The organism is Pedobacter sp. P26, from assembly GCF_050632135.1.
GTDB lineage: Bacteria > Bacteroidota > Bacteroidia > Sphingobacteriales > Sphingobacteriaceae > Pedobacter.
The window spans coordinates 4,210,022-4,325,364 of sequence record NZ_CP192574.1 but is presented as its reverse complement, the minus strand read 5'-3'; the positions used below and the strand labels follow the sequence as shown (position 1 = coordinate 4,325,364).

Here is a 115,343-nt window from a genome sequence, read left to right as displayed (position 1 = left end):
AGTTATGAGGAGCGTACAGACCGGTTCACTCACCATTATCATCATTCTTCTATCGGAACCCTATTTAATGAGGATGTTTTCAGGGATATTCTGGAAGTTGATAAAGGAGTCTATGTTTTAGCAACAGATGCAGGTATCAAGATCTATGACCGTAAGAAAAACCAATATCAGCATTTTTATAACCAGCCCAAAAATCATTTGTCGATAAACAATAATCATACCTATAACTTGTCTATGGCCCCTGATGGAAAGATTTGGATCGGTACTTATGGAGGGGGCATAAATATTTTTGACAGAAAGGTTGGGAAATTCCAGGCTATCACAACCCAAAACGGATTGAGCAGCAATGTAATCAACGAAATCTTTACAGACTCGAAAAAAATATCTGGATATGTACACCAGACGGATTAAATAAATATGATTCCAGCAGTCGACGGTTGTATATTTATTCTCAAAAAGACGGTTTCTCCAGCAATATTTTCAAGGATATCACCGAAGATAATGAGGGTACGATGTGGTTGATTACCGAAAACGGAATATCAAGTTTAGCTCCATTCACTAATCAGGTAAGAAATTTTGACGAGGCGGATGGGTTTTTAGTTAATTCGATCCTGGAGCGTGATGGATCCTCTATCATGATCGCCGGAAGCAAAGGTTATATGTCTTTTGACCCAAGACAAGTTAAGTTAAATCAGAATGGCCTTAAAGTATACATTACAGATTTTATGTTGTTTAATAAATCTGTTTTACCTAGTACCACAGGCCCTTTAAAAGAAAATATCAATGCCGCAAAAGAAATCGTACTTGAGCATGATCAGAGTGTTTTCTCTGTTGACTTTGTTGCCCTTAACTATGCCGATCCCTCAAAAATTGAATATGCTTACCGATTGGTTGGCTTTGATAAAAAATGGAATGAGGTTGGCACGCAGCGTAAGGCGACTTATACCAATTTAAATCCGGGGACCTATCGCTTTGAGGTAAAGGCCTCAAATAGTGACCGGATATGGAACAGGGAGGCAACTACTTTGATCATCAGGATCAGATCACCATGGTACTTCACCTGGTGGGCTTATCTGCTGTATGCTTCATTAACCCTGTTGGTCACCTTTCTTTATATTTCTTATCGGCGAAAACAGGAAAAACTAAAATATGAGATAAAAATTGCCCAAATGGAAAGTGAAAAGGAGAAGGAACTCAATGAAAAGAGATCTGCCTTTTTTACCAACATTTCACATGAATTCAGAACACCGCTCACCTTGATCATTAATCCGGTGAAGGACCTTCTCCATCAAGATAGCCGATACTTAGATACACGTAGTATGAATATCGTTTACCGGAATGCTAAGCGGTTATTAAGCCTCGTAGATCAATTGTTGCGCTATAGCAAGGCAGATGCTCAAGGGGATATATTGAAAATATCAAAGCTTAATATTGTTGATCTGGTTAAAGAGGTTTTCCTTTGTTTTGACCATCAGGCAAAATCAAATAATATCAATTATGGTTTCCATACCTCATCGGAGGTCATTCAGATCTATGCTGATAGGGAAAAACTTGAAATTGTTATTTTTAATCTGCTTTCAAACGCATTTAAGTTCACACCTGAGGGGGAAGAATAGCCCTTGGTATAAAGGAAAATGATGCAGATGTCAGTATTGAAGTTAAAGATTCAGGATGTGGCATCAGCGCAGAGTCACAGGATAAGATTTTCAATAGATTCTATCAGGAACATGCTAAAAACCGATCTTTTGGAGGTGGTTTTGGAATCGGACTTTATTTGGTTAAAAACTTTGTAGAGTTGCATGGCGGAAAGATAAACTGCCTGAGTGATGGGCATTCGGGGACAACATTCCATATTCAGATCTTAAAAGGTGATGCAAATATCAATTCTTCAATTGATACTGATCCTGAGCAAAGTCCCGGGTTTTTAAATGAAATTGATCAGCATGATTTGGGAATTACCGCTACTGACAGCAAAGAATTGCAACTCATCGACTCGGTTTCAGAAGAGAGAAAAACCATTCTTATCATTGATGATAATGAAGAAATTGCCCATTATCTTCGCGAAATTTTTGCTAAACAATATCACATTCTGCAAGCTTGGAATGGCGAGAGCGGTTTATCTATTATTCGTGAGCTCCTGCCTGATGTAGTAATCAGTGATGTGATGATGGGTGGGATAGGAGGAATTGAACTTTGCCAGGTAGTAAAAGAAGACGAATCTATTCGCCACATCCCCATAGTGCTGCTCACAGCAAGTACTTCAGAAGAGGTTAAATTAAAGGGAATCGAAAGTGGCGCCGATGACTTCATCAGTAAACCGTTTGATAAGGATCTGTTGATGGCCAGGATTGCCGGTATCCTCAAAAGCAAGAACAGCCTGCAAAAATATTTTTATAGTGAAATTACGCTGAACCCGAACAGCCTAAAGATATCTGTGGAGTACAAATACTTTTTAAAGAACTGTATAAATATTGTCGAAAAACATATTGACGATCCTGATTTTAATATCAAAATATTAGCAGAAGAATTAGGAATGTCCAGGGAGAATCTTTTCAAGAGGATCAAATCCATCTCCGGGCATTCATCCAGTAGCTTCATCCGTTTCATCCGTTTGCGAAAGGCTGCTGAAATTTTTATTACCACCGATAATACTATTAGGCAAACCATGTACATAGTTGGAATGAACGATATTAAATATTTTAGGGAACAATTTAAAAAAGTATTTATGATGAATCCTTCGGAATACATTAAAAAATACAGAAAAATCTTTTCAAAAAACCTTTAGGTTAATCAGGATCTCAAGCACAGGAAACCATAGTGTAGGTTTACTTATTGTAGCTTTCTCTGGATTTTATCCTTTTGTATAAAATGATAAGGCTGATCAAATAGTGTGCATATTGCCTTTCTTTCAGCACGCCAAAGGATCAATAACCCCTTTTGCCCCTCCAATTTTACCTGTTACCCCCCATTCATGGTTTGAAATTGGCTGACTTTAGTAATTAATTATAAATGCTGGTCATTTGGATTTTGCGGTCTGTTTGATTCTGATATTCCCGCTTGGTAAACAATGGTCTGATTATCCTTTCTGATAAAGGTACTCCGGAGACAAACACAAGGAAAGGCATGTCATTACAAGACCGCTTATCAAATTATCAATAACAGATTAAAGGCAATATGACAATGAATAAACGGCTCATCAGGCATTCTTTCCAGTTGCTGAACGTCGATTATGTGAAGCTTGGAAGCAAATGGAACTTTAAAAATGTAATCAGCCCTTATTATAGGTTGTACTATATTGATGAAGGTGAAGGTATGATATCAGGTCCAAACGGGTCAATTAATTTAAGCCCTGGTTATCTCTACCTCATTCCCAGCTTTACACTTTGCAACCTCTATTGTGAATGTTTTTTAAGCCAGTATTTCGTTCAGTTTTTTGAAGATTCTGCAGATGGGATATCGTTGTTTTCCAATTGCATGGAAAGTTTGCAGGTTGAGGCAAATGCTAATGATATCGCCAATTTTAAGAGACTGATCTCTATTAATCCAGGGAGGGGCATCAACCGGTCCAATGATCCAATGGTGTATGAAAAAGATATTTATTACAAAGAATACACCGAATTGAATAATCTTCAGAATATTGCTGTACAATACGAAACACAGGGAATTCTTTTACAGCTGATCTCCAGATTCTTAAAACCGGAAATATTTCATAAAGACAAAATTGTTGTCAAACCTTCAGTAGTAATGGATACTATCGGTTATATACAGATTAATCTGCGGGAACCACTTAAAGTAAGTCATCTGGCTGATAGGGCAAATTTAAATACAGATTATTTTTCAAGGCTCTTTCACCGTTACACAGGTCAAAGCCCGGTAAACTATATCCTGCAAAAAAGAATAGAACGGGCCCAGTATCTTATTATTACTACTAAAAAGCAGCAGGAGGAAATTGCCGAACTGACTGGATTTGAAAATGTCCATTATTTCTCCAGGGTTTTTAAGAAACTTACCGGCTTAACGCCGGGGGCTTACAGAGCCCAAAAATAAGATAATGAATTTTATTGATTAATATCTTGGGATAAAGGCACATAATGTTCTGTAAAGCATGATGTCAAAATAAAGATGATTTATATTGAAAAGTCGGAAAAGTATAAAAAGAAGTCTGTTTATAATAAATCATGTCATCGGTTTTGATTTTATATTTGGTTACATTCTTTAGTCGACTTTTAAAGTATGTATAACCAGATATTTAAGGGAAACAGTATTTCCGGTAAAATAAAATTTTTTGAATACCCATGGCAATATTGCTTAATATGATATACATCAAGTTATAGCTTGATGGGTATAAAAATACTAACGAAAACAAAATTATGAGAAAACTATACTAGCTCTATCTGCTACCTGAAGTAGCCCATTACAACTGTTTGCTTTTCCTTATTTCAGCCCTGTACAATCTCTGGGTAATGGAATTGCCTTGACTTTATTTTCATAATTAAAGGCTAAAAATGAAAACAGATCATAATTCACTGAATGTTTGGTACAGGAAATTGCTGCTTACAGATGGAAGAGATATGTTTCAGTCCGTTCAGATTCGAAAAAAACTGTACGGTACCTGATGTATCAAAAAAAGAGTTGATAATGACTAAAAGATCAATATGGAGATTAGGCTTATTCCGTGTTGTCCATTACTCATTAGACCTTAAGAAAGGAGTATTATAGCTTAACTGAATATTCCTAATAGTGGGCCATCATGATGATGCTATTGGAGTATTCCAACTATTGTAACTAACCAATTAACCAAATAATAAACTAAATGAATGTGAATACTTTACTTAAGTATGTTGCTATGAAGCGACGGACAGACTCTTTTTTAGATTCAAAGAACAGAGCAGGAATCAATCTGTGTTACATCCCTTTTCTAATTTTAGGATTTTGCATACCACAGAGTTCCTTCTCTAAGGCGACAGTTTACAGCCCCTTATCCCGTATTCATCCTTTTCGGGATGAAATTGTGGTTAAAGGAACCGTTAGAGATGCCCAGGGGGCACTGCCAGGTGCGACGGTTACGCTAAAGTTCGCCAAAATCGGTGTACAGGTAGATAACGACGGAAAATATAGCCTTAAGGTCCCTGCCAATGGTACCCTGGTCTTTAGTATGGTCGGTTATAAGACCAAAGAAATAGAAATAAAAGGGGAAAGCAGTATCAATGTAGTACTGGAGTCGCTGAATGATCTGGATGAGGTAGCCGTAGTTGCATTTGGTACGCAAAAGAAATCAAGCATGATCAGTGCAATTACCACCATTAACCCAAAAGACCTAAAGGTTCCATCCAGCAACCTGACCACTGCCTTAGCAGGTAAACTGGCAGGTGTGATCGCATATCAGCGAAGTGGAGAGCCTGGACAGGACAATGCATCTTTCTTTATCAGGGGCGTGACCACTTTTGGGTATAAAAAAGATCCGCTGATATTAATAGATGGAATTGAGGTTACCTCTACAGATCTGGCCAGAATGCAACCAGATGATATAGCCAGTTTTTCCATCATGAAAGATGCTACAGCCACTTCGCTTTATGGAGCGAGAGGAGCAAATGGTGTAATCCTGATTGTTACCAAGACAGGTGAGGAAGGAAAAGCAAAAATACAGGTCCGGTTTGAAAATTCAACATCGGAAAATACCAGAAACCTGGATTTTGCAGATCCTGTTACCTATATGAAACTGGCGAACGAAGCGGTTATTACCCGTAATCCATTGGGCATACTACCATACGCTCAAAACAAAATCGATCAGACCGCATTGGGTGCTAATCCCAATATATACCCTGCAAATGACTGGCGGAAAATGTTGTTGAAGGACAGAACCAATAATCAGCGTATGAATTTTAGCACCAATGGTGGTGGCAAAATCGCTCGTTATTATATAGCAGGAACCTACAATAATGACAATGGTCTCCTTAAAGTTGATGAGCGTAATAACTTTAACAGTAATATCAGTCTCAAATCTTATCAGTTACGATCGAACATCAATATCAACATGACCAAAACTACCGAGGTCATTGTCCGTTTGGCAGGAAGTTTTGACGATTATACAGGGCCGATAGATGGCGGAAGCGGGTTGTATACGAAAATTATGAGAAGTAATCCTGTTTTATTTCCGGCTTATTATCCGGCAAATCAAATGCCTAAAACAAATCATATCCTGTTTGGTAATTCCGGTAACGGGCTGCTGATCAATCCCTATGCAGACCTGGTTAAAGGTTACCGAGACTACTCAAGATCGCTGATGAATGCACAGTTTGAGGTGAAACAGGATCTTGCATTTATCACTCAGGGCCTTTCGGCAAGGGGGATGTTCAATACATCACGTTATTCTTATTTTGATGTCAGCCGAAACTACAACCCGTTTTATTATACAGCTAGCGGATACAATAGTTTGCGGGATACATACGGTTTGACGCTGTTGAACGAGGGGACGGCAACTGAGTACCTGAATTATAGTGAGGGTGCGAAAGATATCAATACTACGACCTATATGGAGGCTGCAGTGAATTACGTAAAGCAGATTTCAAAAGTTAATGATATAACTGCTTTGCTGGTTTACCAAAGAAGACAACAGCTTTTTGCAAACAGTGGCACCTTACAAAAATCTTTGCCTTACCGCAATCAGGGAGTATCCGGACGTTTTACCTACGGTTATGACAACCGTTACCTGGCTGAACTAAGCTTTGGATATAATGGATCTGAGCGTTTTTTCAAAACCGAAAGATATGGGTTTTTCCAGCGCTAGGGCTTGGATGGCAGGTATCCAATGAAAATTTCTGGAAACCGATAAGTACTGTTATCAGTAAATTAAGATTGAAAGCAACCTATGGAATAGTTGGAAATGATGCTATCGGATCGCCGGAAGACCGTTTCTTTTATCTCTCGGAAGTTAATTTATCTGATGGAGGTAAAGGGGCTAGTTTTGGCGAGCAGTTTGGCTATTTCAGACCAGGCATAACCGTCAACCGTTATGATAATGCTTTTATCACATGGGAAAGAGCAAAGAAATTCAATTTTGGCACTGAGTTAACCTTATTTAACGATTTCAATTTACAGGTTGATCTTTTCTCCGAAACCAGAGATAACATTCTGATGGAGCGTGCTGCTATTCCCAGTACTATGGGGCTTGCTGCTTCCATCAAAGCAAATACTGGTAAGGCAAAAGCAAATGGGGTGGATGTTTCTGCCGATTATAGCAAAAACTTTAATTCTTCTTTATGGCTCCGTCTGCACGGAAACTTTACCTATGCACACAGTGAGTTTTTACAATTTGAGGAGCCTCAATACAAAGAGAGCTATCTTTCCCGGATCGGGCAATCGCTTAACCAGACTTATGGCTTAATTGCAGAGCGGTTATTTATTGATCAGTATGATGTGGCCAATTCTCCAAAACAAACCTTTGGAGAATACGCTGCGGGCGATATCAAGTACAGGGATGTAAACGGTGATGGCCAGATTACAGACCTTGACAGAGTGCCTGTTGGCCTACCTACTGTTCCGGAGATCATTTATGGATTTGGTTTCTCTACAGGATATAAAAACTTTGATCTATCGGTTTTTTTCCAGGGGTCTGCCCGTTCATCATTCTGGATCGATACCAGAGCCACAGCTCCATTTGTGCCTTATAATTACCCAGGGGAATCATTGGGCGGTACACAAAATGCATTGATCAAGGCTTATGCCGACGATCATTGGTCTGAAGACAACCAGAACCTCTATGCACTTTGGCCTCGTTTGAGCGACAGTCAGAACAATAATAATGTGCAGACCAACACCTGGTTTATGCGCAATGGTTCATTTTTACGGTTGAAATCTGCTGAAGTGGGTTATTCCATTCCTAAGAAAATAATCAATAGGGTTAAATTAAGCAATGCACGGTTTTACCTGAGCGGGACTAATTTGCTGAGCTTTAGCGGATTTAAGTTATGGGATATTGAAATGGGGGGCAACGGTTTAGGTTACCCGGTACAGAGAGTTTACAATGTGGGTATACAAATAGGATTTTAATTATGAAAAAGACAAGCATATTTTTAGCAGCAGTTATCTTAGCGCTTATAACCTCCTGCAAAAAAGATTACCTGGATATTGTTCCGGATAATATCGCAACAATAGAAAATGCATTTACCAATCGGAATGAAGCAGAAAAGTATCTGTTTACCTGTTACTCTTACCTGCCCCAGGAAAGCAATATCTCGCAAAATCCGGCAATGCTGGCCAGTGATGAATTTTGGACATATTGGCCAATTACGTCTTTAAGTCGGCTTCCATCTTACCCTCAGCAGATTGTGAGGGGAAATCAGTCGCTTACATCCCCTTTGCTCAATTATTGGGATGGGGAGCAGGATGGTAAAGCCATATACAAAGCTTTGCGAGACTGCAATATTTTTCTCGACAATGTAGATAAAGTGCCTGATCTGGATCCGTCACAAAAAACAATATGGACAGGCGAGGTTCAGTTTTTGAAAGCTTACTATCATTTTTACCTGTTAAGGATGTATGGGCCGATTCCGATCATTGATAAAAATCTACCCATTACGGCAACGACCGAAGAGGTAAGGGTAAAGCGTGAGCCGGTAGATAAAGTAGTCGACTATATCGCAAATTTAATGGATACTGCTGCAACCAAATTGCCCATTACCATTCAAAACCGCTCTTCTGAACTGGGACACATTACCCGTCCGATTGCGATATCCATCAAAGCAAGGGTGCTGGCATTGGCTGCAAGTCCACAGTTTAACGGAAATTCAGATTATAACGGATTAAAGAATGCAGACGGAACAGCTTTGGTAAATAGCATTTATAGCGTTGAGAAATGGAAAAAAGCTGCAGATGCCTGTAAACAAGCTATTGACCTTTGCGATAGGGCAGGAATCCGTTTATATAAATTTAATTCCGCTGTAACCAATATATCTGATAGGCTCAAATTGGAGATGGACGTTAGAAATAGTGTCTGCGAGCCATGGAACCAGGAATTGATCTGGGGTTTTACAAATGGTATAGGCTCAGGAATACAACTTCAGTCTATACCCAGGCTTGATGTCGCAAGATCTGGCAATGAGAGTTTATTGGGGCAACTGGCACCAACAATACGCATAGCTGAATTATTTTATACCAGAAATGGAGTGCCAATCAACGAAGATAAAAGTTGGGACTTTTCTAACAGGTACAATCTAAAGACCGCTTCTTCCTCAGACCAGGATTACTTACAGAATGGCTATACCACTGCCGCATTACACTTCGATAGAGAGCCCCGCTTTTATGCAGATTTGGGCTTCGACGGCTCTGTGTGGTATATGCAGAATAAAACCTGGCCGGTGCAGGCAAAATCAGGTCAGGGGCAATCAAGGCGTGCCGCATTTGGCTACTCCATTACAGGTTACTTTACCAAAAAGCTGGTTAACTGGAAGTTTGTGATACAGGATGGTCAGAGTTATACTCAGGAAGAATATCCATGGCCTTTGATGCGTTTAGCCGATCTGTATCTGCTGTATGCTGAAGCGTTGAATGAAGCAAACGGCCCTTCAGAATCGGTTTATCAATACCTTAACCTGGTTAGAGAAAGAGCTGGTCTGCAAACCGTTCAGGTTTCCTGGGATACTTATTCTATTAATCCAGGTAAATATAAAGATCAGGCGGGCCTGAGACAGATTATTCATCAGGAACGTGGAATTGAAATGGCATTCGAAGGCAGCAGGTTCTGGGATTTAAGACGTTGGAAAGAAGCTTCAGCAACATTAAATGCCCCGGTTTATGGCTGGGACATTGAACAAACTGATGCTACTGGTTATTACAGACCAAAATTGCTTTTCAATCAAAAATTTGTTGCACCCCGTGATTATCTGTGGCCGATTAAAGAGTACAATACAATTGTTAATCCAAATCTTGTTCAAAACCCAGGATGGTAATTAATTAAATAAAAGTTTAATATTATGAAAAAAATAAATGGTTTGTACTGCTTGCGCTGTTCTGCGTAACAATACTTGGCTGCAAAGAAGATATCCTGGCACCTTTGGAAAAAGATTCAGTAGCACCACAGCCGATTTCAAATCCGGTTTCAGAACGCATGGCCGGAGCGGTCAAGGTTTCATATAACCTTCCCTCTGATGCGGATCTGATGTACGTGATGGCTGAATACACAAATAAATACGGTAAAGTGATCAGTGTAAAAGCATCTTCATATACCAACTCGTTAACTGTTGATGGTTTTGCTGATACCGCATCCTACAATCTTAATTTGTATGCCATTGATAAATCTGAAAATAAGTCCGCACCTGTAACTATAAAAGTAAAAGCACTGGAACCACCCATTTTTGCGATTAGGAGAAGCCTGGCTTTGGTTACCGATTTCGGAGGGATCAATATAAGCTTTGCCAATCCTACGGAGGCCAATATTGCAGTTGTGGTAACCTATAAAGATTCTTTGGGCAATTTTGCAACCAAAGAAACGATCTATACCAAATCTAAAAGCGGCATTTTTTCGTCCAGGGGATTTCCTTCTAAAGAAACAATTTTCGGTGTTTACATCAGAGACAGGTGGGACAACCGCACCGATACGGCGAAGGCTACCCTAACGCCGATTTTTGAAAAAGAATTGGATAAAAGTAAATTTAAAGTACTTACTCTGCCAACTGATGCACCTGTAGGTTGGGGTTTACCCATTAACAATTTATGGGATAAAGTAATATCCGCCGAGGGCAATATGTGGCATACAACTGATGTTGGCATGCCCCTTCATGTAACATTTGATCTTGGCGTGACTGCAAAAATCAGTCGTTTTACGCTTTGGCAAAGACAAGGGGTATGGATTTATAACCATGGAAATCCCAAGCGATATGAAATATGGGGATCTAATAATCCGGCAAGTGATGGCAGTTATACCAATTGGACCAGACTGGCATCATGTGTCTCCGTTAAACCTTCTGCCCAACCACTTGGCTCCAATTCCAATGAGGACGTTGAGGCTGCTGCACGTGGTGAGGAAAACAATGTTCCTTTGAATGCCGCTCCCGTAAGATATATCCGCATCAGGGTATTGGAAACATGGGCAGGACCGGGGGGACAGGCCGCACACGTTTCAGAAATGACTTTTTATGGAAACGACAAATGATCTTTATTAAATATTATAACGATATGAAACATATTATTATTATTGCTTACTCCTTCATTGCGATTGCCATACTAATGGCTTCTTGCAGCAAAATGGATGAATATAAAAAGTTTACCGATGGAAAATTGATTGTTTATCCGGGTAAAGCCGATTCCTTAAGGGTTCAGTCAGGGCGCAACCGGGCATTGGTGAGGTTCCTGCTCATTTCCGATCCAAATATTGTAAAAGCCTCCATATTCTGGAATAATAAGGCAAATCATCAGGATGTATCCATTACCAGAGGGAAAGGGATAGATACAATAAAAGCAATGGTTTCCCCACTTCCAGAAGGCAACTACTCGTTTGAAGTTTTTACTTATGATAAAAGCGGAAATAAATCGGTTGCAGCTTTGAAACAAGGGGCCACTTATGGAGAGGTCTTTGAGAAATCACTGTTGAACCGTATTTTAGAAAGTGTTGTTTATCAGCCGTCAAGCGGAACAACATTCCTGAACTGGCGGGCTTCAGATGCTGGTTCGGTAGGAGTGGATGTTACTTATACTAATGTAAACGGCAAGGTAACGACTAAACGGGTAGCTAAAGATGCCACGCAAACCGTCCTTACTGATCAAAATCCAGGTACAGATCTTCAATACCGGACACTTTTTTTGCCTGACTCCTTGGCTATCGATACATTTTACAGTGTTTCTACATCCCGGAAAATAACAGAATTCTTTTTGAAAAATCCGGGGGCGCCATTCCTCCAGAGTCAAAGAGATGGAAGGTGGGGTTTACTTGCAGACTGGACCACGAATGCTGCCGCAAGAAATATGTCTAACGGCACCTTGGGCGGATGGGATTCGTATAATGGGGGTGGCTTTATTGCATTTGAGTATTGGTATACTCCACAGATTACAAATGGCAAAATCTATCAAACCACTACACTTCCATCAGGAAAATACCGTTATGTTGTGACTGTGTCTGAAATTGCCAATCCATTGGAGGCTACTTATGCCGTTGTAAACCTGGGGCAAACACTACCCGATGTCGCCAATATTTCACAAGCACTGGGAAGTTTCAAATTTTTGGATAATTCGCAAAATGGAAAAGATTTTGTCATTTCTTTCACACTGACGCAAACCCAGGAAATAACGGTGGGATTTGTTTCGACTATGGTGGTAAAACATGAGAGCAGTGTAAGATTCAGTAAAGTGAGATTGTACAGAGACTAATTAGATTAGGATTTAAGTGCGGGTAATATCATGCCGCATCCAATAATATAAGTTAATATAAATCCAAGCCATTCTACATGGCTTGGATTTCTTATGATTGGTGTAGCCTTGGTGCAATCATCATTATCAAACAACTCACCAATTCAGCGTTACCAGCTTGAATAATGTATGTTTGTATGTAAGTGTTTGTAAATCAGGAGGGTATATTGGTAATTTCATGTTAAAAGAATGGTATGTGCACATTTGTATCTGTTTTGATGTTCGAGACGTTTTTTTCTTCTCAAAAGGCATAATTGCTGCAGTTGGCAAAGTGGTTTTATTTTGCGATAACGGTTGTGAGGAATGAGAATTTAGATAGGTTTATTAAAAATGCTAAAAATTTTAAAAACATTTATAAAGGTAGCCTTATAAATATTCAATATGAGAAACTATTTCCCGGCCCGATAATGGTGATATGTTATGTTTCAGCTTTTAGCCAGTATAGATTTACGCTTAACATTAAAAGCAAAACCTTATCCATTTCAAAATACACCAATCCCTGTGGCAAAATCATTAACATTAATCTGGTAATCGATAAAAGGAAAAATGATTTATAACTTTGAAGAATCAGGCAATGATGTTGGATTTCATAATGAAGGTAGTAGAAACTGATATAAAAATCTAACAGAAAATATCGCTTTATATACACCGTGTGATGAACTAAAGATCTCGGGTGTAGTCAATCCCGGATTAACCGATATATACACATGTTATTTTATTAGCACTCAATTAATTTGCATGAAATCGTGCAGAACGAAATATTCCCCAAGTACGTAACTGCTGGTATTTAACGATAAGTCATGACCTGATATTGAATACGAAAAGTCGGAAAAATATAAAAAGATGTCTGATTATAATAAACCCTGCCTCTTTGTTACGTTTTATATTTGGATTATATTCTTTTTTCTGTTAAAGAATGTATAACCAAGTATTTAAAGTACCGTAATGGACGTCTGTAATTATTTATCAACTGGTTTCTTTTGTCCCTGAATCTGAATATATAAAAACTTCTGTTTATGTATCCAACACAAAATAATCACATGCCTATGAGAAAAAAATGAACCTAACTAAACGCTTGACTAGCTTTTTATAATGGCCGACAGTTTTATTAAACCTGAATAAACAGGTTATTAAGTATGTTTTGCCTAAAATTTAATAAATAAACAAACTAACCAAATATGGAAATAATTCCAAAAGCGCTAAAATCTTGGCGCATATTGTTAACAATATTGACCATCAGTTCAATACTTTCTACGGCCCCTTTTGCTAAAGTGGTTGCCAATACAGGTTTAAGTCTTTCAAAAGATGTAAATGCTTACATCAATACAAATGAAGGGGTTATTTCCCTTCCGGGATCTAAAAAAGTGAAATTAATATAAATGGTAAAGTTACCGATGTAAATGGAAAAGCAATCCCAGGAGTTGTGGTAAAACATAAAGAATCCGGAAAAGCTACCCAGACAGATACCGAGGGTAATTATTCTCTGAGCATTCCTGATCGTAAAGGTACGCTGGTCTTTAGTTTCATCGGTTTCGCTTCGAAAGAAGTTGTTATTGGAGAGCAGACACAAATTAATGTTCAGCTTGTTGATGATAACAAAAAGCTTGATGAGGTTGTTATAGTAGGCTACGGTACCCAAAAGAAAGTCAACCTGACCGGATCGGTAAGTACTGTTTCTTCAAAGGACCTTGATAACCGACCAATTACACAGGCCTCCCAGGCGCTTTCAGGTTTATCACCTGGTGTACAGGTACAACAAAATGGCGGCCGCCCGGGCAGTGATGGTGCGAGGGTAATTATCAGGGGAGTAGGAACATTCAATGCAGGCAGCAACCCCTTAATATTGATTGATGGGATTGCAGGTTCGTTGGATGATGTAGCGCCAGATAATATTGCCAGCATGACGGTACTAAAAGATGCAGCCTCAGCTGCGATTTATGGTAACAGGGCGGCAAATGGCGTAGTATTGATAACGACTAAACGTGGTCAAAAAGGGAAAACAGTAATTGGTTATAACAACTATTTTGGTTGGGAAAAAATAACGAGTTTGCCTCAATTTGTTGATTCCTGGACTTATGCAGAACTAACCGGTGCAAGTGCCGATGTGGTAGCCAAATATAAAAGCGGCACAGATCCGGATAATTTTCCAAATGTATTCCATTTGAAAAATTTATTAAATACGGGTTCAGGTTTTCAGCAATACCACAATGTTAATGTATCTGGAGGTGAAGGTAACAACGTTTATTACCTTTCAGGTAGCTATCGTGACCATAATGGATTAACGGCAGAGACCAATAACGAAAGATACGATATCCAGGCCAATATTGATACCCGTATAAAAGAAAACCTGAATCTTAAAACCAGTATACTCGGTTTTTCTCAGTTTCAGACACAACCTCAGTCCAATTCGGCAGGAATAGGTGGTATTATTGGATTTTCGGTGCGTGAGCCCAATACCATTGCAGGACTGAAATCAGATGGCACTTATGGCCGTCAGGATTTCTATGCCCCGGAAGCATGGCTGGCCAGTGAAGGTTTTAACAATTTGCGTGCTAAAAACTTTTATGGAAATTCTACACTATCCTGGGACATTATACCAGGTTTAAACCTAAGCGGAACTGCCGGATATCATTATTATACCAGCGTTAATACAACCTATGTCGCTGACATCAATATAGACCGTAATACCTATGTGGGGCCAAATAGCTTGAACATCGAAAATAGAGATGGAAATGAAGTAACCCTAAATTTACTATTAAAGTATGCTAAAAGCTTTGGTAAACATAATTTATCTATTTTAGGTGGTTATCAGCAAGAAGCACACCGCGATAATTATTCAAGGGCGTTTCGGGATAAATTTCCTAACAATCTGCTGTATCAGATTGATGCAGGCGCAACAACCAATCAGCAAACATCAGGTAACGCAAATGAGTATGCATTCAGGTCTTATTTTGCCCGTTTAAATTACGATTTTGGAGGCAAATATCTTTTTGAAGCCAATGTGCGCTACGACGGTTCTTCCAGGTTCGCACCTGACAATAGATTTGGTGTTTTTCCAGCCGTTTCCGCTGGTTGGAGACTTTCAGAAGAATCTTTTATAAAGGATAATATCGGCTGGATTAATGAGTTGAAAATCCGCGCATCTTATGGCTCTCTGGGTAATGCGAATATTTCGGATAGAAATGGTAATATATTAAATTATCCGTACCAATATACCTTTAGCACCGAGCCAAAATATACTTTTGGAGGAGTGATTGCACCAGGTGCTGCTGTTACTTCGGCTGTAAATACCGATATCAAATGGGAGACAACAACTACAACCAATCTCGGTCTTGATTTTACATTGTTTAAAAATCACCTAAGCGGTACTGTAGATATTTACGACAGGACAGCGAAAGATATTCTTTATCTGGTGCCGGTATCCTCAACATTAGGCCTGACGCCGCCAATACAAAATGCTGGTTCCATTCAGAATAGGGGTATTGAGTTAAGTTTAACTTATAATACAAAAATCGGTCAGGTAAACATAGGGGTATCACCAAATTTTTCTTATAACAATCAGAAAGTAATCAAAATAGCCGGTGACATTCAGAGTGTTATCCCCAATTTCTTTGTAGGTCAGCCGTTAAACCCAATTTATGGATTTGTAGCCGATGGTCTTTTTGTTGATGCTGCAGATGTGGCCAGTTATCCATCACAGCCAAGCGGTGGTGCCCCGGGTAACATCAGATTTAAGGACATTAGCGGACCAAATGGTGTTCCCGATGGAAAGGTTGATGCTACCTATGACAGGGCCATTCTGGGTAATACCAATCCAAAAACTTCCTACGGTTTAAATTTAACTGCAGCATATAAAGGCTTCGATCTAGCTGTATTATTTTCTGGACTTGGAGGATACACGGTACAGATGGGTTCATATCAGGCTTATGCCTTATATAACGGTGGCAATGTCCAGCAATGGCAATATGAAAATGCCTGGACAACGCAAAATCCCGACCGTAATGCCACTTATCCACGTATTACCAATTTGAGCCAGGGAAGTGCCAATGTACAAACAAACTCCTATTGGAACAGATCAGGGACTTTCCTGAGATTGAAAAATGCGCAGATTGGCTATACCATACCTGCTAATCTGACCAAAAAAATCAGTTTAGACAAAGTTAGGGTCTTTGTGGGGGGCAAAATCTTTTCACATTAAACGATTTTTATAAAGGATGGGATCCGGAAAATGGTCAGGGGTCTGGAGACAATCCAAGCTTCTATCCGCTTTCTGCCATCTATACCTTTGGTATAAATGTGAAATTGTAATCTGATGTAGTTAGGATCATTAAATAAAACAAAATGAAAAATTATATATATAAATTAACAGTTGTGGTTGGATGTACCTTTCTGACTATGATTGCAGGATGTAAAAAAGACCTTTTAGATACCCAGCCGCTATCATCAATCTCGGATGCCACTTTCTGGAAAACAGCTGGTGATGCAACACTTGCTTTGAATGGGGTTTATGACAGTGGGGCAGGTTTTACCGGCTACAATTTCTGGGCCGCAACATCAATGGTTAACCTTGATCTGATGGCCGGTAATGGATCGGAGAAGGAGTCAATTCCTGATAATTTTACCAATGGCACGCTAAATTCTACTTATAGCTTTGTAGGATCCTATTATTCTCAGGCTTATTCACAAATTACCCGGTGCAACAATTTTTTAGCTAATATTGGTGCTGTTACAATGGATGCTGCGCAAAAAGCAGTAATGATAGGTGAGGTAAAAACGATTAGGGCATACAATTACTTTAATCTGGCCTTGTATTTCGGGGATGTGCCACTTGTACAAAAACTGTTGACGGTAGATGAAGCAAATTCTGTATCCCGCACACCTAAAGCAGAGGTATGGGCATTTTGTGAAAGTGAGCTTAAGGCAGCAGCGGCAGCACTTCCTGTTTCGGTAAGTGCAGACCGTCTTGGCCACATGACCTCTGCTTCGGCACTGGCAATTCTGGGTCGTTTACAGCTTGCTCAGAAAAAGTGGGCAGATGCGGCCACTACCTACAAAACCATTATCGATTTTAATTACTATTCAATTGATCCAAGATATCGTGAACTTTTCTTAAATGCGGGGAAACCAGTCGTGAGATCATCATGTCGATGCAGTACATCAGAGATACTTATAACCACGCCCTATTACAATATCTTACTCCTGAAACCTGGGGAGGATGGCATCAGTATTCCCCATTTAATGAATTGGTCGAAGCCTATGAGTGTAAGGATGGAAAAACGATAGCAGAATCGCCTTTGTTTGATAAAAATAATCCTTACAACAACCGTGACCCAAGAATGGATTTCAATATCATGATCTCTGACCGCACAAGTTTCCGTGGTAAAGTTTATTCGGCAAAGCCCGGTACAACACTTCCTGATCGATTGAATCAGTATCCTGGAGTTTGGAGCGGATATGTAATCTATAAATTCTTAGAAGATGATCCGGCAGTAGCCACGACTAACAATACCGGAAACAATTTTCCCTTAATCAGATACGCAGAAGTATTATTGGGTTATTTAGAGGCAAAATTAGAGTCGGGAGGGGAGTAGATCAGTCTCTATTAGATGCAACGATCAATAAAGTGAGAGGTAGGGCAGCGGTATTGATGCCACCCGTTACCACAACAGATCCAACTGCACTTAGAACCATTATCCGAAGAGAACGAAGGGTAGAATTTGCCTTTGAAGGCATCAGATATTTTGATTGTTTAAGATGGGGAATTATAGGTTCAGAAAACAATCAACAGTTTACCGGTATGAAACTTACCAATGATCCAGCTAACTATAAAGATTATCCTGTAAACTCAAATGGGTACTATATCTTTAAAAAGCGCAGTTTTGTAATCGGTAAGAATGAACTCTGGCCAATTCCTCAATCAGAAAGGGATCTTAATAAAAACCTGACCCAGAATCCGGGCTATTAATCGATTCCGTGGTTCAAAGCGTTCTGTTGAGATACTCGGCAAGTGGAGTAATATCGATATTTATTCAATTTATTGTGCAGGACAGAAATGAGGTTAGTTTAATGAGCGTCATTCCTAAGGGGATGGCGTTTTTTAAAGAATATGGGATAGTTATCCATTCAATAGACCTCGAATAAGATAATGTACTTTACAGGCTTAAGTTTAACTTTATCTGACCTGCTCATTAACCACCATTTATTACAGTTATAATTTTAAACGTTTGTAGTTAATGAAGCCAAAGGTTTTAAATTTGTCAAATGGTTTATTCCATTCATTTAGTGCCAGATTAGATACCCAGCCCAATGTTAATAGCCATTGGCATTGTCATAATGAGCTGGAATTGGTTTATTTCAAACGAGGCAATGGCACACAGTTTGTTGGTGACAGCGTAAAACAATTTAGAGACGGCGATGTCGTTTTGCTGGGGAGTAATTTGCCACATTATTGGCAGTTTTCAAAAAAATACTTAGATAGCGATAGTGGTGCTGCTGTTGAAATATATGTTGTCCACTTCAATGAGAATTTTTGGGGCGATGTTTTACTGGGGCTACCAGAATTCCAGGAAATTAGAAGAATGCTCGAATTTTGCAAGCATGGACTTCAGGTTCTGGGAAAGCAAAAAGCAAATTTAGGATTATTAATTTCTCAGTTGGTAAGTTCATCAGGTTCTAAGCGGATTTCTCTTCTAATAGATTGTCTTTCTGAAATTTCGGCCTGTAAAGAAGCTAGAAAGCTTACCACAATGGGCTTTCAGCCACATTTACCGCAGGCCAGTATAAATAGATTAGAATCTATATATGATTATACGATGAGAAATCATAAAAGAAAAATCGACATAGGGAAAATCGCCGGTTTTGCAAATTTGAGACCTAAATCTTTTTGCAGGCTTTTTAAAAAAGCCAGCGGAAAAACTTACATACAATTCTTAAACGAAGTCCGGATTGGGCAGGCATGCCAGCTTCTTACTGAAGGCAGGCTGAGCGTGAAGGAAATCTGTTATGAGAGCGGTTTCATATCTTTCACTAGTTTTCATAGAACCTTTAAGAGCCTCACAGGTACAACACCTTTGGGTTATCAAAAAAAGATTAATTAAACTCGGGTGATGGTGAGATTTCCTGTTCAAAGCTGATTTCATCAACGGCAATCAACGGCTTTTTGTTCCGCGAACCGTTAAGCAAATTTCGCTCGAAAAGATTTTTTTAACACCTTTCGCATGAACATGTAGCACCGTAAAGTTCCAGTTGACTGGATCAATTGTTTCGTAAAGCTGTTTCATTGAATAGTTATCATATTATTTAGTAATTTGTATTCATTTGCACATTTGCCTGCAGCAAATATTCATTATATTTAAATAATGTTGGCGCTGAAAGTTTAAATAGGTAGCTGGTTATACAACCGCCTATTTTGGAAATAAAAACCCATCCTACTGAATGACCAATTATCCCATGTGCTCAAATTTAACGACTATCTTTTCGGGATTCTGCGCCAACAGATAGTCGGACATGCACGCAAGGTTGTTATTGCCAAACCGGTCAACGGAGCAAAATGGCAGTGCAGCAGTTAGCGGGGATTCATCAGGGAGAGGTGTTTAGTTTAAAGAATAGGATTGTTTAATATGGTTAACTGGAATTGTTTAATCGAATTAGGACTCTGGATTGTTTAATCTGTTAATTGTATCAAATCGGCTAAAGACGGCTAACCCACTCCAAACTCAAAAACGGCTCAATCTTTGCTCCAAGCAAAGCTTAAATTAATAAGGAAACCCCATTTAGATCATGAACAATTTACAAGCACTATCCCAAAAATCAAGACTCACTATTTTAGTCCTCATTACTCTTTTTTTCTCTGCCTGCTCAGAAACCCCTCAACGTTTCTTCGACATCGCCATCCTTAACACCAATATGATCAACGATTTTGCGAGCGCAGATCTGGCCCGCCATATTAACGATGAAACGAAAGAGTATCCCGATATTCCATCCAGTAAAAAGAAAGGTGACGAAGCTGCAGTTAGCCTCAATAACAAAATACTATACCTCGAACAATCGCTCGAAAAAGTGAAAAAACTTTCAGCTTCAGGAGAAGAAGAAAAAGAAATTAAAGCGCTCTCCCAGCAATTATATGAGCTCGTTATCCCTGTTTATAAAAACGAATATCTTGCTTACGCTAAATTGTGCGATAGTAAAGGCAGCCAAAGTGCCAAAGACGAAATTATTAAAAACATCGACCAGAAATATGGCGCCCGTTTTGAGCAAAACTTTAATGCCTTAATGGAAAAAGGTAAAGCCTACGCCCAACAAAACAATATCCAGGTAAACTGGGGCCAATAAAATAAGTAATGGTTTAATCCAGGTGCGATGCATTTGGATTAAATATGGCTGATCTTACCAGAAACCCTCAACGGACATTTTTAAGTAACACGATGCGCTTTACCTTGGGCTAGGCCATATAAAAACTAATGTTCCGAATTTATATATTTCAGTAAAGTTGTCGAAAATTAGGTAAGCTGATTTAAGTCCGGCTGTTCTATTGGTACCGCTGCTGGTATCTGTTTTAGGTTAGGTTAATGTAATAGGGGTTATTGGATTTATTTGTCTGCCGCTGCAGGTCGGGCCATCAACCGTATCTTTTTCTTCTGGTAAAGTACCGAATCTGTTTCCTTACACTTGGGTTAAGATTTTATTTGGTTGTATTTATTTTGGTGCTCTGGTTATTTCACCACGTTAATGCCGTGGTTTAATGGCCTGCCTAATTTACCCTCTTACAATGAAGCGCGAACATTTCGGTCTCACTCCCTTTGCAGGTTACAGGGTTTATCCCTTATCCGGCAATGCTGTTTATAAATAAAGATTTTTATGATCCCTTCCTGTCTTAAAACTTTCAGCCAGTTTCAGTGGTTGTAACACCATGCAGATTTTATCTCCCACGGCTGCGCATGGACCAGCAAAAAAATTATATCCCTATCAGCAGTATGCAATCGAAACCCTGTTTGAAAAAATGCAGACCGGGGCTGATCAGCTGCGCTTGCTCTACCAGTTACCTACAGGTGGTGGTAAAACAGTTATCTTTTCTGAAATTGCCGATCGTTTTATAAAGCAATACGGAAAGAAAGTAATCGTGCTGACCCACCGGCAGGAGTTATGCAAACAGACTTCGCTGGCACTGAAAAATACAGGCGTTTTTAATAAAGTAGTAGACAGCAAAGTTAAAAGGATAGCCAAAAAAGATTATTATTATTGTTATGTAGCCATGGTCGAAACCCTTAAACACAGGATCGATGATGGTCTGATTGATACCGGAGAGGTAGGCCTTGTGATTGTAGATGAGGCCCATCACAATTCATTCCATAAACTGCTTAAAAAATTTCCGGGTGCCAGGATAATCGGGGTAACGGCCACCCCTTTTTCGGCAGATGCAGCATTGCCTATGAAAAGCTTTTACAGTGAACTGGTGCTTGGAGAGCAGATAAATTCACTGATCGAACAGGGCTTTTTGGCAAAGCCAAAAAGTTTTGGCTATGAGGTAGAACTCAACACGCTCAACAGGGGCATTCACGGCGATTTTACGGTGAGCAGCTCCGATGAGTTATATTCCTCCAAAGTAATGCTCGATCTTCTGATTCATGCTTACAGGGAACATGCGCTCGGGAAAAAGACATTGATTTTCAATAACGGTATATTTACCTCAAGGAAGGTACTGGAAGTTTTTCAGCAGGCCGGTTACCCCATACGCCACCTGGATAACCAGACAGAAAATGCAGAACGGGTTGAAATATTAAAATGGTTTAAAAAAACAAAGGGAGCGATATTAACATCAGTATCCATATTAACTACTGGTTTTGATGAACCGTCTGTGCAGTCGGTTATCCTGAACCGTGCCACCACCTCACTTACGCTTTATCACCAGATGATCGGCAGGGGAGCCAGGCGTTTGCCCGGTAAAAAAACTTTTAATATTATAGACCTTGGCAATAATGTAGAAAGGTTTGGAGAATGGGATGCACCGGTAAACTGGCAGCATGTATTTGAAAACCCCGAAATCTATCACCAGATCCTGGCAAAGGCCAGTGATGATCTCCACCAGATGCCTGCCGAAATGAGGAACAGGTTCCCCAACAGCACGGGGATATCATTCGATGTACTCGCGGCCTATCAAACAGCAATGGAGAAAGGGGAAAAAGCAAGGACCGTACTCCTCGATTCCATCAGGCAACATGCAATGATGTGCACTGACAATGCTGATACGGTGAGCAATGCATTTGAATTGGTACAGGAACTCGATAAAGAAATCGACTGGAGGATAAAACAATACGGCAAATGCCTGGGCTCGGTAACCAAAAACTATATCAAGTGGTTGGGCAGCGACTACCGGAGCCGTTTGCACAGCCTGATCGAGAAAATAATGTCTAGGCGGGCAGCAATGCGCGCAGCAGTTTAATCTAAAGCAGGGATTGATGGAAACAGCTATCGAAAAGCCTGATCTGAAAAGGACAGGCCTTAAGTTTACAGGGAGGAAAGATCTTGATTGTTAATTATTGCAACAGCGGATGGGAAATCATCACCCAAAGGGCTCATGGCCTTTTGGCCGGGCAGATCTGTGCCAGATGGAAAATCTCCGATCAGCCACAGCGCTGGGTAGAAACCCTCACCGCTACCACCGGGCACGACGATGTTTTTAACGAATTTGTCCGTGGGCCGCTGTTATCAGATAGGGGCGGACCCCTCGATTTCAAAATGACAGGTTTTGATGAATCGGCCTGCAGGGAAATGATGGATAATGCCATCAGTAAGAGCCGTTTCATTGCGCTGCTTTTTTCAAGGCATATTTCTTTTACCCATGGTGATGAAGCTTCGGCCAGGCCTTACCTTACGGAGCTTAAAAAGCTTGAAAAGAAATGGATCAGGGAAGCGCAGAGCAGCACCGGCGAGGTAGACCGCGCTTATGCTTTACTCGAATTCTGTGATGCTTTTTCACTGCTCATCTGCCAGGACCAGATTCCGCCTGAGGAACGCCTTCTTGAAATTAGTAAAGGTCCAAGCGGCAAATCTGTCCGGTTTTTTCAGCAGGGGCAACAGCTTATTGTTACACCATGGCCTTTTGAGGTCGATACTTTTGAAGTATGTTACGAGCGGCTTACTTTGAATGAAATTGGTTTCGAAAACGATGAGGCATTTAGAACGGCCCTGCGTAATGCGGGGCTTGAACTTCGAAAGCTGATCATCTCGAGAGAATGATCCCGCTTTGGTATTTCTTCAATCTGATCAGCATAAGCTGTTTTTAAAAACTTTAGCCCGCTAAGGACGGTTATTAATAGTGATGAGAAAATTAGATGCTTTTGAGTGGCTGTTGATCTGCCTGATGCTGGCTACATTTATTGCCGGGATAATGGTTGCTTTATCACGTGATGACCGCACAGCGGCCGTTCCAAAGCGTTATCCCATAGTTGCGTTATGCCGTTAGTTAATGCCCTTAATCCATAAATTTTACCATTACTTTTACAGCCCGTTATTTAGACGCAATCATAAGAGTTCATTTTATCCTTCCACAGTATTCCGCACCTAAAAATGACATTACCAGAAAAACATCCTGCATACAATTATCAGGTAAATCCGGATTTAACCAGCATCAATTGGCAACGTGTACTCCAACTTTTTCAGGAGATTAACTGGAAACACCGCTTAGCCGGAGAGATAGAAAAAGCTTTCAAAATGAGCACCTCCACGCTTTTTATCTATGAGGGGGAAATGATCATCGCTTTCGGCAGGGTTATAGGTGATGGAAGGTATTATGCCATGCTGGCAGATGTAGTGGTAGACCCAGCCTATCAGGGCCAGGGACTGGGCAGATACCTGGTTATGGCGCTGAACAGCCAGTTGGAAAATTATCATTTTGTTAACCTTAGTGCTGCCCCTGGAGCCGATCGTTTCTACAAGACCCTCGGGTGGAAAAAGCAGACTACGGCGTATATATGGCCCCAGGGGCCTAAACAGCTGAGACAGCATTGCGAAAAGGATTAAAATGGCAAGCGCGGTTTATTGCATCACTTGAGATAGTGCCATTCGCGGATAAAAAGGAATCAAAATGTCATAATATATCCTATTGCACTTATAGATGCTAAAATGAAAATACCCATATCTCATCAAACAAAGCAGGCTGATATCCAAAACACCATTTTATCCCTCGCTACAGAACGCGGGCCCGGTAAGAGCACCTGCCCATCCGAAATCGCCCGCCTGTTATTTCCGCAAGAATGGCGAAACCAAATGAAAGCGGTGCGCGATGTGGCTATTGATCTGCATAAACAGGGCAGGGTTGTCATCACCCAAAAGGGAAACCTGTTGACATTGACAGGATCAAGGGACCTATACGGATCAAAATGGTTTAATCCATTGCAGTGTTGTTTAGGACAGAGAAGCTGGTTCGCTACCGGTTTATCGTTAAAAACTTGATATCTCCTCATTGTTTCAACCCACTGTTCGCCATCATCAGGGAAAAGTTTATTTATAGCGTGATTGTAGGTGTTCACTTTCTAAATTTGGGATAAGTTATATAAAAACAAGATTTTTTCAAAGATAATCATCAAATCAAAGTCTTAGTTACTGCCAAAAATAAGCTGGACATTGATTATGTGCATCTGGGGTTAAAAACCTTAAATTCCGGTTTTTCGTAACCCTGCAGGTCTATCGTAAGCCTGCAGGGGCATGCTAAAACGTGCGGAGTTTATGCTCAATTGCCGGCATAAACCTTTACCCCGCCCAGCCAGGTTTCCAGCACTTTAATATTCCGCATGTTCATGCTGCAATCTTTTCGGGGCATAGTTACAGGGTCCTTTTCGAGGATTACAAAATCGGCAAATTTTCCTGCCTCAAGACTTCCTGCCCAGCTATCGGCATAACACTGCCAGGCAGCATCATAAGTTACTGCTTTCAGTGCCTGTTCATTGGTAAGCTGTTCTTCGGTATTGAGCACATTTAACGGCCATGCATTTTCGCTCGCTTCCATCACTCGTGTAATAGCTTGTTCCATCATCCTTAAAGGACCAAGCGGGGTAACGGTGTGGTCGCTATGAAGGGAGATGCGCAGCTTTTCAGCTGCCGATTTACAGCGGTCCAGGGAAAATACCTTAGGAGCATTGTGCGCTGGCAAATGCTGTCCTTCGAATATAACTTTTTCAAATACATCGCCCCAATACCCCACGTGGCCCAATCAAAAAACTGGGCGAAATATTCAATGCTTCCATTTCATTGATGCCACTTTGCTCCAGCAGCGAACAGTGCTCAATCCGGTTGCGCAGTTCAGGCCCCTTATATTTTTCTAATGCGCTGCGGAAGGCTGAGATGGTATCTGTTATAGCCAGATTTCCATTTGCATGGATCATAATGGGCCAGCCTTTTTCCAGTATTACCTCATCAACCACCTGTTGATAAGCCACCGGATCTGAAAAGTTGAATATACCACATGCGTGATCCTTTTCAAGTATTACCGAATAAGGTTCGGACTGATATCCGGTTAGTCCCTGATTAGATCCATCGGATACAATTTTTACATGGCCCAGGTAAAGATCCAGATAATAATCGGGCTGCCGGTAAGGTGGTAAAGCCTGCGCAGCCTTCAGTGTTTCGCAGTATAGGGCCCCGCCCAGGCGTACAGGTAGCCGTCTGGCCTCCAGGTAGTCTTCAAGATAAGGCACATACATCTGGTTAATCAGTGCATCGTACATCGAGGTTACCCCTCTTGCACTGGCCTGATGGAAAAATGCATCCATATTGGAGACAATATCAAGCGATTTATGTGCTATTGCATCCTGATAGGTATTTATCGCAGGCATCATCATGGGCTCCTCCTCCAACCATCCATGCGTTTTGGCGATATAATCATCAGCACTGGTATAGTCGTGCATTGCAGGCTGCCCTTTCTGGGCATTGTAGATGGCGCGAAGGGCCGCAGAATTGGCATATAGCGTATGGCCTGATGCGCTCATGATAAGTATCGGTGTATCTTTGCTCACGTTATCCAGGAACACGTTGTCAATCTCCGAAAAGTTTTTCCGCTTTGGGGCTGAATAAGCGCTGGGTCGAGTCCTGTGGCCAGTAATACCACATCGGAGGAGGCTTCGTGAGCGGCAGACAGGGTATCTGCTATCCACTTTTTAGTATATACTTTCCGCAAGTCCTGTCCTTCAAAGGGGCTTATGTCTATCCATGAGGCCATCATGCCCGAAAATACGGTATGAACATGCGGTTCAAACATTCCAGGGATCAGGGTTTGGGCCTTATCCAGCACGATACTTTGGTAAGCATCTTTGTATTTGGCATCCATAGCAGCCTTTACCTGCGCATAAGAACCGCATGCTACTATAAAGCCCTGAGCCATACCGATTGACTCCACAACGCCGGCATCTCCGTTAGCCATGGGCCTGATCGTTCCTCCGGAATAGAGAATCGCTTCCGGCGTTGCTGCAGGCGGCTTGCTTTTTGACAGATGAGCGGTCAGCTTTTCAATATGTTCCTTACTGAAAAGCTTATGCTTTAAGATTTCGACTATTGGGTTTTTGCAGCCGCAGGTGCACGCATGCGGATGGTGATGATCTGTTTTTATCATTGCCAGGAAGAGTTATCTGTTTTTTAATCTATTTTGCTTTTATTGGAACTGTTTTTTGAGTTTTCTTTTGGTAGTGTGCCATCTAGCGAAGTAGCATAAGATGCAATCCAGGCCAGGATCTGCTCCATAATCCTGATGATTAACTCCAGACTTGTAACTTTTTTGACCCCGGGAAGTAACGCTTTACCTGGGGGGTACACCGGCTGAGGCAGTGGTTGTGGCAGAATAAGTCCCTGTACGGCCGGGCTGCCCGGCTGTGCAGGGATACCTGAATACAGACTAACATGCTGAAGGAAGAGTTGAGTAATATAATCTTTCATTGTTTTTGGCGGCGTGTTAATGGTAGGTGAAGATTGATCTGCATGCTGAAGTGTGCCTGGCAACGATTGGTTCTGTATCCTGGTATAGTTTGCGCCTGATGTTGCAGCTCTTTTAAGCACCAGTCGCTGAAGGGTATTCAACGTACTTCTGGTCAGTAAATTAGGCGATTGCCCGTAGATCTGTGCAATTTGCTGCAGGTCGGTTTGGTGCCAGGCATGCGGCACAACATCGAGTGTATTCCAGTGCATCGTATTCCAGCTCTTGTAATCGCCGCTCTGTGCTGTCCACCCTTCCGGAAGCGGGGGAAATGTATTGTTAAATAGATTGGCAAATGCGCTTTCTCCGGGTGTAGGCCCTGCTGTGGGATAAACTAATGACACTCCAAAGGCATCCAGTTGGTTATGTTGTTTTAAATAGAGGGCCAGCGTTGGTGAGAGCGCACCCGCCAGGCTATGTCCGCAGAATACGATCGCGCTCTGCGGCCCGGGTTGTAAACTGGCAATAAACTCTTCGAGTGTGGTGCCTGGTGATGCGGCTGTAGGGGGACTGGTGAGTGAAAGCAAGATTTTGATACCGGTTGCAGTTCCATTAGAGATATAGGGGTCGGTTCCGTTATAAGCCGATGGCTTGAAAAGAACAGGGTTGTAATTTGTCCAGTTCACTACTTCTGCCACCGAAAAATCTTCGGTTTCCCAATCATAAAGTGAGGCGGGATTAGTTGCTGCCACAGCTACAACGTAAGTTGGTAAAGTCGGGCCGCCCGGGTAAGCTACAGCGTCGCACTGCGCGACAAACAGCGCATTATCGGCAACTCCGGTTGGCTTTTCTTTCTGATCAGTCTCTTCGATGAGTGCCGGGCCCCATACCAGGTTCCAGTCACCCAGTATCGGGGTAACCGATGAATCGGCGACTGAAGGGGCTGTTTGCCCCATCACTTTAACAGGGGGAACATTATTTAAATAAAAAGATAAGTCATACTGCAGTTGCAGCTGTAACTCACTACCGGTGCCGTTGTAACCGCCCGCCCGGTTAGCGATGCATGCAAGGCCAAATACCTGCTGATAAGCATCAAGAGATGGGTTTCCCATAAGTTTAATGGAATTGATAGATTGAAATTTTTGAACAATTGACACAGCACGATATCAACTAAAGCTTTTGCTCTGATAACTGGCATAAAAGTCAGTTGTCTGCGATCCGGATCCTGACCGAAACATAAACTGTGTTGAAAACGTTACTAATAAGGTAAATTTACAAATTTTAAGAATATTTTAAAATGCTTAATACTACAAAATATTAAAATACTTATAATTAAGTATTGTGGTCGTAAAACTACAAATTGAATGTTAGATTTTGATGTACGTTTAAGGCCGGATATTCAATAATTTCTTATGGACTCCTCAAATCGGGAAAAGATGTCAAACCGGCTCCAAAATAACCGGTTTTACACAGAAAGGATATCAATGGAAAACCATTAGGCTTTCATTATTAAAGGTAGATAGCTGTTGATAGATTTCCGGGCGGGTTGGCGCATTTCCTGCCGTGCAGAAAATCCAAACGTTGTAAAGGCCTCCACCGCACTCAAAGAAAAAAACTTCGAGTTAACGAGGTTCTTCATTATTTACCGGAATTAGGGTTTTTGGCCAGGCCGGGTACCCTGCAAAAGTTGTGGTGCGAGGAAAAGCGGATAGAAAGCAGATCCTTCATCAGCAAGTGCAAACCGGGCATCAGCTTCAGTACCAAAAGCATAACCTGGAAAGCACACAGCTCAAAACGAAGGCGCAGCACATTGATAAAAGCAAAAAGCCGCGTTGGGTGGTAGTTTTCATAGGGCTGGTAATAACAGTTGGCCTGGCTTATTGGGTAATGAGAAAATGGCGCTTCGACTGAATATTAAAATGCTCCCTTTAACAAAAGTTAGGGGAGCATTTATATAGCGGTTCAATAAAATTGTGCTAAAATTACCAGGCAAGTATACGTTTAGCCTTTGTTTAAGGTGCAGATCATATAGCGGAATTTTAGCGGCTGGAATTAATCCCAAAATTTATCATCAGTATTGTACAAAAAAATGGAAATACGTTTTTGAAGAATTTAACCTTATATTTAGGTGTTCGGTTTTAGGTATCAAATGCCTTAAATACTCACTTATCAGTAATGAAGAATGGTTTAACAGATATTCCCAAATATAAACTGGAAAACTTCAGGCATATCCACAGGCATAGTAATCCAGGCGCACATTTCGGAAATAATATACCTGATGATGCTGAAAGAATTGAAGGGTTTGAAATTTATTCCAGTGATGGAATGGTTTCATCAAAAGGGCCCTTAAAATCTATTTTTTACAGGATCGGCATTACTGTTAACGGTTCGTTGAATATGCAGGTAGGCCTTGACGAATATACCCATCGGCCCGGGACCTTGACATTTACATTCCCCAACCAGACTTTTTCAACGAGTAATGTTTCTGAAGATGCATTTGGATACTATATGTTCTTTATTCCTGAATTTTTAAATGATATCATTCCGTCAATCAAAATTGCAGATGAGTTCCCTTTCTATGATATTTCCGGTGTACCTGTATTTCAAATTGAAAGTGAAGAAATGGAAAATATACTTGTGCTGGTGATGAAAATAAATACAGAATTACAGTATAAAAAGTCCGGGCGCGATAAAGCGATCAAAATGTATGTGTATCTGTTACTGCTGGAGGCTAAAAGAAGTTATGAACGACAGAATATAGGTAACACTAAATCCTTCCTTCGGGACAGTTCTAAATTAATTAACCGTTTCAAGAAACTTGTTACCCAATATTATCTTAATAAAAAGCAAGTCAATGACTATGCGCAAATGTTAGGTGTTAGTCCCAATCATTTAAACAGAATAGTAAAAGAAAACACAGGAAAAACTGCTTCGGAAGTAATAAAAGAAATGATATTACAGGAGGCTAAATCATTGCTGCTCTATACGGGAAATTCAGTAGCCGAAATTGCTTATCGTTTAGATTTTTCTGACCCGGCTTCTTTCAATCGTTTTTTTAAAACTTTTACAAAAGAAACTCCCCTTGCTTATCGGTCCAGGCATAATTAAGTCAAGAAAACGCATAATTAAGCTAATGATCAGCCTTTAAATAATGATCAATTTTGTTTTATGGAACGCAGAAATTTCATAAAAAACACAACGCTAACTGCTTTGGGAGCAGTTTTGATCCGCCCTTTAGCGCTATTTACAGAAGAAACAAAAAATCCTATGAAAACAAAAGATCAGTTAAATGACTTAGAATTACCCGCAGGCATACGTGAACGCTATGTGCCCGGAATAAATGGCCTGACAGTGCATGTACTGGAAGCCGGATTTGAGACGACAAAACGCCCTGCTGTGCTGCTGCTGCACGGATTTCCTGAACTTGCTTATAGCTGGCGAAAAGTAATGTTGCCAATGGCTGCTGCTGGTTACCATGTAATTGCACCGGATATGCGTGGCTATGGCCGCACAACAGGATGGGACGGCAATTATGATGGAAATTTTGCTTCTTTCAGAACACATGAGCTTTCCCGCGATGCCATGGGTTTGGTAATGGCTATGGGACATGATTCTGTTTACAGTATCGTAGGCCATGACGTGGGTGCCACAGTAGCGGCCTATTGCGCACTCGTCAGGCCAGACTTTTTCAGGTCAATTGTTATTTTAAGTTGTCCGTTCGGCGGAGTACCAGCTTTACCTTTCAACGTTGCATCACAACCTGCACCGGCCCTGCAACCAGCAGGTACTGTAAAAGATCCCCTTACAACATTACCACAACCACGCAAAGACAGCATTACCTACTTTTCAACACGCAATGCCAATGATGATATGCTGAACTGCAAGCAGGGGCTGCACGATTTTCAGCGGGCTTACTTTCATGTAAAGAGTGCCGACTGGAGTCAAAATAAAGGACTTTCTCCACTTACTTCAGGCAGGGCGGAAGAACTGGCTAAACAGCCTATTTATTATGTTTTAGATCTTGATAAAACAATGCCGGAACAAGTTGCGCCTTATATGCCGTCTCCACAAGAAATATCTGCCTGTAAATGGCTCCCGGATAATGAGATTGACGTTTATACCCGGGAGTTTAAGCGTACCGGTTTCCAGGGCGGATTGAATTGGTACCGTTGCACTACTGCCGGATTGAACAAGTCTGACCTCGAACTTTTTCAGGACATAATATAGATGTGCCTTCTTGTTTTATAGCAGGGATCGCAGATTGGGCGAGATTTCGTCCTGTTGGCGCATTGGAGCAAATGCAAAACCAGGCTTGCACAAAAATGGAAAGTTTTCACATCATTGAAGGTGCAGGTCATTGGATAGCCCAGGAGCAACCTGAAAAAGTAGCCGGCTTGATTGTTGATTTTTTGCAACGAATGAAATAAACGATATTAATAACAATACCACTTTTAGGCAAAAAAAACGGAAAAAATTGCGAATAATGCAATGTTCCTTTAAAACACAAGTTTTTTACCACTACTGCCGTCGTTTACGAAACATAATATGACATCAGTATTTGATGCAGTAAAGTTTTACATTCTTGAAAAAGAAAGCGCTTTCTTTTCTGTAAAAAGGGACGATAATAACGTATTGTTTTATGATTTTGATTTCAAAATGAATTGGAAAAGGGTGAATAATGGTAAACAGTTAATTTACTGTAAATAAGTATTTTATAAAAAATATAGGGTTTTTGAAAATTCCGGGACATGGAATTTTCTCTGTTTTATAAAAAAAATGATAAATTTATGTTACCTAAATTGATGCCTAATACTCTCTTATGAAACAGATATTTCAGACGTATTCCATTTTCATTGCAGAAGATGATCCCTGATACGGCCCAAATGTTAGATTATCATTTAAGTTTAAACCTGTAATATTAATCAGCTGGTTTCTCGCTATACAAGATTGTTTAAACAAGCGCTATCAAAAGCAGATCTAATTTTCATTGATCCCGGGTTTACGAGATTACCCCGGTGATCAATTATTTCAAAAATAACGGAAGTTAAACCAGATATACCTGTAGTCGCAATCAATATAGACAAGAAATTTCAGCAGTTATTTGCGAAATCAGGAAATAAAGGGTGATAATGTTATTTTTAAATCAGCAAAACAGCGTGATTGTTTTAAAATGGAGTCGAAACATTAAAGGCTGATACTTGTGGTATTATCCGGTATCGTCTGAAATAATAACAACGACGTTGTTAAAGTTTCCTGGATTTTGGAAAAGTATCCTTTAGAACATGAGTGAAAGATGGTGAAGTTGAATCGTGATTTCCATTTTCCGGAAACAGCATCTGACATTTAGAAGCTAAAATTAACCTGAATTTCGTAAAATTTTGATTATCATCGTTTTGTTGTAGTTGTTTGCGCATGGTATTCAATTTGAAGAAACAATTTTTTATAAATTAAAATCATGAATGCAAAACTCTTCAGATATAATAACAACCAATGGCTGGCTCAGAGCGGTAAAGAGGAATTAAAAAATGACGAGTTTAGCCTGGTGCTGTGCTTTGGCGGAAAAAATATATTTCCTCAGACAGATGCTTTTGGCCAACTGCAAGCCCTGTTCAAAAACGCAGATATTGCACTCTGCAGCACTGCCGGAGAGATTTATCAGGAAACAGTATCGGATAATTCTCTTATTGCTATCGCATTCAATTTCGAATCGACAACAATTAAAACTTCAACAGTTAACATTAGTGCATATAAAAATAGCTATGATGCCGCGGTTGGGTTAATTAACCATCTTCCAAAACCAGATTTAAGTTATATTATGGTCTTTTCTGATGGAAGTCTTGTAAACGGAAGTGAGCTTACAAAAGGCTTAAATCAGGCTGCTGGGAATATATTGGTTACGGGCGGCCTGGCTGGTGATGATGCTAACTTCAGGTCTACCTTAGTTGGCCTGAACCGAAATCCCGCTGAAGGGAATATTGTCGCAATCGGCTTTTATGGACATAAACTATTGGTTACCCACGGCTCTCAAGGCGGCTGGGATATGTTTGGCTTGGAAAGGACGGTAACAAAATCTCAGGGAAATGTTTTATATGAAATTAATGAACAGAGCGCATTGGATTTATACAAGAAATATTTGGGGCCTGATGTTGATAATTTGCCGGCTTCGGCGCTGCTGTTTCCATTGGCGCTCACCATACAAGGTCAATCAGAACCCATAGTGCGTACAATTTTATCAATTGATGAAGAGCAGAAAACGATGACTTTCGCAGGCGACATTCCTGAAAACTCAAAGGTGCGGTTGATGAAGGCGAATTTTGATAAATTAATTGATGCCTCTTCTAAAGCCGCTGAAAATAGTTTAAAGAATAATCGAAAACCTGATTTTGCACTACTCATTAGCTGTGTAGGAAGAAAACTGATTCTTGGGCCAAGAACGGAAGAAGAAGTTGAAGCTGTTGCGGATGCTCTTCCCGAAGGTACTATGATTGCTGGTTTCTATTCGTATGGCGAAATTTCTCCTTTTAATAGTAGTGCAACCTGTCAGCTACACAATCAAACCATGACAATCACTTCATTTTATGAATTACCATAAACTACTCAACCGGCAAATCAGTAAGTATTTAACTGCAGAAATTGCGGAAAATCCGTCTGTTAAAAAGTTCTTAAGTGTGATTGACGATTCTTACGAAGCCTTACAAAGAGATAAGTTATTGGTAGAGAGAGCTTTTTCCATCAGCGAAGAGGAATATATTGAAATAAATAAAAAACTTAGTCATGAAATAGAAGTAAAGAAAAAATCGATTGATAAGTTAAAGAGTGCCCTGGGAGAAATTGGTGGTATACACCAGGATAAAAATTCAGACGATTTACTCTCAATTGCAGAGTATTTAAATGAACAGATCATCCAGAGAAAGAGTGCAGAACAGGTATTTACTTCATTGGTTAACAACTCGCAGAGTGGAATATTGCTGGAAGATGAAAATAGAAAAATTGTTTTCACAAATCAATTGTTCTGTACTATTTTTAAAATACCCCAACCGCCTGAAGAGTTAGTTGGAGTGGATTGCAGTCAAAGTGCCGAGCAATCTGCGGGGCTGTTTAAAAATCCGGAGCAGTTTATAAATGACATTCAAAATATCCTGGAGAAAAGGCTTTATGTAAGTGAAAATGTGATTTTAAATGATGAACGGATACTTAACAGGGCGTATATACCAATTGTTCTTGATGGGGTGTACAAGGGGCATCTTTGGAGTTATACTGATGTTACAGAAAGTAAAAAAGCCCAGGAGGCCCTTGAGCAAAGCGAATTAAAAAATCGCCTGATCATGAATTCAGCCTTAGATGCTATTATCACCATAGATGATCAGGGGTTAATCACTTTCTGGAATCCGCAGGCAGAAAAAATATTCGGCTGGCAGGAAGGTGAGGTTTTAGGTAAGCGATTGACGGATAACATTATCCCCCGGTATCACAAAAAAGGACACGAAACGGGGATGGACAACTACTACCTGACAGGAACTGGTCCTGTACTTAATAAAATGTTAGAGTTACCGGCGGTTAACAAAAAAGGCGAAGAATTTCAGATCGAACTATCTATCATACCGGTAAAACAGGGTAATAACAATTTCTTTTGTTCCTTTATTCGCGATATTTCTGACCGCAAGAAAAATGAGGAAGCTTTAAAGGCCAGTCAGGAATTATGGCAGTTCGCTTTGGAGGGCGCTGGTGATGGTGTTTGGGAGTATAATTTTCAAACCAAAAAAGCATTTTTCTCGAAGCAATATAAAAGGATGTTGGGTTATCAGGAAGAGGAATTTCCGAACGACCCCAACGAGTGGATGAGCCGGATACATCCTGAAGATCTTCCCATGATTCTGAAAACTGATGAAGCCTATTTTGCCGGAGAAATCAATTCGCATCAAAGAGAGTACCGGATATTGCACAAAAACGGAGATTATATATGGGTATTGGACCGTGGCATGCTGGTGAACAGGACCCTGAAGGTTTGCCCGAAAGAATTATTGGTACCCATTCGGACATTACTGACCGTAAACTTTCTGAACAGGCTTTGAGCAATAAAGAAGAGAAATACAGAAGCATTATTACAAATATGAACTTAGGACTGGTTGAAGTGGATAATGATGATTATATCCAGTTCGTAAATCAAAGCTTCTGTAAAATGGCTGGCTTTAATGAGGGAGAACTAATAGGTGCTAAAGTAACCGAAGTATTAAATCTCGGAGAGAGTAAAAACCTGATAGAATCGAAAAATAGCCTTCGGGAAAAGGGAATATCAGACGCCTACGAAGTGAATATTCGAAACAAAGAAGGGGAACTAAGGTGGTGGCTAATCAGTGGAGCACCCAGGCTTAATGATAAAGGAGAACATGTAGGCTCTGTTGGGATACACCTGGACATTACCAACCAAAAGAAACTAGAGTATGATCTGATTAAAGCAAAAGAGGCTGCTGAAGCATCTACTGAAGCAAAAGAAGCTTTTCTGGCAAATATGAGTCATGAAATCCGGACTCCAATGAATGCCATTTCCGGCATGGCCGGTCAACTTAATAAAACAACCTTAGATCAGAACCAGCGCTTCTTCCTCAATACAATTCGTTCTTCAGCTGATAATCTGCTGGTTATTATCAATGATATTTTAGATCTGAGTAAAATTGAATCAGGCAAATTAAGCCTTGAGAAAATTGGCTTTGATCCTAAACAGGTTGTTAGCCATGTAATGGAAGTTATGCGGCATAGGGCAGAAGAAAAGGGTTTAGAGTTCACCAATTCTTTTTGTGATCAAAAGCTTTCGGAGGTGCTGATAGGGGACCCTTATCGCCTGTCGCAGATTATGCTCAATTTAGTTAGCAATGCAATAAAATTTACGCCTAAAGGAAGAGTTGATGTTTCCTGCAGGGTTTTACAGGATTTTGAAACAGCGCAACTTATTGAGGCCAGTGTAATGGATACAGGAGTTGGAATGGAAAAGAATTTTATAGCGAATTTATTCGATAAATTTTCGCAGGAAGACAACTCTATTACGAGGAATTATGGTGGAACCGGGCTTGGCATGAGTATCTGCAAACAACTCATTGAGTTAATGAACGGAGAAATAAAGGTAATCAGCAAAAAGGGCCAGGGTACGGTTGTATCTTTTATTTTAAAGATGCCAAAAGGAAATGCAGGTGATTTGCCAGACAAAGCAGATAAGGAAGTAGATACAAGACTGCTGGACGGGAAAAATATTTTGATAACCGATGACAATGAAATAAACAGACTTTTGGCCTCCGCAATATTAAGCAATTTTGGTGCTGTTGTTACAGAGGCTTGTGATGGACAGGAAGCCATTCAACTGGTAAGTCAAAAAGATTTTGATTTGATTCTGATGGATGTACAGATGCCAGGTATAGATGGCCTGGAAGCCACCAGGCAAATCAGGGAAACATTAAACTCAATGCCCATTATTGCACTAACAGCATTTGCATTTAAAGGAGATAATCAAAAATGCTTTGATGTGGGGATGAATGATTATTTGTCAAAACCGTTTGAAGAGGTACAACTACTAGAAATTGTTTCCAGATGGCTGAACAAAGCCAGCACCATAGCCGAAAAAAATATAAATGAAATTAAAAGCCCGTTATATAATTTATCGAAGATTGAAAACATAGGTAGGGGTAAAAAGAATTCACTGATAAAATGGTTAGGTTTTTTATAAATCAAACTCCCGTTTCATTAAAAGAATTGAATGAAGCCTATGCGAATCATGATTTTCTTAAAATCTCACAAATTATACACCGGATTAAACCTTCAATAGACAATATGGGAATAGTATGCATAAAGGAAGAACTTAATGAATTAGAAAAATTTTCTGTAGTGTATGGGGAATCGGAACGGGCGGAATATTTGCTGGAAAAAATTAAACAGGTACTCAATCTGGTTGTACATGAACTGCAAGGGACGATTAAGATTTAATTGAATTAGTTAAAACTTAACACGTATAAATAATTGGTAATTAGTGTGTTATTTGAATTTTTCGACCATTGCGACCAGCCACTTGATTGTTCGGACGAAGAAGTGAAAATATTGCTTCACAAATTTCTTTAAATCAGAAAGTACATTTTGCCTCATAACATGGCGTTTAGGGCTATAAGAAATTGAATTGTTTGGTTGATTGTTGGAGCCCATTTAAGGCTTTTTAAGTCTTTTTTCACTTCGTTACATTTAGAACAATGTTCAAAGTATTTCCATTGAATCTATTTATCCAGATACTGTTAGGCCTTATAAATTAAAGTGCTGTAAATAATTTTCTGGATGCAACGTGTCCATTATTTTTAGTGTCTTATTACAAACTCACAATTAAATATGAAAAAAGTGGTCCTGTTTTTAATTTCTTTAATGCATATATCGCTCTGCTTTGCGCAAACAGATCAAATAAAACGACCCACCGACAATAAATTAAAAACGCCATTGGATACATTGGTGGAACAATCAGTTTCTGCGTTTATGAAAAATAACTCCAGGGTTGGCATTTCAATAGGAATTATTAAAAATGGACAATCATACCTCTATAATTATGGCTCAACCCAGAAGGAAAAATCAGAATTACCAACGGGCAATACCGTTTACGAACTTGCATCCATTACAAAAACATTTGGGGCTACTTTGCTTGCAAAAGCAGTTCTTGATAAAAAGGTAAAGCTTAACGATGATATACGTAAATACCTGAAGGAAGATTATCCTAATTTGAATTATAACGGAACACCTATCACTTTACTTAACCTGGTTAATCTCACTTCCGGATTACCAAATTGGATGCCGGATAAAGATATTTTTGGAAAGGCAGCTCCTGACGCCATCCCTTATATTTTAGATTCAGTTCACACAAAATATAGCAGGCAGGATTTTTATAAAGATTTACACGATGTAAAACTACACGTTCAACCCGGAAGCATTGCACGGCACTGTAACACCGCCGCTCAGTTGCTCGGTTATATTATGGAAATCGTTTACAAAGACACTTATGAAAATCTATTGAAAACATATTTCGCCGAACCGCTCAAAATGAAAAACACATTCCTTTTAACGGCTGGAAAACTGCCAAAAAAATGGCAAAAGGTTACGATGATAAGGGACGTGTGATGCCGGTTATTGATTGGGAGGATTTGCAGGTTGCAGCAAGTATAGCATCTTCGAGTTCGGACATGTTAAGGTATATGAGATTTCAGTTAAATGAAACAAATGCTGTTGCAAAATTAAGTCACCAGCCAACTTTTGGAAAAATTGAAGAGGGTGCTACCGCACTTAACTGGAAAGTCAGAAAAACAGAAAACGGTGCACGGAGCGTTTCCCATACAGGTGGCAGTTTAGGTTTTAGTAGTTATATTGTATTTTACCCTGATTTGAATACAGGTATCGTTTTATTATCCAACGAAGCAGATCAAGGTACACAGAATGAACTAATTGCATTATCGGATAAAATTATAAAACCGGGGTAACAACCGGTACCCAATTCATCTGGTGAAGATCGTAATCTAAGTCGATTTATCGGGAAATTTGTATTATAACTCGGATGGGCTTTATGAAAATATCTTTGCTGCCCATTCGGACTTTAGGATCACAAGTTTCGAGTGATCCTAAAGTCAATGATAAGTGTAGCCTATGCCAGGGAAAAAATTACATCCTGACGGCGAATTCTCATCGTCAGGAAGGCGGCTAATAGCCAAAAACCTGCTCCAGACTTAATTTAATCACCTTGCCAAATTGCCGCAAATCATCCGTTTTTATATTTTTCTCTTAAGCAATAATACAGTACTTATAAGGTTTTCCAGCTACATGGTCTTTATGAAAAGCTTTGATATCTGCAAAGTTCAGGTGTTTAACACCTTCATATAAGTCGATCCTGGAATCATGGTCCAGTCCTCGCTTTTGATCAGCAAAATAGGCGGATATAATGCGTTCACCTGTAATCCTGTTGGTTTCCAGCCCATTCAATGTATTGTTTTTAGAAACTTCGAAAGATTTATTTACCTCGGGCAGATTGGCCAGCAACTCGTTCATACTTTTAACAGCCTCGTTCATTTTATCTGCCTGGCTTCCCACATAGGCAGTCATAACATTCAACCTGTCTTTTTGGTTGGCGGAAAGGTAAAATGCCTCGGTAGAATAGGCCAGGCCTTTAGATTCCCGGATAGACTGGGGCACTACTGACTCTATTCCCCCACCGAAATAACTGTTGAACAACTCTATTTTTGGCTGCAATTTCGGATCGTAATTTTCACTGTTGCGAAACCAGGAAACTTCAGCTTGTACCATATCGTAATCGACAAAGTAAACCTCATTCGTATCGGTTGGAATAGGCATGTATTTTTTGGCGATAGGTTCGGTAAGAAACGTTTTTGGCAAATGGTGAAGTTTACCTAAACCGGGCGTAAGCCCAGCCATCGTCTCCGGACCGAAATAGGTAATGGTGTGTTTGTAATTACTGAAATTGTGCAACAGGGATAGCAATTGCGCTGAGCTGATGTTTCGGATTTCATTGCTACCCAGTATGGTATTAAATGGATTTTTCGGTCCATATTGGGCATAGCTGTTGAGCCCTGCCTGTATATAATCCTTATCAGACTTGTTATTGTCCCTATCCTGTAAGATGCCATTTTTTAGTTCAGTTAAGGCCTGCTCATCGGCTTTACAGCCCGCAAAGATTTCTTCAACCAAACTTACAGCCCGACCAAAATTTTCCTGCAGGCCGCTGATTTTAATGCTGGCATTTTCGGCCCCGATAGTAAAGCTATAATTGCAGGCAATGGTATAAAATTGCCGTTTAATCTCTTCTGCACTATATTTATCTGTACCCAGGTATGAAAGGTATTGTGCTGCATAACTCAACAGGGGTAAATTCCAGCTGCCAATCTCAAATTTATAGGTTAAACTAAAAAGGCTGTTGTCTTTATTTTGTACAGTAACTACATCCGCTATACCGTCTTTGCCAAAATTAAGGTCTTTTTTGTAATCCAGAAATTCGGGCAGGATGGGTTTAATAGGTAGGGTTAGCAGTGTTTTAGCAAAGTCTGAAGAAGCCAGTGCATTTGTTTTTACAGGCGTTATCTGTGGTTTCTCCACCTTTATTATACTCTTATCTGCGCCCTGGTGCTTATAGGTTACTATATAATTATTGCGAAAAAATTGTTTTGCAAAATCTGTAACCTGCTTTTTGGTGATATGGGCCATGGCATCCAGGCTACCCAAAGTATTGTCCCAATTAACGCCCCTGCTCAGGATGAACTCGCGCATAATGGCATTAACCCGGAAGCGATTCTGGCTTGATTCTTTCAACAAATCCAGCTTTTTATTGGCTACCGTGGCCCGGATTAGGCTTTCATCAAAATCGCCATTTTTGAGCAAATTAATTTGATCCAGCAACAACGTTTTGGCCTGGTCTAATGTCTGGCCCTTTTTAGGCCGGGCAGATAAACCAAAAACCCCATAGTCTTTCATCTGTTGGTAGCCACCATCAGCATACTGAACTTTTTGTTGCTGATTCAGGTTGATGTCTCCCAGGCCAGCTTTTCCGTTAAACAGAATACTGGAAATAAGGGATAGGATTCTACTTTCGCCTGTAGCCTGGGCAGCTCCGCGGTAGGAGATTTTTACCCATTCAGCACTCGGACCATATACATCCACCTGTTCAATTTTTGTTATTGGTTTTTCGGCTGCAGGATTGTACAGTTCCAATGGTTTCGGTTGCATGTAGGCGAATGAACGGTCTATTTCCTTGATGAGTTCATCGGAAACAAAATCACCGGCAAAAACCAATAGCATATTGTTAGGAACATAATACTTATTGTAATATTTCCTGATTTCTACCAATGATGGATTTTTTAAATGTGCTATGGTGCCGATAGTCGTTTGCTGCCCATAAATTATGTGTAGGAAATAATTTTGCAGCGGTTTGCTCTTCAATCTTTCTGTCATCATCGTCCAGTCCTCTATTCTTTTCTTCATATACAGCCTCCAGTTCAGTATGAAAAAGGCGGAATACCGGATTGCGGAAACGTTCCGCCTGCAAAGCCAGGAACTGATCGATGGCATTGGACGCAAAATCCTCATCATAAACGGTTTCCTCGTTCCAGGTGTGTGCATTGCTGGATTTCCCACCAATGGATTTCATCATTTTTCCGTACTCACCAGCAATGGAATAATTGGAAGCTTCGCCGGAGACCTGGTCGATTTTCGTATAAATTGCTTTGCGTTTTAGCGGGTCTGTTGTATGACGATACTGTTCATATAATATCTCTATGCTATCGAGCAATGGTTTTTCCTTTGCGTAATTCAGCGTTCCAAACTTATCGGTACCTTTAAAGAGCAGGTGTTCCAGGTAATGCGCCAGGCCGGTAGCATTATTAGGATCTGTATTGCTGCCTGCCCTTACGGCAAGTCTGAATTCAACAACCGGCGCTTTGGTATTTTGCGACAACACCACGGTGAGGCCATTCTTTAAGGTATAAAAACGTGACTGGGTCGGATCATTGCTTACATACTTATACGTATAACCGCCGGAAGTGGCCGTTTTCCATTGATACATGTTTTGGGCCATTAAGCTTAAAAATGCCGTTTGCAGGCTCGCCAACAACAGTAATTTGAATTTCATGGGCGTGATTATTTTTTTGAATTTTAATAGCCAAAAATCTGTTTCAGACTTAATTTCATTACCGGACCAGCTTTTTGCAGCGCTTCCGTTTTTACATTCTTCTCCGAAGCAACGATGCAGTAGTAGTATGGCTTATCTGCAATTTTTTGCTCATGGAATGCTTTAATGGCTGAGAAGTTTAAAACTTTTAAACCCTCGTATTGGTCGATCCTCGAATCATGGTCGATACCCAATTGCTGATCTCTAAAGTATGCCCTGATGATCTCCTCTTTATTAATGCGCTCAGTTGCTATTTCATTTAACGCGTTGGCTTTGGCAAGTTCAAAAGCGTGATCTTCTTTCGGCAAATTGTTCAGCAATTCGTTCATACTATTAATGGCATAACCCATTTTATCGGCCTGGCAGGTGAGGTAGGCAAACATGGTATATTCTTTAGCTTTTTTCTTAGGCGATGAATATAGTGCACCGGTTGAATAGGCCAAAGCCTTAGAACCCCTGATGGTTTGGAACACGACCGAACTCATACCCTGGCCGAAATAACTGTTGAATAAATTGATCTTTGCGGCCTGGCCAGGATCGTAAGGCCCGCCATTATTGCGCACCCAACATACCTCTGCCTGTACCATGTCGTACGGCGCAAAATAAACCTGATTTTTAGCTGCTGTGGTATACGTAAATTTTTTAGCCGGAGGATCTGCCAGGAACTGATTGGGCAAATGATGAAGTTCTCTAATATTATTTGTAAAATCGGCCAGCGGCTTTGGTCCGTAATAGGTGATGGTATGCTTGTATTTATAAAAGTTATGCAATATCGAGAGCAGTTCTGCTGATGAAATGTTTTGTATTTCCTCATTGCCCAGGTTATTGTTAAATGGATTGTCCGGACCATACTGCGCATAAATGCTGATGCCCCTTAAGATATCTTCTTTCCTTAATTTGCTGTTCTCCCGCTCCTTGATAATGCCATTTTTAAGTTCAGCCAACGCCTGATCATTAGATTTACAATTTGCAAAAATATGTTCTACCAGGTTTACGGCTTTATCAAAATTCTCTTGTAAACCGCTAATGGAAATGGAGGCGCCTTCATTTTCTACAGAAAAATTATAATCGCAGGCAATTTGATAAAACTGCCGCTTTATCTCTTCTGAGGTATACCTATCCGTATTTAAAAAATTAAGGTACTGTGCAGCATAAGGCAGAAGCTTCAGGTTCCAGCTGCCCACATCAAATTTGTAAGACAAGCTAAACAGGCCATTCTCTGTATTTTGAACCGTAACCACATCAGCTATTCCTACCTTAGATAAATTCAAATCTTTTTTATAATCTAAAAATCTGGGCGCGATTGGTTTTAGGGGCATCGCATAAAGCTTTTTCGCAAATGCAGATACTGCCGAAGGATTCGTATTGATTGGCGTGATTTCTGGCTTTTCAACTTTGATGGTTTCTTTATCTTCACCCTGGCGTTTATAGGCGACTACGTAATTGTCATTGAAGAATTTGTTGGCAAATTCTACGATTTCCTTTTTGGTAATTTTACCCATCGCCTCCGGCATGTTTAAGGTTTCATCCCAGTTTTCGCAACGGTTTAAAACGAACTCCTTAACAATTGTATTCACACGCATGCCGTTATCGTCAAATTCATAAAGCGAATTCAGCTTGTTATTGGCAACAATTGCTTTGATCAGACTTTCGTCGAAATTACCTTGTTTAAGTTGCTCAATCTGCTCCAGCAATAATTTTTGAGCCTCTTCCAGGCTTTGACCTTGTTTAGGGCTTGCATACAAACTGAACACGCCATAATCTTTCATCTGATAATAATTTGCACCCGAACTTTGCACCTTTTGCTGCTGGTTCAAATTTACGTCCGTAAGACCAGCTTTGTCGTTTGACATAATACTGGAAATGAGTTTAAGCAACATGCTTTCCCTTGTATTTTGAGCATAGCCTCTGTAAGATATCTTAACATTTTCCTTATTCGGACCATAAACAACGATCTGTTGAACTTTAGTCAATGGCTTTTCAGGCGCCGGGTTATATAGCTGCAGTGGTTTTGCCTTCATATAGGAAAAAGCACGATCAACTTTCCTGATCATTTCATCCGGATTGAAATCGCCGGCAAAGGCAAGGACCATGTTATTCGGGACATAATACTTGTTATAATATGCCCTGATGGCCACTAATGATGGGTTTTTCAAATGCGCTATGGTACCGATTACGGTTTGCTGTCCATAATTGTGGGTAGGAAACAACGCAGCTAAAACTTTTTCATCAGTCTTTATATTATCATCGTCCAAAAGGCTATTTTTTTCTTCATAAACGGCCTCGAGTTCGGTATGAAAAAGACGGAATACCGGGCTTCGGAACCGTTCTGCCTGTAAAGCCAGGAACTGATCTACGGCATTGGAGGGAAAGTCTTCGTTATAATCTGTTCCCTCATAAAGCGTATGTGCATTGGTGGTTTTGCCACCGATTGATTTCATCATCCGGTCGTATTCATTGGCAATTGCGTAGTTGGAAGCCTCATTTGAGATCTTGTCAATTTTCGCATACATCGCCTTCCGTTTTACCGGGTCTACCGTTCGCCTGTACTGTTCAAATAACTTCTCAATTTCATCAAGAAGCGGTTTTTCTTTTGCATAATTTAGGGTACCGAATTTATCGGTACCCTTAAAAAGTAAATGTTCAAGATAATGTGCCAAACCGGTCGTATTTTTCGGGTCGGTATTGCTCCCCGCCCTTACAGCCAACCTGAATTCGATCACCGGATGCTGCGCATTTTGTGACAAGACCACAGTGAGCCCATTCTTAAGGGTGTAAAAGCGGGATTTTGTGGGATCATCAGTTACATATTTGTAGGTATAACTACCGGAAGCAGCAGTTTTCCATTGATGGTTTGGTTGTGCCACTAAAGCTGTTTGCGTAAACAGCAGCGTAACGAAGACCACTAATTGACATTTCTTAAGCATCAGTTTTCTTTAATTAAAGATTTTATCCAGTTCCATTTGTAGTTCTTCACCTCTAAGGTTTTTTGCTACAATCTTTCCATTCGGGTCTAAAAGAAGGTTTTGGGGAACTGAGGTTATCCCATACAACCTGGCCACGGAATTTTTCCAGCCTTTTAAATCACTCAACTGAATCCAGGGTAAGCCATCTGCTTCAATTGCTTTTAGCCATGGCTCTTTTTTATCATCCAGGGAAATGGAAATAATCTCAAAATTCTTGTCTTTAAATTTTTTATAAGCCTTTACTACTGTTGGGTTTTCTTCCCGGCAAGGTGCGCACCAGCTGGCCCAAAAATCGACTAAAACATATTTCCCTCTTAATGAAGATAAGGTTACGGGCTTTCCTTCGGTATTGTTCTGGGTAAAATCCAGTGCCTGCTGCCCAATGCCTGTTTTTTCGGCCATGGCCAATTTAACCTGCAAATTCTTGCCCATGGCCGTGTTTTTCATTCTGGGGCTCAAAAGTTTCAAATCACGTTTTAGCTTTGCCAGTTCAACCGCGCCGTCATTCCTTTCATTAATCAAATCAAGGCTTACATAAGAGTCGGGATGATGCTGGATAAAAGCATTTTGTATCTTACCAATTTCGCTATATAAGAGCTGTAGTTGGGGCGCAAATTCATTCGGAGCGTCTTCACTACTCTCATTCTTTTTGTTTCTGAAACTACGCATCACTTGCTCATTCAAAACCATCTGCTTTGCTTCCAGCGATTTTAACCGGGATTTTAAAATCAGGTAATCCGATTGCGCGGGTCCGCCCTTAATTGTGGCGTTACCTATTTGCGTACCTACAATGCTGATGTTCGTGTTTTCTAAAAAGAATGTCTGATAATTTCTGGCATAGAAGTCATCGTTATCTGCCGTTTCTTTATTTTTTTCGGTCGGTTTTAAATTGAGGTATGCTTTTACAACAGCATTCACTTTGCCTTTAAATGAGAAAGAACCATTCCTGACAATGGCCGAATCTCTCACTTCCTGTCTGGTAGTCCGATATTCCAGCATCACTTTCTGACCATCATACTTAGCTGGAATTTTTCCTTTAATGGAAAAGCCGGTTTGCGCGTTTACAGAAAAGGCGGCCAGGCCAATTACTGCAGTAACTAGTATTTTTAACATGTTTTTTGAATTATTTAGAAAAAAATTGTGATGTCCATTTAAGGGTTGTTTTCCATACCCGGATTCTCATTGATTACTTTTTGAGGAAACCGGAGTGTAAAACGATTTGGCTTTAAGGTAAATGTCTTACTAACTGTACCTGTTGCCGAGTATAATGTGTGGGTATAGACATTTGAACTAAAGAGTGGATCTACTGAAAGCCTTCTCATGTCGAACCATCGGTAACCCATGGCCGAAAATTCTCTGATGCGCTCATCAAGGATATATTTCAACAAGGGCAGCTGCTGATTGGCAACAGAAGCTGGTACTTCATAGCTATCTGAGGGCAATCTTCTGATACGCAGGTATTCCAAATCCGTTTTCGCGCCAGATAAATCGTTGGTACGTGCCTTACATTCTGCACTCAGAAGATACAAATCCGGAATAACCACCCCAAATTGAATGGTGCCAGGGCTGGTTCTTCTGAGAAAGCCCTGAGGGTATTCAGGACCGAAGACGGCATTTGACGAATAAAAATTCAGCCTTAAATCTGAAGATTGATACAAATCAACCGTCTTTTTATCGAGTACAAGTGCATTTCCAAAAGGTCCGTCGTTATAACATTGTTTTCCATATATATTTTCCTGAATTCCATCCAGGTTTGGATATGGAACCCCGAAGTCATCAATTGGGGTAAATTGTCCGCCCGGCGCAAAGGTTACATTATAATCATAAAGTCCCACCGGTATGGATGCATTGGCCAAACCTTGTATCGATGCATTTAAATGGGGTATGGCATCTGAAAATTTGCCCATATACACATATACCTTACCTAAAATTCCTTCAGCAGCAGGTCTCGACATCCGGATGCGGGAGCTTACTTTCTGAGGCAGGTTAGGAATAGCACTAACCAGGTCGTTAATAATAAAATCATACACTTCTTTTACGCTTGCCCTTGTAAATTTTGTTTGCGTTACATCGGGTGCGGTTACAATCGGGAAACCCGGATCGCTGGAAGATGTCGTGGCATTATAGGGTTTGCCGAAATAATTAATCAATAGGAAATAGGTCCACGCTCTACCCGCCATGGCTTCAGCCTTGATAGACGATTTTTGTAGTTCGGTTCCATCTGTGGCATTGGGCAATTCGGTAATAATTTTGTTGTAGGTATAAATATTTTTCAATGGGGCAGAAAGTTCGCCGGCATCTTCATTAGGTTCATAAACTACATCGTCCCAGCGGAACAAGCGCTGAGTTCTTAAATCCTTTCCACTGTAATAAGGTTCAATTGCAGCCATTTCATCGCCCAAAGTGATCTGCGCATTTGAGGAGATTTGATTCACCAGGTCCAGGTTATTGAGCAGCAAATTATAATCTGACACTTTTTGCGCAATCAGCTTGCCTTTCGGAGTCACTTCCAGAAAGGACTTTTTACAGGAGAAAAAAACGGTCGAAAGCAAGGCAAACACAACCGCGGTTTTTATATTTTTAGATATCTGTTTCATGTTTATTAGAATTTTACGTTCAAACCAAATGATACGGAGCCCTGATTAATCCGCAGATTCCTGAAGGCTAAACTGGCTTCCTGGAATTCAGGATCAATACCATCTTTATTTGCTTTCCATAACATCACGTTAGAAACCTGGGCTCGCAAAGTAACCTGATCGGCTTTCAGCTTTTTAATCCATAAGGAAGGCAGGCTGTAAGAAAGCGTAATGTCACGCATTTTAATGTAAGATGCACTCACCACGTTAATGTCTGCACGGCTGTAATAAGTAACGTCTCTGCGACTTTGAGCATCAGATGAATTGGCATCATACGATGGGACGTTGGTAAACTTTTCATCCCCGGGATTTATCCAGCGATCGGCAAAGTCTGCCAGCAGGTTACCGGTTTTAAACCCAAACCCTGTTCCTGCTTCATTTACATGCGTAATTCTTCCCGAAAAGGATTCGGTTACATCTTTTCGCATCACATGGCCCAAACTGTATACGATGTTTGCACTTAAACTTAAGCCGCCATAAGTGAATACGTTAGATAAGCCACCGTTCCAAACCGGTTGGTAAGTGCCCATAAATTTTACATCTTCTGGCTTCCCCACGTAAGGCGCCTTAGTTACTGTTCCATCAGCCAGCCTGATCTGAGGATCACCCATGTTATCCAGGCCAGCATATTCATAAGCAAAAATTGCAAATGCAGGATAACCAGCTACATAATTCTGGCCTATTCTATCATACGCAGAGGTAGTAGGGTATTGTTGGTTTAAACTGGTAATGGTATTTTTATTGTAGGCAATATTTAATGAAGTAGACCAGCTTAAACGCCCCCTGAGGTTTGAGCTGTTGATGCTCAGCTCTATGCCTTTATTCTGTAAATCGCCCAGGTTGCCGATAATATTCGGGTAACCGGTAAATGTATTGGTAGGCAGATTGCCCAGTAGATTGGAGGTTTTCTTTTGATAGGCATCTAATGAACCACTGATTCGATTGTTTAAAAGCGCAAAATCCAGCCCGAGGTTGATTGTTCTGGTACTTTCCCAGGTTAGTTTTGGATTGGAAGCTGTAGAAATAACCAATCCGGTTCCGCCTGGTAACCAGGAATTTTCATAACCCTGCAGAATATCATAAGAAGAAGCTGTGCCAGGAGAGGGTGCATTCCCGGTTAACCCATACGTTGCCCTGAGGGCTAAAGAATTTAACCAGGTTACTGCCGATATGAATTTTTCACCTGTAACCAGCCATTTACCACCCACACTCCAAACCGGTTTATTCTGTGCCGATTTATCCAGGCCAAACAGGTTACTCTTATCCATACGCAGGCTTCCGTTGATCGAATATTTCTGGTTATAGGTGTAGGCTACGTTTGAATAATAGGAAGAAAACCTGCTTCGGAATTCTCCCTGGGTAAAATAATCACTAGTCAAAAGACTACCAAAATAATCGTTGGGCATCACCGTTCCGGAGATGCCGCTCCTGGAAAGGGTTGCATAGTCGACCGGAACAGAAGTAAGCAGTTTATCATCATAACCCCTCACCTTACTACCGTTTGTAGCACTCAACTGCTCCTGAGCCTCCTGTCCAATTAATACGTTTAGCTGGTGCATATTTTCATTCCAGCTGTTGCTGTAATTCAACTGGTTCCTGATGGTCCAATCCTGCTGACTGGTATTGCCTACCGAATAAATACCGCCTGTGCTTGGCAAATAATAAATTGGTGTATCGTCTATGGTTGGTGCAACTGTAAACTGGGCAAGTTCACTCCTGACTTTATAACTTCTTGCATCATCATAAATTTCAGATTTGCTACTGCCTTTATTATAGCTGTAGGTACCCTCAAATTTTAAACCTTTAACCAGGTTTACATTCAGGCCCAAAATGTTACGGCTGAAGAAGTTATTGTTTTTGGTTGAGCCATAATTAAATTCATCAAGCGGATTGTAATCCAGGTTGATGCGGCTCCTGTTTTGAAAATCAGTCCTCACATCTTCGCTAAGCAATTGCATGTAAGGCATGGAAATATTTTTGCCTGCAGCATCCTGAAACAATTGATAGGGATAAAATTTATTATTGACATCAATAGTCCGCATGGCGCTGCTGATGTTGTTGTTTAAATCGGTAATTAAACTTAGCTGAACACGTTTGCCTAGCGAGAATTCCTGGCGCACGTTTATTTTATAAGTATTGTCTTTTTCGCCCGGCCGGTTGCTTGTGGTGTTGGTATAAGCAGCAGAGCCATAGAAGGCATAATTGGTACTGCCGCCGGATAAGGTAACCGTATGGTTCATCAGGGAAGCATTTCGGTACCAAAGATCCTTAATCTGCTGGCGATTATCGATATTAGCGAGGCTATCAAGGCTTGCGGCAGCCTGGCCTGCAGAGATCAGTCCACGATATTTATTATATAAAATCACTTCATGCGGGGCAACACCGGTAGCCATAGGCGCATACGCCGTTACTGATTCCCATGGATTTAGTACCGGATCAAAATATTGAGTAGCTGCATCGATAAACTGCCTGCTATTTAAGGTAGGCAAATAATTCAGATCAGGCTTGCCCTGGATGTTGATGAAGGCATCGTAAGTGATCCTTATACGATCGCCTTTAACGCCTTTTTTAGTGGTAATGACGATGACCCCGTTGGATGCCCTGGCGCCCCAGATGGAAGCAGCGGTTGCATCTTTTAATACCGTAACATCGGCCACATCCTGCGGATTGATGGTCGATACGTCATTCAACGGAATACCATCTACTACGAATAAAGGGTTTCTATTGGTGCCAACATAGGCATCATTGGTCTGGTTAGCATTGCCCGGAATACCAATAGTTGATAAACCACGAATTAAAAACGGGCTTTGACGGGCTCCGGGTGAATTGTTTACGGTTAAACCCGGTACTAATCCATCCAGGCGTTGCAGGATATTCATACTACCGGTACGGGCACTTACTGTGGCCATGTTGGGTTTCGCAAATGAGCCGGCACTACGCTCTTTTGAAATGGTTTGATAACCGGTATTTACGGTAACATTAACTTCAGTCAGGCTTTTAGACTCAACTTCCAGTCGTATCACGCCCATATTTTCTGCGGCTTTGACGTATTTAGGTTTATACCCCACATAGGAGAAAATAAGGTAAGCATTTTCATCTATGCGTTTTATTGTAAATTCTCCTTCGGTATCAGTCAAAGCTGCAACGGTTAGATCTTTAAAAGCAAGCATCGGGTTGTCAATACTATGAATATCACCCTGATTACGTGGAAATCCTGCGGATATCGTAACACCAGAAACTGGAATTCCTTTTTCGTCTACCACTGATCCGGTAACGGTAATACTGGAGAAATAAGTGGAAAGGCCATCTATAACAGATGTCCGTTTCTTTTCTTTTAGTGTGATGATCTTCCCCTCAATGGAATACTCCACATCTAATCCTCTAAGCACTGCTGACAGGGCATTGTCTAAACTTTCGTTAGTTAGACTGACATTGACCTTTTGATTTTGGGAAAGTTTATTGAAGTCATAATAAAAGTCAAATCCGCTCTGCTTTCTGATCTCCTTAAGAACGGCAGAAAGCGGTGCATTGGTTTTATTTAGTGTAATGCGCTGGCCAAATGTCGCGGCGCTGACCTGCATGAGGCTTGCTATTAATATAACGGTGGTTAAGCGCATAGTTAACAGGATTTTATGGTATAGCCTTTTAGGTATACCAAATTTTTTAGTAGAAATTTGATACATTTACGTTTAGTTTGGTTGTAGCAGTGTGCTTTCCGTCGTCGAAAACTATCGGCATGCTGCTGTTAGGAGTTGATTTCTTAATAAATTTGCCAAACACAGACCAGGAGTAGCTATACTTCTGGTTTGCTTATTCCTTTAATTTTGCCGTCGTAAAAATAGTTTCATGTTTGTTTGGGTTTGAAAACGGTTGAACATTCTTTCTATATCGTTCTTACCGCTTGGTTAACAGTTGGTTGATTTTTTATTTTTATGATAGCGTTATTTAGTGATATAGATTTTCTTTCCTTTTATCCTGAAATGTACCTGACCCGAAGCTTCAATGGATTTTAATACCGCAGATAACGAATTTTTCCTTGAAACCCAGCCGCCAGAGCGGATGTTATCTGAAATGGCTTCATCATAAATAACCTCCACGTTATACCACCTGGCGATTTTACGCATGGCTATTTTAAATTCCACGCCATCAAGATTGAAATCGCCATTTTTCCAATCGATGCTGCTGTCCACATCAACCTGGCTAACTTTGATGGTCTTCCCATCGTTTACAGATTGTTCCCCCGGTTTCAGCATTTGTTCCACTTTTCCAGTCCTCACTTTTACCGATCCCTGAATCAAAGTTGTTGCTACCGCAGGTTCATCGCCATAGCTGTTGATGTTAAAATGGGTTCCCAGAACTTCTACTTCCTGTTTTTCTGTTTTTACGATAAATGGATGCTTTTTGTCCTTGTAAACTTCAAAATAACCTTCACCACGAAGGATAACCACACGGCGTCCATTTTCAACCAAGGAGGTGGCGTAGGTTAAACTTGAGGCGGCATTTAAATAAACCATGGAGCCGTCTGGTAAACGAACCTGGTAGGTTTCTCCGTTAGCGGTAGATAATGTGTTTTTTGTTCCGGAAGAAGAAGTCCCGTTTTTGATTTCATACAGGAGGCTACCGTTTGAAGATTTGGTAATGGTAACGCCTGCCTCTTGTGCAAGCTCGCCGCTGGCAGCGCCCGCCAGTTGGATTTTCTTGCCGTTGGCCAAAGTTAGTGTTGCCCCAACAGTACCGGGAGCGACATCATGCGCAACCGATCGGGTATCGGTCATATCGGTTCGCTGATTACGTTTAAAAAAGTAAACTGCTAAAAATACAATAACAACAGAGGCTGCAACAGTAAGAATACGCGGCCAAAGATTGGCGTGTTTTGCGCCTGCCCTGTCGATTTGTTCCATCAGGTCTTCCCAACTCTTCTTGCCAATTCCATGGATACGCGCAGCATGGGAATCAGAAACATCTTTTTCTGACATTCTTGCCGAAGCTTTCATATAGGACTGCTCAAGCAAATTTCTTTCCTCGTAAGTAGCTTCTTCCGAAAGATACTTATCAATTAAATGGTTTAGGTCTTGTTTGGAATCTTCCATAGTCTGGTTCTAATTACAAGACGCAAATATTTAATCCAGGGGGACATTTATAATAAAGATTATTTAACAGGAAATTAACACCACAGAATTCGTCGCTTTTAAATCCGGTGATGAATTACTGAAATCAATGCCATAGAGATTCCGGCATAATTTCCAAGCTTCACTTTTAAAATCTTAATTGACCTGTGAATTTGCTTTTTAACGGCTTCTTCACTCATATTCAACTTCATGGCAATCTCTTTATTGGTAAGAAATTCCTTCCTGCTCAGGTTAAATACTTCTTTCATCTTTTTGGGCAGTTGTTCAATTTCCAGATCAATCAACCGGATTAATTCCCGTTCGTCGATGTGTTCGACCGTTGCATTATCCAATTGATTGAGTTCCGCCAGGAGAATGTCAACAAAATCGGGATTCGCCTTTTTCTTGCGTATTAGACTAAAAATTCTGTTCCGCACAGCGATAAAAAGATAGCCTTTTAAATTTGTTTTGATTTCTAACTGACCTGCTTTTTCCCAGATAGAGAAAAAGGTGTCCTGAACCAAATCTTTTGCTTCATCCTCGTTTCCCAAAATTTTAAAAGCATGTAGATAAAGTAGGTGCCAGTTTCGCTGGTAAATCTCAGTAAATGCCAGTTTATCGCGTTGCTTTAATAAAAGAAGCAATTCTTCATCAACAAGTTCACCGTAATTGTACATTTCATTTACACCCACGCTTAATTCGATTGGCTTTTATTCTTTGATGATGGTTTTAGAATACGAGTAGTTTAAAGGTAAACAATATCCGTATTCAATAATAACTAAATATTTCGAAATGGCAAATTGGAGCCGGTGATGATTCCGGTTATCTAATAGTACCCTATGTGCTAGGCGGGTCTGGTTTTGGTTTAAGTGGAAAATGAATACTGGTTTAAAACGTAAAAACTATGATTTCCACAATATTCTTGGTTTCTACATGATGAGCCTGGGTTTGGTCATTGCCCTAACCGGAATAATGTGGGCATTTCCGATACTGGATAGGGGGAATGCAGCAGATACTAAATCTGAGTGAAAGTTCAGACAAGACAAAAGTAGCCATGGTGCATGCTTTGCCTGAAAAATCTAAAAGTACAGGTTTAGACCTTATTTTTAAGGAGATAAAAAAAATATCCTACAGCTAAATCCTACCATTTTTATTTTCCGGCTAAGCGGATATCAATAGTAACGGTGCTTGCCAGCTATGATCAAACTTTTAAAACGGTTACGAACCGTTATGATGTGCTTTCCGGACAATTGTTAGAGACCAGCAGATTTGAAGACGATCGTATTGGAGAGAAATTCAGTGCGATGAACTATGATATCCATACTGGAAATGTTCTGGGTTTACCCGGTAAAATACTTGCTTTTCTGGGCTCAATGATTTCTGCATCTTTACCATTAACTGGTTTTTTAATCTGGTACAACAGAAAAAAAGCAAAAGAATTTAGCTTTCAGGTGAGGGGATAGCAGCACTTATTGTGTTGGGAAAACAAATTCTGAATGGGTTGTGACCTCAACTATGCGTTTCTGGAGTCATTTCCTCTTTAATTGCAGCTCAGACAAAAAAAATATATACTGTACCACGCTGCCACTGGCACACTCCAAAAAAGGTCATCATTATAAGGGGGAACGACGGAGCAATCTATTATGCTGGTGACGCTTGCTATAAAGATTGCTACCCCATAAATCGGCGCAGGCTTTCGGCCGAAATAGCCTTCTTATAATGACGATCCCTCTGGCAGATTTATTTCCATTGCCTGGATTTGGGGGAGATTCTTCTTATTTTTTTAATTGAATGGAAAAAGATGTAGATTAACGGCTGGATAAGACTTACATTTATTTTCCAGATATGAGAGCCGGTTGTTTATTTCTATTTTTCTTTTTTGGCTCTTTTTTCAGCTTTGCCGCTAAGCGTGAAAAAAACCTGATATCTCACCTGCAGATACGGTAAAGGTTGCTGAATTGCTCAAAAACGGCAGAAAGTATGAACAGTCTGCTCCTTCGATCGCGTTCAGTTTTGTTTCCAGGGCTTTTGTTATTTCTAAAAATTCTGGTTATATTTTGGGAGAAGCGAGAGCAAGTGCTCAGTTAGCTTCCATAAACGTTGTCTATAATTCGTTAGTCCAGGCTACAGCTTATGCCAAACAGGCGCTTGCACTTTACAAAACACTGGGAAATGGTTACAAACTGGAACTAGCAGGTGCTTACCTGAATCTGGGTATTTATCAGGGTAAGGAGAAACTGTATGCATCAGCGCTTAAAGACATCCATGCAGGTTTATCAATTTACCAGGGAATGAAATATCAGAATGGTATTTTTTTATGTTATAAAAATTTAGGGTTCATTTATCAACTTGCCGGGCGCCCTCATCTGGCACTTACTTATTATTTGAAGGCTAAAACACTCAATAAAAAGGCATCAGTAGATACTTCCTACTTATCTCTTCTTGAACATTTAGGCAATACCTATATCCTGTTGGATAGTGATGAGCGGGCTTTGCAGGTCTTTAAGGAAGGAATTGATAAGAGCGGGGAGGAGTCTTCTCATGCCAAGCATCATTTAAGTTTGCTCCGGGCTACAGGGCGTTTACACGAAAAGCTGGGCAATGAGGATAAAGCAATTGGCTACCATAAACTTGCCTTGTCCAAATCCATTGCTTCGGGAAAGCCTGAAGAGCAGGCGCGTTCCCTGATGGCACTTGCAGATTTATTCAGGAATAAAAATTCAGAGCAAAGTATTATTCATTTGAATAAAGCATTGGGTATTGCCCGCCAACTAGGTAATAAAGCCCTGGCGGCAGAGATTTATCAAACACTTACCGAAATTTACAGGCAACAAAATCGTTTTGAAGAGGCTTTAATGGCCTTGAAAGCCCATCACGGTTTGCTTGATACCTTGATCCAGATAAATAAAATTAGTCAGAACGAAATTGCGCGCAGTAATTTATCCATTCAAACTTTTAAAATTGAGAATGAACGTCTGCTGCTTGAAAATAAGAAAAGAACGCTCGAAAGGAATGCAGGTGGGGTTATGCTGATTGTGATTTTTCTGGTGCTGATCTTCATAGGATATCATTTTTACCTGATGCGCAAACTCAATCGTAAGCTTTATATTTCTAACCGGATTAAGGATAAGCTATTTTCTATTATTGGTCACGATCTTAGAAATCCTATTGGTGGAATCAGTACGATGCTGAGTATATTAGAAAAAAGGATCTGGACCCTAAAATATTACATCGTATTTCAGGGATGAAGAAGAAAAGTGATTTGGCGCTTGAAATTCTTTCCGCTCTCTTACAGTGGGGACAAGCGCAGCTTCAGGGAATTAAGGTAAATACGTGTAGTTTTGAGGCGAACAAAATTATTAAGAAAAACCTGGAGTTTTTAAGTCATCTATTTACTGAAAAGGAAATCGTTGTTGTAAATAATGTTTCTGATGAAATAGCTGTTTCTGCAGATGCTGATCATTTTGACTTCATCATTCGCAATCTCTTGAGTAATGCGATTAAATTTAGTTACCCGGCCAGTCATATTACAATAAATGTGAAAGATTTGGATGCGGGATTGCTGTTATTTTCTGTGGAGGACAATGGGGTAGGGATGTCTGAAAAACAGCTTTTGGATTTTAAGGATGGGGGACTTGAATCGAGTTATGGCACAAATGGCGAAAAAGGTACAGGTCTTGGATTGATGTTGGTTAAGGAGTATGTGAAGGCGAATGGCGGGGAGATCCGGATTGAAAGCCAGCAAGAGCGCGGGAGCAAGTTTTATTTTTGTCTGAACAGAGCCTAAATGCCTGGATAAAAAAATGGTACCGCGTGCCCTCATAAGGCAAATGCAATGAAGCACCGCGGTCGTCATTCTGAGCATAATAGAAGACTTCTTGGGATTGATAAATCGCAAATAAATACCCTTAAACTGCACGACCATTGCAAATTCCAAATAGAAAAATCGTCATCCCGACCGGAGCAACGCGGAGTGGAGAGATCTTTGAACTATATTAAAGGATTTTGCTTAGCAGCGCCTTCGGGTTCTCTACTGCGGTCGAAAGGACGATTTATATTAATATAGGTCACTAATATTTATTTTTATAATAAATTAACCTTCAGGATGACATCTTTTTGCGATTTATCCCTTAACTGTCATTTTCATTAATGTTAGTTCCCTGGCGGATATTTTTGTCTTTATTTTACCGTAAAGGTTATAGTGAAGCTTAATCACATCAGGACTAAATTAAGCAGGAAAGATGGCTTAGCCGGAATAACCGTATAAAATTGAACTATGATTCAGAATTTATCTGTCAAAGAAATAGAAACAACCAAAAAGGTCTTGCCTATGATATTGGCTACTGCAATTTTTATGCAGATGCTTGATTCAACAGTCCTGAATACTTCTCTTCCGGCCATTGCGAAAGATTTGAATGAATCTCCGCTCAACATGCAAAACGCAATCATTGGTTATGTACTCACCCTGGCTGTTTTTATGCCGGTTAGTGGTTTTCTCTCAGATAAATTCGGTACCAAAAAGATATTTATTTTTGCCCTTGCACTCTTTAGTGTGGGATCTCTTTTTTGCTCACTCTCCGGCAGTCTGACACAATTGGTCATTTCCAGAATGATACAAGGGGTAGGTGGAAGTCTGATGACTCCGGTTGGGAAACTGGCTTTGGTGAAGACCTTTCCAAAAAGGATTTATTGAAGGCTATAAATTTCGCTATCATCCCCGCCCTCATCGGGCCGGTACTGGGCCCCCTGGTTGGGGGTTACATGGTAGATTATCTCTCCTGGCACTGGATATTTCTGATCAACATCCCCATGGGACTGGCGGGCATTTTTCTGAGCTTACGGTATATGCCAGACTATCGTTCGCCAGTAATTGATTTCGATTTAAGGGGCTTTCTCATTTTTGCCGCAGCTTCATTGTTGCTTTCCATCTCCCTTGAATTATTTGGAAATGCACTTTATATTACACCTGCCCTTACCATTCTGTTATTTGGTATCGTGATGTTGTATTTCTATTACCGGCATGCTACGACTGATAATAACCCTATTTTCCCCATGAACCTGTTTAAGGTCAGAACGTTCAGGGTCGGGATACTTGGGAATCTGGCAACACGGCTGGGCATCAGTTCGATACCGCTATTATTGCCAATGATGATTCAGATAGCCTATGGCCAGTCTGCTGTAATCTCTGGCTGGATAGTGGCTCCAATGGCGCTAACGGCAATTCTTGCTAAATCTATGGTGATAAAAATTCTGAATAAATTTGGTTACAGAACCACATTGATGGCGAACACCTTTATCATTGGCGTTTTGATCTGCTTTATGGCTATACCTGCAACTGGAGCGTCCATCTATTATTATGTACCCATTATTGCCATACTGGGATTTTTCAACTCTATACAGTTCACCGCGATGAACACCATTTCGATTGCAGATTTGCGTGAATATCATACCAGCAGTGGCAATTCATTGATTTCAGTGAATCAGCAGCTGGCTATTGGATTTGGTGTTGCCTTTGGGCTGATTGTGCTGAAGGCATTCAGGGGAGATGTAAAACTGATACATGATGACATCCATTATGCGTTCAGGTACACTTTTCTGGTAGTAGGCATTTTGACAATTCTATCCGGTTTTGTCTTTAGAAGACTGCATTTCAAGGACGGTGAGAATTTGAAATAAGTCGATAATAGCAGGGACCTGTTTAAGTCTTGGCTGAGTAAGCATTTATTTATGATAGCTATCTATTTAAAAGTTCTGGCGTAAACTCCGTTCATCAGCTAAATCATAATTTGAAATGTCAATCCTGAGGCTTAATTTATATCATAAAAATCAATATGAATGTACAGATGGATAATGAAGGTGATTAGTCTTGAAAATATCGTCATTTCGACCGCAGTGGAGAAATCTTTTAACATAGTTCAAAGATTTCTCCACTTCGCTGCGCTTCAGTCGAAATGACGGCGATTTTTTAAATCTGTCAATGGTAGCCTGTCGAAGGACTCGTAAAAAGGTTCTTAAAAGTATTTCGACAGGCTCAATATGACAGATCTTAATAAAAATTAATAATTATGATAAAGCTTTTAATTAGCGTGTTCAATTGTAGATACTTTTACCATTGGAACATCAATTTTCTGCAGACTTTTTATTTCCAGTAGAGTGTTTTTCTGGATTGGAAAAAATACTTCAGTCATTGCAGTAAGTCCATCATCTGCAAACAGTTCTACAGATGCGGCGTCAATAAAAACGATTATTTTTTTATAATCTGCATTTGAAATCCTTGGTGAGAAATGCTTTTTAGCGAAATTTTTCTCAAATGCACCATTACCTGCATTACTGCGGTCAATAAAATAGCCTTTGTTCTGTTCGAAACCGATAATAAGCCGCTGGTTTTTCCCATCTCCAAGTTCAAGGCTGAAGTCGCCCGGACTATTAACCTGCATCTCAACCCTGGTGCCTTTTCCTTCTATTAAACCTATTGAAAGATCTAACGAATTAATTCCAGTCAATCCTTTGCGTTCAAATACAACCTTTTCTAATTTCGACAATTCAGTAACAGGAGTTGAAGTAAGATAAATCTCTTCACCAACTTTTTTAAGTGTTAAATCGCGGGGTAGGGTAGTAGCGCCACGCCAGGCCTTCGTTGGTACCACGTTGGCATAGTTCCAGTTGTTCATCCATCCCATCAGCACTTTTCTTGTTCCGGTATTGGAAAAAGTAACACCCGCATAATTGTCAGTACCATAGTCCATCCATTTTTGCTTTTCAGAAGCTGGTTTAAAAAATTTTCCATCAAAATCACCTGTAAAATACTGCGTGGCTGAACCACCATTTGGTCCGCCCGGATTGATGCTGACCAGGAGTACCCAATGTGTTTTACCATTAAGTTCGAGCGGGAATAAGTCAGGACATTCCCAAACACCACCATGGGCACCCAGCTTTTCGCCAAATTCGCTTTCCTTGGCCCATTTCTTTAAATCAGGAGAGGAATAAAATGTAATCCGGTCTTTAGTGGCTAAGGTCATAATCCATTTTCCGGTAGCCGCATGCCACATTACTTTGGGATCTCTGAAATCCCAGATCCCCGGATTGGGGAGAACAGGATTTCCAGCGTACTTTGTCCAGGTTTTACCCTCATCAGTACTGTAAGCCAGGCTTTGATATTGGTGAAGTCCCGTCTTCTGATCTTCAATTTTCTTGTTGTGATGAGTAAAGATTGCGACCATGGCATTTTTACCAAATCCCGCCGTATTATCCTTATCTATTACTGCACTTCCAGAGAATATTGTGCCCAGGCTATCCGGATATAGCGCTATCGGCTGCTCTTCCCAGTGAATCATATCCTTGCTTATTGCATGCGCCCAGTGCATAGGGCCCCAAACGGTAGAATCGGGATTATACTGAAAAAATAAATGGTATTTTTCATTCAGATAAACCATTCCATTTGGATCGTTCATCCAATGCGCTTTGGGTGTAAAGTGGTATTTCGGGCGATAGGGTTCCATATCTGTACTTTTTTGTTGTACCATCCTCGTCGACGTGCATCCATAAAAAAAGATGCAATGAGTAAACCAAGGTATAAATTTCTTTTTATTGACATTTCTGTAAGTTTAAAATAGGTTCAAAATTATTAGCGCTTACCATATACTTTTGAGTTTCCATGCCTGGATATTTAATTTTGTGTTTCCACCCTCAGAAAAAGTTTCCAGACCGGTTTGAGTGTCAGCAGCAAATGTTGTAGCACTTAATACTTTTTCTCCACCATTTGCGAATATTTCAATCGAGGAACGATCGATAAAGATATGTAAACGAAGGCTGCCTTTATCCAAAGCTAAGGGTACAGCATACTTTTTTGCAAACGATTTTGTAAAAGCTGTATCGGTAACGAAGTTGGTACAGTTGCGACGGTCTAAAGTAAGTTCACCAAGCTGCGGATCATACCTGAGTTCTAATTTTCTGCCTTCACCAACGAACAGGTTCAATCCAAATGCCTTAGCGGTTCCGGGGGTAAATGTGGCATCAAGTTCATAAGAATTTACGTCGGGCTTAAAGTTTTTTATAGATTGAACACCTTTTAGCTGTAACTGTTGACGAATACCGCTGTCGCGAAGTTGGGCGAGCTGCGGTATCGGCTGCTGAAAAACCCTCCATCCGTATGGTGTCTCTCTCAAAGTCATCACCCTGGGAATAGATTGAAACCCCTTTCCCCATTTGGATGGCGCCTTGCGTGCATAGTCCCAGTTCCCCATCCAGCCAATGGCATGAACGGTGTCGGTCAGGCCATTTTTGTTGTCGTAGTCCCGCCAGGTTCTGGTGGCATAATAATCCGGTCCGTCATCCAGCCACAAAGCGTGTTCAAGGTGTTGATTGCTTAACTGATCAGAAAACAGGATATGATCAATAGCAATGAATCCGTTAGTTGTATCTCTATTCAAATCTACAAGCTCCAGCTGTGCTTTTTTACCTATCCAGGGGCGTACATCCCATCCGTTCCATTTAAAAACCCTGGTATTATCACCATGAGCTGTCCTCACTACCTTGCCATCTACCAAAAGATTTATACAAGTACTATCCTGGTGATTTCCGCCCATCAGCAAAAAATTAATGGCTTTAGTGCTTATGGTGAAAGTCTGGGATTTTGACCTTACAACTGCTGTAGAAACATTTGCAGTACTGAGGTAATGCTTACCTAAATAATCAGTCATACCAGATACTTTGTTTTCATGCCCTTCCGGAAACTTCGGCCATTTTGGGTTTTTGCCTTCGAAATCTTCAAAAACAGCCCCCTTAATACCTTGTCCAAAACTAAGGTAATCTGCGAGTTTTTTATCTGTTACAAAAGCCTTTCCGTTAAAATTGCCCACAAAATACTGTACCCGATTCGGACCTCTTCCAACGATTAGCATCCATTTCTTCTTATTGCTTCCTTCAATCGGAAGCTCGAAAAGGTCAGGACATTCCCAGAATGAGTTTTTTGCACCCAAGCCTTCAAAGCTGCTGCAAAATGCCCAGTTTTTGAGATCTGATGACTGATAGATATGAATCTGCTGGACATCAGGCCTGGAAACGACCATTTTCCAGCTTTTATCCTGCTCATACCAGAAAACCTGCGGATCCCTGAAAAACACTTTATTGATATCCAAAATCGGATTCCCCTGGTAATAGTCAAAACTTTGCCCCTCATTATTACTGATGGAAATAGCCTGTGTTTCAGGAAGTGAATCACCGGGAAGGTGTTTGGTATAGAAAGCGATCATACTATTCTTTCCAAAACCGCTAGTGTTCATTTTATCTACGACCACCGACCCGCTGAAGTAAGAAAATCCCATTCCTTCTTTCATAGGTCTTGGCATTTCCTGCCAATGAACCAGATCCTTCGAAACCGCATGGCCCCACCAAAAAAGGTGGTAAGTATTATTATAATGAACAAGTCCATCCGGGTCGCCCATCCATCCTTTTGCAGGACTGAAATGATACATAGGTCGGTATTCCTGTGCTTTTCTATCGATTTCCTGGCCTTTTACAGTGCCGCTCAACAATAAAAACAGTCCTAGTACATACCGCAAATCAAAACCATAACTAGATCTATTGCTCATCATCTTGATTGTTAGTGGGTTGATATTTTCAAATTAGTAACTTTTAGTTCTAAACCATTAGCAGTTAGCGACCATGGCATTCCTTTTGCACTATAGCTTCTATTTGTTAAAGCAACCTGGTCATTAAGATAGAGGACGATAATCGATCCATCCACGATAATACTAAAGTCGTATGTTTTCCCCTGTTCGAAAACAAACGGAACACGGGTAACTTCCTGGCCATTATTATAGGCGGCAATACGTTTTGATGCCGGTTCGAACCTGATCTGGTAGGATCCGCTAAGATCAGTTTTTGCATTAAAGTTTAAGGAGGCTGTTCCGTTAAGATTGCTTAAAGCTAGTTTTCCTTTAACCATAGTTGTTCCGTTAAGCGCTGCAAACCGGTAGCCTGAAGATGAAGAGGTGCTGGTTAGGGTATAGCTACCAGCCGATCCGCTAACGGAGCCGCTCTGAGCGCTCACGGTAGCATCTGCATCTTTACTAAAATAACTTTTTACGCTATTTGGGGCTTTCACCGCAAGCTTATCGTTGCCTAGCTTAGTAATTTGCTGGCTGATGAGGTTTCCTCCCCAGGTGCGAACACCATTGTCATTTTCCGGATTGCGGCGGTGTGCCCAGCCGAAGGCATAACGTTCAGTACCATTACTTGCTGTTTTACCAGCATAAAACTGATGCCCGTCAAACATATCCATTCCGTCTGCTGGTTTGAACCATGGTCCCGCTGAAGACGATGCAACTCTGTAATGCGTTCCCGGGCTTGTGCTCCAATCTTCTGCAAAAAGCATAAAATACTTGTCATCAATTTTGAAAACGTCTGCACATTCGAGCATCAGGTAATCACCTTCAACAGAAAGAGGGCCTCTTAATTGCCAGTTATCACTTGCCGGATCGGTGCTGGTGTAAACCAGAATTACACCTTTTCCATCTTTCTGAGCACTCACCATCATCCAGTAGGCAGAAAACTCGGTATTGTAGAATACATAAGGATCTCTAAAGTCTGTTGTTGCATAACCGTCTGGCGCTTTTAGCGCAAAACCAGGCTTCTTTGTCCAGCCTGTAGTTGTGCTGCTGGTAGCATACATAATTGCTTCGCGGGTATTGGCTGAAACCAATGCGCTGTTGGTATTTTGTAACCAGCTGTTGTTTGCATTAAAACCTGTATAGTAAAAGTAATTGGTGTTTCCAGCTTTTACCATAGAGCCTGTGCCAATGAGGTTATCTTGTGTAGATTTATTGCCGTAAGGAATCATCTCGCCATCATAGCTGAAATCTAGCAGGTTTTTAGAACTCAGCTTGTGGATGGCATGCTGACCAGCGCTGCTTTGCTTCACCTGATCCGGGTCGTCGTGGAGAAAAAACAGTTCAAACTGCCCGTTCACATAGCTGGGCATCACATCGCCAACCCAACCTGTTGACTGGCCTGTAGTGGAATTCGGGCTTATTTGTGGTTTCGGGAAAATGTTAAATTTCTCTTCACTAAAAGGCTCGGCCGGGGCGTATGTTTTTTCTTTGGTGCAAGACAGGAAAAGCGAAATCGCCATTCCTGCTAATAATATTCTTTTCAATGCCATATCATGTCATTATTTGATTGTGAATTTATTTTTTTAGATAGTCGATCGCATTTTTAGTGAGTCTGCGAATGTTGGTAATAAACCTGTTGCTGGTTGAGGCACCATTTTGAGGTTCAGAATACCAGTCATAAGCACCAAAAGTGATAATCACTACATTTCCGGGGCCATTTGCCTGTGGCCATTCAGCAATGCCAACGCGGCCGTCAAGGTTATCGTCCCATGCTTCAGATGCCAGGTTTATGCCACCTGTTTGCTGACGCCATCCTGCACCGTTCATGTAGCCTCCCCAATCTGGAAGAAACCACCAGGCTGTATGGTTTAGCCTGAATGTTCCTTTTTGCAAAAGATTCGCCTTTCCGGTTTCATAAGTCTCTAAACCCTGAAAGAGGGGATGAGATTCCTTACCTTTAAAAGAGATACCCCAATCGCTGCCATTTTCGATGAAGCCGTTTGGTAGAAAGTCGCCAAAAACATTATTTGGCCCCTTACCTGCCGGCACTATGCCTAATGCTTCAACGTACCTGCCGGCGAAAGATGTTAATAGCAAACTTCCACCTGCATTACGGTAGGCTTTCAGTGCATTCAAACTGGCCGCACTGGTTGCCTGAGCAGGGAGATCTTGTGCAGAATCGTAATGCCACCAGATTACTTTATAGTTAGACAGACGTTTTCCGGTTTCCAGTGCACCAAATGAAATATAGTCTGCAGTAGGGTAGGTGGCAAAAAACCAGTCACTTGCTGCTTTTTCATCCGGATTAGTTATTGTAGATCTTGAACTTGCTGTACCTAAAAATGCATACTCACTCACAGAATTGCTGATAAAGGTGACCTGGTAACTTGTTGTAAAATTGCCCTTGGTGAAAGTGTAGGTTACCGGTTGATTGAAATTCTGTGCTGTGCCACTCAGCGGACTAACCACAATATCTGCTTCTGCTTCTATGGTTGGTTTAATTCCGGCTAAATCTGTTCCGTCGGGAAGGATTAACGTTGCGGTACGGTTATCGTGATTTATCGATGCCTTTAAGCTGCCTACAGAGACGCTTTTGAGCGGAGGAATAATTTTTACCGTTGTGGAATAATCTTTGAAAAGATTTCCATTCACTACCCTGAAATCTACGGCACCAGTAAAATTAATGGGCTTATCAAAATTCATGGAACTTGTTGCGCCATCTGGCATTTCCACCTTAGGCATCAGATTTGAAATATCCGTGCCAAAAGGAACACTAACGCTTATCGCACCTGTTTTTTGGTCGATGGTTGCAGCAATACCGTTAATTGAATAAGAGACCAGTTGTACCTGGCTGTCAAGTTTAAAATCATTGTTCTTATCCTTTTTGCAGCCTATAAATGTTAAGACTACAGCAAAAGCTAAAAATGCTTTCAATATTTGCTTTAATTTCATTATCTGTAATTTAAAGGTTAGTAACCTGGATTTTGAACATAGTTGTTTTCACTAAAGAATATTTGGTTTTGAGGAATTGGTAGATATTCGTCCCTTCCTTTTGTAAATCTCGCACTCGTAAAGATACTTCTGAAGCCTTTTTCCGAATCAAAAAAGGAGTTGATAACCTGGTCAGCTACGCCCCATCGGATGAGATCAAAAAACCGTTCTCCTTCCAGTGCCATTTCTAAACGGCGTTCAAATCGCAAAGCTTTTCTGGCATTTGCCTGATCCCAGACGATGTTTGTACCCGGAACATATTGCTGTACGTTGTATCTGGAGGTGGGCTGTCCGTTGGCCATTACCAGTTTTGCTGTACTTTTAGATGCCCGGTCTCTTATGGCATTTATAATCGGTAAAGCCTCAGTCTGCCTGCCCAGTTCAATCAGCGCTTCTGCTTTAAATAACATTACATCAGCTAACCTGATCATGATTCTGGCTTTTGTATTTCCAAAAAATGGAGCAAGATTTATAAAACAGTCGCAATCAGGTGATACGTTTTCTTTCATGGAATTATAAGTTCCGTACAAAGGAATATTCCTGCTCCAACTTGCTGTAACTACTCTTGTCGGATCGTATTTCCATGGAGCACCAGGACGGGATATGGTATGGTCTACCCTTGGATCAACTGTGTTTGTAGCAAAATCAACATTTTGTTGGTTGAAAGTATCGAATAGCGGTATCCCGGTAGTAGTTGTTCTGAAAGCATTCATCAGGGTTTGTGACGGTTTTTGGAAATCGCAGCATCCGATACCCTGTGGTACTGTAAGCATATCACCGAAATTTACACGGCCTCTTCCTGCGCCATCATTACTGGAAAACTGAACGGACATAATTGCTTCAATGCCATTCTCGAATGTTCCGGATGTGAAATTATTTGCAAAATCTGACTGTAACTTATAGGATGAAGCTAGTACCTGGTCGGATGCATCAATAACCTGTTGTAAACGGTTCTGGTCGATTCCCGTAACTGCGTGTGTTGCATTCTGCGTGTAAGCCTGGAACAAACGTGTTTTAGCCAAAAAAGCGTAAGCAGCAAATTTGTTGGCTCTTCCGATTTGTGGCTGTGTTGCCGGTAGTGCCTCAGCAGCAGCCTGGAAGTCACCAGCGATCTTCTCTAAAATCTGATCCCTGCTCAATGCATTGTTCTTCACTAATTTGTAGTCATCTGAAGGTACTGTATCATCAATATATGGGATGTTTTTGAACAAATTTTCTACCATCAGGTACCAGTATCCGCGTAAGAAACGGAGCTCGGCTAAACGGGTTTTAACCATTGGGTATTCGGCTTCGCTAAACTTGCTCAGTACCCTGATGCCTTCATTTGCCCGCCTGATGCCTACATAGATATTAAACCAGATGCCGTCATAATTCCATTGGTCAGGTCGGGAGGCAATAAAAGTCTCCATGTTATGGAAAACATCTCCATCATTGATGCCACCACCACCTTTATAGGCATCATCAGCGCGGATGTTTCCATACTGGTACATACTGAATGCCCTGTTAATTTCATCGTTTCCTAGTTGTGAGTAGGCTGCGGTTACAAAACCTTCGGCCTGTGCCGGAGTGGCAACCTGGCTTTCGTTTAGCGAACCTTTAGGTCCAACTTCAAGTGCTTTTTTGCAGCCTGTGGCCAATATTAGCGAGGCAGCAAGGGTGATTATATATTTTTTCATAATAAAAGCTTCAATTATTAAAATCTTACATTAATTCCGGCTGTAACAACCAGTGGGTTAGGGTAGCCAAATCCTGGAGTTTCCGGATCCAGACCGGTGAAGGATTTCGACTTCATTAAAATGGCTAAATTGTCTCCTCCTATATATACACGAAGATTCTGCATTTTTAACTTGCTGATCAGCTGTTTGTTAAATGTATAGCCGATCTGGGCGTTTCTCAACTTAAGATAAGAGCCGTTTTCAATAAAATAGGTTGAAAGACGGGCCTCGTTATTATCATCTGTTAACGCTACTGCAGGAATATCAGAGTTCGGATTGGAAGGTGACCATGCGTTTAATAACCTTGCGCCTTTATTTGAAGAAGATTCGATGGCACCCCAGAAATCCGTATAAGATTTGGCATCATTTCGTACGGCTACATCGCCTATCCCCTGTAAGAGAAAAGAGAAATCAAAATTTTTATAGTTGATGTTTGCATTAAAGCCATAAGTATATTTTGGCACCGGATTTCCAATCCAGGTACGGTCATTTATATCGATAACACCGTCATGGTTTAAATCCGCGTAACGGATTCTTCCAAGTCCTTTGTTGGGTTGCGCAGCAGAATTATCTACCTCAGCCTGAGTCCTGAAAAGACCATCGGCAACATAACCAAAGAAAGATCCAATAGATCTGCCCAGGATATTCTGTCCTTTGCCATCACCGCCGTATGCGTTTACTACTGCCGCAGGCAGATGGGTAACCTTATTTCTAACCATATCGAAATTTCCATTCACATCGATACTTAAATCATCCGTTAAGCGGCTTTTGTGGCCCAGGGATAGTTCAAATCCACGGTTTTCCATTGATGCACCGTTTACATAGGTATTACCGCCTTCTCCAAGCACACCAATATATGGAGGAAGCAATAAGATGCCAGTAGTCTTTTTAAGGTAATAGCCAACGCTGCCATACAATTTTTGTTTCCAGAGCGAAAAGTCAAGGGCGACATTGCTCATTTCTGTTGCTTCCCAACGCAGGTTTGGATTGGCATTCTGAGACAGATAAAACCCTGAAGGAAGTACACCGCTTTTGTTTCCATTCATATCATAAGAAGTGATATTGTAATTGGACAGGTAAATATTATAAATTGCGTTATTATTAATCTCCTGGTTACCGGTTTTTCCCCATCCTGCATGAAGTTTCAAATCGTCTACAAAGGAAGCATTATTCTTTACGAAAGATTCTTCACTGATCCTCCATGCACCTGAGAATGCAGGGAACCAGCCATATTTATTATTTGCTCCAAACCTGGAAGAACCGTCTCTTCTGATGGTTGCAGATACAAGGTAACGATCCATGTAAGAATAATTCGCTCTACCTATATAAGACAAGAGCACGTTTTTTGCACCACTGCCGCTGTTGTCTTTTATGCCCGTACCAGCATCTAAATAAAGGTAATCAGGATCTTCTAAAACGAATCCCTCCCTCGAGGCCATAAAAGTATTGGAGTTCTCTACGTAGTGTTCTGTTCCTGCAAAGGCATTAAGGCGGTGATTGCCTGACTCCAGGCTGTAGTTCAGGGTATTGGTCCAGGTGGTTTTCACATTGTGTGTCTGGGTATTGATTACTTTGTTCACATCATTAACCAGGTAACCACTCTGGTATTTTTTTTGCCAGTTCCTGCTTGTATAGTCACCGTAATCAATCCCGAAATTGGATTTGAATACCAAGCCCTTTGCAATTTTAACATCTGCAAAGAAATTACCAAACAACCTCATGAAGTCATAGCCATTCTGTTGATTGTCTTCCAGCACCCGAACAGGGTTCTGGCGATCGTTCATCCCGTCAACAGGACCGCCCCAGCCTATGCCATCTACGGTATGCACCGGTATGATCGGCAATGCCTGCAGCGCAGAATTAATAATGTCGGCAGCAACTTCTTTTGTTTTGGTCACGCTCAGGTTCTGACCTATGGTCAATGCACCATTGAATAACTTATAGTCTGAATTTATTCTTGCTGAAATACGGTTGAATCCGGTCGTTCTTACAATGCCTTTGTTGTCAAAGTAGCCAAGGGAAAGTAAATAGTGTCCGTTTTCAGTTCCGCTTGAAACCTGCGCATCATAATTCTGAATGATACCAGGCTGGGATATTTCTTTAAACCAATCTGTATTTGAAGTGCGAAGGGTTTGTGTAGCGTTTAGAAATTCGGGTAAAAGTACCTTATTTAATACGGGCTGATTGGTATTTGGGTCAACTTTCCAATCGAATTGATAACGCAATCCGTTCGAATTAGGGTCGAGGTTTTTGTTGACATAGGCCTGCCACAAAATTTTACCATAACCTTCTGCATCCAGCATCTCCAACTTATTTACATAGGTAGAAAGCGATGAGTAAGCGTTTCCACTTAACTGAGTTTTACCTGTTTTCCCCTTTTTGGTGGTAATAACGATCACTCCGTTTGCTGCCCTGGCGCCATAAATACTGGCAGATGAAGCATCTTTAAGAATCTGCATCGATTCAATATCTGCCTGATTGAGCTCATGCATGCCTGACTTGGTCGGTACGCCATCTATAATATACAGGGGATCATTGTCATTTAAAGTTCCAATACCTCTGATTCGGATGGTTGCCGGAGCGCTGGGCGATCCGTTTCCTGTGATATAAACACCTGCTACCTGGCCCTGCAATGCTTTCATTGGGTTGGCTACAGATTGCTTTTTAAGTTCATCTACATCCACAATGGCCACATCACCTGTCAGGTCTTTTTTCCTTTCTGTCTGGTAGCCGGTTACCACCACATCGTTCAGATTGGTGGCGGAAACTTCCAGTTGTGCATCTACTACCGATGTACTTCCAACCTTGGAACTGACCGTCTGAGCGCCCATGTAAATAAACCGGAGGGTTTGCCCCCCGGCAGCCTGGATTAAAAATTTCCCCTTTTCGTCTGTTTGTGTGGATTTACCAGTTTCCACATTATAGACAGAAGCTCCCGGAACAGGTTTTGAGGATTTATCGGTAACCGTCCCGGTAATGTTTCGGATTTGTGCGTATGTACTCGCCATAAAGCAAAGCACAAGAACACAGCATAGTATTACTCTTCTCATAAAATATTGGTTTATAATGGTTAGTTTTTTTACATAATCAGCATTTGCCGGTTATGTAGTTTGTTTGTTTTTTATCCTCTAGGCAGCAGTGTGCGTACTGTTACTGGCAGGTTTTGTAGTAAATAATTCGTTAAAGAAAGCCTGGTATTCCTCAAATTTGTATTCAGGGCATCCGCCCTTCTTGGTAGCGATAAATGCACCCATAGCAATTGCTTTTTTAAGGATTTGTAAGGGTTGATCCTGACGACTATGGGCCGCAATAAATGCCGCCAAAAAGGAATCGCCACTGCCAATTGTATCCTTTACCTTTATCTCATTTCCCCAAACATTGTAGGTTTTGTCTAAATTATAGTATGAAGCACCAAACTCACCCTTGGTTACAATAACTTCGGGTATTTTGAAACGGTCTTGTATAAACCGTACTTTATCAGCTTCCCCTTCCAAAGAACCGCCAAACATGATTTGCACAATACCCAACTCCGCCTCATTAAACTTGACGATGTCTGCCTTCGATAATAAATGACCTAATTGAGCCTGATTGATAAAGGGCGGACGGAGATTGATATCGAACACTTTAATGGCATCATTATCCAAAAGATGATAAAGGGTATTCCTGGAGGTTTCGTTTCTGGACGCTAAACTTCCAAAAATAAAGTATGTTGACGGTTTTATATGTTTGATGAGTTGCTGACTTTGATCAATAAAATCCCAGGCCACCGGAAATACAATTTCATAACTTACTTCATTTCCATTGTTCATTTTGGCCAGAACCTGGCTGGTTTCAAATTGCTCATCAACTTGTAGAAGCCCTGTATTTATTCCCCAGTTTTCCATCAATTCAACGAGTTTTTGGCCATTTTCATCGTTCCCAATCCGGGTGATCAGGCTTGAGTCCATGCCCAGCTTATTGAGGTGATAAGCAACATTTAAAGGTGCTCCTCCGGGCTGTGGTCCGTCTGGCAATACGTCCCACAGAATTTCTCCAAAACATGTGGCTGGAGTAAAATTATAGTTTGGCTTATTTATCATATTATTCATATCGTTTAATGCATCAAAACAACATTTTCTCCGATCTGCTCCAGTGATTTTCCTTTAGTTTCCGGCATCATTTTCCAAACGAATACCAATTGCAGGACCATCATTGCAGAGAAAAAGAAAAATATATTTGCACCTCCAAATGATTCTGCCAGGTAGGGAAAGCAGAACGCAATCAGCGCTGCCATTACCCAGTGTGTAGAACTGCCGAGTGTTTGTCCTTTTGCCCTGACCTGATTTGGGAAGATCTCGGAAATGAATACCCAGATAACCGCACCCTGCGAAAAAGCAAAGAAGGCAATGAAGAGCATAACATAAATCGGGATTTCGAAACCACTGGAGGAACCGCCCAGAAAAGCAAATGCAACGAGGCCAAGGGATATGATGAGGCCTATGGAACCGATAAACATCAAGGTTCTCCGACCAACTTTATCGATGATATTGATGGCCAGTAGCGTAAAGATAAAATTGACCATTCCGATACCGACAGTAGATAAAAGCGAAGAATGTGCTCCAAGCCCTGCCATCTCAAAAATTCTTGGTGCATAATAAATGATGGCGTTTATTCCGGATACCTGGTTGAAAAAAGCAAACAGTATGGCCAGGATAACAGGTGTCTTGTACTTGCCTGAAAAAAGTCCGTCAGAAGATTTGTTTTGCTGCATATCCTGACCTGACTTCCGGATAGCGGCAAGCTCTTCATTGCAGTTTAGTGGATTGATGATGCGCAGGATTTCCAATGCTTTATCGTAGGCGCCACGTTTGAGTATAAGCCATCTTGGGCTTTCAGGAATAAAGTAGATTAAAACCAGGAATATTATGGAAGGAAATGCCTGAACACCAAGCATCCATCTCCATGATGCCTCACCTCCCTGGCTTAGCAGATAGTTTGAAAGATAAGATATTAATATACCCAGTACAACATTGAACTGGAAAAGCCCTACAAGCCGGCCTCTTCTATGTGCCGGAGATACCTCTGAAATATAAATTGGTGCAGTTACAGAAGATATACCCACGCCCAGGCCGCCTAAGAAACGGAATGCTAAAAAGATATACCAGTTATCTGCCATAGCGGTACCGAGCGAGGAGAGTAAGTATGCAGCAGCCACGAAATAAAGTGTGTTTTTTCTTCCGAAATAATCAGATGGACGGGATCCTACCAGCGAGCCGATTACCGTACCGATAAGTGCAATGGATATCGTAAGCCCATGCGCAAATGCAGAGAGGTTCCAGAACTGTTGAATGGATTTTTCAGCTCCTGAAATAACGGCTGTATCAAATCCAAAGAGAAAGCCGCCTAAGGCCACAACCATGGACCATGCCAGGACAGAGTGTTTTTTCATAAGGGTTTATTATTGGTTAACGATCGCAAATTAGACCAAATCATTCTGTGACACTATTAAAATTCTATCAAAAGCATTAAAAAATTAAATTAATTTAAAGTGTTGTTTATTAGTGTTTTATGTTTTTATTTCCCTTTCTGCTTTATGCAACTTTAAATATTGTAACATGAGATGTTAAATTTGGTTACATGGTGCTAGGTAAGGATTTGTTGCTTATTTCCAATATCGAAAAGTAATCTATAGCTTTATTAAATGAATAATCAAATATTCCTCAAACCAGCTACTGTTCAAGCTTTCAATATTTGGCTTTTGAGTCTGGCCGTTACACTGCTTTTCTTTAGCTCCTGTTCGGAAAAGAAGGAAGAAAAAAAGTTCATTATCGGTTTTTCTCAATGTGTGGGATCTGATTTGTGGAGGAAAACAATGCTCGAAGAAATGAAAATGGAACTTTCCCTTCGTTCAGGAACCAACTTCATTTACAGGGATGCGAACAACAGCAGCAAGAAACAGATTGAGCAGGTAGAAGAATTGGTTGATAATCATATTGATCTTTTAATTATCTCTCCAAACGAAGCATCTCCATTGACGGATATTGTCGAAAAAGTATATAATAAAGGAATTCCGGTAATTGTTCTTGACCGGAAAACTTCTTCATCTCAATACACTGCGTATGTAGGTGCCGAGAACTATCAGGTCGGCAAAATGGCTGGCCAATACATCACTAAGCTACTGAAAGGAACTGGCAAAGTGGTCGAAATATTAGGTTTACCGGGATCTTCTCCGGCGATGGAGCGCGATAAAGGTTTTTCCGATGAATTAAGTAAATCACGGGGAATAAAACTAGCTGCTCAGTTTTATGGTAATTGGGTTGCCCGCAGCACCATTCTGGAACTGGAAAAGAATAAAGAAACGATACTACAATCTGACGCTGTTTTTGCACACAATGATGTTATGGCCGCAAGTGCTGAAGATTTTCTTCGGCGCCACAATGCCTCAAAACACATCAAGGTAATAGGAGTAGATGCGCTTCCTGGTTCGGGCGGTGGACTACAGCTGATCAGTGAGGGAAAAATATCAGCCAGTGTGTTATATCCCACAGGTGGCAAAGAAGCCATTAGTATTGCATTCAAAGTTTTAAATAAAGAACCTTTCTCAAAAGAAAATATCCTGCAGAGCTTAGTTATCGATAGTTCTTCAGTTCAGCTGATGAAACTTCAATGGGCAAAGGTATCCAGTCAGCAAAGAGATATTGAACGCCAGCAAACGATGTTGTCCGATCAGCTTCGGATCTACGATAATCAAAAGCTGGTGCTCAATTTTATTGTGATCACACTGGTATTGGCCGTGATATTTGGAGGACTGGCATTTTTTTCCTTATTGGAGAACCGGAAAATTAATAAAAGCCTTGAGCAGAAAAATGTCCAGATACTGGATCAGCGAAATAAGCTAATCGATGCCTCGGACAAGATTGAAGCAGCGACCGAGGCCAAGCTTAATTTTTTTACCAATATATCCCATGAGTTCAGAACCCCGCTAACCTTGATTTTATCACCATTGGAAGATTTATTGAAAAGCGATAAAATCCAAAGCGGGGAAAAGCGGGAATTAACGATGATTCAAAAGAATGCGTATCGGTTACTGAAGCTGATCAACGAACTTATTGATTACAGAAAGATAGAACATCAGAAATTCCATGTGCAATCAACCAGGAACAATGTTCAGTCTTTCCTGAATGAAATAATAGAAAGCTTCAGATACGGCGCCCTGAAAAAAGATATCGCTTTGAAATTTTCCTTTCCACAACATGATATCGTGGCCAATTTTGACGTAAGTATTCTTGAAAAGATCGTACTCAACCTATTGAGCAATGCATTGAAGTTTACCCCGGCTCATGGACGAATTATTGTGGATTTGACCACTAAGGATAATAATTTTATCATTTCAGTTGCCGACAATGGCAGTGGGATGAATCAAGAGGAATTGCAGCAGGTTTGGGATCAGTTTTATCAATCCAATACCAGCGAATCGAGGGGATCTGGTCTTGGTCTTTCCCTTACTCGTGAACTGGTGCATTTGCATGGTGGCACTATTGAAGTGCAGAGCAGAAAATGGCAGGGAAGTACTTTCACTGTTACCATGCCCTATGGTGAGCTGATAGATTCAAAGCTTTCCCCTGTAAGCGCAGAAGACAGAGTTGTTTCATTAACTGAACAGGTAAAAGTTTATATTACAGAAGAGTTACCTGCGGAGGATAAACAGTTTGATCCGATTGGTGAATATATCAAAGAATATTCCGTCCTGATTATTGAGGATAATCCCGACCTGTTAAATTATCTTCATGAAAAATTTTCAGCGAATTACGAGGTATTCACGGCTACGACTGGTAACCAGGGACTTCATGAAGCTTTCGAAAAAATTCCTGATATCATCGTTTCTGATGTAATTATCCCCGGTATGTCAGGCAAAGAAATTGCAAAGAAAATAAAAACAGATCTTCGAACTTCCCATATTCCGCTGATTCTGCTAACCGCACAGGCTAGCCCTGAACAGCAGATAGAGGGAATAAATAGTATGGCCGATCTCTATATGACCAAACCTTTTCATTTTGACTTCCTTCAGGCAAATGTTCGAAACCTGCTTACCAACCGTATGTTATTAAAGGAACATTATATCAGCGATATCAGCGCTGGCGTAGAGAAAAAATCAACGCTCAGCACGCTTGATAAAAAGTTCCTTAATGATTTTGCAGGCATTGTAGAGCTCCACCTGGGAAATGAAACACTAAATGTAGAGGACATTGCCAAAATGATTGGCATTTCCCGTATTCAGCTATATAGAAAGGTTAAAGCATTACTTGATTGCAGTATTACGGACTATATTTTAAACCGCAGATTGAAAAAGGCCAGTTACCTGCTGATGAATGAAGATTATTCCATTTCTGAAATCGCCTTCAAAATAGGTATTTCATCACCAACATACTTTTCTACCTTGTTTAAAGGAAAATACGGAATGAGTCCAAGTGAGTTTAAGAAAAAACAAAATAATTGATGATGCATAGTTCCGGTAATGTAGATTTCGAACCCTTTTGAATCATTGGCGAAGGACAATAACATGCTTGTCTCTTTGTTCAAGATACTTGAACACGGAAAAAAACATTTAGGATGAATGGTTGTTAAAATATCTTCAATAAATTTGATTGGTCTTTTCGATGGATCTAATCCACAATAATTATGATAAAATCAGCTCATCTGCCTGACATCTTCACACTGCAATCTATTTTTGAAGGCATTCAGGATGCCATATATTGTCATGACCTTGAATTCAGGATAACCAATTGGAGCCCTGCTGCAGAACGTATGTTCGGCTATACTGCACAAGAGATACTGGGCCAATCTGTTTTTATATTGAGTCCGGATGACAAATATTCAGAGAAAGAAAAGCTGATGCAGGAGGCTTTAAACGGTAAGCGTATCAACCAGTACAGAACAGTATGTCTTACCCGCTCAAGGATAGAAATACCCGTTACCTTATCCATTTCGCCGATCAAAGATGAAAACGGACAAATTATTGGAATGTCTCAAATTGCCCATGATGTTTCCTTCGAAGACCAGGCAGAAGAAAAACAATCCATGCTTGCTGCTATTATAGAAAGTTCCGAAGACGCCATTATCAGTAAGACGCTTGATGGAATTATAACGACCTGGAATAAAGGAGCGGAGCATATTTTTGGCTATGCCGAAGACGAGGCCGTTGGCCAACCCATCACCATACTTCTCCCTGCTGATCGTTTGAGCGAAGAAGAAAATATAATTTCAAGCATTCGACGTGGCGAAAAGGTAGGCCACATACAGACCATCAGAAAAACTAAAGATGGGCGCTTACTAAATATTTCACTAACCGTATCGCCTATTAAAAATAGCGATGGGGCTGTTATTGGCGCATCTAAGGTGGCCCGTAATATTACTTCCCAAAAGGAGTCTGAAAAATTAATTGCCAAACATATTGAACGCCTGGAACTATTGAATGTAGTGGGCAGAAGCATTAACGAATCGCTAGACCTTCAGCAAATATTACAGCAGGTAACTGATTCTACTACAAAGCTAACCGGAGCAGCGTTTGGGGCATTTTTTTATAATCAGGTTAACCAGGAAGGAGAATCTTACCGGTTGTACACCCTATCAGGTGTTCCGGGGAAGCTTTCGCTAACTTCCCGATGCCACGTAATACCGATTTATTTCATCCTACTTTCAGCGGAGAAGGAGTACTTCGCTCAGACGACATCACCCAGGATCCCCGCTATGGCAAAAATGCGCCATTTTTTGGAAAACCTTCCGGACATTTACCTGTGATCAGTTATCTGGCGGTTCCGGTTAAAACCAAATCAGGTGACGTGATAGGCGGGCTGTTTTTCGGTCATCAGGAAAAGGCAATTTTTAAAGAAGAGCATGAGGACCTTGTCCTTACAGTAGCCTCCCAATCGGCCATTGCTATAGAAAATTCGATGCTTTTTAAAGAGGTACAGGAACTAAGTGCTAAAAAAGACGAATTCATTGCAATGGCTTCCCATGAATTAAAAACACCAATGACCTCTCTTTTTGGTTATTTGCAGCTGGCCAATCGAAACACAGGTGAAGGTATCGCAAAAAATCTCCTTGAAAAGGCGATCAGGCAACTGGAAAAAATGATTGTTCTGGTTAGTGATCTTTTTGATGTTTCCAAGATCCAGGCCGGAAAACTACAACTGAATATGGAATACCTTAACCTGGCCATACTTATTCAGGAAATGAAAGAATCTTTTTTACAAGCCCATCCAGCGCATATTTTAACTATTGAAATGCCGGAAGAAAGCTTTGTTAACACTGACCGCATGCGCCTTGAACAGGTACTTACAAATTTATTGAATAATGCAGTTAAATATGCACCTCATGAAAAAACAATTGAATTGAAAGTTCAACATTTAGATAAAATAGTACTTACTTCGATTAAGGATTTTGGCCCCGGTATTAGCGAAGAAAACCAGCGTCATATATTCAGCCAGTTTTACCAGGCCAAAGATAATAAAGACGGTTCATCAGGATTAGGACTGGGGCTTTTTATATCGAAAGATATTATTGAACGCCATGGCGGTCAGATTTGGGTTGAAAGTGAGCCCGGTAAAGGTGCAACCTTTAATTTTTCTTTACCATTAGCGCAAACTAGTTTGGCGTAATGAATGGGAAGCCAATGAAGCCTTAATCACTCAAATTATAATTATAAAGTGAAACCAACAGTATAAACCTGTTTTTTATAGGCACTGGGAGACATGCCGGTAATTTTTTTAAAGGATTTTGAAAAGTAGGAAAGATTATCAAATCCGGTTTGTGTCGCAATATCCGAATAGGCAAGCCTGCTGGTGGCTAATAAATACTGTGCCCGCTCAATCCGTTTTTCAAGAATGTAGGTAACGGGGCGCTGGCCTGTAAAAGTTTTGAATAAACGGGAGAAATAATCAGGGTGCTGATTAACACGTGAGGCCAGACTGGTTACGGATAGTTCCTGCTGCAAATTTACAAGGATATAACCAACTGTTTCCACTATTTTGGCCGGCGCATGTCGGTCCTCATGTTTCCGATGTAACTGTGGTTGGAGCAAACGTCCCATCAATTGAAGTAGTATACCCTGGGTTTCAAGGTAACTGGCTAAGCCCTGCATATTGTTCAATTCCTGGTATTCTTTATAGAAAATATTTTTCTCGTAAATTTTTGGGTCATCAGACCGGTTAATGCCACGGCCAGGATTTATTTCGAGTAGTCGCTTAAATAGATCGATGTCCATTTGTGTTGCCTTAATCTTTGAAACATTACGGCTTCGCGCAAATAGAGAAGTCCCGTCTACAGATTCTTCAAAAAACTGCACGAAATACTGGCTCAAATATCCGTTGCAATGTAGGTTACAAGGTGTGAAACTGGGTATAATGTATAGGTATCCGGGTTCTAGTTTTAAAGATCCCCCCGGGTCAGATACCTCACCGTTTCCATCGTCTATATAATAAATCCGGAAATAAGGACTGATCACATTCAGGTAATTCCATTTTTCCGTTAATTTCACATAATCTACATTGAGCAGCGAAAAGGTATTTTGGAGTACTCTTTTAATCATTTCTAAATGTCGGATTTTTACAATAAAAAGTCTAATTTATCTAAAAATAGATCGGATAACATGTTTATTTTTGACCGTAGTAACCAAATATTAAACCTTTATTACACAAATGAAAAAAAGAATATCCATAAGCATTATTGCAATTTCAATGTTGCTAAGTGCACAGGCTCAGCAAAAGAAAACTAATCTTGAGCAGGGTAAATTCAATTCTACAGATGAATCCTTAAAGCAATACAAATATCCCGAATGGTTCCGTGATGCCAAATTTGGTATCTGGTCGCACTGGGGCCCTCAGGCAGTTCCCCGTCAGGGCGATTGGTATGCAAGAGGCATGTATTTGCAAGGCAACGATCAGAATAAATATCATGTAGAGCATTATGGAACACCATCCAAATTTGGTTATAAAGACATTATTCCGCTTTGGAAGGCAGAAAAATGGAATCCTGAACAATTAATGGCCCTGTATAAAAAAGCGGGTGCCAAATATTTTGTAAGTATGGGTTCGCACCATGATATGTTCTTTTTATGGAATTCAAAGATACATAAGTGGAATTCGGTAAATATGGGGCCTCATAAAGATGTAGTTGGTCTTTGGCAAAAAGCAGCAAAAAAAGAAGGCCTTCGTTTTGGGGTTTCTGAACACCTGGCTGCAAGTTTCAATTGGTTCCAGCCTAGCCATGGAGCAGATAAAACCGGTTCGTTTGCCGGTGTTCCGTATGATGGACATGACCCGCAGTATTCAGATCTGTACCATTTGCCTGCTGATTCGAGCGATATAAAAGAATGGCTGACCAATAATCCGGGATGGCATAAAAAATGGTTGATATATGTAACCGAACTGATTGATAATTATCATCCCGATCTACTTTATTCTGATAGCAAAGTTCCTTTTGACGAATATGGGCGTAAAATGGTTGCGCATTATTACAATCAGGATATGGCTAAAAATAAAGGTAAACTTGAAGCCGTTTACACGCCTAAGGAAGCTTCCGGAGGTAAATGGGCACAGGATGTGGAACGTGGTGTGCTGGATTCGATAAGCCCTTTTCCGTGGCAGACCGATACATCAATTGGTGATTGGTATTACAGAACCGGACAACGCTACAAGAGTGCAAATGGAATTGCCCAGCTTTTGATTGATGTGGTTAGTAAAAATGGAAATCTGTTGATTAATGTTGTACAGACACCCGAAGGAGATTTAGAACCCGATGTAATCAAAATAGTAACGGAAATAGGTGAATGGACAAAGACTTATGGAGAAGGAATTTATGCGACAAGGCCCTGGAAAGTATACGGAGAAGGACCATCTACAATTAAATCGAACCAGAAAAAAGGCGATTTCGGCGGATTAACAGATACCCGTGAATATGAGGCTACTGACATCCGTTATACAACAAAGGGGGGCAACCTTTTTGCATTCTGCCTAGCTGTTCCCAAAACAAATATAAAAATGGAATTATTGGGGAAAAATTCTAAATATCTGGATAAAGCCATCAGCTCGGTTAGCCTTTTGGGCAGTAAAGAAAAACTGGAATGGACACAAACAGATGGTTCGCTGGTGATCCAAAAGCCTAAAAATTATCCTGCCTGGGCGGTAACAGGCTTTAAAATAGAATTTAAAAAATAAAAAATACTTAATCTTCTTTGATGGAAACCAAGCGCTCCACACTGGCGGTAATATTGATTACCTCACTGTTTTTTTTATGGGGATTTGCCCATAATCTCGACCCGATATTGATTCCGCATTTAAAACGGTCATTTACACTCACTACTGTACAAGCCACGCTTGTAGATTCGGCTGTTTTTATCGCTTATTTCGTAATGGCGTTGCCAGCAGGTATCATTATGAAGAGATACGGCTATAAAAGCGGAATTATAACTGGCCTGCTGATATTTTCAGTAGGGTGTTATTTGTTTTTACCTGCAGCACAGGCACAGTCTTACAATTTCTTCCTGGCTGCGCTGTTTATCATTGCATGTGGCCTCACGATTCTGGAAACAGCGGCGAACCCTTATATTACATTGGTAGGGAAACCAGAAACCTCTACTTTCAGGCTAAATCTTGCCCAGTCTTTTAATGGGCTTGCGGCTTCGCTTGCACCTATCATTGGAGGCAAACTGATCCTGGTGGAGGGTGTATCAGATAGCTCGCTTGGGAAAATGGATCTGGCTACCAGAAAAATGGTACTGGCATCAGAAGCAACCTCTGTACAGGCACCATATTTTGTGTTGGGAACCCTATTGGTCATACTGGCAGCTGTATTTTATTTTATCAAATTACCTGATATCAGAACAAATAATGAAGGCCGTGCTAAACAAAGTTTTTGGCAAGTTTTTAAACATAAACATTTATCGTGGGCAATAGCTGCACAGTTTTTTTATGTTGGTGCCCAGGTATCTGTATTTAGCTTGTTTATTCTTTATGCAACCAAATCGGCAGGTATTACCGATAAAGAAGCAACTTATTACTTAGGTGTATGTGGTTTCGCGTTTCTGATAGGACGCTTTTTTACCACATTCCTGATGCGTTTTTTTAAGGGCCAATATTTACTGGTTACCTATGCCTTTATCAGCGCACTGCTCTGCTTTGTTGCTATAATGGCTTCTGGTATGACAACGGTGTATGCTGTTATTGGCATCTGCTTTTTTATGTCGGTCATGTTTCCTACTATTTTCTCTCTGGGCATTAAAGATCTTAAAGAGGATACGGAACTGGGAAGTAGTTTAATTATTATGTCAATTGTGGGTGGTGCAATACTTCCACGTTTTTTTGGATATTTGAGTGATGGAACGGGCAATATTCAAAATGGATATTATGTGCCGTTGGTTTGTTTTGTTATTATTATGCTTTTTGGCTTAATGGGGCAAAAAATTACCAGAAAAGACATCATTAATCAACCTAATGAAATTTTATAATTAAAAATGAATAGATACTGTTTGGCTCTCGATCTTGTTGATGATGAAAAACTTATTGCAGAGTATGAAGCTTACCATGTTAATGGGTGGCCTGAAATTAAACGTAGCATAATCGATTCGGGCATATTGGATATGGAAATCTACCGTATTTCTAACCGCTTGTTTATGGTGATGGAAACAGAAGACGATTTCAGTTTCGAAAAGAAGGCACTTATGGATGCTTCCAATCCTAAGGTAGAGGAATGGGAAACGCTGATGTGGAAATATCAGCAAGCGCTGCCCTTTGCAAAACCAGGAGAAAAGTGGGTATTAATGAAAAACATATTCCGGTTAAATGGTTAGCGATAATAAACAGCAAGGACCGGCCCAAAGCCTGCCTCCGGTTATTTTTGGAACCAGTAGTTTGGGGAATCTCTATCAGGCGGTAGATTATGGCGTTAAACTGGAAGTGGTAAAAGCATGCGTAGCCTCATCAAAACCGGTTGCATTTTTTGATTCTGCAGGAAAATATGGCGCAGGCCTCGCATTAGAATCGCTGGGGAATTGTTTGGCAGATTTAAAGGTGGATCCTCAGCAGGTAGTAATCAGTAATAAACTGGGCTGGTACAGAATACCGCTTTTAACGCCCGAGCCCACATTCGAGGCAGGTATCTGGAAGGATATTGAACATGATGCGGTGCAGATGATCAGTTATGATGGGATATTAAAGTGTTTTGAACAAGGTAATGAGCTGCTGGGCAATTACCAGGCGCAGATGGTATCGGTACATGACCCTGATGAATATCTTTTTGCAAGCCATAGTGAGGAAGATTATAAAGAACGTTACCAGCAAATCATTGATGCCTACATGGCATTGGCTGAACTAAAAACTGCTGGTTTAGTTTCTTCCATTGGGGTTGGTGCAAAAGATTGGAAAATCATCCGGGCAATAGTGGCAGACGTTAAGCTCGACTGGGTAATGATTGCCAATAGTTTGACCATAAAATCGCACCCTCCTGATCTGATTGCATTTATAAATGAGCTTAACCAAAAAAATATTAAAGTAATTAACTCGGCCATATTTAACGGCGGCTTTTTAACGGGTGGGGATTTTTATAATTACCAGCCGGTTGAAGCGGATAGTTTAACGGGAAAATCACTTTTGGATTGGAGGGATAAATTTTACGAGGTTTGTAAAAAGTTTGAGGTACTTCCTGCCGAGGCCTGTTTCAGTTTTTCTGCGGGTTTTCCAGGAGTAAAAAGTATCGCCTTAAATACCACACGGCCAGAGAAAGTGGCTATTAATGCTGCACTGGCCCAAAAAGAAATTCCTGCCGGGTTTTGGCAGGAAATGAAAACGCAGGGATTGATTGAATTTTTAAAATAACGATGAAAGCATTAATTTGTAATACACCAGGAGAATTTAGTTATATTAATAAAGAAATGCCATTGGTTGAAGATGGTATGGTATTGCTCAAGATGAGAAGACTGGGGATTTGCGGTACCGATTATCACGCATTTGAAGGAACACAACCATTTTTCGAATACCCAAGAATCCTCGGCCACGAAATTGCTGCTGAAGTGGTAGAGGCTGGGGCAGGAGCAAACTTTAACACTGGAGATCTGGTTACCATCAGCCCATATTTTTATTGTGGAACCTGCATTGCTTGCCGGAGGGGCAGAACAAATTGTTGTGTAAGCATAAAAGTCTTCGGCGTTCATATTGATGGTGCCATGCAGGAGTATATCACGGTTCCTGCATCTGCAATTGTTAGTGGGGAAGGATTAACTGTAGATGAACTGGCATTGGTAGAACCCTTGGCTATTGGTGCACATGGCGTTAGTCTGGCACAGTTGAATAAAGGAGATCATGTGGTTATACTCGGCGCCGGGCCAATTGGTTTGGGCACTATCGCTTTTGCTAAAATAAGTGGAGCGGAAGTTATTGTTATTGATGTAAATGATAACAGGTTATCTTTTTGCAGTGAGCTTTTTGGCATTACGAACACCATAAATCCATTAAAAACAGATGCTTTAGAGCAGCTATCCAAAATTACCAGTGGAGAAATGGCGAAGGTGGTAATTGATTGTACCGGAAACTTAAACGCCATTAACAATGCCTTTAAATTTTTGGCTCATACCGGTAAATTTATTATGATAGGCCTTCAAAAAGGTACAATTGAGGTTGTACATCCTGAGTTTCATAAGCGTGAAGCTGTACTGATGAGCAGTAGAAATGCCCTGCCGCATGATTTTGCTTATGTAATTGATTGTATCAGAAAAGGATTGATTAAGCCTATGGATTTTATTACGCACAGTGTTCCTTTTACAGAGGTAAAAGAAAAGTTTAATCAGTTGCTCCACGAAAATGAATCTCTGATCAAAGCATTGATCAGTTTTGACGAATAACGACAATTAATATTACCCGAAAAAAGGGACTAAAATAGATTTAAAGTGCAGGATTTTATGACCTCATTACTAAATTTATAAGGGCATTCTTACAAGTGCCAAATCGAATTCAATAAGCTCAATTCGGAGCAGGAGGACTGTTTAAGCATTAATTTCAAGCCTATAACCTCTAGACCGTATAACAACAATGTTGATAGTTGGATCAAGCTCCAGTTTTTTTCTAAGTTTTGATATAAACATATCCAGACTACGCCCTACAATAACACCTTCGTCTTCCCATATTTCTTTTTGCAGCCGGCTTCTCTCTACGGTTTCATTAGGAGACCGCGCGAAGATGAGTAGTAATCGGGTTTCAGTTCCGGTTAGCTCTATCACCTTTTCATTGATGTTGAGCTTACGATTTTTCGTATCAAACAGAACTGAACCCAATGTAATCATGTCTTTATGCTGATCATCATTGGGTAAAGCTCTTCCTGGCTTAACAGATCTGAAGAAAATAAAACCAACAAACGCTAAAAATGGCAGGCTGCCCAGAAGATATCCATTCTTTACGGTATTTATGCCTGCCGGTTTCAATTTAATGTTGATCATGTAATGTGCTCTTGGCTGTTTTCTTCCTACGCATGCTATAATTTCATCTTTTTTATTTTTGGATATCGCGTACCCATAGGCTACGCTACCGTCGCTAGCGTTCAAAACTTTAACGACATAATCATTCACCAGCGGGTCTTTAGCCAATAAACGTTTAGTGGTATTCACCAGGAAGATGGGGTCGAAAGTAAACTCCTTCTCAAATCTGATCTGATACTCATTTTCAGCAATCTTTTTTATCGGGAGCACCCTTGATGTACTGTCGCCTGACAGTAAAAGTAGTTCATGCCCGATCCGGCGAAGCAAAACTTCTCTTTTTCGAAATCAAAGTCCTCACTGCCGTTTATACTGAAAGCTGCACAGATGACTGAGCTAAACAAAACTAACATGAATCCCAATAGGTATTTACCATTCCCGGAGAAGCGATTTCGGCTATCAAGCATAGTGTCAGGTTTTTATTTACAAAGTTTACATTTTTATTTACAATCCAGATGTCTAAAGCCGAAAAATATCAAAGTAATTTTGCTGAACCAAACTTGATACAATTATGGAAGATAAAAAGATTCCGAAATGCAGGTACTTATATCCTTTGTTCCTAATGCTAATTTGTCACATTTCCTGCAGACCAAAGCAAATTAAATTACATAAAGATAATATTGATTACACTATCAAAGACACCATAACTTCTTATGGACCCAGCACAATGGTTCGCAATATAAAAAAAGGCAGGAATGGTACCGTTTTGATTGCTGCATCAAGAGGTGGGGTTCTCCAATACGATGGCAAGTGGTTTACCAATCTTACCAGCAAAATAGGTCCGCGTAGATTCTGGGATGTACTCGAGGATCGACGAGGAATCCTTTGGTTTTCTTCTACCGATTCAGGTGTTTATCGGTATAATGGGAAAACCTTTCAGCATTTTACCGTAAAGGAGGGCCTTGCCAATAATGCTGTTATGTCTATTTGTGAAGATAAAACTGGTATTATCTGGTTTGGTACTGGAGGTGGAGTAAGTCGTTATGATGGGGAATCTTTTCGGAATTTTACTACCAGAGATGGACTCTCCAATAACTCAATTAATACCATTGTTGAAGACAAAACCGGGAAATTATGGTTTGGTACGAGGGGTGAGGCCTGTTTTTATGATGGAAAAACATTTACTGTTTTAAAAAACAAAGATGGCAAAGCGTTTAACAACGTTTGGGGCATAACAGAAGATAGAAAAGGCAATATTTGGTTTGGTGCATCAATAATCAATGATAAAAAGGGTGATACTGTGTTTGTTTCAAATGGCCTTTGGCGCTATGATGGCAGTAACTTTATTAAGGTAGCGCAGAGAGGTGTTTCAGCAATAATAAAGATAGAAATGGAAATATCTGGACTACAGGTAGCTCAAACCCAAATGGTGTTGGCGCTTGGGAATTTCTCCGATATGATCAAAAGTCATTGTACAGGGAAAAGCCCGGCATTACTAAAATCATTTCAATAAATAAAATGCTTTGTGGGATTTTGGAAGCAAAGGATGGACATATCTGGTTTGGCTCTTTAAATGGAGTATATCGTTATGATGGAAAAATCATTAAAGACTTTAAGAGCGCAGCCGGGCAACAATAATTGCATAGGCTAATTTAATAACAATTATCAATCAAAAGAACTTCTAATCATGAACAGCAAACTATCAATTAAATACTTCATTTTAATTATTACTTCTTTGTTCTTCAGTTGCTGTGGAGGTGTAAAAAATGAAAACAAAAGTAATGCACCGGCAAGCGCCTTATCCTTACATATTGGGAATGAAAAATACATTATAATAGATGAGAAAGAAAGTGTTGTAACGTGGAAAGGATCTTCGTTAAAAGGTGTTAATCCTCATAAAGGTTACGTTCATATATCAAAAGGAGAATTGATGATCGAAAACAGTCAACTTTTGGGCGGTACGGTTGAAGTAGACATGAATACAATTGAAGATGAGAGGCATGCGCATGATAATAACCTTATTAAGCATTTAAAAAATCCAGATTTTTTTGACGTTGAAAAATTCCCGTTTTCTACAAGTGCAATTACTAAAGTTGTGTCAATAAATGATGCAAATAAAAACGTTACCGGAAAACTAACCATTAAAGGTATCACACATCCGGTTGCTTTTCCGGTTAAAATGGAAGTTAATAACGAAATTGTCAAAGCGAATGGCAAGCTCATCATTGATCGATCTAAATGGGATGTCCGTTATAAATCTGCAAAGTTCTATGATATTTTGGCTAATCAAACGATTTCTGATTCCATTGAATTCGATATAAAAATCGTAGCGAAAAAATAAATTTTCTCTACAAACCAACTTTGAGTTTCGTAAAACGCTGTGATAACTGCTATCTTTAAGCTTTTTACACGATACTACTCACGTTACCCGGAAAATTTGTTCAAGTTTCCCTTTTGAAAAGATATTTCCTGTAGCCTGCGTCATTTTGAAATCTTAATAATTTAATTATTTTTACCAGCACCTCATATACACTCAGAAATAGTGATTAAGACTTACAGATTATCACCATGTATAAAAACCATACTTATTAACAATAGGTATTTTTTATGAAAATTATCTCTGTTGCTGTTTTACTTTCTTTCATTTCGGTATGCGTTTATGCGCAGCCCTATAATAAAAGTATCGATAGTTTAATCAGGACCTATGTAAGCCTAAATAAGTTCAATGGAAATGTTTTGATTACCAAAGCGGGAAAAATCGTTTTCAGGGGTGCTTATGGTTTTCGTGATGTAGAAGCAAACAGTAAATGTGCTGGGAAGGAAATATTCCAGCTCGCCTCATTAACCAAGAGCTTTACTGCAGTGTTAATACTGAAACTGATTGAAGAAAAAAACTTTCTCCCGATACACCGATAAGTATTTATTTCCCAGGAATCCATCCCGATTCAGGTATCACTGTTGCAAATTTACTCAACCATACGTCAGGAATCCGCGAGGTGCTTAGAGACTCGGTCCTGCGCGGGAAAATTTTCGCTGGTATGAAAACGAGTCAGGAAGAATTAATTTCTTATTTTTCCAGCCAGCCACTTGATTTTGCACCAGGTACAGTATTTTCTTACAGTAATTCCGGATATGATCTTCCTCGGCATGATCATAGAAAAAATAACCCGCATGTCTTACGAAGAAGCGGTAAAACGCCTGATTTTTGATCCTTTGAAGATGAAAAATAGTGGCTATGATTTTGCTTCATTAAAAAGCAGGAATAAGACCATTGGCTATGATTACCTTTCTCCCAGCCGTTTTGTTACTGTAAAGACCTGGGATTACAGTTGGACTTATGCTTCTGGTGGATTATACAGCTGTGTGGATGACCTGCATAAATTCTATGCAGGACTAAAGAACAATAAGATAATTTCTGCCCAAAGCCTTGCGCAAAGTTATACCTCAATAAAAGGGGATTATGGTTTTGGTTGGTTTATCGACTCACTTTACGGCAAAAGGATTGGATATCATTCCGGCAATCTGGATGGGGCTACCAGTTATTTTGGCAGGATACCAGGGGATGATATCTGTATTATTATGCTAAACAACCAAACCAGCACCACTATTGAATCGATAGCTTCTAAAATTATCGCAATACTTAACGATAAACCTTACACACTACCAAAGCCTAAACTGGAAATTACAGTGCCAAAAGAAATTCTTCAGCAGTATGTGGGAAAATATGATATATCGGATACCTCTGTACAGATTTCGGGCAGTAAGTTGTATTTAACCGGAAGCAATACTTACCCCCATAAGAATATTTGCAGAAACCAATAACAGATTTTTTGCCTTGGATTCTAACATGATATTGATTTTTGCTACTGATGAAAAAGGAAAAATTAAGCTCACCATAAGAGATGGATTATCTACTAAAATTGGAAATAAGTTATAACTGAAAATGATATAAAACATTGTTTAAAATGGATGTAGCTATTAACGGTACTTTCTCAAACATTAAATGTTTTGTTGAATGAGGCGATTTGGGTTTGGCTGTAGATGCTAATGACAATATTTATGGCCAACGATCAGATCCTGATCGTTGATAAGATGAAAAAAGGAATGATTGAAGTGCCCCGGAAAGACCTTCAACAATAAAGTTCTGCGGAAAAGACAATGATAATTATTTATTGCGGGCTAATGGAAACTGTTTAGAGTAAAGAGTAGAATAAGTTTATATTGGAAAATGCAGTCGATTAAAATTCGATTATTCATAAGTCTTATCAATCAGAAAACTCAGGGCATCTTCAATTTCCGATCTTCCTTCTGTGGTTTTTAGGTCCAATCCACAGAAAGTGCAGTCGTTTGTTGTGGCGTAAATGTCCAGGTAGTAAATCCCCGAAATCAGCAATGCAATAATGGCCCTGTATCTTTTGGCATTTTCCTTGAAATGTGGATCTGTGATACTTTCAAATAAGCGTGCACCATTTTCTTCACGGTCGTTTGCGAGTTTTTTTAATGATTTGCGGTTCTCTACTAGTCCCCAAAGCAGGATTTTCTGTAAATCCTTATTTTTGAAAACGTAATCAAATTGAGAGAGAAGCATTGCTTTTGCGAATGTTTTCCCGCCATCGCTCACAACAAGGCCTCCCTGACTCATCTTTTACGTTGCTCCAGAAATCCTGTGAACGGATATATTCATCAATGAGTTCGTCTTTTCCTCCAAAATAGTTATAGATCAATTTTTTATCCAAGCCTGCCGTACGTGCAATATCGTTAACCTTCAGTCCTGAAAAGCCTTTTGTATGGAGTATTTTCTCTACTGCATCTAAGAACTTCTGTTTGCTTTTTTCTTTATTCCTTAACGGTTTAACTTCTTTTTTCTGTTCCATTTTGATGCAAAATATCGCCGGGGAAAATTACACAATCAATTTTAAATATTTTTATCACCGATTGGTGATATATTGTATATTTGTTCGGCCATATTATGTATCTCAACATTGTGGCCACAGACCATTAACCAGACAATCAACAATATGAAGAAAGTAATTCCACTTACCGAATTATCTAACGAAGAATTATACAAGAAAAAACAGAGCATAAAGGGTGCATTAATCGGGCTTGGTTTGGTAATGCTTGCCGCATTTCTTATTTTAATTTATCTTGTTATTACAACTAAAACGCCGAAAGTTCTGGCAGCTATTCCCATATCCTGTATGCTGGCTTTGTTACCAGCGTTTATTAGCCTTGGCCAGATTAAGACTGAAATTAAAAACCGCAATTCAAAATAAAAAGTTCAATGTCATCCGATTGCCTGAATTGTACCGCTCCGGTAACGCAGAATTTCTGCCCTAACTGTGGGCAAAAATCTTCTACGCACCGTTATTCCATCAAACATTTCCTGGCCCACGATTTTGTTCATGGTATATGGCATGTTGATAAAGGTATTTTATTTACCCTTAAAGCGCTATTTACTCGCCCTGGCCATAGTGTGCGAGAGTTTATCCAGGGCAAAAGGGTTCCGTATTTTAGTTTTGTTACGCTCATCCTGCTTATCTTGACGGCATCAAGTCTTATTGCACCGTTCACCCACGGTAATATATCTGATCTGATGCCGCAGGGAGGCAAGGCCGCCATGAGTAGTACTGAAAAATTTATCTCCGAACACCCAAAGCTGATATTGATCGTAGCCATTCCATTTTATTCCTTATTATCTTTTTTATGGTTCAGGAAAGCGAAGCTTAATTATTCCGAACACCTGGTGCTAAATTCAAACCGTGTTATTGTAGAACTGGTTATGGGCCTGCTTATTTCGGTGGTTACCATTTTTTACACCGATAGCAAATTGATTGTTTTTCTTTATGGCGTGGTTTTGTTTTTAGGGCTTTTTTATAGCATCTGGTTTTATTACCAGTTTTTTTCAGCTTTTAACTATAGCAAAACAGCCTTGATTTTAAGAAGTATCCTTGTTCCGGTATCGTATAACTTATTCACCCTTATACTTGGAATCGTTTTCGCCATCATTTCAAAGCACTGATCAGTTTTCATCTGCCTATAAAAATAATTTTTGAGTGGTAATCTTTATATAGCAAGGCATTTCCATAATTGGTTCATATTTTGCTAGCTTAAAGTTATGATTAATGTTAGCCCCGAAGCAAAGCAACAAGCGCTGTTGTTTATCTCACGCAACCAAAAGGTAGCGGCTGTTAAGGTAGTTAAAGATCACAGTGGCTGCGGTTTAAAAGAAGCCAAAGATTATGTAGACGCTCTGGAAGAAGGAGTACAGCAACCTGTAACCAATCCGGCAGATCTGAATGCGGAGATATGGGTTATTTTAAGTCAGGGCAATAAGTTAAGTGCCATTAAACATTATAAAGATGCTACAGGCGCAGGTTTGGCCGAAAGCAAAGATTATGTCGAAAAGCTGATGCAGTACAAAGTAGGTAGCAATACTGCACAGCGAAGCAGAGATACGGACATTAAAAATATCATTTCTGATCATTCAATAAATAAATCAAGTTCGCATAAAAGTATTTTGATCAAACTATTGATTAGTATACTGATAGCAGCAGCATTGGTATATCTGATGTTTCAATTTTAACCTTACCCATATTGCAATATTTCTGATAGAATGAAAATGTAAGCTTCAAATTTCTTACCTTGATTTTACACACAAATAAATCTTAAGAATATGAAAATCACATTAGACACAAAATCCCTTTTGTTGGGATTTTTGGGCGCTGGCTTAATGTTCACAGTCATCAGCTTTAAAAATGCACAGGATCAGACCGGAGGAAGGTACCGCACCGAAGTAAATGCGGGGAGTATGGTGGTTATCGTTGATAGTGAAACCGGGAATTATATTATTGCACCTGATATGCGTGACATTGGAAAAGTACAATGGATAAAAGGCGAGTTTAATAAAACATTTAGTACGGCGGTAGACAATAAAAAAGAGCCGAAATAGTAAGGTCGTTTTGCTTTCGCAATAGATTTTCATTGCGGGCGAACATGCAGCAATGCTTCATCTTAAAGTCGTCATTTCGACCGTAGCGGAGAAATCTATTTTCCAATAGCATAGATTTCTCCATTTCGCTGCGCTTCAGTCGAAATGACGGCGATTTTTTAAATCTGTCATTGATAGCGGAGTCAAAGGCTTATTTCACATTTATCCGTTCCACAATCGGTTTACCCGATGCTTCATCAATCCCTTCAACTTCTGCATATTTTACGTTTGGGAGCCAGAAACTTCCGCCCTGTATTCTGATAAACAATCTTGTAACCCTGATCAGGTGGTTGTTTATCATTACCGTAACATGATAGCTTTTATCGCTGGAGCGCTGTAAATAAAAAGGCAGTTTTTTGTGCGATACAAACCGGAATTCATATTTATCTGTTGCCAGTTTTTTGGTATCAATGCCATAAGCAAATTTTCGCTGGATATAACCAAGATCTTTCTTTTGTCCTTTCTCTCCATAACGGATCCAATATACTTCAATGGGATTATCAGTCTTAAGCGTTCCATTTTCTTTCAGGTTTAGCGCATAAATAAGTGTATTCGTATTCGGATCGCGTTGCAGGTAAACCAGCATGTGATCTATATTTTTCGGCGTAGGAAAACTAATGGGGGAGGGGTCTTTTGATTGTGCCTGGCTTTGTGTTGCAAAAAGAAAAAATGTTAAAACGATAAAAAGTAAGCTTTTAGTCGGTATTGAAAATGTAGGTGGTATTGAATGCATTTTAGGTTTTTATATATGAAAGAGCTTTTGCTTTAGCTCAGGTGTCTGTTTTATGTTGATTTTCTATTAGAGCTTCTTCTTCACTTTCCTTTAGTTGTTCATCATAAAGCCGGTCTGATTCAGCATTACAATGTTCATAATCATCTAATTTTTCGCAGGAAGTGTTTCCGTGGATCTCGAAAAAATCCCTGATGGATGGGTAATCAAAATAAACTGACATATTATTAGTTTTAGGTTACCAATTTTAGAAGGAATAGCCATTGATCATTCGCCGAAAACAGTAAAGGGGGCTGCTTTCAAACTCATCTTCTCTGCCATTGCAAAAGGAATTAGCACCTTGTTAATCAACAGGTTGCTAAGACATCAAAGGGCCATTCCCTACGTCTTTCTTGATAAGTAGTATTAGACGTCATGGACGGAATCGAACCGCCGTACTAGGTTTTGCAGACCTTTACCTAACCACTCAGCCACATGACTATATGATCTTTTCAAACAGCTTTAGATTCAATTTTGAATAAGATTCAACAAAAGTATAAATTAATTACTATAAATTCTATAGAAATAGTAGTTTAATTTGGCTTTTGTAATTATTAAAACCTTTTTAATCGTTTAATTTGTTGATTTTTAGTTGTTTATGTGTGTGAAATAAATTGTAGATAGATCCTGAAAAAATCCTATAACTATCAGATCAGGATGACGATCGCATTCTCAATTTGTCATCCTGAGTGCAACTAAGGATCTTTTAGCTGTTAACTTTTTTTAAAATAAAAGATTTGCTTCGCAGAGCCTCTGGGTTCTTCACTGCGTTCAGAATGACAGCAGCTTTGCGCCTTCCCTTAGTGCCCTTTATCGTAAAGGGTGGAAAATGTAAAATGAATGATGGAATGAAAAGGCTCCATGCTCTTCGTGTTTTTCTCTTTATGACCTCTGTGGTAAAAAATGGAAGATGGGACAGGTTGACAATAAAACACAATCGCTCGCAATTTGTCATCCTGAGTGCAACGACGGATCTTACAGTTGACTTTAGTATTCTTAATAATTAAAGATTTGCTTCGCAGAGCCTTCTGGGTTCTTCACTGCGTTCAGAATGATAGCAGCTTTGCGCCTTCCCTTAGTGCCCTTTATGGTAAAGGGTGGAAAATGTAAAATGAATGATGGAATGAAAAGGCTCCATGCTCTTCGTGTTTTTCTCTTTATGATCTCTGTGGTAAAAAATGGAAGATGGGACAGGTTGACGATAAAACACAATCGCTCGCAATTTGTCATCCTGAGTGCAACGACGGATCTTACAGTTGACTTTAGTATTCTTAATAATTAAAGATTTGCTTCGCAGAGCCTCCGGGTTCTTCACTGCATTCAGAATAACAAACGCCCTGCCTAAATTAATGATTGCAAATTATATATCTGTAAATCAATTATTTACAGATAAAGTCTATAAAATCTATAGGAATAATTGTTTAAATTAATCAAAGTTTATACTTTTACAAAAAAATATAATAGTTCACTAGCAAATTTACGTTCAATATGAAACTCCGCAGACAACCTCAGCCATATTTTCTGATCAATTATTCAGATCAATATAACTGCTGTTGCCGCTAATATAAGCTAAGATACAGATCACCTGATAAAGGTTTTCATTCAGATATTCTTATTTAAAAATCCTGGTACCCCGGGGCCTTTTGATAGAATATTATGGTGGTCATGTATTTCAGTCAATAAGTTGCCGGGGTATCAGGAACCGCCTAACTAATCACCACCACTAGTTTAGGTTATTACTCTAATTAATTCACCACCATTAATTAGTTGATTTATACAGAAGAAGGGAGAGTCAGTACTCGTTGAACTTCTAGCAACTTTCCATAGGAAAAAGTGCTCAAACTGATCTAGCAATAGATTATAAATTAACCAATAACAAGTAAACTCACGTTTCCTGTTAGGGATTTCATTAAAAGCATAACAGTTGCTTAAACAGCCTGTATCCATGCTATATGGTTTTCTGTGGGAAAAATTATGCCTTGTTATTAAAAACTCTAAAACGATAGTGTTTAACTAATAATGATGATTATGAAAATGAAAATTTCCTCAAGAATTGCATGCTTAACCACCTCAGTCCTGTTATTGGGAGGTATTGCATCTGCCAGGGTGGCAAAACCATTCCCAAAAGAAGGGATTTGGAGGGGTGAGTTTAGTGTAAGCGAATCAAAAGTGCCCTTTAATTTCGAATTGAAAGGTAAAAGCCCTCAAACGGGTATCTTAACCTTAATTAATGGTTCCAGACGTGATGATTTCCATGTAGAGAGGCGTGGTGACGATTCCATCTATGTAAAAATGAATACTTACGATGCTGCTTTGGTGGCAAAAATAGAAACCGATGGAACATTATCAGGTGAATACCGCAGCCTGGTACCTGGTTTCAGGGGTAATTCACTTCCTTTTGTGGCAGAGCATGGAAAAAATGGCGATACCAGGGAACTGGAAGGCACCGTACAGGGCGATGAATTTGAATTATCTGGTTTTACCGGACCAAGTCCTTTTATTGTGAAAGGAAAAATAAATGACGATAATAGCATTACCGGAGAGCAGGGCTTTGGGATATATAAAAACCTGAAATTTGATGGCCAGCGCAACGAAAATGCCGAGCTTCCTGATCCTTACAAACTTACTTTTCTTAAAGAAGGTTATAAAAAACTTGATTTTACCTTTCCAGATTTAACAGGAAAAAATGTTTCCTTAACCGACGATAAATATAAAGGTAAGGTCGTAATTATTGAGACGATCGGTACCTGGTGTCCTAACTGCACCGATCAAACTGTTTTTCTTTCGCCATGGTTTAAAAAGAACCAAAAACGCGGGGTAGAAGCCATTGCAATTGGTTTCGAGCAAAAAGATGATCTTGAATATGCCAAATACACTTTAGGCAAACTGAAAGAGAAATATGGCATCACTTACGATATCCTGTTTGGTGGCATTGCCGATAAAAGAGTAGTGGCCGAAAAACTACCTGCGCTAAATAAATTCATTGCTTTTCCAACAACCATCATTATCGATAGAAAAGGCAATGTAAGGGAAATTTATACTGGTTACACCGGAACGGTAACTGGAAAATATTTTAACGATTACGAAACCAAATTCAATAAAGTGCTCGACGAGCTGATCGCAGAACCTGTACCCGAAAAACTGGCTTCAGCAGAAACACTAAAAAGTAAATAAACCAAACCAACTAAACTAAATATGGGGCTGCATCGTATTGCATCCCATATTTTAACCTACACTTAAAACTTTATAATATGAAAAACTACATGGCTAAAATGCAGGCGCTGGTTCTGGTATCGCTCATTTCTACAACAGCCTTTGCTGTAGATAAGGTAAATGAAGAGCCAAAAACGACCAAAAAATTTATAAAAGAAGGAATTTGGCGTGGTGTTTTTAAAGTTGCCGAAACAGAAGTGCCTTTTAATTTCGAACTGAAAGGTAAAGATGCAGCGCATGCCACCTTTACACTGCTAAACGGCACACGGAGAGACGATTTCCACATCAAATATTTGGGGCAGGATTCACTCTTTATCAAAATGAATACTTACGATGCAGCTTTGGTGGCCAAAATAGAAAGCGATGGCCGGATATCTGGTGAATATAGAAGCCTGGTGCCGGGTTTGCAGGGCAATGCTTTGCCCTTTACTGCAGAGCAAGGTAAATCTTATCGTTTTGTTGAGCCGGGAAAAGATGTTGCGCCTGTTGCCAACTTAACTGGTAAATGGGAGTTTAAGGGTTTTTCCAAAGAAGCCGTTCCAAACAAAGTTGCCATATTAAAACAAGAAGGAAATAAACTTACTGGTGTAATTATGCAGGTAACTGGCGATAGCCGTGAGCTGGAAGGTACCGTACAGGGAAATCAGTTTGTACTTTCTGGTTTTAGCGGACCAAGTCCTAAAATTTATAGGGGCACCATTAATGAAGACGGCACACTTTCAGGCGAAATTAGCCAGGGCATTTACGATAACTTAAAGTTTACCGGTGTAAAAGACAGTCAGGCAGAATTGCCAGATCCTTATAAACTAACACATTTAAAGGAAGGCGTTAAAAAACTTGCTTTTACTTTTCCTGATCTGAATGGGAAGCCTGTCTCATTAACTGATGATAAATATAAAGGCAAGGTTGTGATTGTAGAATTGGTGGGTACCTGGTGCCCAAACTGTACTGATCAAACTGTATTCCTTTCACCCTGGTTCAATAAGAACAGTAAAAGAGGTGTAGAAGCCATTGCTATTGGTTTCGAGCAAAAAGATGATCTTGAATATGGGAAATATACACTTGGTAAACTTCGCGATAAGTACAACATTAAATACGATATCCTATTCGGCGGATTGGCCGATAAAAGATTGGTTGCAGATAAACTTCCGGCATTGAACAAATTCATCGCTTATCCAACCACCATTATTATCGATAGAAAAGGAGAAGTACGCGAAATATATACGGGTTATACCGGAACCGTTACAGGTAAATATTACGATGATTACGAGAAAAATTCAATAAAGTTCTGGATGAATTAATTGCAGAACCAGTACCCTCAGCAGCCTATTTTGAGGCACAATCCAATGGAAAATAGCTAAACCACCTAAATTAAATACCATATATATCATGTTACAGTATAAAACGATTGCACTTATTGCTACCACAGTTGTAGCTTCATCTTTCACAGCTTTAAACGGACCTAAGCCTAAACTAAAGGTAGCTACCGAAGTCATATCAACGAAACTGGTAAACTATAAAGTAAGCCCTGAACAAAGCAAACTCACCTGGCTAGCTAAAAAGGTAACTGGAGAACATTCAGGCACCATCAATGTAACTTCCGGATCGCTGGCTTTAGATAATAAAGTACTAAAAGGCGGTAGTTTCGAACTCGATACCAAAACCATTGCAGTTACCGATCTTACCGATAAAGAAACCAATGCAAAGCTATTGGGACACTTAAAAAGCGACGATTTTTTTGCGGTAGAAAAATTTGGTAAAGCCACTTTCAACATCACATCGGTGCAAAGTACGGGTGCAGGAACTTATGATGTTAAAGGAAAGCTCACTATTAAAGGCATTACGAATGAAATCAGTTTTCCGGCAACAGTTAAACAAGATGGTAATAAAGTAATTGCCAATGCAAAAATTACGGTCGATAGAACCAGGTATGATATCAAATTCAGGTCTAAGAGTTTTTTCGAAAACCTGGGCGATAAAGCTATTTACGATGATTTTGAGCTGAATGTACAGCTTGTAGCGAATAATTAAAATCTCTCTTGTTAAGGTTAGCGGAGAAAGGGAGGAAGTTTATTCTCCCTTCCGCTGGCTAAATCTGGTTGTCATTCTGAGTGCAACGAAGAATCTTTTATCGAACATGTATTGATTTCTGTGTTTCGTTAGGTTCCGTGTTTCATCGGCTAGGGATTCTTCACTGCGTTCAGAATGACAGTCAATATTATTTGAAATAGATCTCCACTCCGCGATGCTCCGGTCAAGATGGCGACACTCTTTAGCATGACGATTCGATATTACCCAATAAACCAATGAAAAGAAGCAAACTCATAATTCCCCTAAGTCTTATCACATTAGTGATAGTGATGGCCGGATTTGGTGCAGACGATCCCACTGTAATTAACAGCAAGGAACGTTTAGGTGAAAAACTGTTTTTTGATCCGATTCTTTCTAAAGACAAAAGCATTAGTTGCGCCTCCTGCCATAAACCAGAGTTTGCTTTTGCAGATACTAGCGCAGTAAGTTTAGGCGTAGGGGGAACGAAAGGAACGCGTAATTCGCCATCAGTAACCAATCTTTCTGGCAGGCCAAGCCTCTTTTGGGATGGCAGAGCTACTTCATTGGAAGATCAGGCCTTGCAGCCCATCATCAATCCGGTAGAAATGAACCTGCCCATTGCCGATGCCATTGATCGCTTGCAAAAAGACAAGGATTATGCAGCCTTATTCCAGAAGATTTTTAATTCGCCGCCTACACAAAAGAATTTGCTACTGGCTATTGCTTCTTTCGAAAGAACATTAGAAACCGCAAACAGCCCTTACGATCGGTATATTAATGGTGATGATAAAGCCATATCCGAAAATGCAAAGCGAGGCAGGATGTTGTTTATCGGAAAGGCCAACTGTAACAATTGCCATTCTGGCGAAGATTTTACCGCCGACCGTTTTAAAGGAATTGGCTTATTTAACGAATTAGAGCTAAAAGATCAGGGTAGATTTGAGGTAACGCACAACCCTGAGCATAGAGGTCATTTTAAAATTCCTGGTTTAAGAAATGTTGGCCTAACGGCCCCATACATGCACAACGGGATGTTTAAGACGTTAAAAGAAGTGATCCAATATTACAATAACCCCGATGCGGTAATTAAAAACGGCAAAAACAGAGACCTTTCCCTAAGTAAACCATTGGGATTGAGCGAAACCGAAATAAACGATATTGAAGCCTTTTTACTGTCGCTAACCGATGATAGATTTCACAAACAAAAATGATTAAATAGGCATAGCCCAATCAAAAACCTTTAAAACTTAATTTTTAACACATTTTTTCCACTCAAAATAAGGTGGGTGGCCATTGGCATGTCTATTCCAAAATAAATAAAATGAAGATAAAACTACTTTTAATATTGCTGTTAACTACAGTTTATTCAAAATTATCTGCCCAGCAAAAAATTATCACGGGGGTGGTTGTTTCTGCAGAAGACAAATCGCCATTGCCCGGTGTGTCAGTAAAGATTAAGGGATTGGATGGTTCTACCGTTACCGATAAAGACGGTGCATTTAAGATTTCTACCAAGAACGGACGATTTATCGAGGTTTCTTATATCGGTTATAAAACCGCTACCATCGAAATTGGATCATTTCCGAAATTGAACGTTTCGCTCGAACTGGCTGACAATACCTTGAGTGAACTGCAGATTGTTGGCTCACGGAATGCCAACCGGACAAAACTGAATTCACCTGTTCCTGTTGATGTGATTGATTTAAAAACACTTCAACAAAACTCTCCACAGGCCAGTGTAACGCAATTGCTTCAGTATGTATCGCCATCTTTCCACTCATCTGTTTCTGGTGGTGGCGATGCGGCATCAGCTACCTCTACTGTACAGCTGAAAGGTTTGGGGGTAGATCAGGTGTTGGTTTTGGTAAATGGAAAGAGAAGACATAAAAGTTCGAACATCAGTTGGGGTGGTTTGGGAAATGGTGCTACCGGATACGATCTGAATGCCATTCCGGTAGGTGCAATAGACCATATTGAGATTTTAAGAGATGGTGCGGCGGCACAATATGGATCAGATGCCATTGCAGGTGTAATTAATGTAGTATTAAAAAGCAATCCGGGTGAAATTACCGCAAGTACGATTGAAAGTATCCGCCGGAGGGGTGACGGATTAACCACCAGAACAAATGCCAATGTTGGTCTTAAGTTGGGCGCAAAAGGCTTTCTTAATATTACCGGTGAATATGCTACACAGGCGGTATCGCTTCCATCTGGAAATTATTCTGATGGCATATACATTGGCCCGGCTTATGGTGGGGGAGCCAACACGAGGGGTTTCGATCAGATTTATACCAAAGAAATTGATGATGCTATTATTGCCAGCCGGGGCATTGATCGCCACTTTTTTGATCAGCGTGGCTCAACAAATAAGTCAAAAGATGGTTTGTTATCATTTAATGCAGCCATTCCGTTGAAAGATGGTTTTGAAGTGTACTCATTTGGCGGTATCAGTCACCGCAATTCTCAGTTTACGGCTGTTTACCGCCTACCAGGATGGACAGAACGGAATAATACTTTTGTGTACCCGGATGGATTTTTGCCAGCAATGGACAATATCATTACCGACCAATCTTTTGCCGTAGGCGTAAAAGGAAAGGTAAGCGGATGGAATTTTGATGTTTCGAATGTGTATGGTAGAAATGCTTTTGACAATATTATCAGCAACACACTTAATGCCAGTTTAGGTCAAAAAACACCGCGGACTTTTAATGCAGGCAGTTATAACGCTTCACAGAATAGCGGAAGTTTAGACTTCTCCAGAAAATTCGATAAAGTGCTTAACGGATTAAACGTTGCTTTTGGCGGGCAGTACCGTGTAGAAACCTATCAGATTATTGCCGGAGATGAAGGTTCTTATTCAAAAGCCGATTTAAGTACCATTTATGCTATTGGTTACACTACAGGCGGAATTCCATATTTTGTTGCTGCCGGAAGTACACCTTTAAACGGACTTTCTCCAGGTTCCCAGATCCATGCAGGTTTCAGGCCTTCCAACGAAGTAAATGTAAAACGTTCCATTTCGGCAGCTTATGCAGATCTCGAATTGAATGTAACCGATAAATGGCTCTTATCGGGTGCGGTAAGGGTAGAAAATTATTCTGATTTTGGTAGCGTAACTACTTATAAGGCAGCAACCCGATATGGTTTTGCTAAATGGTTAGCTATTCGTGGTGGTTTCAACACGGGTTTCAGAGCACCAGATCTTGCACAGTTTTATTATACCGAAACGTCTACAACCTTTCAGAATGGCGTGGCCATAGATCAGGTTACGGCGAATAATGTAAACCCTGCTACCAAAGCTTTAGGTATTCCATCACTTCAGCCTGAAAAATCGAAAGGCTACTCTGCTGGGATCACTTCTCAACCTATCCAGAATGTTGAAATCACCATTGATGCCTATCGGGTGGATATCAAAGATCGGGTAGGGAATACCGGACGCTTTTCTGCAACAGATGCTAACCTCCCGGCTGATGTAAGGGCATTATTTGTGCAAACCGGTACCGTACAGGCCAAGTTCTTTTATAATTCTTTCAGCACAAGAACCAGGGGAATCGAATTTACTGGAAGTTACCGCTTTTTGCTTCCCAATGGAGGTAATGTAGCTTTTCTGGCTGGTGCAAACCTGCAAAAAACAACTTTGACTAAAGTGAATACACCTAAAGGACTAGAAGCTTATCGCTATATTATTTTTGATGAAAGCGAAGAGGTTCGGGTAACGCGGAGCATTCCAAAAACCAAAATAACCCTTCAGGGAACCTACAATATCAACAAGTTTAATTTTTTATTGCGCAGTGTATATTTTGGTTCAGTATCGGCAGTAAGCCAGTTGAATGCAAACTTTCCTAAACCAGATTATTATTATCAGACCTATAGTCCGATCTGGATTACCGATATCTCAGCAGGATACAGGATTACCCCTGTTTTGCAGGCAACGGTTGGTGTAAATAATCTGTTCAATGTGCTTGGCGATTATTCTATTCCTGCACCTGGAAGCAACATTACCAGAACCAATTCACCAAGTGCTGCACAATCAGGTACGAGCACAGGTTTACAACCATTTATCAGGCTTTCGGCCACTTTTAAATAAAATGAAACAGATGAGAATTTATAAATTTCAAATATTATTTTTTGCACTGACCACTACTTTGTTTACTTCCTGCAAAAAAACGGATTACCTCGATGTAAATGCAGGTGATCGACCCGCTTTAAGTGCTAAGGTGAAGTTTATCAATGCGCGGCAATCAACCGTAGCGGTTAATTTCTGGGATTTTACCCGAAAAGTTACCGCAACCGCACTTCAACGGAATACGGCTTCTGGTTATCTCGATACCCAGTTCGGAAAGGTACAATTCAACCTCACCGAAGGAACGGAAGCTTCGTACAAGGCTTCCTATATTTTCGGCGGCAGTGCAAATTTTGTGCAAGAAACCAATTCCGCCTCGTTTGCTGGTCCGAATGGACCTATTGCAGATTTTGCCCACAGTTTGTTCTCGGTGAAGAAAAGATTAACCAGTACCTTAAATCCTGGAAATATTGATAGTTTGATCCTCGTTTATGATGATCTTACGCTTCCTGCAACAGGTAAAGCCAAAGTCAGGTTTGCCAATTTTTCACCTGATGTACCAAAAGTTGATCTTACTTATGCCTCAGGTACGGAAATATTTACTGGTGTGGCTTATGGCAATTTTGGTAACCAAACCATCATTCCTTATACCTCTGGAAAAGCGCCTGCTGTTATTGAAGGTTTAACGTGGAAAACCCTCGGACCCTTTAAGGAAGTAGAAGCGGGTACAAACCTAAGTCTAGTTATTAAAGATAATACAACTAAGGCAGTTATTCCTTTAACAAACACTGCTTTAAATGCCGCTACTTTCGAAGCCGGGAAAATTTATACGGTTTATATTAACGGTACAGTAGGGGGAGCGCCTGGTATTACAGCTACAATAATTACGCACAATTAATATCATATAAAAAAATCGGTCGGTGAGACACCGACTGATAGAAAAAGGTGGATAAAGAAACTCCTGGTTCTTAACAGGTTTATATTTGGTTAGAAAAAGTGGCATGTCTGGATAGAATGCCCCTTTGTTATTAAACTTAATGATTTTATTTTCAATAATTTTTGAAAGTTTAAAAATATATTTTACTTTTGATCAAACATAAATAATATGAAAACCTTTCTCCAATCAAAATTACTTCAAGGAATCATTATCTCAAATGTAATCGTCTTAATCATTATCTGGTTAAATAATTGGCTTCATAGTGAAAAAGATGGTATTTTAGTGTTTTCAGAATTTGTTATTTTACCGCTTTTGATGGGGGTAATCAGCACCTGGTTTTGGAGAAATCTGAATCTGAAAAGTAAATTGCTCATCTGGTATTCAATTTTAAATGGTCTCCTTGCTATTCTTTTAAGCTACATTTTTTGGGGGAGGGAACAATTTGTTTAATTATTGTTTCGCCGCTCATTTTTGCTTTTGTAATCACTGGGGCATTTATTGGTAAAACAATGTTCAGGAAAAACAACCAAACTTTAAATGTAAGTATCGTTTCCATATTACTCGTGATTTTTACCGTTGATTCCATTTCTGATCATCATTATAGAAACATGGTAAGTGATGAAATGATTGTCAAAGCAGCACCAGAAAAAATTTGGAAGAATGTTGTTGCGTTTGAGAAAATCAAACAGGCAGATACCTATTGGCTTTTCAAAGCGGGAATGCCTAGCCCCATGCAAACTACTGTTACCGCTTATAAAAAAGGTGCAGGAAGAAAATGTATTTTTAGCAATGGATATGTTTTTGATGAAAAGATTGTAACTTTTGATGTCAACAAGGATTTAACATTTGATATTGTCGGGCAGCCTAAAGATCCTGAAATTATGGGACATATTGATATTGAAAGAGGTCAGTTTTTATTGAAAGATAATGATGATGGAACTACCACTCTTGTTGGGAACAGCTGGTATAGCTTAAAGGTATTTCCAATTTGGTATTACGATTTATGGGCAGAAAGTATTACCAGAAATGTACATTTACGCGTTATGCATCATATTAAAGAACTTAGCGAAAAGAATTAGGCATGTTTTCATTTGTGGTGAAGAGATTGGACTTTCTTAAATCAATACCATTACTCGCACTGGTATTTGATAGCTTATTGAAAATATGGATGTTGATCACAAAACCCGAAAGGCTGGACCAGATTGACGAAATAGAAAACGAAGTTTTAAAATGGAAAAATACTTCTCTAAGTCTGCATAAATTTGGCGGTTCACAGTTTAACCATAACCAGCGAGAATTTGCGCACATTCATAGTAATGGCCTATTGGACATTCTTTTTACGCAGAAAATTAAAGCAGAATTAATGCTCGATGGAAGGGTAGAACAACATCATGTATTTAAAAAATCGGGATGGATAAGCTTTTATGTTCATCATACTGAAGATGTAGATTATGCTATTTTTCTTCTCAAACTATCTTATAATAAAATTGCCGGTAACTAGTACCGGCAATTTTAATTACCCCAATTTCCTTCCCGTATTAATCACATTAACTCCGTTAAAACGGGTAGTGGCACTTCCGTGTGAAACCGCACTTGCTTGTCCTGGTTGACCTTTTCCATCCGAAAATGTCCCGCCCAACCTGTAGTCGTTTTTACCGCAGCGTTGCACACAGGAGTTCCAGAATTCTTGTGTATTGGCTTGATAGGCAGCATCTTTAAATATGCCTACAATTTTGCCATCCTTAATTTCATAGGCCAACTGTGCGCTGAACTGAAAATTATAACGCTGTTGATCGATAGAATAAGAGTTACGGCCAAACATATAAATGCCTTTTTCTACATTTTTAACCATATCTGCTGCGCTCAAAGCCGCATTCCCGGGCGCTAATGAAACATTTGGCATCCTTTGGAACTGAATACTGTCCCAGCTATCTGCATAACAGCAACCCTGCGATGCTGCTAAACCTAAGATATGTGCCTGATCGCGGATGGTCTGATAATTCACCAAAATCCCGTCTTTAATGATATCCCATTGGCCACATTTTACGCCTTCATCATCATAACCTACGGCACCTAAAGAACCTGTTTCCAGTTTATCTGCAATAATGTTTACTTCTTTACTCCCGAAATTGAATTTTTTGCTTTCCCATTTATCCAGCGTTAAGAAACTGGTTCCTGCATAATTGGCTTCATAACCCAAAACACGGTCGAGTTCTGTAGGATGACCAACCGATTCATGTATGGTTAAAAACAGGTGTGAAGGATCTAAAACCAGGTCGTATTTACCGGGGGCAGCAGGTTTGGCTTTTAGTTTTTCATCAACATGTACCGCGGCTTCACTGACATCTTCCAGAATATCGTAGCGCTTTTTGTACATCGTAACCGGACCACCTTTAATTTTTTCTTCGTCTTTTGGTTTCAGGTATTCAAAGCCCATACCCATTGGTGCACTTAAGGCATTTCTGGTTTCGAACTTACCACTGGCCGCATCCGTTTTGGTTAGGGTAAAGGTTGGCCATATCCTGTGGATATCCTGATTGATATAAGAGCCATCGGTTGATGCAAAATATTTCTGCTCATTGATCATAAACAAATTGGAACTGATGTATTTTGCACCGCCCTTCATGGCCTCACTATTTACCTTTAAAAGCAGGTCAACTTTGTCGGCAATGGGTACCTCAAAGGCATTGATTTCGATCGGTGTTTTCCAGCTTACCTCTCCAAAACCCTTTTGCGGAGCCAGCTGAACAGGTTCTTCCATCAATTTGGCATTTCCTTTAGCAATGGCTACGGCAGCCTCTGCGGCTTTGGCAATACTGGCATCATCCATATTATTGGTGGCAGCAAAGCCCCAGCTCCCGTTGGCAATTACGCGTACACCCAAACCGTAAGATTCGGAATTGGAGATGTTTTCTACCCGTGTTTCCCTGGTTGCTACAACCTGGTTCAGGTACCGGCCTATACGCACATCGGCATAAGTTGCACCTTTGCTTTTTGCGGCGTTAAGGGCAATATCGGCCATTTTTTTCTTTAGAGCAAGATCAACAGGGGTTAAAGATTCTTCAACAGAGATTTTGCCAAAGGCAGGCATATTGGGCACCATGCTGGCACCGAGGCCAACACCTGTCATGTATAGGAAATCTCTTCTTCTCAATTTTAAATGTTTTTATAAGTTGTTTTCAGCCCTTCGACTTCGCTCAAGGTGACATTCCTAAAAAGGTCGTCATTCTCGCGCAGGCGGGAATCTTAAAGCGCTTGCATTACGATTCCCAATCAAGTTGGGAATGACGAACCGCCTGAAATTGTATCTTAAAATGACAAATATGTTAAATCGCATCCGATAGTGAAGTAAATGTAAAATCTCGGATTTTCATCGGTGGGATCAATCCGCTGCCTGTTCTTACGGGTTTACCCAGCGCTTCTACATTGTTCAACATAATTACCGGACTCTCATTAAACCTGAAATTCTTGATCGGGAATTTAATTTCGCCGTTTTCAATGTAGAAAGTGCCGTCACGTGTTAATCCGGTCAGTAATAAGGTTTGTGGATCTACCGAACGGATGTACCAGAAACGGGTAACCAATATGCCTTTTTCGGTACTTTTGATCAGATCTTCCAACGATTGTGTTCCGCCTTCGATGATCATGCTGCGGCTAAAAGGAAGCGGTTGAACATTTTTCTGTGCAGCCCAATATCTTGAATAAGAAAGGTTTTTAACTACCCCTTTTTCTACCCATTGCGTTCTTTTTACGGGTAAACCTTCGCTGGTAAAAGTTGAAGACGGGATTTCTGTATTCATGGGATCAGAATAGATATTTACGTTTTCTGAGAACAATTGCTCCCCTAAACGTGTACCACCTCCTTTTTTGCTCATAAAGCTCCGGCCTTCGTCGGCACTTCTGGCATCAAAACCCCTGAACATATTACCAATGATATCGCTGGCTGCAAGCGGTTCTAAAATGACAGTATATTTTCCGGGTTCAATGGCTTTTGCACCTGCAGAACCATTGGCTTTGCTTGCTGCAATTTTGCTAAGTGCCAGCGTATCCATTTTATCGAGGTCATTAAAACCTTGTTCAACATAACCCGATCCTGTTCCTTGCTTGTTTCTAACGGTTACCGAAAAAGAAACATCAGTACCTTTATTGTAGGCAAATAAACCTTTGGAGTTCATGATCGCGTTAAAACGGGTTGAGTTTTCCAGGAAACCAGCCGCATCTAAACCAGCTGTCTTTGATACACTTAAACTTTTTCCTACCATTTCGGCCCTGGTATCGGGAGTCATGGCGGCAGTTTTAGCATTGTATGTATTCGATTCTGCAAAAGTCTGTGGACCCAATGGAGGCATAAACTCGGGGTTTTCTGGTGCCAGCATAGCCAGTTCTTCTGCTCTTTTTACCACTTTTTGCAAAGAGACGTCATCAAATTCGTTGATAGTAGCAGCACCTGTTTTTTTACCAAAAGTTGAGCTTACCCCTAAACTCATGGTACTGATCTGTCCTGCGGTAGAAACGGCATTACGTGCATAACGGATATTTCCGCCGTCAGAACCGTTTAAACTCACTTCGCAGTGATCGGCTTTAGAAAAACCGATTACTTTTTTTAATATCGCCTGGGCTTCTTCCTTACTTAATATGGCCATAATTATATTTTTCTTGCTGTATTGATAACATTAACTCCATTAAACCGCGCAGTAGAACTGCCATGAGAAACGGCACTGCTTTGAGAAGGCTGACCTTTTCCATCATTAAACGAGCCACCTAAGCGGTAATCGCTTTGATCGCAGATGGCGTTGCAGGAGTTCCAGAATTCTTGTGTATTGGCCTGGTAAGCCACATCGTTAAGCATACCAACGATTTTACCTTCTTTAATTTCGTAGAAAATCTGTCCGCCGAACTGGAAATTATAGCGTTGTTGGTCGATAGAAAAACTGCCATCGCCGATGATGTAAATGCCTTTTTCTACATTTTTGATCATGTCATCAACACTTAGTTTTTCTTTGCCAGGTTGAAGTGAAACATTCGGCATACGCTGGAACTGTACATCATCCCAGCCCTGCGAGTAGCAGCAACCGTTCGATTCTGTTAAGCCGATAATGTGTGCCTGATCGCGGATGGCCTGATAACTTACCAGAATCCCGTCTTTGATCAGATCCCATTTTTTGCATTTTACGCCTTCATCATCATAACCCACAGCGCCTAAAGAACCAACCTGGGTTTTATCGGCCACAATGTTTACTTTATCACTTCCGAATTTGAATTTTTTGATTCCCATTTGTCTAAAGTAAGGAAACTGGTACCTGCATAATTGGCCTCATAACCTAAAACACGGTCGAGCTCGGTTGGGTGACCAACAGATTCGTGGATGGTTAACCAAAGATGCGAAGGATCTAATACTAAATCATATTTACCAGGTTCAACCGATTTTGCCTTTACTTTTTCGTTGGCTACACGGGCAGCCTCCTTCACATCTTCGAGCATGTCATAGCGGTCTTTATAACGGGTTACAATGCCGGTAACTTTATCTTCCGGACGGGCATGCATGTACTCGTAACCCTTTCCGCTTGGTGCGCTCAGGGCATTACGGGTTTTAAATTTACCCGATTCGCGGTCGACCTTGGTGACATTAAAAGTAGGATAAATGCGGTGAACATCCTGATCGATATAAGAACCATCAGTAGAAGCAAAATATTTTTGCTCATTAACGGCGAAAATAACGGAGTTTACAAAGTTGGCCCCGTTCTGCATCGCTATATCATTCACATTTAAAAGCAGGTTTACTTTCTCTTTTACCGGAACTTCAAAGGCATTGATTTCGATCGGTGTTTTCCAGCTTACCTCGCCATAACCTTTTTGAGGAGCGAGCTGAACAGGCTCTCCCTGGATCTTCGCATTGGCTTTTGCCACAGCAACTGCTTGTTCGGCTGCTTTGGCAATGGCATCTTTGGTTACATTGTTTGTGGCAGCGAAGCCCCAGCAGCCATTGGCCAAAACACGGATACCTACACCATACGATTCGGTATTGGCAACACCTTGAACACGTTTTTCGCGGGTGGCCACGAATTGGTTTAAATAACGCCCGATGCGGATATCAGCATAAGTTGCACCTTTCGATTTTGCCGCATTAAGGGCGACGTCGGCCAGTTCCTTTTTAATTTTTACATCTACTCCGTCTAAAGCCTGTAAAGGATCTATTGGAGTTCCGAATGCAGAAAGGTCGGGAAGGAGTAAGGCACCCATACCCATTCCGGATAAGTAGAGGAAATCTTTTCTTTTCAATTGGTTCAGTTTAGTTAGTTTACGTTCTCAATATAGCCAATTTTGGGGCTAAAAAGGCCAAGTTTATTATAACATTTTAGTTTCAAAGCTGAAAAAAGAGTTGTTTTTTCTATTGAGGTTTTTTTAGCCACAGATGAACACAGATTTTTTGCGTGTATTCTTTTTTGTCATTCTGAACGTAGTGAAGAATCTTTTAATGATAGATTATTTATTAAGCTGTTCTCCATTCGCTTTATTTTTCATCCTAAACGAAGTCGAAGGATAATTTAACCACATAAGGCATTTAAGTTACATATAAGTCCAAAAGTACTTTCATTAGAAACAAATGTTAGTGTGATTTCTAACACACCTGACTTCGTCATTTCGGCTGAAGCTGCTGGTTTTTCATCAGTAGTGGAATTGAGAATCTGTTTTAAGAGGTTTTATTGTTAGATCTCTCCATTTCGCTTTGCTTCAGTCGAGATGACGAATCGATTTTAAAAAGCCAAAATCCTCGCTTCATACCATAGGAAGGCAGCAGCGAATAAGAATGCGGCAAAGAACCACCAGATTGATACTTCTTCTGTTAATACAATATCCGCTAACTGTGTTTTAGTGTCGATCTGGCTTAAATTCTGGATAAACTGATGCGTATCGTTTAAAGTTTGCTGGTATTTCAGCGCTTGCCAGTCGTTTTTTCGATAAATATAGATCGGCTCGATCGTTTGATTTACCTGTAGGTTAGTCCAGCCCGACTTTTGGGGCCAATAAAGCGCATCCCATTGGAAAGGAAGTTCCATATTTTGTCTCGGGCTAAGTTGAACGTCATCGACCTTCAAGATTGGTAATTTGCCCGCTGCTGATAAATCTGTAATAATCCTCGTTTTTTGATTCACAACAGGGAATTGGGGGATGATGTTAACCGATTGGATATCATTTCTTTTTCTTGCTGCATTGGCCAAAAGTTTAGACCAATAGGCGGCATAATCTGTTTTTTCTCCTGAAAGTATCCAGTTGTATGTGGAAGAAAGTGCAGAGACTAATATTTTGCCATAACCGTTGATGGTGCTAGTTACCAACGTTTTTCCGCTTACATCAGCAATAACCGGCTGCTCATTTTGGTTTGTCTTTAAAAATAATCCTTGTTCGATCTGCAATGGACTAAACTTGAAATGATCCTCTGAAAGGGTTAAATTAAGTGTCTTTCCTTTTAAAGGAGGAATTTCAAACCGATTGGATTTACCACTAAGCGTTGTTAAAGCTTTTGAGCCTGTTACCCTGATCAATAAGCCTATTCCATTATTAACGGCAACATTTATCGAAGACCTTTCGCCGGGACTTAAGGCGGCCAATTCTTCTTCGTCAATAATAAGGATGTCAAATTTTTTTAAAGCTGAAGTACTGATCTGGTTTAGATTCATGCTATCCAGGTTCAGGAAATCGGAGGCATATTTATTTTTACTGATCTGACTTCTGAAAGCGAGCGGATATTGATTTTCATACAGCCAGTTTTTTAAGAATTTATATTCAAAATCGGGAAAAGAGGCTAAAATCAGTACTTTCATAGGTGTCTGATCATCAACCTGTACCGGCACAGGTTCTTTGGCCAGGGTATCGTTTTTTTGTAAAGCAATTATTTCGTAAACAGCTTTGCCTAGTTGTTTTGGATGGGTTTTAAGTGAAAAGGATTTATTCGATTCCGCTTCAACAGTCGTAGAATCTACCACTTGACCTAAACCTTTGAGTACGAGTTTAACTGATTGATTACTGGTATTTTGATAGTTTCCCTGAACATCCAGGACATCGCTTGTTTTTAATTTTGCTGACCAGTTGGCCGCTACAATACCATTTGGGCTTACTGAGGGGTGGAAATTAACCTGATAACCTTTTAGATTTTCCAGTTCGAACTTACTTAAACCATAACCATAAATGTTCAGTTTCCGGATATTGGGATTTGATTTTAAGAAATAGGAAAGGTCGGAAAGGATGTTAGCTTTCTCATCTTTTAAATTTACCGATGGAAGTGCATATTTTTTCCCTTTTAGTTTTGCAACAGAATCGGGGTTTGTGCCGTCGGTGAGTAATATAATTTCATCAGGATTTTGTTTTAGGTGTGTTTCATATCTGATCGGTACAATTAACAGTACAAAACAGCCCATGGCAACGATATTCGCTAAAATTCGCCATATTAATCTGGCCCGGTTTGCCCTGCGCACCTCTTTGTAAAGTAAAAAGGCCATTAATAATAAACCAGCCAGTATAGCGATGTATTTAAATTCCATATCTATCTGCCTGCTTTATTTAGGTTATTAAAATAGTCCTGGTACAATGCCGAAGCTGGGCCAGCACTTCGTGTTTGCGGTTTGGCCAGTTCGACATTGATCATTTTCTGTATGGCCTGCTGCACCACATCGATATCTTTAAGCATTGGTTTATTTGCTGCGCCTAACCTCCTTAAACTTATTAGGGCATTTAAATAGGTTGAGGGATGATCTGCAGCAGCACCGATCATGTATTTTTCTGTTTCGCCAAGCAAAAACCGATCTTGCTCATTAAAATTTTTACCGGTTTTTCTATTTTCTAATAAGGCAAGTACCGTTTTTAAATAAGCTATTCGTTTTTCTTTTTGCTCGAAAGTCATTTTCTGCACGGGTTGTGTAATTTTATCCAGCTCACCACTTAAACGTTTCTCCGGTTTTAAAGCTGAAACTTTAACTGTGGTTTTAGCTACATAGGCCCGCGATTTCTGTTGCAGGTCTTTGAGCAATCTCAATGCTTTATATTCGTAAGGTAATGCTTCCTGTGGTTTGTAAGTCCGTAAACGCAACTCAGCATTCCACATTTCGGTTAAAACGGCTTTTAATTGCACTTTCATTTCGGGTTCGAAAAAAGTGGCATCTTCAGCGATATCATGTTTATGGGCATATTTGTCCATAATTGTACTTACATCACCAAATTTTTCACCTTCAGCTTTGTGTTCAGTAAGTTCATCATGGTCGTCTTGATCACCGCCGATTTCAGTTTCGTTCTCTTCACCTAAAAACTGCCCGTAACGCAACCTTAATAACTTTTGATCAATACCCAGGTCGTTACTTCTGGTTTTAAAAGTTGCAGCAGGCAATGTTAATTGTTCTTTTAATAATTTTTCGGTATCAATAATGATCTGTCTTTCGCTCCTGAAATATTCGGGAACGAGGTTAACGCCATTGGTCATGCCTGCCAAACTCATTAGCTCAGTAGTATCTACGATCGAAACAAAGTAAACATCTGAACGGCTCGATTGACCATGGTTATCCATCGCTTTGATGAAAAAATAAAGCTCATTACCCGGTTTCATGCCAAGGCTTTTTAAATCAATCAGTTTGCTAAGTGCAATGCTTTTATTGTTGTCGAAATTGGTGTTAAAAGAGAGTTTTTTCTCGGTAAAACTTACGCCTTCCCTTTTCCACTGGCCATGGTTGCGGAGATAAAAGCATCGTTAATGCCATAGTCATCTGTAAGTGATACGTTTAGGTTAATCCTTTGCGGCTGACCGATATCGATGGTGGTGTGCTGTTTGGGATGCGTGATTTTAATCGCAACCGGCAGATCGGGAATCATTTCAATCTGGTAGAGATCTGATTTTTTGCCATCAAGATCCAGCTGGTAGAAGCCAGGTTTGTTGATGATCTTGCTATAAGTCCATTGCGTATGCCCTGCATTTAAAGCTTTTTAAGGGCGCAATTTCATTATCGCTAAAAATAAGTTTTAACTTTTTAATGCCAATGTTCGTCTCAATTTTCCAATTCACTGTAGCGCCTGTTTCGGCAGCAATGCTAAATTGCTTTTGTTTTCGTTCTGCTTTTCTGGTATAGGCCGGCGGAATGATGGTGGCGCTAAAAGTGGAAATCTCTGCAGGTATATTTTCTTTTATCGCAGGAACCGGCTTTTGAGTTTCCTCCGTAATGGAATCTGTTTTGCTGATTTGAGGAATTTTTGTAATCCCAAAGCTGATGATCAATGCCACAACGAGTATCCCTAAACCAAAATATAACCTTTTAACGGGTTCTTTCGGCTGCGCCAAATTTGGAATGATGTTTTCTATTTTGTTGCGCTGCAGCTGTTGCAGCATGGATAATTCTGTTTCGTTCTGAAGTAGTAAATCGGCACTTTCTTCCAGCTCGGGATAACGGTTATTAAGAAACCTCGAAACATCAAAGTCAGTAGTTCTCCAAACCGGTTTGCTGGATAATAAAATGGCGGCAACAATAGTGAAAATAACAGCAAAAATCCAGGCAGGTAAATGCAGCAGATAAAAACCTGTAACCGATAAAAGTAAAGCAATGCCTAACGCAATGGCAAGGGTGCCGGTCAGGTAAAAACTGATCCACCTTGTTTTCAGGTTACGTATCCAATTTTGTCCTTCAGTTTTTAACATCGTTTGGTTTTTTTCTGAATGATAAAATACGTTCACCTGTAAAAATCAGAAATGCTGCTACCCAAAATAGGTTTTCCAAAGGTTCGTTTTTGATCGTTTTAGCTTCAATCTCTGTTTTATTTTGCTCAATTAATCCATTTTGTGATACCAAACGCTGATCAGCAGGATGGTCTTCAAAGCCAAAATCATTCGATTTTTTGTCCTGGATAACAATTGGCATTAGTGCCTTCACAAATAATCCATCCCAAACCAAATCATTCCATTGCGGGTTGAAGCGGCTGTAAAAATGAAAAATGTTTAAATTATTGGTCTTGTTCTTTGTTAAAATCGCGTTTCCAAAACCATCGGTCCATATTTTTTCTGCCTGCTGATCTAACTCAATTCTTTTGCTCAGTTTAATCTGACGGCCTTCCAGGTTAATAAAGGATGCTGAAGCCACCAATTTACCTTTTTCGTATCGAAATAATGTTCCATCTGGTGCAATTGATGATCTGAAATCTGTTGAAACCGGATTATCCGATAACCAAAAACCAATGGATGCTTTTTCCTGCAGCTGCATTGATGATAATTTTTCGCTTAGTGAAACTTTCAATGGCTTTTAAGGCTGCAATTAAATATTTACGGTCTGTAGTGCCCGAATTTTCATGTATAGCTACTCTTATCGGTTCTTCATCTGACGAATTCAAGGCTTGGTAGGTTGTATTGGAAGGGTTGGATTTCGCTTCATACTTTTTCCCTGCATAAGTGGCAATCCAATTGCTTAATGTATCGCTTTGCTTTAAAGGAACCCTGTTCAGTTTATAATTTACAGCAGGCAGTTCATTCCCAAAACGGTTTAAGTAGTGGTCGGCAAAAAAATAAACTTTAGCTCCCGGTGGAACAAATTGATTGGCTGCACTAAATAATGCGGTATAACTTAAGGTATTAACCTGTTTTGTTTCATCAAGAACAGTATCTTTTAAGTTTAATGGTTTAAAACCTACATTAAAATCGTGGATTTCATAACCTTTTTTAATAATGAATCGACTGTTTTTTGATGCGTTTTAAAAACCCGGGGAAAATTGTTTTTCTCTACTAAAATCCATCCGTTCTTACTACGTGCAGATACTATTTTTTTAAGATAAGGATGCGCCAAAACGAATGCCAGCAGTACCAAAAGTAAACAGCGCAGCACAAATAAAAGCCAGTCGTTAATTTTGAAGCTTTTCGAACTGGCGCTAGAACTTTCGCCCAGCAAAGCAATGCTGCCGATTTTAAGGATTTTACCTTGTTTAACATTCCACAGGTGTATAATGAGCGGCACAATGATACCAGCAAGCGCAAATAAACCTATGGAATATAAAAAATGCAATGTTAAATTTTGAGTTTACTTCTTTGTTTTAAAAATCCCTTAATGCCTGGTCTAAAGGTTCGTCGGTTATAATTGTCCGGTAAAAAATCCTTCTATCCAGCAGTTTTATCCTGGCTTCTTCCAGGTAAGCATTAAGTTTGTTTTGATAGTTGGTTCTTGCTTTGGTTTGATCAATCTGAATGGTTTCTCCTGTTTCCAGGTCTTCGAAAGCCGTATAACCTTTAAAATCCAGGTTCAGTTCATTTCTTGATAACAGATGGAAAACCACGATTTCGTGCCTTAAAGTATTCAACATATCTAATAATTTAATGATTTCATCGTCTTTTTGGTAAAGATCGGTAATGAAAATCAGCAATTCGCGTTTTTGGGCTCCGGCAAACAATTCTTTATAATGAATGGGTTTGGTAAATGTTCCATCGGGATGAATCTGCTCCAATTGGTAAAACAACCGGGCCAAATGCTGGTAATCCTGCTTGGGGGTCATGGAGAAAATGCCCGAGTTTTTCAGTACATACAAGCCAATCGCATCACCCTGCAAATTGGCAAGGTAAGCTAAAGAGGCACTGAGGTACCTTGCATAATCAATTTTGGTAAAATCGCCATCGCTATGGTTCATCGAAGCACTGGCATCAATTAAAATGCGCACGGCAATATTGGTTTCTACTTCCGATTCCCGGATATAATAACGGTCGGAGCGGGCAAACATTTTCCAGTCGAGCGAGCGCAGATCGTCACCGGGCTGATAACTTCTATATTGGCTAAACTCCAATCCCGGTCCTTTTACGGTACTTTTATTAATGCCGTTCATAAAACCATCGACCGTCATTTTAGCCGATAATGAAAGGTC

90 protein-coding genes, 1 tRNA gene, 4 pseudogenes and 2 riboswitches (2 of these 97 running past the window's edge) are annotated in these 115,343 nt (G+C 40.2%); of the genes and pseudogenes, 56 read left to right on the top strand and 39 right to left on the bottom strand.

From position 1 onward, the window contains the following. From ACQ86H_RS20020 to ACQ86H_RS19930, 19 genes and pseudogenes are all read left to right on the top strand, one after another. Positions 1 to 411, top strand: partial view of a ligand-binding sensor domain-containing protein gene (locus ACQ86H_RS20020; protein ID WP_431292276.1) — the 3' portion only. Its footprint begins 639 nt before the window's first position; 411 of the gene's 1,050 nt are visible here — the last part of the coding sequence; its start codon lies off the left edge, out of view; the stop codon is at positions 409 to 411. A 26-nt stretch (positions 412 to 437) separates the two neighbouring features. Continuing rightward, positions 438 to 1,616 (top strand): triple tyrosine motif-containing protein, encoded by a 1,179-nt coding sequence (locus ACQ86H_RS20015; protein WP_431292275.1) that lies wholly within the window; start codon positions 438 to 440, stop codon positions 1,614 to 1,616. Then, a complete protein-coding gene (locus ACQ86H_RS20010) occupies positions 1,613 to 2,785 on the top strand; it encodes a response regulator (protein WP_431295433.1) in 1,173 nt (390 codons plus the stop codon). The genes ACQ86H_RS20015 and ACQ86H_RS20010 overlap by 4 nt, the downstream gene beginning before the upstream one ends. Positions 2,786 to 3,180: 395 nt before the next feature. Further along, positions 3,181 to 4,047 (top strand): helix-turn-helix domain-containing protein, encoded by an 867-nt coding sequence (locus tag ACQ86H_RS20005; RefSeq protein ID WP_431292274.1) that lies wholly within the window; start codon positions 3,181 to 3,183, stop codon positions 4,045 to 4,047. A gap of 766 nt (positions 4,048 to 4,813) precedes the next feature. Beyond that, positions 4,814 to 8,049 (top strand): annotated as a pseudogene (locus ACQ86H_RS20000) (SusC/RagA family TonB-linked outer membrane protein). A 2-nt stretch (positions 8,050 to 8,051) separates the two neighbouring features. Beyond that, positions 8,052 to 9,947: a RagB/SusD family nutrient uptake outer membrane protein gene (locus ACQ86H_RS19995; protein ID WP_431292273.1), complete on the top strand. Its 1,896-nt coding sequence runs from the start codon at positions 8,052 to 8,054 to the stop codon at positions 9,945 to 9,947. Positions 9,948 to 10,051: 104 nt separating this feature from the next. After that, positions 10,052 to 11,149 (top strand): DUF5000 domain-containing lipoprotein, encoded by a 1,098-nt coding sequence (locus ACQ86H_RS19990; protein WP_431292272.1) that lies wholly within the window; start codon positions 10,052 to 10,054, stop codon positions 11,147 to 11,149. Positions 11,150 to 11,172: 23 nt separating this feature from the next. Further along, positions 11,173 to 12,360, top strand: a complete 1,188-nt coding sequence (locus ACQ86H_RS19985) for a DUF4998 domain-containing protein (protein ID WP_431292271.1) — start codon at positions 11,173 to 11,175, stop codon at positions 12,358 to 12,360. A 1,217-nt stretch (positions 12,361 to 13,577) separates the two neighbouring features. After that, positions 13,578 to 13,778, top strand: a complete 201-nt coding sequence (locus ACQ86H_RS19980) for a hypothetical protein (protein ID WP_431292270.1) — start codon at positions 13,578 to 13,580, stop codon at positions 13,776 to 13,778. 44 nt (positions 13,779 to 13,822) lie between these two features. Next, positions 13,823 to 16,597: a SusC/RagA family TonB-linked outer membrane protein gene (locus ACQ86H_RS19975; protein WP_431292269.1), complete on the top strand. Its 2,775-nt coding sequence runs from the start codon at positions 13,823 to 13,825 to the stop codon at positions 16,595 to 16,597. Between the two features lie 143 nt (positions 16,598 to 16,740). Continuing rightward, positions 16,741 to 17,355: pseudogene (locus tag ACQ86H_RS19970) on the top strand (RagB/SusD family nutrient uptake outer membrane protein); the annotation flags it as partial. 185 nt (positions 17,356 to 17,540) lie between these two features. Next, on the top strand, positions 17,541 to 17,990 hold the full coding sequence (locus tag ACQ86H_RS19965) for a RagB/SusD family nutrient uptake outer membrane protein (RefSeq protein ID WP_431292268.1): 450 nt from the start codon (positions 17,541 to 17,543) through the stop codon (positions 17,988 to 17,990). Between the two features lie 32 nt (positions 17,991 to 18,022). Further along, positions 18,023 to 18,364, top strand: coding sequence for a RagB/SusD family nutrient uptake outer membrane protein (locus ACQ86H_RS19960; protein WP_431292267.1), 342 nt, complete (start codon positions 18,023 to 18,025; stop codon positions 18,362 to 18,364). A 379-nt stretch (positions 18,365 to 18,743) separates the two neighbouring features. Next, complete coding sequence (locus tag ACQ86H_RS19955) at positions 18,744 to 19,496, top strand: AraC family transcriptional regulator (protein ID WP_431292266.1); 753 nt, start codon at positions 18,744 to 18,746, stop codon at positions 19,494 to 19,496. A gap of 682 nt (positions 19,497 to 20,178) precedes the next feature. Beyond that, complete coding sequence (locus tag ACQ86H_RS19950; RefSeq protein ID WP_138822603.1) at positions 20,179 to 20,730, top strand: hypothetical protein; 552 nt, start codon at positions 20,179 to 20,181, stop codon at positions 20,728 to 20,730. Positions 20,731 to 21,307: 577 nt separating this feature from the next. After that, on the top strand, positions 21,308 to 22,837 hold the full coding sequence (locus ACQ86H_RS19945; RefSeq protein ID WP_431292265.1) for a DEAD/DEAH box helicase: 1,530 nt from the start codon (positions 21,308 to 21,310) through the stop codon (positions 22,835 to 22,837). Between the two features lie 83 nt (positions 22,838 to 22,920). After that, a complete protein-coding gene (locus ACQ86H_RS19940) occupies positions 22,921 to 23,634 on the top strand; it encodes a DUF3891 family protein (RefSeq protein WP_431292264.1) in 714 nt (237 codons plus the stop codon). A 330-nt stretch (positions 23,635 to 23,964) separates the two neighbouring features. Next, complete coding sequence (locus tag ACQ86H_RS19935) at positions 23,965 to 24,417, top strand: GNAT family N-acetyltransferase (protein WP_138822609.1); 453 nt, start codon at positions 23,965 to 23,967, stop codon at positions 24,415 to 24,417. 102 nt (positions 24,418 to 24,519) lie between these two features. Continuing rightward, the gene (locus tag ACQ86H_RS19930) at positions 24,520 to 24,849 is read left to right on the top strand and encodes a DUF3253 domain-containing protein (protein ID WP_431292263.1); all 330 of its coding nucleotides are present in this window, start codon (positions 24,520 to 24,522) and stop codon (positions 24,847 to 24,849) included. A 277-nt stretch (positions 24,850 to 25,126) separates the two neighbouring features. Here ACQ86H_RS19930 and ACQ86H_RS19925 read toward each other — a convergent pair whose 3' ends face one another. The 4 genes from ACQ86H_RS19925 to ACQ86H_RS19910 form a co-directional block, all read right to left on the bottom strand. Then, positions 25,127 to 25,597 (bottom strand): amidohydrolase family protein, encoded by a 471-nt coding sequence (locus tag ACQ86H_RS19925; protein WP_431292262.1) that lies wholly within the window; start codon positions 25,595 to 25,597, stop codon positions 25,127 to 25,129. After that, positions 25,572 to 26,408 (bottom strand): amidohydrolase family protein, encoded by an 837-nt coding sequence (locus tag ACQ86H_RS19920; RefSeq protein WP_431292261.1) that lies wholly within the window; start codon positions 26,406 to 26,408, stop codon positions 25,572 to 25,574. Before ACQ86H_RS19920 ends, ACQ86H_RS19925 begins: the two co-directional genes overlap by 26 nt. After that, positions 26,405 to 26,812 carry a hypothetical protein gene (locus ACQ86H_RS19915; RefSeq protein WP_431292260.1) on the bottom strand — a complete coding sequence of 136 codons (408 nt, stop codon included), beginning with the start codon at positions 26,810 to 26,812 and terminating at the stop codon, positions 26,405 to 26,407. Before ACQ86H_RS19915 ends, ACQ86H_RS19920 begins: the two co-directional genes overlap by 4 nt. Before the next feature lie 212 nt (positions 26,813 to 27,024). Beyond that, positions 27,025 to 28,410 (bottom strand): lipase family protein, encoded by a 1,386-nt coding sequence (locus tag ACQ86H_RS19910; RefSeq protein ID WP_431292259.1) that lies wholly within the window; start codon positions 28,408 to 28,410, stop codon positions 27,025 to 27,027. A gap of 1,063 nt (positions 28,411 to 29,473) precedes the next feature. Here ACQ86H_RS19910 and ACQ86H_RS19905 point away from each other — a divergent pair. From ACQ86H_RS19905 to ACQ86H_RS19870, 8 genes are all read left to right on the top strand, one after another. Further along, a complete protein-coding gene (locus ACQ86H_RS19905; protein WP_431292258.1) occupies positions 29,474 to 30,406 on the top strand; it encodes a helix-turn-helix domain-containing protein in 933 nt (310 codons plus the stop codon). Positions 30,407 to 30,565: 159 nt separating this feature from the next. Beyond that, on the top strand, positions 30,566 to 31,525 hold the full coding sequence (locus ACQ86H_RS19900; protein WP_431292257.1) for an alpha/beta hydrolase: 960 nt from the start codon (positions 30,566 to 30,568) through the stop codon (positions 31,523 to 31,525). 1,228 nt (positions 31,526 to 32,753) lie between these two features. Continuing rightward, positions 32,754 to 33,890 carry an FIST signal transduction protein gene (locus ACQ86H_RS19895; protein ID WP_138822651.1) on the top strand — a complete coding sequence of 379 codons (1,137 nt, stop codon included), beginning with the start codon at positions 32,754 to 32,756 and terminating at the stop codon, positions 33,888 to 33,890. Beyond that, positions 33,877 to 35,370 carry a PAS domain S-box protein gene (locus ACQ86H_RS19890; protein ID WP_431292256.1) on the top strand — a complete coding sequence of 498 codons (1,494 nt, stop codon included), beginning with the start codon at positions 33,877 to 33,879 and terminating at the stop codon, positions 35,368 to 35,370. Before ACQ86H_RS19895 ends, ACQ86H_RS19890 begins: the two co-directional genes overlap by 14 nt. Further along, on the top strand, positions 35,259 to 37,013 hold the full coding sequence (locus tag ACQ86H_RS19885) for a response regulator (protein ID WP_431292255.1): 1,755 nt from the start codon (positions 35,259 to 35,261) through the stop codon (positions 37,011 to 37,013). Before ACQ86H_RS19890 ends, ACQ86H_RS19885 begins: the two co-directional genes overlap by 112 nt. A 26-nt stretch (positions 37,014 to 37,039) precedes the next feature. Continuing rightward, complete coding sequence (locus tag ACQ86H_RS19880) at positions 37,040 to 37,270, top strand: hypothetical protein (RefSeq protein WP_431292254.1); 231 nt, start codon at positions 37,040 to 37,042, stop codon at positions 37,268 to 37,270. Positions 37,271 to 37,660: 390 nt separating this feature from the next. Beyond that, the gene (locus ACQ86H_RS19875) at positions 37,661 to 38,437 is read left to right on the top strand and encodes a serine hydrolase domain-containing protein (protein ID WP_431292253.1); all 777 of its coding nucleotides are present in this window, start codon (positions 37,661 to 37,663) and stop codon (positions 38,435 to 38,437) included. Beyond that, entirely contained in the window at positions 38,404 to 38,793 is a 390-nt protein-coding gene (locus ACQ86H_RS19870) for a serine hydrolase (protein WP_431292252.1), read from the top strand. The genes ACQ86H_RS19875 and ACQ86H_RS19870 overlap by 34 nt, the downstream gene beginning before the upstream one ends. Positions 38,794 to 39,091: 298 nt before the next feature. Here the strand turns inward: ACQ86H_RS19870 and ACQ86H_RS19865 are convergent, their stop codons facing one another. The 8 genes from ACQ86H_RS19865 to ACQ86H_RS19830 form a co-directional block, all read right to left on the bottom strand. After that, on the bottom strand, positions 39,092 to 41,164 hold the full coding sequence (locus tag ACQ86H_RS19865; RefSeq protein ID WP_431292251.1) for a M16 family metallopeptidase: 2,073 nt from the start codon (positions 41,162 to 41,164) through the stop codon (positions 39,092 to 39,094). Then, complete coding sequence (locus ACQ86H_RS19860; RefSeq protein ID WP_431292250.1) at positions 41,136 to 41,945, bottom strand: M16 family metallopeptidase; 810 nt, start codon at positions 41,943 to 41,945, stop codon at positions 41,136 to 41,138. Before ACQ86H_RS19860 ends, ACQ86H_RS19865 begins: the two co-directional genes overlap by 29 nt. Positions 41,946 to 41,968: 23 nt before the next feature. Next, entirely contained in the window at positions 41,969 to 44,911 is a 2,943-nt protein-coding gene (locus ACQ86H_RS19855) for an insulinase family protein (RefSeq protein ID WP_431292249.1), read from the bottom strand. Positions 44,912 to 44,920: 9 nt separating this feature from the next. Continuing rightward, positions 44,921 to 46,063 carry a redoxin domain-containing protein gene (locus ACQ86H_RS19850; RefSeq protein ID WP_431292248.1) on the bottom strand — a complete coding sequence of 381 codons (1,143 nt, stop codon included), beginning with the start codon at positions 46,061 to 46,063 and terminating at the stop codon, positions 44,921 to 44,923. A gap of 38 nt (positions 46,064 to 46,101) precedes the next feature. Beyond that, complete coding sequence (locus ACQ86H_RS19845) at positions 46,102 to 47,547, bottom strand: RagB/SusD family nutrient uptake outer membrane protein (protein WP_431292247.1); 1,446 nt, start codon at positions 47,545 to 47,547, stop codon at positions 46,102 to 46,104. Positions 47,548 to 47,552: 5 nt separating this feature from the next. After that, complete coding sequence (locus ACQ86H_RS19840; RefSeq protein WP_431292246.1) at positions 47,553 to 51,167, bottom strand: SusC/RagA family TonB-linked outer membrane protein; 3,615 nt, start codon at positions 51,165 to 51,167, stop codon at positions 47,553 to 47,555. A gap of 360 nt (positions 51,168 to 51,527) precedes the next feature. Further along, positions 51,528 to 52,676, bottom strand: a complete 1,149-nt coding sequence (locus tag ACQ86H_RS19835) for a FecR family protein (protein ID WP_138822665.1) — start codon at positions 52,674 to 52,676, stop codon at positions 51,528 to 51,530. A 98-nt stretch (positions 52,677 to 52,774) separates the two neighbouring features. Beyond that, positions 52,775 to 53,371 carry an RNA polymerase sigma factor gene (locus tag ACQ86H_RS19830; protein ID WP_138822667.1) on the bottom strand — a complete coding sequence of 199 codons (597 nt, stop codon included), beginning with the start codon at positions 53,369 to 53,371 and terminating at the stop codon, positions 52,775 to 52,777. Positions 53,372 to 53,570: 199 nt separating this feature from the next. On the opposite strand from ACQ86H_RS19830, the gene ACQ86H_RS19825 reads away from it, so the two are divergent. The 5 genes and pseudogenes from ACQ86H_RS19825 to ACQ86H_RS19805 all read left to right on the top strand — a co-directional run bounded on the left by ACQ86H_RS19825 (position 53,571) and on the right by ACQ86H_RS19805 (position 58,370). Further along, a complete protein-coding gene (locus ACQ86H_RS19825; protein ID WP_431292245.1) occupies positions 53,571 to 53,723 on the top strand; it encodes a PepSY domain-containing protein in 153 nt (50 codons plus the stop codon). Between the two features lie 155 nt (positions 53,724 to 53,878). After that, positions 53,879 to 54,157: a PepSY domain-containing protein gene (locus ACQ86H_RS19820; protein WP_431292244.1), complete on the top strand. Its 279-nt coding sequence runs from the start codon at positions 53,879 to 53,881 to the stop codon at positions 54,155 to 54,157. Between the two features lie 495 nt (positions 54,158 to 54,652). Next, positions 54,653 to 55,942: a tetratricopeptide repeat protein gene (locus ACQ86H_RS19815; protein ID WP_431292243.1), complete on the top strand. Its 1,290-nt coding sequence runs from the start codon at positions 54,653 to 54,655 to the stop codon at positions 55,940 to 55,942. Then, a complete protein-coding gene (locus ACQ86H_RS19810) occupies positions 55,939 to 56,481 on the top strand; it encodes a sensor histidine kinase (protein WP_431292242.1) in 543 nt (180 codons plus the stop codon). The genes ACQ86H_RS19815 and ACQ86H_RS19810 overlap by 4 nt, the downstream gene beginning before the upstream one ends. Positions 56,482 to 56,970: 489 nt before the next feature. After that, a pseudogene (locus ACQ86H_RS19805) lies at positions 56,971 to 58,370 on the top strand (MFS transporter). Positions 58,371 to 58,771: 401 nt separating this feature from the next. Here ACQ86H_RS19805 and ACQ86H_RS19800 read toward each other — a convergent pair. The 8 genes from ACQ86H_RS19800 to ACQ86H_RS19765 all read right to left on the bottom strand — a co-directional run bounded on the left by ACQ86H_RS19800 (position 58,772) and on the right by ACQ86H_RS19765 (position 72,439). Next, positions 58,772 to 60,193, bottom strand: a complete 1,422-nt coding sequence (locus ACQ86H_RS19800) for a glycoside hydrolase family 32 protein (protein WP_431292241.1) — start codon at positions 60,191 to 60,193, stop codon at positions 58,772 to 58,774. Positions 60,194 to 60,325: 132 nt separating this feature from the next. Beyond that, positions 60,326 to 62,287, bottom strand: a complete 1,962-nt coding sequence (locus ACQ86H_RS19795) for a glycoside hydrolase family 32 protein (RefSeq protein WP_431292240.1) — start codon at positions 62,285 to 62,287, stop codon at positions 60,326 to 60,328. 8 nt (positions 62,288 to 62,295) lie between these two features. After that, positions 62,296 to 63,855 carry a glycoside hydrolase family 32 protein gene (locus ACQ86H_RS19790; protein WP_138822681.1) on the bottom strand — a complete coding sequence of 520 codons (1,560 nt, stop codon included), beginning with the start codon at positions 63,853 to 63,855 and terminating at the stop codon, positions 62,296 to 62,298. Between the two features lie 25 nt (positions 63,856 to 63,880). Next, a complete protein-coding gene (locus ACQ86H_RS19785) occupies positions 63,881 to 65,257 on the bottom strand; it encodes a DUF4960 domain-containing protein (protein WP_138822683.1) in 1,377 nt (458 codons plus the stop codon). 17 nt (positions 65,258 to 65,274) lie between these two features. Beyond that, positions 65,275 to 66,972: a RagB/SusD family nutrient uptake outer membrane protein gene (locus ACQ86H_RS19780; protein WP_431292239.1), complete on the bottom strand. Its 1,698-nt coding sequence runs from the start codon at positions 66,970 to 66,972 to the stop codon at positions 65,275 to 65,277. 17 nt (positions 66,973 to 66,989) lie between these two features. Further along, entirely contained in the window at positions 66,990 to 70,061 is a 3,072-nt protein-coding gene (locus ACQ86H_RS19775) for a SusC/RagA family TonB-linked outer membrane protein (RefSeq protein ID WP_431292238.1), read from the bottom strand. A 78-nt stretch (positions 70,062 to 70,139) separates the two neighbouring features. Then, on the bottom strand, positions 70,140 to 71,099 hold the full coding sequence (locus tag ACQ86H_RS19770) for a carbohydrate kinase family protein (RefSeq protein ID WP_138822689.1): 960 nt from the start codon (positions 71,097 to 71,099) through the stop codon (positions 70,140 to 70,142). A gap of 5 nt (positions 71,100 to 71,104) precedes the next feature. Further along, entirely contained in the window at positions 71,105 to 72,439 is a 1,335-nt protein-coding gene (locus ACQ86H_RS19765; protein WP_431292237.1) for a sugar porter family MFS transporter, read from the bottom strand. Between the two features lie 252 nt (positions 72,440 to 72,691). Between ACQ86H_RS19765 and ACQ86H_RS19760 the strand changes: the two genes are divergently transcribed. The 3 genes from ACQ86H_RS19760 (at position 72,692) to ACQ86H_RS19750 (ending at position 77,648) form a co-directional block, all read left to right on the top strand. Further along, positions 72,692 to 75,487 (top strand): substrate-binding domain-containing protein, encoded by a 2,796-nt coding sequence (locus ACQ86H_RS19760; protein ID WP_431292236.1) that lies wholly within the window; start codon positions 72,692 to 72,694, stop codon positions 75,485 to 75,487. Positions 75,488 to 75,669: 182 nt separating this feature from the next. Beyond that, positions 75,670 to 76,788, top strand: a complete 1,119-nt coding sequence (locus ACQ86H_RS19755) for a PAS domain-containing protein (RefSeq protein WP_431292235.1) — start codon at positions 75,670 to 75,672, stop codon at positions 76,786 to 76,788. Then, positions 76,719 to 77,648 (top strand): ATP-binding protein, encoded by a 930-nt coding sequence (locus ACQ86H_RS19750; RefSeq protein ID WP_431295432.1) that lies wholly within the window; start codon positions 76,719 to 76,721, stop codon positions 77,646 to 77,648. The genes ACQ86H_RS19755 and ACQ86H_RS19750 overlap by 70 nt, the downstream gene beginning before the upstream one ends. A gap of 41 nt (positions 77,649 to 77,689) precedes the next feature. Here ACQ86H_RS19750 and ACQ86H_RS19745 read toward each other — a convergent pair whose 3' ends face one another. Beyond that, positions 77,690 to 78,577 (bottom strand): helix-turn-helix domain-containing protein, encoded by an 888-nt coding sequence (locus tag ACQ86H_RS19745; protein ID WP_138822695.1) that lies wholly within the window; start codon positions 78,575 to 78,577, stop codon positions 77,690 to 77,692. Between the two features lie 109 nt (positions 78,578 to 78,686). Here ACQ86H_RS19745 and ACQ86H_RS19740 point away from each other — a divergent pair, with 109 nt between their 5' ends. Genes ACQ86H_RS19740 through ACQ86H_RS19720 form a run of 5 tightly spaced genes read left to right on the top strand, consistent with a single transcriptional unit; the run spans position 78,687 to position 83,881 of the window. Continuing rightward, entirely contained in the window at positions 78,687 to 80,204 is a 1,518-nt protein-coding gene (locus ACQ86H_RS19740; RefSeq protein WP_431292234.1) for an alpha-L-fucosidase, read from the top strand. Between the two features lie 20 nt (positions 80,205 to 80,224). Beyond that, entirely contained in the window at positions 80,225 to 81,493 is a 1,269-nt protein-coding gene (gene fucP, locus ACQ86H_RS19735; RefSeq protein ID WP_371716947.1) for an L-fucose:H+ symporter permease, read from the top strand. Between the two features lie 6 nt (positions 81,494 to 81,499). Beyond that, complete coding sequence (locus ACQ86H_RS19730; RefSeq protein ID WP_431292233.1) at positions 81,500 to 81,835, top strand: L-rhamnose mutarotase; 336 nt, start codon at positions 81,500 to 81,502, stop codon at positions 81,833 to 81,835. Further along, positions 81,828 to 82,859 carry an aldo/keto reductase gene (locus ACQ86H_RS19725; protein ID WP_431292232.1) on the top strand — a complete coding sequence of 344 codons (1,032 nt, stop codon included), beginning with the start codon at positions 81,828 to 81,830 and terminating at the stop codon, positions 82,857 to 82,859. The genes ACQ86H_RS19730 and ACQ86H_RS19725 overlap by 8 nt, the downstream gene beginning before the upstream one ends. Positions 82,860 to 82,861: 2 nt before the next feature. Further along, positions 82,862 to 83,881 carry a zinc-binding alcohol dehydrogenase family protein gene (locus tag ACQ86H_RS19720; RefSeq protein ID WP_431292231.1) on the top strand — a complete coding sequence of 340 codons (1,020 nt, stop codon included), beginning with the start codon at positions 82,862 to 82,864 and terminating at the stop codon, positions 83,879 to 83,881. Positions 83,882 to 84,022: 141 nt separating this feature from the next. Here the strand turns inward: ACQ86H_RS19720 and ACQ86H_RS19715 are convergent, their stop codons facing one another. Further along, positions 84,023 to 84,778: a winged helix-turn-helix domain-containing protein gene (locus tag ACQ86H_RS19715; RefSeq protein ID WP_431292230.1), complete on the bottom strand. Its 756-nt coding sequence runs from the start codon at positions 84,776 to 84,778 to the stop codon at positions 84,023 to 84,025. A gap of 397 nt (positions 84,779 to 85,175) precedes the next feature. Here ACQ86H_RS19715 and ACQ86H_RS19710 point away from each other — a divergent pair, with 397 nt between their 5' ends. The 4 genes and pseudogenes from ACQ86H_RS19710 (at position 85,176) to ACQ86H_RS19695 (ending at position 88,270) form a co-directional block, all read left to right on the top strand. Continuing rightward, entirely contained in the window at positions 85,176 to 85,961 is a 786-nt protein-coding gene (locus ACQ86H_RS19710; protein ID WP_431292229.1) for a ligand-binding sensor domain-containing protein, read from the top strand. 174 nt (positions 85,962 to 86,135) lie between these two features. After that, positions 86,136 to 86,789, top strand: a complete 654-nt coding sequence (locus ACQ86H_RS19705) for a YceI family protein (protein WP_431292228.1) — start codon at positions 86,136 to 86,138, stop codon at positions 86,787 to 86,789. A gap of 266 nt (positions 86,790 to 87,055) precedes the next feature. Then, a pseudogene (locus ACQ86H_RS19700) lies at positions 87,056 to 87,657 on the top strand (serine hydrolase domain-containing protein). Beyond that, on the top strand, positions 87,620 to 88,270 hold the full coding sequence (locus ACQ86H_RS19695; RefSeq protein ID WP_168202377.1) for a serine hydrolase domain-containing protein: 651 nt from the start codon (positions 87,620 to 87,622) through the stop codon (positions 88,268 to 88,270). The pseudogene ACQ86H_RS19700 and the gene ACQ86H_RS19695 overlap by 38 nt, the downstream one beginning before the upstream one ends. Positions 88,271 to 88,697: 427 nt before the next feature. Here ACQ86H_RS19695 and ACQ86H_RS19690 read toward each other — a convergent pair whose 3' ends face one another. Next, positions 88,698 to 89,036: a hypothetical protein gene (locus ACQ86H_RS19690; protein ID WP_431292227.1), complete on the bottom strand. Its 339-nt coding sequence runs from the start codon at positions 89,034 to 89,036 to the stop codon at positions 88,698 to 88,700. Continuing rightward, positions 89,017 to 89,322: a TetR/AcrR family transcriptional regulator gene (locus tag ACQ86H_RS19685; RefSeq protein ID WP_431292226.1), complete on the bottom strand. Its 306-nt coding sequence runs from the start codon at positions 89,320 to 89,322 to the stop codon at positions 89,017 to 89,019. The genes ACQ86H_RS19690 and ACQ86H_RS19685 overlap by 20 nt, the downstream gene beginning before the upstream one ends. Positions 89,323 to 89,466: 144 nt before the next feature. Here ACQ86H_RS19685 and ACQ86H_RS19680 point away from each other — a divergent pair, with 144 nt between their 5' ends. The 4 genes from ACQ86H_RS19680 to ACQ86H_RS19665 all read left to right on the top strand — a co-directional run bounded on the left by ACQ86H_RS19680 (position 89,467) and on the right by ACQ86H_RS19665 (position 91,397). Continuing rightward, entirely contained in the window at positions 89,467 to 89,721 is a 255-nt protein-coding gene (locus ACQ86H_RS19680; protein WP_138822720.1) for a hypothetical protein, read from the top strand. A gap of 8 nt (positions 89,722 to 89,729) precedes the next feature. Further along, complete coding sequence (locus ACQ86H_RS19675) at positions 89,730 to 90,467, top strand: DUF3667 domain-containing protein (RefSeq protein WP_138822722.1); 738 nt, start codon at positions 89,730 to 89,732, stop codon at positions 90,465 to 90,467. A 96-nt stretch (positions 90,468 to 90,563) separates the two neighbouring features. Then, positions 90,564 to 91,031: a ribosomal protein L7/L12 gene (locus ACQ86H_RS19670; RefSeq protein ID WP_138822724.1), complete on the top strand. Its 468-nt coding sequence runs from the start codon at positions 90,564 to 90,566 to the stop codon at positions 91,029 to 91,031. Between the two features lie 90 nt (positions 91,032 to 91,121). Further along, positions 91,122 to 91,397 carry a hypothetical protein gene (locus tag ACQ86H_RS19665; protein WP_138822726.1) on the top strand — a complete coding sequence of 92 codons (276 nt, stop codon included), beginning with the start codon at positions 91,122 to 91,124 and terminating at the stop codon, positions 91,395 to 91,397. Between the two features lie 190 nt (positions 91,398 to 91,587). Here ACQ86H_RS19665 and ACQ86H_RS19660 read toward each other — a convergent pair whose 3' ends face one another. The 3 genes from ACQ86H_RS19660 to ACQ86H_RS19650 form a co-directional block, all read right to left on the bottom strand. Further along, a complete protein-coding gene (locus ACQ86H_RS19660) occupies positions 91,588 to 92,169 on the bottom strand; it encodes a DUF4833 domain-containing protein (RefSeq protein WP_431292225.1) in 582 nt (193 codons plus the stop codon). Between the two features lie 37 nt (positions 92,170 to 92,206). Beyond that, positions 92,207 to 92,389, bottom strand: coding sequence for a hypothetical protein (locus ACQ86H_RS19655; protein WP_431292224.1), 183 nt, complete (start codon positions 92,387 to 92,389; stop codon positions 92,207 to 92,209). 79 nt (positions 92,390 to 92,468) lie between these two features. After that, positions 92,469 to 92,568: riboswitch (SAM riboswitch) on the bottom strand. A gap of 7 nt (positions 92,569 to 92,575) precedes the next feature. Further along, positions 92,576 to 92,646 (bottom strand) — tRNA-Cys (locus tag ACQ86H_RS19650). A 1,328-nt stretch (positions 92,647 to 93,974) separates the two neighbouring features. After that, positions 93,975 to 94,072, top strand: a riboswitch (SAM riboswitch). A 161-nt stretch (positions 94,073 to 94,233) separates the two neighbouring features. Between ACQ86H_RS19650 and ACQ86H_RS19645 the strand changes: the two genes are divergently transcribed. The 8 genes from ACQ86H_RS19645 to ACQ86H_RS19610 all read left to right on the top strand — a co-directional run bounded on the left by ACQ86H_RS19645 (position 94,234) and on the right by ACQ86H_RS19610 (position 103,971). After that, on the top strand, positions 94,234 to 95,379 hold the full coding sequence (locus ACQ86H_RS19645; RefSeq protein WP_431292223.1) for a peroxiredoxin family protein: 1,146 nt from the start codon (positions 94,234 to 94,236) through the stop codon (positions 95,377 to 95,379). Positions 95,380 to 95,456: 77 nt separating this feature from the next. Then, positions 95,457 to 96,719, top strand: a complete 1,263-nt coding sequence (locus ACQ86H_RS19640; RefSeq protein ID WP_431292222.1) for a peroxiredoxin family protein — start codon at positions 95,457 to 95,459, stop codon at positions 96,717 to 96,719. A gap of 88 nt (positions 96,720 to 96,807) precedes the next feature. Beyond that, on the top strand, positions 96,808 to 97,449 hold the full coding sequence (locus tag ACQ86H_RS19635) for a YceI family protein (RefSeq protein WP_431292221.1): 642 nt from the start codon (positions 96,808 to 96,810) through the stop codon (positions 97,447 to 97,449). A 275-nt stretch (positions 97,450 to 97,724) separates the two neighbouring features. Next, entirely contained in the window at positions 97,725 to 98,681 is a 957-nt protein-coding gene (locus tag ACQ86H_RS19630) for a cytochrome-c peroxidase (RefSeq protein WP_138822734.1), read from the top strand. 110 nt (positions 98,682 to 98,791) lie between these two features. Next, positions 98,792 to 101,557: a TonB-dependent receptor gene (locus ACQ86H_RS19625; protein ID WP_431292220.1), complete on the top strand. Its 2,766-nt coding sequence runs from the start codon at positions 98,792 to 98,794 to the stop codon at positions 101,555 to 101,557. A 10-nt stretch (positions 101,558 to 101,567) separates the two neighbouring features. Further along, positions 101,568 to 102,431, top strand: a complete 864-nt coding sequence (locus ACQ86H_RS19620) for a hypothetical protein (RefSeq protein WP_431292219.1) — start codon at positions 101,568 to 101,570, stop codon at positions 102,429 to 102,431. Positions 102,432 to 102,895: 464 nt separating this feature from the next. Continuing rightward, complete coding sequence (locus tag ACQ86H_RS19615; protein ID WP_431292218.1) at positions 102,896 to 103,549, top strand: hypothetical protein; 654 nt, start codon at positions 102,896 to 102,898, stop codon at positions 103,547 to 103,549. 89 nt (positions 103,550 to 103,638) lie between these two features. Then, complete coding sequence (locus ACQ86H_RS19610) at positions 103,639 to 103,971, top strand: luciferase family protein (RefSeq protein WP_431292217.1); 333 nt, start codon at positions 103,639 to 103,641, stop codon at positions 103,969 to 103,971. Between the two features lie 15 nt (positions 103,972 to 103,986). Here ACQ86H_RS19610 and ACQ86H_RS19605 read toward each other — a convergent pair whose 3' ends face one another. The 12 genes from ACQ86H_RS19605 to ACQ86H_RS19550 all read right to left on the bottom strand — a co-directional run. Continuing rightward, positions 103,987 to 105,624, bottom strand: a complete 1,638-nt coding sequence (locus ACQ86H_RS19605; RefSeq protein ID WP_431292216.1) for a TldD/PmbA family protein — start codon at positions 105,622 to 105,624, stop codon at positions 103,987 to 103,989. 172 nt (positions 105,625 to 105,796) lie between these two features. Next, a complete protein-coding gene (locus tag ACQ86H_RS19600; protein ID WP_431292215.1) occupies positions 105,797 to 107,113 on the bottom strand; it encodes a TldD/PmbA family protein in 1,317 nt (438 codons plus the stop codon). Positions 107,114 to 107,115: 2 nt separating this feature from the next. After that, complete coding sequence (locus ACQ86H_RS19595) at positions 107,116 to 107,745, bottom strand: TldD/PmbA family protein (protein WP_431292214.1); 630 nt, start codon at positions 107,743 to 107,745, stop codon at positions 107,116 to 107,118. Continuing rightward, complete coding sequence (locus tag ACQ86H_RS19590) at positions 107,706 to 108,749, bottom strand: TldD/PmbA family protein (protein WP_431292213.1); 1,044 nt, start codon at positions 108,747 to 108,749, stop codon at positions 107,706 to 107,708. The genes ACQ86H_RS19595 and ACQ86H_RS19590 overlap by 40 nt, the downstream gene beginning before the upstream one ends. 476 nt (positions 108,750 to 109,225) lie before the next feature. Next, positions 109,226 to 111,010, bottom strand: coding sequence for a hypothetical protein (locus tag ACQ86H_RS19585; RefSeq protein ID WP_431292212.1), 1,785 nt, complete (start codon positions 111,008 to 111,010; stop codon positions 109,226 to 109,228). Positions 111,011 to 111,012: 2 nt separating this feature from the next. Next, a complete protein-coding gene (locus ACQ86H_RS19580; RefSeq protein ID WP_431292211.1) occupies positions 111,013 to 112,065 on the bottom strand; it encodes a hypothetical protein in 1,053 nt (350 codons plus the stop codon). A 92-nt stretch (positions 112,066 to 112,157) separates the two neighbouring features. Next, complete coding sequence (locus ACQ86H_RS19575; RefSeq protein ID WP_431292210.1) at positions 112,158 to 112,328, bottom strand: hypothetical protein; 171 nt, start codon at positions 112,326 to 112,328, stop codon at positions 112,158 to 112,160. Positions 112,329 to 112,401: 73 nt separating this feature from the next. Beyond that, positions 112,402 to 113,145 (bottom strand): hypothetical protein, encoded by a 744-nt coding sequence (locus ACQ86H_RS19570; RefSeq protein WP_431292209.1) that lies wholly within the window; start codon positions 113,143 to 113,145, stop codon positions 112,402 to 112,404. After that, on the bottom strand, positions 113,132 to 113,704 hold the full coding sequence (locus tag ACQ86H_RS19565; protein WP_431292208.1) for a hypothetical protein: 573 nt from the start codon (positions 113,702 to 113,704) through the stop codon (positions 113,132 to 113,134). Before ACQ86H_RS19565 ends, ACQ86H_RS19570 begins: the two co-directional genes overlap by 14 nt. After that, positions 113,658 to 113,831, bottom strand: coding sequence for a hypothetical protein (locus ACQ86H_RS19560; protein WP_431292207.1), 174 nt, complete (start codon positions 113,829 to 113,831; stop codon positions 113,658 to 113,660). Before ACQ86H_RS19560 ends, ACQ86H_RS19565 begins: the two co-directional genes overlap by 47 nt. A gap of 293 nt (positions 113,832 to 114,124) precedes the next feature. Further along, entirely contained in the window at positions 114,125 to 114,496 is a 372-nt protein-coding gene (locus tag ACQ86H_RS19555) for a BatA domain-containing protein (protein ID WP_431292206.1), read from the bottom strand. A gap of 28 nt (positions 114,497 to 114,524) precedes the next feature. Then, positions 114,525 to 115,343, bottom strand: partial view of a DUF58 domain-containing protein gene (locus tag ACQ86H_RS19550; protein ID WP_431292205.1) — the 3' portion only. Its footprint extends 42 nt past the window's final position; the window shows 819 of its 861 coding nt (coding positions 43–861); its start codon lies off the right edge, out of view — the gene reads right to left on this strand; its stop codon occupies positions 114,525 to 114,527.

Bases quoted from the DNA above. Each gene is read 5' to 3' on its own strand.
- ACQ86H_RS19585 (WP_431292212.1), bottom strand. From the start codon at position 111,010: ATGGAATTTAAATACATCGCTATACTGGCTGGTTTATTATTAATGGCC.
- ACQ86H_RS19845 (WP_431292247.1), bottom strand. From the start codon at position 47,547: ATGAAACAGATATCTAAAAATATAAAAACCGCGGTTGTGTTTGCCTTG.
- ACQ86H_RS19680 (WP_138822720.1), top strand. From the start codon at position 89,467: ATGAAGAAAGTAATTCCACTTACCGAATTATCTAACGAAGAATTATAC.
- ACQ86H_RS19720 (WP_431292231.1), top strand. From the start codon at position 82,862: ATGAAAGCATTAATTTGTAATACACCAGGAGAATTTAGTTATATTAAT.
- ACQ86H_RS19790 (WP_138822681.1), bottom strand. From the start codon at position 63,855: ATGGCATTGAAAAGAATATTATTAGCAGGAATGGCGATTTCGCTTTTC.
- ACQ86H_RS19770 (WP_138822689.1), bottom strand. From the start codon at position 71,099: ATGAATAATATGATAAATAAGCCAAACTATAATTTTACTCCAGCCACA.
- ACQ86H_RS19645 (WP_431292223.1), top strand. From the start codon at position 94,234: ATGAAAATGAAAATTTCCTCAAGAATTGCATGCTTAACCACCTCAGTC.
- ACQ86H_RS19965 (WP_431292268.1), top strand. From the start codon at position 17,541: ATGTCGATGCAGTACATCAGAGATACTTATAACCACGCCCTATTACAA.
- ACQ86H_RS19695 (WP_168202377.1), top strand. From the start codon at position 87,620: ATGTCTTACGAAGAAGCGGTAAAACGCCTGATTTTTGATCCTTTGAAG.
- ACQ86H_RS19625 (WP_431292220.1), top strand. From the start codon at position 98,792: ATGAAGATAAAACTACTTTTAATATTGCTGTTAACTACAGTTTATTCA.
- ACQ86H_RS19900 (WP_431292257.1), top strand. From the start codon at position 30,566: ATGAAAACAAAAGATCAGTTAAATGACTTAGAATTACCCGCAGGCATA.
- ACQ86H_RS19610 (WP_431292217.1), top strand. From the start codon at position 103,639: ATGTTGATCACAAAACCCGAAAGGCTGGACCAGATTGACGAAATAGAA.
- ACQ86H_RS19595 (WP_431292214.1), bottom strand. From the start codon at position 107,745: ATGGGAATCAAAAAATTCAAATTCGGAAGTGATAAAGTAAACATTGTG.
- ACQ86H_RS19730 (WP_431292233.1), top strand. From the start codon at position 81,500: ATGAATAGATACTGTTTGGCTCTCGATCTTGTTGATGATGAAAAACTT.
- ACQ86H_RS19635 (WP_431292221.1), top strand. From the start codon at position 96,808: ATGTTACAGTATAAAACGATTGCACTTATTGCTACCACAGTTGTAGCT.
- ACQ86H_RS19755 (WP_431292235.1), top strand. From the start codon at position 75,670: ATGATAAAATCAGCTCATCTGCCTGACATCTTCACACTGCAATCTATT.
- ACQ86H_RS19855 (WP_431292249.1), bottom strand. From the start codon at position 44,911: ATGCTTAAGAAATGTCAATTAGTGGTCTTCGTTACGCTGCTGTTTACG.
- ACQ86H_RS19705 (WP_431292228.1), top strand. From the start codon at position 86,136: ATGAACAGCAAACTATCAATTAAATACTTCATTTTAATTATTACTTCT.
- fucP (WP_371716947.1), top strand. From the start codon at position 80,225: ATGGAAACCAAGCGCTCCACACTGGCGGTAATATTGATTACCTCACTG.
- ACQ86H_RS19995 (WP_431292273.1), top strand. From the start codon at position 8,052: ATGAAAAAGACAAGCATATTTTTAGCAGCAGTTATCTTAGCGCTTATA.
- ACQ86H_RS19575 (WP_431292210.1), bottom strand. From the start codon at position 112,328: ATGATTCCCGATCTGCCGGTTGCGATTAAAATCACGCATCCCAAACAG.
- ACQ86H_RS19950 (WP_138822603.1), top strand. From the start codon at position 20,179: ATGAACAATTTACAAGCACTATCCCAAAAATCAAGACTCACTATTTTA.
- ACQ86H_RS19930 (WP_431292263.1), top strand. From the start codon at position 24,520: ATGAAAATACCCATATCTCATCAAACAAAGCAGGCTGATATCCAAAAC.
- ACQ86H_RS19860 (WP_431292250.1), bottom strand. From the start codon at position 41,945: ATGAAATTCAAATTACTGTTGTTGGCGAGCCTGCAAACGGCATTTTTA.
- ACQ86H_RS19835 (WP_138822665.1), bottom strand. From the start codon at position 52,676: ATGGAAGATTCCAAACAAGACCTAAACCATTTAATTGATAAGTATCTT.
- ACQ86H_RS19935 (WP_138822609.1), top strand. From the start codon at position 23,965: ATGACATTACCAGAAAAACATCCTGCATACAATTATCAGGTAAATCCG.
- ACQ86H_RS19675 (WP_138822722.1), top strand. From the start codon at position 89,730: ATGTCATCCGATTGCCTGAATTGTACCGCTCCGGTAACGCAGAATTTC.
- ACQ86H_RS19710 (WP_431292229.1), top strand. From the start codon at position 85,176: ATGGTTCGCAATATAAAAAAAGGCAGGAATGGTACCGTTTTGATTGCT.
- ACQ86H_RS19985 (WP_431292271.1), top strand. From the start codon at position 11,173: ATGAAACATATTATTATTATTGCTTACTCCTTCATTGCGATTGCCATA.
- ACQ86H_RS19905 (WP_431292258.1), top strand. From the start codon at position 29,474: ATGAAGAATGGTTTAACAGATATTCCCAAATATAAACTGGAAAACTTC.
- ACQ86H_RS19885 (WP_431292255.1), top strand. From the start codon at position 35,259: ATGGGTATTGGACCGTGGCATGCTGGTGAACAGGACCCTGAAGGTTTG.
- ACQ86H_RS19775 (WP_431292238.1), bottom strand. From the start codon at position 70,061: ATGAGAAGAGTAATACTATGCTGTGTTCTTGTGCTTTGCTTTATGGCG.
- ACQ86H_RS19780 (WP_431292239.1), bottom strand. From the start codon at position 66,972: ATGAAAAAATATATAATCACCCTTGCTGCCTCGCTAATATTGGCCACA.
- ACQ86H_RS19760 (WP_431292236.1), top strand. From the start codon at position 72,692: ATGAATAATCAAATATTCCTCAAACCAGCTACTGTTCAAGCTTTCAAT.
- ACQ86H_RS19630 (WP_138822734.1), top strand. From the start codon at position 97,725: ATGAAAAGAAGCAAACTCATAATTCCCCTAAGTCTTATCACATTAGTG.
- ACQ86H_RS19665 (WP_138822726.1), top strand. From the start codon at position 91,122: ATGAAAATCACATTAGACACAAAATCCCTTTTGTTGGGATTTTTGGGC.
- ACQ86H_RS19830 (WP_138822667.1), bottom strand. From the start codon at position 53,371: ATGTACAATTACGGTGAACTTGTTGATGAAGAATTGCTTCTTTTATTA.
- ACQ86H_RS19800 (WP_431292241.1), bottom strand. From the start codon at position 60,193: ATGGAACCCTATCGCCCGAAATACCACTTTACACCCAAAGCGCATTGG.
- ACQ86H_RS19840 (WP_431292246.1), bottom strand. From the start codon at position 51,167: ATGCAGGTCAGCGCCGCGACATTTGGCCAGCGCATTACACTAAATAAA.
- ACQ86H_RS19655 (WP_431292224.1), bottom strand. From the start codon at position 92,389: ATGTCAGTTTATTTTGATTACCCATCCATCAGGGATTTTTTCGAGATC.
- ACQ86H_RS19910 (WP_431292259.1), bottom strand. From the start codon at position 28,410: ATGGGAAACCCATCTCTTGATGCTTATCAGCAGGTATTTGGCCTTGCA.
- ACQ86H_RS19810 (WP_431292242.1), top strand. From the start codon at position 55,939: ATGAAGAAGAAAAGTGATTTGGCGCTTGAAATTCTTTCCGCTCTCTTA.
- ACQ86H_RS20005 (WP_431292274.1), top strand. From the start codon at position 3,181: ATGAATAAACGGCTCATCAGGCATTCTTTCCAGTTGCTGAACGTCGAT.
- ACQ86H_RS19825 (WP_431292245.1), top strand. From the start codon at position 53,571: ATGAATACTGGTTTAAAACGTAAAAACTATGATTTCCACAATATTCTT.
- ACQ86H_RS19660 (WP_431292225.1), bottom strand. From the start codon at position 92,169: ATGCATTCAATACCACCTACATTTTCAATACCGACTAAAAGCTTACTT.
- ACQ86H_RS19580 (WP_431292211.1), bottom strand. From the start codon at position 112,065: ATGAAACCGGGTAATGAGCTTTATTTTTTCATCAAAGCGATGGATAAC.
- ACQ86H_RS19640 (WP_431292222.1), top strand. From the start codon at position 95,457: ATGAAAAACTACATGGCTAAAATGCAGGCGCTGGTTCTGGTATCGCTC.
- ACQ86H_RS19765 (WP_431292237.1), bottom strand. From the start codon at position 72,439: ATGAAAAAACACTCTGTCCTGGCATGGTCCATGGTTGTGGCCTTAGGC.
- ACQ86H_RS19870 (WP_431292252.1), top strand. From the start codon at position 38,404: ATGGCAAAAGGTTACGATGATAAGGGACGTGTGATGCCGGTTATTGAT.
- ACQ86H_RS19570 (WP_431292209.1), bottom strand. From the start codon at position 113,145: ATGTTAAAAACTGAAGGACAAAATTGGATACGTAACCTGAAAACAAGG.
- ACQ86H_RS19850 (WP_431292248.1), bottom strand. From the start codon at position 46,063: ATGTTAAAAATACTAGTTACTGCAGTAATTGGCCTGGCCGCCTTTTCT.
- ACQ86H_RS19915 (WP_431292260.1), bottom strand. From the start codon at position 26,812: ATGGCTAACGGAGATGCCGGCGTTGTGGAGTCAATCGGTATGGCTCAG.
- ACQ86H_RS19725 (WP_431292232.1), top strand. From the start codon at position 81,828: ATGGTTAGCGATAATAAACAGCAAGGACCGGCCCAAAGCCTGCCTCCG.
- ACQ86H_RS19670 (WP_138822724.1), top strand. From the start codon at position 90,564: ATGATTAATGTTAGCCCCGAAGCAAAGCAACAAGCGCTGTTGTTTATC.
- ACQ86H_RS19895 (WP_138822651.1), top strand. From the start codon at position 32,754: ATGAATGCAAAACTCTTCAGATATAATAACAACCAATGGCTGGCTCAG.
- ACQ86H_RS19945 (WP_431292265.1), top strand. From the start codon at position 21,308: ATGCAGATTTTATCTCCCACGGCTGCGCATGGACCAGCAAAAAAATTA.
- ACQ86H_RS19890 (WP_431292256.1), top strand. From the start codon at position 33,877: ATGAATTACCATAAACTACTCAACCGGCAAATCAGTAAGTATTTAACT.
- ACQ86H_RS19785 (WP_138822683.1), bottom strand. From the start codon at position 65,257: ATGAAATTAAAGCAAATATTGAAAGCATTTTTAGCTTTTGCTGTAGTC.
- ACQ86H_RS19745 (WP_138822695.1), bottom strand. From the start codon at position 78,577: ATGATTAAAAGAGTACTCCAAAATACCTTTTCGCTGCTCAATGTAGAT.
- ACQ86H_RS19740 (WP_431292234.1), top strand. From the start codon at position 78,687: ATGAAAAAAAGAATATCCATAAGCATTATTGCAATTTCAATGTTGCTA.
- ACQ86H_RS19565 (WP_431292208.1), bottom strand. From the start codon at position 113,704: ATGCAGCTGCAGGAAAAAGCATCCATTGGTTTTTGGTTATCGGATAAT.
- ACQ86H_RS19685 (WP_431292226.1), bottom strand. From the start codon at position 89,322: ATGGAACAGAAAAAAGAAGTTAAACCGTTAAGGAATAAAGAAAAAAGC.
- ACQ86H_RS19980 (WP_431292270.1), top strand. From the start codon at position 13,578: ATGGAAATAATTCCAAAAGCGCTAAAATCTTGGCGCATATTGTTAACA.
- ACQ86H_RS19795 (WP_431292240.1), bottom strand. From the start codon at position 62,287: ATGATGAGCAATAGATCTAGTTATGGTTTTGATTTGCGGTATGTACTA.
- ACQ86H_RS19690 (WP_431292227.1), bottom strand. From the start codon at position 89,036: ATGCTTCTCTCTCAATTTGATTACGTTTTCAAAAATAAGGATTTACAG.
- ACQ86H_RS19620 (WP_431292219.1), top strand. From the start codon at position 101,568: ATGAGAATTTATAAATTTCAAATATTATTTTTTGCACTGACCACTACT.
- ACQ86H_RS19600 (WP_431292215.1), bottom strand. From the start codon at position 107,113: ATGGCCATATTAAGTAAGGAAGAAGCCCAGGCGATATTAAAAAAAGTA.
- ACQ86H_RS19875 (WP_431292253.1), top strand. From the start codon at position 37,661: ATGAAAAAAGTGGTCCTGTTTTTAATTTCTTTAATGCATATATCGCTC.